Source organism: Halomonas tibetensis (assembly GCF_042643535.1).
GTDB lineage: Bacteria > Pseudomonadota > Gammaproteobacteria > Pseudomonadales > Halomonadaceae > Halomonas > Halomonas tibetensis.
Window position 1 is genome coordinate 1 of sequence record NZ_JBHRSQ010000011.1, and the last position, 110,758, is coordinate 110,758.

Genomic DNA, 110,758 nt, shown 5'->3' on the forward strand with positions numbered 1-110,758 from the left:
GGCGGCCAGGTCACGTGCACGCGGCTACCGGAACGAGGCCAACTTCATCGCCATGATCTACCTGATTGGTAGCCCAGTAGGGCGCATGCTTGATCGGGCCAAATCCACATGAAACGACGAAGAGCCTGATTTTTTAATCCCCGAGCCCAACGAAAAGCCCCGAGTCAGTCACCTGGCTCGGGGCTTTGGCGTGTTGGCGATGGGATTACCTGGCGGCCAGCGCCACCCCCACCTTGGAGCGGTTGGGTCTCCCGATGGTCTGGGTGATCCAGGTGCCGGTGTCGGCCAGTACATCCAGGTCCACGCCGCTCTCGATGCCGAGGCCGTTGAGCAGGTAGACCACGTCTTCGCTTGCCACGTTGCCGGAGGCGCCCTTGTGGCTGTAGAGAGCGGGCAGCCGCCGATCAGCGGCTGGCCAGTGCTACTCCCACCTTGGAGCGGTTGGGACGCCCGATGGTCTGTGTGATCCAGGTGCCAGTGTCGGCCAGCACATCCAGATCCACACCGCTCTCGATACCCAGGCCGTTGAGCAGGTAGACCACGTCTTCGCTGGCCACGTTGCCGGAGGCGCCCTTGGCATAGGGGCAGCCGCCTAGGCCGGCGATGGAGCTGTCGACCACCGCGATGCCTTCCTCCAGCACCGCGTAGAGGTTGGCCAGCGCCTGGCCGTAGGTGTCGTGGAAGTGGGCGGCGAGCTGCGCCATGGGCACCTCGCGGCTCACGGCCTCGAGCATGCGCTTGGCCTTGAGCGGGGTGCCGACGCCGATGGTGTCACCCAGCGAGACCTCGTAGCAGCCCATGTCGAACAGCGCCTTCGCGACTTCTGCCACCTTGGCGGGGGCGATCTCGCCCTCGTAGGGGCAGCCCAGCACGCAGGAGACATAGCCGCGCACCCGCACGCCGGCCTGCTGGGCACGCTCCAGCACCGGGGTGAAGCGCTCCTGGGACTCGGCCACGGAGCAGTTGATGTTCTTCTGCGAGAAGGCCTCCGAGGCGGCGCCGAACACGGCCACCTCCTCGACGCCACACTCAAGGGCCGCTTCCAGCCCCTTGAGGTTGGGGGTCAGGGCCGCGTAGGTGACGCCGTCCAGCCGGGCGATGTTCTTCATCACCTGCTGGTGGTCGGCCATCTGCGGCACCCACTTGGGCGAGACGAAGCTGGCCGCCTCGATGTAGGAGAGGCCGGCTGCGCCCAGGCGGTCGATCAGCTCCAGCTTGATGGCGGTGCTGATCGGCTCGGGCTCGTTCTGCAGGCCGTCGCGAGGACCGACCTCGACCAGGCGCACGTGTTTCGGGAATGCCATGGGTCTCTCCTTACTCCTCCGGGGCGAACTCGAGCAGCACGTCGCCCTGGCCCACGGTATCGCCGGCGGCGAAGTGGAAGCTCGCTACGTGGCCGTCGGCGGGCGCGGACATGGTGTGCTCCATCTTCATGGCTTCCATGACCATCAGCGGCATGCCCTTCTCCACCTTCTGGCCTTCCTCCACCAGCAGGGCGACCACGGTGCCGTGCATGGGCGCGGTGAGGGTGGATTCCGTCTCGTGCTGGCCGTGGTCGATGGCGTCGATGCGGCGCCAGAACAGGCGAGTCTCGCCCCGCGGGTCGACCATCACCAGGACGTTGCCGTCGCGCCGCGCCTGCAGGCGGCGGCGGTGGCCGTTGAGGGTGACCGCCACGGCGTCGCCTTCCAGGTGCTGCAGGCGGGCGGTGAGGGTCTCGCCGCCGATGGTCAGATGCCAGGGATCGGCGCCGGTCTCACGCGTGCCCTCGACCACCACGACACCCTCGGCGTCCGGCGCCTGGGCGTTGGTCAGGTTCTGGCCGGTGGGGCACAGGGCGATCCGGATGGTATGCGGGGCGTTGAGACGGAAGCCGTCGTGGCGGTCCCAGGGGGAGTCGCTCTCGCACTCGCGGGCCAGCTGGTTGAGGCCGATCAGCGCGGCGCCGGCGTAGGCGTTGATGTCGTACTCGATCGGAGCGAACAGGGTGGCTTCGTTCTTCTCGATGAAACGCGTGTCCAGTTCCGCGTTACGGAAGGCCGGGTGTGTCGCCAGCCGCTGCAGGAAGGCGCGGTTAGTGACCACGCCCTGCACGTCCAGGGCGGCCAGCGCCCGGTTGAGGGTGGCCAGCGCCTGGTCGCGGTCGTCGCCGTGGACGATCAGCTTGGCAAGCATCGGGTCGTAGTGCATGGAGACGACGTCGCCGGTCTCCACGCCGCTGTCCAGACGTACGAGGCTGGGGTCCAGGCCGGCGCCCTCGAGGTCCATGGCGAAACGGGTCAGCTCACCGGTGGCGGGCAGGAAATCCTGCTCTGGGTCTTCGGCGTAGAGGCGCGCCTCGAAGCTGTGGCCGGTGATGGTCAATTCATCTTGCGCGAGGGGGAGTCTCTCGCCCATGGCGACGCGCAGCTGCCACTCGACCAAGTCCTGGCCGGTGATCATCTCGGTCACCGGGTGCTCCACCTGCAGGCGCGTGTTCATCTCCATAAAGAAGAAAGAACCATCAGCGTCCAGCAGAAATTCTACCGTTCCGGCGCCTACGTAGCCGATTTCCTTGGCGGCGCGCACCGCGGCCTCGCCCATCTCGCAGCGCAGTTCGGGGCTCATGCCCGGGGCCGGCGCCTCTTCCAGCACTTTCTGATGGCGGCGCTGCACGGAGCAGTCGCGCTCGAACAGGTAGACACCGTTGCCGTGGCTGTCGCAGAACACCTGTACCTCCACGTGGCGCGGCTGGGTCAGGTACTTCTCGATCAGCATGCGCTGGTCGCCGAAGGCGGCCTGGGACTCGCGGCGGCAGCCGTCCAGGGCGGCCTGGAAGCCCTCGGCGGACTCCACCACGCGCATGCCCTTGCCGCCGCCGCCGGCGCTGGCCTTGAGCAGCACCGGGTAGCCGATCTTGTCGGATTCGGCCTTGAGCAGGGCGTCGTCCTGGTCGTCGCCGTGGTAGCCCGGCACCAGCGGCACGCCGGCGTGGGACATGCGCTCCTTGGCGGCGGACTTGTCGCCCATGGCGGCGATGGCCGAGGCGGGCGGGCCGACGAAGGTGATGCCGGCCTTATCCAGGGCCTCCACGAAGGGGCCGTTCTCGGAGAGGAAGCCGTAGCCGGGGTGGATGGCGCCGGCGCCGGTGCGCTGCGCCGCCTCGATCACCGCCTCGACCTTGAGGTAGCTCTCGCGGGCGGCGGCGGGGCCGAGGCGCACGGCCTCGTCGGCCTCGCGCACGTGGCGGGCGTTGGCGTCGGCATCGGAATAGACGGCCACGGTGCGCAGGCCCATGGCGCGCGCGGTGCGCATCACCCGGCAGGCGATCTCGCCGCGGTTGGCGACCAGCAGGGTATCGAATTTCTTCACTTCAGAGGTCATGAGCGGGGCTCCGCGGCATTCTGCTGTTGTTGACGATCGGCGGGTGTTGTCCAGTCGGGGCGGCGCTTCTCGAAGAAGCTGGCCAGGCCCTCCTGGCCCTCGGCGCTGACGCGCAGTTCGGAGATCACCCGGCAGGTATGCTCGCGGGTGGCCTGGCTGTCGGGCGCACGGGCCACCTCGGCGAGCAGCGCCTTGGTGGCGCGCTGAGCCTGAGGCGAACCGGCCAGCACCACATCGAGCATAGCCTTCACGGCGTCGTCGAGGGCATCATGCTCCACCACCTGGTGGGCCAGCCCCAGTGCCAGGGCGGTGGGGGCGTCCATCACTTCGGCGGTCAGCGCGTAGCGGCGCATCTGGCGCGAGCCGATGGCGCGCTGCACGTAGGGGCTGATTACCGCCGGCGAGAGGCCGATCTTCACCTCGGAGAGGCAGAACTTCGCCTTTTCGCTGGCGATGACCAGATCGCAGCAGGCGGCCAGGCCCACGGCGCCGCCGAAGGTGGCGCCCTGCACGCGGCAGAGGGTGGGGCAGGGCAGGGTGTCGAGACCGTGCATCAGCGCCGAGAGCTTGCGCGAATCACTCAGGTTGCCGTCGAAGTCGTACTCGACCATGCGTTTCATCCAGCCGAGGTCGGCTCCGGCCGAGAAGCTCTTGCCCTCGGAGCCAAGCACCACCGCGCGCACCTCGCCATGGAGGGCGGCCTCATGCAGCCGCTCCAGGTGGGCGTTGAGCTCGGCGATCAGGCTGTCGTCGAAGGCGTTGTGAACCTCGGGGCGCTCCAGCGTAAGCCAGGCGATGCCGCGGTCATCCAGTTCCAGCCGTGAGAAGGTCTGTTGCGTTGCCATGGGGGACATCCTTCCTTACATCCGGAACACGCCGAATTTGGTCTCTTCGACCTCGGCATTCATGGCGGCGGCCAGCGACAGGCCCAGCACGTCGCGGGTCTGGGCCGGGTCGATCACGCCGTCGTCCCACAGCCGTGCACTGGCGTAGTAGGGGTGGCCCTGGTGCTCGTACTGTTCGCGTGTGGGCTGCTTGAAGGCCTCTTCCTCCTCCCTGGTCCACTCGCGGCCCTCGCGCTCGATCTGCTCGCGCTTGACCTGGGCCAGTACGCCGGCGGCCTGCTCGCCGCCCATCACCGAGATGCGCGCGTTGGGCCACATAAACAGCAGGTTGGGATCGTAGGCGCGGCCGCACATGCCGTAGTTGCCGGCGCCGAAGCTACCGCCGATCAGCACGGTAAACTTGGGCACCCGGGCGCAGGCCACCGCGGTGACCAGCTTGGCGCCGTGTTTGGCGATGCCCTCGTGCTCGTACTTGGAGCCCACCATGAAACCGGTGATGTTCTGCAGGAAGATCAGCGGGATCTTGCGCTGGGCGCAGAGTTCGATGAAGTGCGCACCCTTGACCGCGGACTCGGAGAAGAGCACGCCGTTGTTGGCGACGATACCCACCGGGTAGCCGTGGATATGGGCGAAGCCGGTGACCAGGGTGTCGCCGTAGTAGCGCTTGAACTCGTCGAAGTCGGAGTCGTCGACGATGCGCGCGATCACCTCGCGAACGTCATAGGGCTTCTTGAGATCGGTGCCGACGATGCCGTAGATCTCGCTCGGATCCAGGCGTGGGGGCTTGGGCTCCTGCATCTTCAGCTGACCGCGCTTCTGCCAGTTGAGGCGCGAGACGCAGGCGCGGCAGAGCTGCAGGGCGTGGGCGTCGTTCTCGGCGTAGTGGTCGGCCACGCCGCTCTTCTTGGCGTGCACGTCGGCGCCGCCCAGGTCCTCGGCGCTGATGCTCTCGCCGGTGGCGGCCTTCACCAGGGGCGGGCCGCCCAGGAAGATGGTGCCCTGCTCACGGACGATGATCGACTCGTCGGCCATGGCCGGCACGTAGGCGCCGCCGGCGGTGCAGGAGCCCATGACCACGGCAATCTGCGGGATGCCCTCGGCGGAGAGCGTGGCCTGGTTGTAGAAGATGCGGCCGAAGTGGTCGCGATCCGGGAAGACCTCATCCTGGCGGGGCAGGAAGGCGCCGCCGGAGTCGACCAGGTAGATGCACGGCAGGCGGTGCTTGCGGGCGATCTCCTGGGCGCGGATGTGCTTGCGTACGGTGAGCGGGAAGTAGGTGCCGCCCTTGACGGTGGCGTCATTGGCGACGATCACACACTCGACGCCGCTGACGCGGCCGATGCCGGTGACCACGCCGGCGGCCGGAATCGACGTGTCGTACATCTCATGGGCGGCCAGCGCCGAGAACTCGAGGAAGGGCGAGCCTTCGTCGATCAGATGGTCGATGCGGTCGCGAACGAACAGCTTGCCGCGGGACTCGTGGCGAACGCGGGCTTTTTCACCACCGCCCTGGGCGATGGCAGCGGTCAGCTCGCGCAGCTTCATCACCTCGGCGCGCATGGTCGACTCGTTGGTCTGGAAGCCGTCGCTGCGCGGATTGATCTGTGTCTGCAGGATTGCCATGGGCCTACCCTTACTTGGATTCGTTGAAGAGTTCGCGGCCGATCAGCATCCGGCGGATCTCGCTGGTGCCGGCGCCGATCTCGTAGAGCTTGGCGTCGCGCAGCAGGCGGCCGGTGGGGTACTCGTTGATGTATCCGTTCCCGCCCAGCAGCTGGATGGCGTCCAGCGCCACCTGGGTGGCCTTCTCCGCGCAGTAGAGGATGACGCCGGCGGCGTCCTTGCGGGAGGTCTGGCCGCGATCGCAGCCGGCGGCCACGGCATAGAGGTAGGCGCGGCAGGCGTTCAGGGTGGTGTACATGTCGGCCACCTTGCCCTGCACCAGCTGGAACTCGCCGATGGACTGGCCGAACTGCTTACGCTCATGGATGTAGGGCACCACGATGTCCAGGGCGGCCTGCATGATGCCGATGGGGCCGGCGGCCAGCACGGTGCGCTCGTAGTCCAGACCGCTCATCAGCACGCGCACGCCACGGTTCAGCTCGCCGAGGATGTTCTCTTCAGGCACTTCGCAGTCCTGGAACACCAGCTCGCAGGTGTTGGAGCCGCGCATGCCGAGCTTGTCGAGTTTCTGGGCCGTAGTGAAGCCGGGCATGCCCTTCTCGATGATAAAGGCGGTGATGCCCTTGGAGCCCGCGTCGGGATCGGTCTTGGCGTAGACCACCAGCACGTGGGCGTCGGGGCCGTTGGTGATCCACATCTTGTTGCCGTTGAGGATGTACTTGCTACCTTCCTTCCGGGCGCGCAGCTTCATGGAGACCACGTCGGAGCCGGCGCCCGGCTCGGACATGGCCAGCGCGCCGATGTGCTCGCCGCTCATCAGCTTGGGCAGGTACTTGGCCTTCTGCTCGGCAGTGGCGTTGATCTTGAACTGGTTCACGCAGAGGTTGGAGTGCGCGCCGTAGGAGAGGCCCACCGAGGCGCTGGCCCGGGAAATCTCTTCCAGGGCGATACAGTGCGCCAGATACCCCATGCCGGTGCCGCCGTCTTCCTCGGAGACGGTGATGCCGAGCAGGCCCATGTCGCCAAACTTCTGCCAGAGGTCGTTGGGGAACTCGTTCTTCTCATCGATCTCGGCGGCGCGCGGCGCGATCTCGTCACGCGCGAAGGCGTTGACCTGGTCGCGCAGCATGTTCAGTTCGTCGTCGAGGCCGAAGTCGAGGGGCTTGAAGGGGGTATGCATGGGCGGGGCTCCGGTTCTTGTCGGGTGATGAAATTCGGTGATGGCACCAGATTAGGTCAGGTTGACGTTAACGTAAAGTGCAGCCATCTGCCGCTTAGACGAATGTCGCAAGCGCAGGAGCAGGTCAAGGCAGAAAGACGGCACGCCGCCTCGGCGTCTTAATCACAGGCGCCAACCAGGAACGTAAACCAGAAGCGCCAACCAGGAACGTAAATCAGAGGTGCAAAAAAAGAGGGGCAGCCACCATGGCTGCCCCTCACGTGTCTTATCCCGCCGGCCAGATGTTATCCGGCCAGCCAAGTGATCAGCTGGTGGTAGAGCGGAATGCCCAGGATCACGTTGAGCGGGAAAGTGAAGCCCAGTGCGGCGAGCATCGCCAGCCCGATATTGGCCTGTGGAATGGCGGTGCGCATGGCGGCCGGGGCGGCAATATAGGAGGCGCTGGCGGCCAGTGCTGTGAGGATCAGCACCGATCCGGTGGGTAGGCCCAGCGCCAGGCCCACGGCCAGGCCGGCCAGGGACAGCAGCGGCGGGGCGACCAGGGCGAAGGTAAGCAGCCGCCAGTGATGCCAGGGGATGGGGCGCAGCGTCTCGGCGGCGGTCAGGCCCATCTGCAGCAGGAAGAGGGCGAGCACGGCATGGAAGGCGCCGGTGAAGAGTTCGGTGACGTTGGCGCCCTCCATGGGGCCGTACATGGCGCCGATGACCGCGCCGCCGGCGAGCAGAATCACCCCGCGGTTGGTCAGCGTTTCGTGCCAGATGCCCTGCATCGCCTCCCCGGAGCTACTACCCTGGTGGCGGCGATAGAGCGCGATGGCCACCATGATAGCCGGCAGCTCCATCATGACGAGATACAGGGTGACTTCGGCACCGATCGGCAGGCCGCGCCCCTCGGCGAAGGCCAGCGCCACCGCGAAGGTGCCGGCGCTGACCGAGCCGTAGTGGGCGGCAAGGCTGGCGCTGTCGGCGGGTGAAAGGCGGACCAGCCGGCGAAGCACCGGCATCAGGGCCAGCGGGATGACCGCACCGAGTGCCGCCACGGCGACCAGCTCGGGCAGCAGCGACCAGCCCAGGTTGCCGTAGAGCGCCATGCCACCCTTGAGACCGATGGTCAGCATCAGCAGCAGGCTCAGGGTGTCGTAGGCGGCCTTGGGAATGGTCAGGTCGGATTTTACCAACCCGGCCAGGAGACCGAGCAGGAAGAACATCACCACGATATCAGGCATCAAGGGCATCTCGTACGTAGGAGGCGTCGGCGGGCATTCTCCTCAGGGTAGGCCATGGATGCCAACAAAAACTAGAGCGATAATGCATAGATAATCATCAATAACTAAGGGAAAGACAGACCTTCATGAATATCCGGCACCTCACCTTCCGGTTGCTGCAGGTCTATGTGGCAGTCGTGCGCAGCGGCTCGTTCAGCGAAGCGGCGCGACAGCTCCACCTTACCCAGCCCACCGTCTCCCAGCAGCTCAAACGCCTGACCAGCGCGGTGGGCGAGCCGCTGCTTGAGAGCCGGCAGGGGCGGCAGGTGACAACCGAGGCGGGCGCCGAGCTTTACCGGGCAAGCCGTGAGGTGCTGGGCCGCTTCGCCGACTTCGACGACTACCTCGCCGCACTGGGCGGTGGCGAGCGGGGCCGATTTTCCATCGCCTTGGTCAATACCGCTCAGTACGTGCTGCCGCGCCTGCTTGGCCCTTACAGCCAGGCGTTCCCCGAGGTGGACGTCACCGTGCATATCGGCAACCGCCGCCAGATGCTCACTCGCTTCGAGCGCCAGGAGGACGACCTTTACGTCTTCAGCCACCCGCCATCCCTGGCCCACGCCCTGGCCGGACGTTTCCTGCGCAATCCTCTGGTAGCGGTAGCGCCGCGGGGGCACCGGCTGGCCGACCGCGATCACATCGCCATGGGCGAGCTGCTCGAGGAGCGTTTCCTGCTGCGCGAGCCGGGTTCGGCCACCCGCATGCTGTTCGAGAGCTGGCTGCAGGAGCAGGGGTTGTCGCTGGGGCCCACCCTGCAGATGGCCAGCAACGAGGCGATTCGCGTCGGCGTGGCCGCCGGCATGGGGCTCGCCGTGCTCTCAGAGCACGTATTACCGCCGGAGCACCCCGACATCGCGATCCTGCCGGTAACAGGCCTGCCCATCGAGAGCCACTGGCAGTTCATTGTGCGCCGCGACCGGCGCCTCTCCCATGCGGCGCTGGGCTTCCTGCGCTTTGCCGAGGGGCATCTCGGCGAGTGCGTGGAGCCACGCTTCCTGAGCAACGAGCTCGACGACTTGCTGCAGCGGCTCGACGCCGCCGCCGGAACCCCACCCCGGGGTCATCCGCCCCGGGGTCAGACCCTTAAGGGAATTTAAGGGTCTGACCCCGACAGAATTTAAGGGTCTGACCCCGACATCGACCCCGACATCGAATTGGCGCTGGGGAAGAATAGCTGCTGGCCCTTGACCGTGAAGTCGGCGATGGCCTGCTGGCCATCCGCGGAAAGCAGCCACCGGTGCCACTGCTCGGCCAGATCGTGCTTGAGATGGGGGTGACGCTGGGGGTCAATCAGCAGGCTGCCGTACGGGTTGAACAGCGCCTCGTCGCCTTCTAATAGCAGTGTCAGATTCTGGGGGTTCTCGAAGGCAACCCAGGTGGCGCGGTCGCTCATCGTGTAGGCATCCATGGCGGCGGTGGTGTTGAGCGTTTGCCCCATGCCGCTGCCAAGTTCGCGATACCAGGTGCCGCCGGGGTCGACACCGGCGGCTTCCCACAGGCGCTGCTCGGCCCGGTGGGTGCCGCTGTCGTCACCGCGGGATGCGAAGGGAGCCTGGGTTTCGGCGATGCGCGCAAGGGCGTCGACCACCGTCTCGGCCTTGGCGATGCCCGCCGGGTCATGGCCGGGGCCGATGATCACGAAGTCGTTGGCCATCACGTCGGCGCGCTCGGCAGCGAAGCCTTCGGCGACGAAGCGCTCCTCGCCGTCGGTATCGTGGACCAGCAGGCTGTCGGCATCGCCGCGCCGAGCGATCTCGAAGGCCTGGCCGGTGCCCACGGCCACCACGCGCACCCGGATCCCGCTGGCCTCGGCGAAGGCCGGCAGCAGATGGCCGAAGAGCCCGGACTGCTCGGTGGAGGTGGTGGAGGCCAGGACGATGTAGTCGTCGCTGGCCTGGGCCTGGCTGATGCCGGCCAGTGTCAGGGTGGCGAAGGCCAGGGTGGCAAAGACAAGGAAGCGTTCCATCATCGGTGACTTCTTTTTGTTGAGCAGTGTGCTTTCTTGTCCGCTACCAGACCAGCTCGCCGCGCAGGAAGGCGCGACCCTCGGGCGTCAGCGGCTCAGCGAAGAAGCGGTCGGCCGGCGTGTGCTCGATAAGCCTGCCGCCGTAGAGCAGCACCACCTCGTCGGCGAGGCGGCGGGCCTGGTTCAGGTCGTGGGTGGTCATGACAATGCGGGTGCCGAGCCGGTGGAAATCGAGCACGGCGTCCTCCACGGCGCGGATCGCCGCCGGGTCCAGCGCCGAGGTGGGCTCGTCCAGGAACAGCACCTCGGGGCGTGTCAGCCAGGCCCGGGCGAGGGCCAGGCGCTGCTGCTCGCCGCCCGAGAGCACCCTGGCCGGGCGTTTCTCCAGCGTCGCCAGGCCGAAGCGCGCCAATGCCTCTCTGGCGCGCTCCCGCCGTTCGCCGCGCGGCGTGCCGGTAACGGCCAGGGCGTAGGTGAGGTTGTCCAGGGCGCTGCGCCGCAGCAGCACCGGGCGTTGAAAGGCCATGGCCTGGCGGGGCGTGGTTCCCTCCCAGTGCACCCGTCCCGCGCTGGGCGTGAGCAGGCCATGGGCCAGGCGCAGCAGCAGGCTCTTGCCGGCGCCGTTGGGGCCCATGACTAGGGTGCGGTGGCAGCCGGCCAGGCGCAGGGTCAACGGATGCAGGAGCACCTGTTCGCGGTGGGTGACGCTGACGGCCGCGAAGGCCAGGGGGGCGATATCGGCGGTGGCGGTCATGGCGGCGGTGGGGGAGTGGAGCATGTCGTTCATCCCAGCTTCCGGCTTGCCGTCTCGCCGACCAGGTGGGCGGCGGCATTGACCAGCAGCACCAGCCCCAGCAGCACCAGGCCGAGCCCCAGGGCTAGCGGCAGGTTGCCCTTGCTGGTTTCCAGCACGATGGCGGTGGTCATCACACGGGTGACGCCGTCGATGTTGCCTCCGACGATCATCACCGCTCCCACCTCGGCGCTGGCGCGACCGAAGCCGGCGAGTATCACCGTGAGCAGCGAGAAGCGGGCATCCCACAGCAGGGTGGGAATCATGCGTGGCCGGGAAACCCCCAGCGATCGCAGCTGGTCGCGATACTCGCCGTGAAGCTCCTCGATCTGCTGCCGGGTCAGGGCGGCGATGATCGGCAGGATCAGTATCACCTGGGCGATGACCATGGCGGTGGGAGTGAAGAGCAGGCCGAACTGGCCGAGGGGGCCGGCCCGGGAAAGCATCAGGTAGACGGTCAGGCCTGCCACTACCGGCGGCAGGCCCATCAGGGCATTGAGTACCACGATGAGGGCGCCGCGCCCGGGAAATCGCCACAGCGCCAGCGCCGCCCCCAGTGGCAGGGCGAGCAGGGCGGCCACCAGCACCGCGGTCAGCGACACCTGCAGGGAGAGTGCCACGATGCCGAGCAGCACCGGGTCCATGCCCAGGATCAGGGACAGGGCGGTCTGAAAGGCATTGGCATCGCTGGGCATCGCAACCTCCTGTTGTGTCTGGTTGCATGATGTACGTTTGGCTGACGAATGGCATCCAACGGTAGGCGACATGCCGCCTTGTGCATCATAAAGCGACGAGTCGCTAAGCGGCGCCGATGCGAATCGATGGCCGAACCGGGGGAGGCGTCCATGTTACCGGCTGGTGCCCTTATCCTCTCCCAACTTGAGCACATGATGAATCGCCCGCCACAGTGTCCAGCCGTCTCGCCAGTTCGAAGACACCTCTACGTGCCCGAGCCCCTCGGCCTCGAAGAGTTGTGCCTGGTGGGAGGGCAGGGCATCTCTCAGCCGCCGCGAGTGGCTGATCGGAATCACCCGGTCGTCAGGGCCGTGAACCAGGACCAGCCGTGCCTTGAGGGAGCCAAGATCGCGAGCGGTGAGGTCCAGCGCGTTGAACTGATCGAGCAGCGATGACGGCAGGGCTTCGATCAGTGACGTGACGCGCGCCGGGTCACGATTGGTCACCAACTCATACAGCGCCTTTCCCTGGGGGCCCATCTCGGCCACGCCATGGTCGGATGCCTCGTCCCCGGCCAGGCGACGTCGCGCGATGGCGTCCAGACGCGCCCGATCGTCGGCATCTTCCAGGTGGTGAAGCTGGCTGCGCAACATGACCCAGCGCACATCGCGATGGGGGGGAGGCGCCTGGAGACCGACGCCACCGCGATCCTCCCCGGTCGTGGCGTAGCGCAGCAGGTCGGTCAGGTCGTAATAGCCGCCCACGGCGATCACGAAGCGTACCCGATGAGCGGTGTCAGGCTGCATGGCGGCCAGCAGCGCGGGCCCCGTGGCGAAGCTGATGGCGGCGAGTGCCGGGCCTTGCCTGGCCATGGGCAGTTCGGCGCTAGCATGGCGAATGGCATCGGCGATGCCTTGCACCTCGCGGGTGCCGACCGAGAAGTGGCGCAGGCCGTCCAGCTCCGGTACCAGCACCGTGAAACCGGCCCGCGCCAGGGTTTGGGCGAACGCCATCAGCCGCGGATCATGCCGACCCGCCTCGGTGAGGCCATGGACCAGGATCAGGGTGCCGCGGTGAGAGGCCGGCGGATGATAGAGGTCCGCCACATAGCGGCGCTCCTCCACGACGTAGGCGAGTCGTTCACGGTTGGGCGTAGGCGTTCGCGCCTTCAGCCGGCTCGGTCCCTCTCCGGCGGCCAGGTCGCCGAGCACCAGCAGAGCCTCGTGATGGCGTTCAATCGCGCTGCATCCCGACATCAGCAGGCCGAGAAGTAAGCCCGGAATCACTACAAGGAGGCCACACCGGCGGCGGTGCGGTATGTCGTCATCGTGCATGCGACTCCTCCCGGCGGGCCATGCCCCGCTCTACCAGACCGCGCGCTGCCCCTGGTGGCCGATCGCTCGGCGGTGGCTCTCAGCAGAGCCGGCTGCCCAGCAGCAGCTGGGCGGCGTCGAGGTGGTGCCAGCCCCACCACACCAGCGCCAGGGCGCTTGCGGTGAGGGTCGCCGCGGCGAGCAGCAGCAGGCGAGAGCGGCTCATGCTTCGACCTCCGTCGGGGCGGGGCGGCTGACCGGCTGCTCATTGATGAACCAGTGCAGGGCGGCGGCTACCACAGAGAGCAGGATGGCGATGTTCCACACCACCGCGTAGTCCCCCTGCAAGTCATACAGGAAGCCCCCCAGCCAGACACCCATAAAGGAGCCGAGCTGGTGGAAGAGGAAGACGATGCCGCCCAGCATGGAGAGATGCTGGACGCCGAACACCGAAGCGACGATGCCGTTGGTCAGCGGCACCGTGGATAGCCACAGCAGCCCCATGGCGATGCCGAACAGATAAGCGCTGGCCGGGCTCAGCGGGGCGACCAGGAACAGGGTAATCACCACGCCGCGGATCAGGTAGAGCCAGGTGAGCAGGCGGGGTTTGGAGTAGCGCCCCCCCAGCCAGCCGGCGGCGTAGGTGCCGAAGATGTTGAACAGGCCGACCAGGGCCAGCACGGTGCTGCCTACGTGCACGGCGATGCCGCTGTCGAACAGGTAGCCGGGCAGATGAACGCCAATAAACACCACCTGGAAGCCGCAGACGAAGAAGCCCAGGCAGAGCAGCCAGAAGCCGCGATGGTTGGCGGCCTCGTCGAGCGCGGCGCCCAGGCTGATATCGCTGGCGGCCTTGGCCGAGGGGCGATCACGCAGCATGGCACCGAGGGGTAGCATCAGCGCGGCGATGGCGCCCATGGCCAGCAGCGCCGCCGACCACCCCAGCCAGCCCATCAGGCCCAGGGTGCCGGGGAGCATGGCAAACTGGCCGAAGGAGCCGGCGGCGCTGACGATCCCCATGGCCATGCTGCGCTTCTCCGGGGCCACGGCGCGACCCACGGCGCCGAGGATTACCGAGAAGGTGGTGCCGGAGAGGCCCAGACCGATCAGCACGCCGGCGGAGAGGGTCATGCCCAGGGCCGACTCCGAGACCCCCATGAACAGCAGGCCCAGGGCATAGAGGGCGCCACCCACCACCACCACCCGGGCGGCGCCGAAGCGGTCGGCCAGGGCGCCGGCAAAGGGCTGGGAGAGCCCCCACAGCAGGTTCTGCAGCGCCAGGGCGAAGGCGAAGACACCGCGGCCCCAGCCCAGCTCCGAGCTCATGGGCTCGAGGAACAGCCCGAAGCCGTGGCGCAGGCCCATGGCCAGACTGATCACCAGGCCGCCGAGCACGATGATCCAGAATGAGTGGCGTCGGATGGCATCCATATCGATTCCGTTATTTGCAGGCTAATGGATGCCACTATGGCGCGGCTTTTCCCGTTTGGCTAGCGCTTGAGGGCCTGTTCAAGGGTCGCCAGTCGCCCGGGAACCAGAGCGTCCTCCACGGCGGTGATCCGCAGCACATGGCCCAGCGCGGGGTCGGCGGGGCGGGCGATCAGCTTGCCCTCGTCGAGGAGGGCCTGGTGCACTCGGCCGGCCAGATCGGCGCTGGCCAGGCGAATGCCGACAAAGTTGGTGCTGCTCGGCAACACGTCGGCGCCCAGGGCGCGGAACTGCGCCGCCAGACGCTCCCGGCGTTCGCGCACCGCGGCCACGTGGGCGTCGACCTCGTCGGGATGATCCAGCACCACCTCGGCGGCGGCCTGGGTCAGGGTCGACACCGCGTAGTGGATTCTCACCTTCATCATCACCGCCAGGGTCGCCGGCTCGGCGATGGCGTAGCCGACCCTCAGGCCGGCCAGGCCATGGGCCTTGGAGAGGGTGCGCAAGCGGATCACTCCGGGCAGCACCCGCCGGCCGAATTCGCCGTCGGCGTCCTCGCGGAAATCGTGATACGCCTCGTCCAGCAGCAGCCAGCAGTTGTCGGGCAGTGCCTCGCGCAGGGCCAGCACGTCGTCATCGCGATGCAGGTGGCCGCCGGGGTTGTCGGGATTGGCCAGGTAGACCAGCCGTGCCTGATGGTCCCTCGCGGCCCGGGCCAGGGCGTCCAGGTCGGGCGCCAGGCGGCCGGGGCCTTCGTCGTAGGGGACCTCCACGAGGCGGCAGCCCTGGCCGCGGGCGAAGTAGCCGAAGGTGGGGTAGGTGCCGGTGGTGCTCACCACGGCCACGCCGGGTTCGGCGACGGCCCGCAGGGCCAGCGCGATCAGGCTGTCGGCGCCGGCGTCCACCAGCATGGCCTCCAGGGGGATGCCCTTCTGCTCGGACAGGCGACGGCGGATGCCCAGGGCCTCGCTGTCGCCGTAGCTGTAGACGTGGGCGGTCATGGCGTCGCCGAAGTGCTCGCGCAGGGCCCGGTGGGGCATGTCGAGCCCCTCGTTGGAGCCGAGCTGATGGGGGATCTCGCGACCCAGGCGGCGCTCCAGCACGCGCACGCCGGGGAAGGGGTTGTCGGGGCCGTCGCCGGTCAGGTGGGGGGGAAGGGTCGGCATCGAAGTCTCCCGTAAAAGTGGTGGATTATGGTGCCGTGCGCTTGAAGAGCATGACAATGGCCACGGCCGCCAGCGTCAGCAGCAGGGCAATAAAGACCGTGATACTGAGGGGCTCTCCGAGCAGCAGGATGGCGCTCGAGACGCCAACGGTCGGGATGATCAGGGTCGAGATAGTGGCCTGGGCCACGCTCAGCCGGTTCACGTTCATGAACCACAGCATCTGGGCCAGCCCGATCGAGAACACCAGATGGTAGCCCAGGGCCAGCCAGGTGGTCCCCTGCCAGGTGGCGGGGTGAGGGGGCGACTCGCGCCAGACCATCATCAGAATCATGGGCAGGGCACAGAGGGCGAATTGCCAGCCGGTGATCACGGCGGGATGAGCCTGCCACTCGCCCCGGCGCTTGATCAGCACCGTTCCCAGCGCCCAGGAGAGCGCGGCACCCAGCGCCAGCATTGGCCCTATGAGCCCCTGGCGCCCTGCCTCCAGGGCGGCGGGGCCAAGCAGTACCAGTAGGCCTGCCTGGCCGCACGCCAGCCCCAGCCACTGGCGGCCCGTGATGCGCTGACCGAGAATCCATCGAGCCAGCAGCAGGGCCCAGCAGGGCATGGTGAAGGCGATGATCGCCGCCTGGGAGGTGGGCATGTTGAGCTGGGCGAAGGCCGTGGCCAGGTTGAAGCCGAGGATGGTGAATATCCCGGTAACGGCCAGCCAGGGCCACTCCGCGGCCGACACGGCCAGCGGCAGGCGCCGCCAGCGGGCCCATGTCAGGAGCATCAACGCCCCGCCCGAGAAGCCGATGGCGCGCAGCGTGAAGGGCGGCAGGTCCATCAGGATGAAGCGCACCGCCGGCCAGTTGCCGCCCCAGAAGAGTCCGATGGCGGCAATCAGCGCCACAGTCCCGAGCAGCGGGCGGGCCTCTGTCGCCCGCTGCCAGCGCTTGGCCAACATACGCATGCCAGACACTCAGCCTGCCCCGTGGGGCAGCACCTTGTGGCGATTGAGCAGCCCCTGCGGGTCCAGCGCCTGCTTGAGGGTGTGCATCAGGGCGATCTCCTCCGGCGTTCGACAAACCGCCAGGAAGTCGCGCTTCTCCAGGCCGATGCCGTGCTCGGCGGAGACCGAACCGCCCAACTCGGCCAGCGGCGTGTAGACAAGGGATTCCACCGCGGCGCGGGTCGCCGGGTCGCTAACCCCCACGCCAACCGACAGGTGCAGGTTGCCGTCACCCAGGTGGCCGAAGGTCACCAGTCGTCCCTTTGGCCAGGCCCGGTGCAATGCCGCCTCGAGATCCTCCACGTAGCGCTCCATGGCGGCGATCGGCAGGCTGACATCGAAGGTGAAGAGCGGCGAGAGTGCCTGGATCAACCCCTCGATGTCCTCTCGGATGGCCCAGATGCCGTGACGCTGCTGCGTCGACTGGGCGAGCACGGCGTCGTCGATCAGCTCCTCCTCCAGCGCCGCCTCCAGGGCCCGGGAGAACTGGGCCGCGTGGGCGTCCGGGTCGGTGCCCAGGGACTCCAGGATCACATAGAAGGGGGCGTCGGTCGCCAGCGGTGGCGGGTGTCGGCCGCTCTCCTCGGTGAGTAGGCGGTAGTGGCTCTGCCACATCGCCTCGAACGCCGCCAGGCTGCCGCCCAGCGCACGCCCCATGTGCCCGAGCAGCCCGGTCAGGGCCGAGAAACTCGGGCAGGCGACCAGCGCCGTCTGCACGTCCGGGGCGGGGGGCTGCAGGCGAAGTACCGCACGGGTCACGATGCCGAGAGTCCCCTCGCTGCCGATAAACAGCTGCTTGAGATCGAAGCCGGCGTTGTTCTTGAGCATGTGGTTGAGCGAGCTGACCACGCTGCCGTCAGCGAGCACGGCCTCCAGCCCCAGCACCTGCTGGCGCATCATGCCGTAGCGGATCACGCGGATCCCGCCGGCGTTGGTGGCGATGTTGCCGCCGATGGTGCAGCTGCCCCGGGCCCCCAGGTCCAGGGGGAACTGGAGTCCGACCTCCTCGGCCGCCTCCTGGACGCGCTGCAGCGGGGCGCCGGCCTGGGCGGTCAGGGTGCCACCCACCGGATCAACTGCCTCGATAGCACTCATGCGTTCCAGTGAGATGACCAGCTCCTCCGGGGCGGCTTCGGCGCCGTGCACCAGCCCGGTCAGGCCGCCGTGGGTGACCACCGGCTGGCGAGCGGCATGGCAGGCGCGCATCACCGCGGCGAGCTCGTCGGTGGAGGCGGGGCGCACGATGGCGCCGGCGCGGCAGGGCGCGCCGGTGAGCCAGTCGACGCGGCGTGCCGTCACATCGTCACCGACCAGCACATTGGCCGGGCCGATCCGCTCGGCAATCTCCTTCAGCAGGGCGTCCATTCGTTACGTTCTCTCCTTGTCGGACATCTTGTCAGGCCGCTATCAGGCACCTGTCAGGCACTGGCGAGTTCGTGTTCGCGGCCCGGGATGGCGTCGAGCAGTTGGCGAGTATAAGCCGCCTGCGGGGCCAGGAAGACATCCCGGGCCGACCCCTGCTCGACGATGCGACCGTTCTGCATGACGATGATACGGTCGCAGATCTGGGCGGCGACCCGCAGGTCATGGGTGATGAAGAGCAGCGACAGCGACAGCTTCTGCTTGAGATCCTCGAGGAGCTCGAGGATCTGCGCCTGGATCGACACGTCCAGCGCCGAGACCGCCTCGTCGGCGACGATCAGCTCCGGATTCAGGGCCAGCGCCCGGGCGATACCGATGCGCTGGCGCTGGCCGCCGGAGAACTCATGGGGGAAGCGGTCGGCGGTGCCCCCGAGCCCCACGAGATCGAGCAGATCGTCGGCCTGTGACAGGGCCTTGGCCTTGGGGACACCGTTGGCGATGGGCCCCTGGGCGATAGCCATCCCCACCCGCGTGCGAGGGTTCAGGGAGGCGTAGGGGTCCTGGAAAATCATCTGTACCCGATGACGTTCGCGGCGCAGCGCTTCGCCTTTGAGGTTCATGAAGTCGGTGCCTGAAAGGCTGAGGGTGCCACTGTCAGGGCGCTCAAGGCGAACCACGCAGCGGCCCAGCGTCGACTTGCCGGAGCCCGACTCGCCGACAATGCCGATAGTCTCGCCCTTGACCAGCGAGAAGGAGACATCCTGCAGGGCATGCACTTCTCGGGCCGGCTTGAAGAGCCCTCCCTTGGAACGGAACACCTTGTTTAGCCCTGCTACCTCGAGCAGGGCGGTATCGGTTTCGGCCCCCCGCGCCTCGGGTATCACATTGCTGGGGATCGCCTCGATCAGTGCCCGAGTGTAGTCGTGCTGCGGATGCTTGAGCACTTCCTCGGCCTCGCCGAGTTCGACGATGCGTCCGTGGCGCATCACGCAGACACGGTTGGCGACCTCGGCAACCACGCCGAAGTCGTGGGTGATAAACATGACCGACATGCCCCGGCGTGCCTGGAGGTCGCGGATCAGCTCGAGGATCTGGGCCTGGGTGGTGACGTCCAGCGCCGTGGTGGGCTCGTCGGCGATCAGCAGCTCCGGCTCCAGGGCCAGTGCCATGGCGATCATGACCCGCTGGCGCTGGCCCCCGGAGAGCTGGAAGGGGTAGGCGCGGATCGCCTTCGCGGGGTCGGGGATACCCACCTCGGTGAGCAGGGCCAACGCCTGCTCCTGGCGCTCCCGGCCGCTCAGCCGGCCATGGGCCTCGAAGACCTCGCTGATCTGCGCGCCTACCCGCATCAGCGGGTTGAGGGCGGTCATCGGCTCCTGGAAGATCATGCCGATGCGCAGGCCGCGCAGCTTGCGGTGCTGTTTCTCGGTGAGGGTGAGCAGGTCCTGGCCGTCGAAGATCGCCTGGCCACCCACCGGGCGCACGCCCTTGGGCAGCAGGCCCATCACGGCGTTGGCGGCCATGGACTTGCCGGAGCCCGACTCGCCCACCACGCAGAGAATCTCGCCCCGGGCGACGTCGTAGCTGACCTCCTCCACGGCGTGCTCGCGGTCGGCCCCCTCGGGCAGGGCGATGGTCAGTTGGCGCAGGCTCAGCACCGGCTCTCGGGAGGTATTAGCTGTGGCTGTCATGGGTATCCCTCACGAGCGCTCGCGGCTCAGTTTCGGATTCAGGGCGTCATCCAGGCCTTCGCCCACCAGGTTCAGGGCCAGCACGGTCAAGAGGATGGCCAGCCCCGGGAAGAAGCTTAGCCACCAGGCCTGGCGAATCACCGTGCGTGCCGCACCGATCATGTAGCCCCAGGACATGACGTTGGGGTCGCCCAGGCCGAGGAAGGAGAGAGCGGACTCCAGCAGGATGGCGGTCGCCACCATCAACGAGGCGAGCACGATGATCGGCGACAGGGTGTTGGGCAGGATCTGGCGCAGGATAATCGTGGTGTTGGTCTGGCCCACCAGCCGCGCCGCCTCGACGTACTCGCGATGGCGCAGTGACATGAACTCGGCGCGCACCAGGCGGGCCACCGGTGGCCAGCTGACCAGGGCGATGGCCAGCACGATGGAAGTGATGCTGGGCTGCATGATCGCCACCAGCACGATGGCCAGGGCGAAGTTGGGGATGGTCTGGAAGAACTCGGTGAAGCGCATCAGGGCGTCGTCGACCAGGCCGCCGTAGTAGCCGGCCACCGCGCCCAGCGGCACGCCGATGGCCAGTGCCACCACGGTGGAGACCAGGCCGATCAGCAGCGATACCCAGGCGCCGTGCATGATGCCGGAAGCGACATTGCGCCCCATGGTGTCGGTGCCGAGCCAGAAGCCGTCCACCTCCATGGGGGACAGGAAGGGGCGCTGCACCATGCGCCAGGGCGATTCGGGGAAGAGCACCGGCGCCAGGATCGCCATCAGGATGATCGTGACCAGGATGATCAGCCCCACCAGGGCGCCGCGGTTCTGGGCAAAGCGGGCGAAGAAGCTCATGACCCCTCCTTGATGCGCGGGTCGGCCAGGCGGTAGACCAGGTCGGTGAAGATATTGAAGACGATTACCAGCGCGGCCGAGAAGAAGAAGATCCCCAGCAGCAGGTTATAGTCGCGCTGCATGAGGGCCTCGTACATCAGCCGGCCGATGCCGGGCCAGGCGAACACCGTCTCGGTGAGGATGGCACCGCCGACCATCTGTCCGGCCTGCAGGCCAGCCAGGGTGATGATCGGCAGCAGGGCGTTGCGCAGGATGTGGCGTCGCTGGATGATGCGCGGCGCCAGCCCCTTGGCGCGGGCGGTCTTGACGAAGTCCTGCTGGCTGGCCTCGAGCATCGAGGCCCGGGTCATACGGGTGTAGATAGCCATGAAGAACAGCGCCAGGGTGGTGGCCGGCAGCACCAGGTGCTTGCCAACGTCGATAGCCAGCGCCAGGCCGGTATGGCCGGCCCCCACGGTATACATGCCGTAGGCCGGCAGCAGATCGAGATAGACCGAGAACAGTACCACCGACATCAGCGCGACCCAGAACAGCGGGGTGGCATAGAAGACTAGGGCCAGCGCCATGATGATCGAGCCCGAGGGCTTCTTGACTCGAGCGGCGGCCAGGGAGCCGGCGACGATACCCATCACCAGAGAGAGCACGAAGGCGGTGCCGGTGAGCAGCAGGGTGGCCGGCAGGCGGGCCAGGATCAGATCGAGCACCGGCACCTGCTGGCGGTAAGAGAACCCGAAATCGAGCATAGCGACGCCCGAGACATAGCGCCACAGCTGAACGTGGAGAGGCTGATCGAGCCCGAAGCGCTCGGTCAACTGGCGCAGGAACTCCGCATCGGTGGCGCCGGCCTCGCCGGCCAGGATGGCGGCGGGGTCGCCCGGCGCCATCTGGATCAGGAAGAAGTTGAAGATGACGATCAGGAACAGCACGATCACGGCTTTGGCGAGCCGCGACAGGATCAATCTGGCGTAAAGCATGAGGATCCCTCGGCGGGCGGTGGGGCGGCTCCAGGGAGCCGCCTCGCGTCTTGGTTGGAGCCCGGTTGGGTGGTGGGTGCCGGCCGTGAATCACGGCCGGCGGTGCCCCTTACCGATCGAGCCAGGCGTCGCGGAAGCCTTCGTTCACGCCGACGCTGGAGTTCACCAGGTCCTTGACGTCGCAGCGGTAGAGCGTCGGGAAGCCGAGCTCCAGCAGCCAGCCCACGGGGACATCCTCATGCAGGATCTCCTGGGCCTCGTGGTAGAGGGCTTCGCGCTCCGAGTCCGGATAGGCCGTGGCGGCGGCGTTGAACAGTTCGTCGACGCGCTCGTTCTCGTAGCCTTCCACGTTGTTCCAGGGCGAGCCCTTCTCGATGTTGTCGGAGAGGTAGGTGCGCGAGATGCCCAGTGCCGGGTCGCCATACTGGTAGAGGAAGGTGAAGGCCAGGTCGTAGTCCCACTCGGAGAGACGCTGGTTCCAACCACCCACATCGGTGGCCTGGGTGCGCACGTTCACGCCCACTTCCCGCAGATTCTGCTGCACCGCCTCGGCCCAGCGGGTCCAGGTCTCGCCGTAGGGCAGTGGCAGCAGGCGGACCTCCTCGCCGTCGTAGCCCATCTCGTCGAGAAGCTCGCGGGCCCGGTCCGGGTCGTAGTCATAGGGCGGCAGCTCATCGTTCTGGAACCTGGCGTTGGAGCCGAAGGAGGAGAGCGGCACCTGGCCCAGCCCGTTCCACAGGACGTTGCGGGCGAACTCGCGGTCCATGGCGTACATCACCGCCTGGCGGAAGCGCTTGTCTGCGGTGGGGCCCTCGCGATTGTTCATCCACAGCATGGCGAAGGGGCTGAAATACTCGCTGCCCTGATCGGTGACGCAGACGTTGTCCATGGCCGAAATGCGCGGGATGTCGAAGTTCTCCACGGTGCCGTTGGGCAGCACGTCGATGGTGCCGTTTTCGAAGGCCACCGCACGGGAGGCCCCGTCGGGAATGATGTGCCAGTTGACGCCATCGAGGTAGGGCAGTCCCTCCTCGTAGTAGTCGTCGTTGCGCACCAGTTGGATCACGGTGCCGCGATCCCAGTTATCGAACTTGAAGGGCCCGGTACCGATGGGGTGGTTGTTGGCCGGGTTGTCGCGGAAGTCGGTCCCCTCGTAGATATGTTTAGGCACCATGGTGAAGGTGCCGGCTTCGAAGGAGATCAGGAAGGGGCCGAACGTCTCCCCGAGGGTGAAGACCACGGTGTGGTCATCGGTGGCCTCGATGGATTCCACGTGCTGCAGCACGGCGCGAGCGCTGGGGTTGAGCTCGCGGTGGAAGACATCGGCGGAGAACACCACGTCGGCGGCGGTGAAGGGCTCGCCATCGTGCCAGGTGACGCCCTCGCGAAGATGGAAGGTCCAGGTCAGGCCGTCGTCGCTGACGTCCCAGGACTCGGCCAGCTGGGGTATCGGTTCCAGGTCGGTGGTGTAGCGCAGTAACCCCTCATAGATATTGCCGGCCACGGTGCGCGTCGGGGCGTTCTGGATCATGCCCAGCACCAGGCCGGGCGGCTCGGGCTGGATGATGGTGTTGATGACGCCGCCGGATGTCGGCTCGTTGGCCAGGACCGTGGTGGATAGGGCGGTTGTGGAGAGTGCCGCCGCGGCAATGGCAATGGCGAGTGGAGTCTTCATGGTGATGTCCCCCGGTTGTTTCGGTTGTTGTTCGGAGCGGAGCGAGAAGCCACCTGAATGAACCTAGCAGTGCCCGGGCAAACTGTCGACAGTCGGCAATCGACGGTCGACAAGTCCGCAGTGTCGGCCATAATGATCGCAGTCTGGGTCAAATATCACGGGGAGTCGGGTCGATGTTCGAATCGCAGAGCGTGGGGTTCAAGGCGATCCGGTCGCCCAATCTGGTCGATCAGGTCGCCGACCACCTCACCGAGGCGATCATCCTGGGGCGCTTCACGCCGGGTGAGAGACTCTCCGAAGTGGGGCTGGCGCGCTCACTGGGGGTCAGCCGGGCGCCGATCCGCGAGGCCGCTCGGCTGCTGGAGAGCCGAGGGTTGCTGGTGTCACAGCCGCGGCGAGGGTTCTTCGTGCGGGCTCTGGATGCCGACGAACTCGATGATATCTTTGACCTCAGGCTCTGCCTGGAGCGCCACGCCATGGAGCGCCTGGCTCACGCCTGCACGGTCGAGACCCTGGCGGCGCTGCATCACCAGGTCGAAGTGCTGTGCGAGGCCGCGGCGAGCGGCAGCGAGAGCCGGCGCATCGAGGAAGACCTGACCTTTCACAGGATGATGATTGGGGCGACGGGCAATCGTCGACTGCTCAAGAACTTCGATGACCTGGCCCATGAACTGCGCCTGTGCATCACCCTGATCACCAAGACCCACGAGGACCCGGACAGCATCGCCGACAGCCACCACCTGCTGCTCGACGCCCTGAAAAGCGGGGAGCCGGCACGCTGTCGTGAGGCGATCGATTATCACATCGGCGTGGCGCGGGACTTTGTGGTGCGCAGTGTCGGCGAGTCGCGTTCGTTGGCTCGCCCCCATTAGCGTGACGGCATGGGATAGCGCCGATCGGCCTTTCCCGCCTTGACCACCTGCCCCGGCGTCTCGTGGCCAACCAGCGTCGGCAGCCGGGCCGAGGCGGCCAGCAGGGCGTCGAGGTCGACGCCGGTCGCCACGCCCATCTGCTCGAACATATGGACCAGGTCCTCGGTGCAGACGTTGCCCGTGGCGCCCGGGGCATAGGGGCAGCCGCCAAGGCCGCCCAGCGACGCATCGAAGCGAATGATGCCGGCCTGCCAGGCGGCCAGGGCGTTGGCCAGGCCCATGCCGCGGGTGTTATGGAAGTGCAGGGTGAAGGGGGTGCCGGGAAAACCCGCCAGCGCCGCTTCGCAGAGGCGGGCCACCTGGGCCGGGTTGGCCATGCCGGTGGTGTCGCAGAGGGTCACCCCCTGGACGCCGAGTTCGAGCAGCCTGCCCGCCAGGTCCAGCACCCGCGCCTGGGGCACCTCACCTTCGAAGGGGCAGCCGAAGCTGGTGGAGAGCGAGGCGTTGATGAAGACGCTGCTGCCGCGGGAATGTGATCGCACCATCGCGAGAATCTCGGCGAACTGCTCAAGCGACTGTTCCGGCGTCATGCGCAGGTTGGTTCGGCCGTGGGAGTCGCTCGCCGACATCACCAGGTTGATCTCGTCGACGCCGCCGGCCAGGGCACGCTCGGCGCCCTTGAGGTTGGGCACCAGCACAGTAATGCCCACCCCCGGGCGACGCTGGATACCGGCCACCACCTCGGCGGCGTCGGCCAGCGCCGGAATCGCCTTGGGCGACACGAAGGAGGTGGCTTCGATACGGGTCAGCCCCGAGGCGGAGAGCGCGTCGATCAGGCGGATCTTCTCGTCGGTGGGCACGAAGGTCGTCTCGATCTGGAAGCCGTCACGGGGTGCCACCTCGTTGATCTGCAGCTGGGTCATGATGGGTGTCCTGGGTCAGTCGGTCGGGGGTCAGATGATGCCGGCGCTGCGCAGCTTGGCGCGGGTCTCCGCGTCGATGCCCAGCTCGTCGAGCACCTCCTCGGTGTGGGCGCCGAGCGCCGGGCCGCCGTGGCCGAGGCGGCCCGGCGTGGCGCTGAGCTTGGGCAATACCCCGGGCACCTTCAGTGGCCGGCCGTCCGGCCGGGTGAACGACTGGATCATCTCCCGGGCAAGATAGTGGGGATCATGGGCGATGTCGGCGGCGGTGAAGGGGTAGCCGGCCGGCACCCGGGCCTCGTCCAGGACGGCGAGGATATCGTCGCGGCCGTGCTGGCAGCTCCACGCCTCGATGGCGGCGTCGATCTCTTTGGCTCGGCGGGTGCGACCGTCGTTGTGGGCCAACTCGGGATCCTCGCCCAGCTCGGGGCGGCCGATCACCGTCATCAGGCGCTTGAAGATGCTGTCGCCGTTGCCGGCGATCAGCACGTAGTCCCCGTCCCGGGTGCGGTAGGCGTTGGACGGGGTGATACCCGGCAGGGCGCTGCCGCTGGGCTCGCGGACCTGGCCGCTGGCGTCATACTCCGGGAGCAGGCTCTCCATCATGGCGAAGACCGACTCGTAGAGGGCCACGTCGATCTCCTGGCCCAGTCCGCTGCGGCGTCGTTCCTGCAGCGCCAGCAGGGTGCCGATCACCGCATAGAGCGCCGAGAGGGAATCGCCGATGCTGACGCCGACGCGGACTGAGGGCTCGCCGGGCTGGCCGGTCAGGTAACGCAGGCCGCCCATGGCTTCGCCGATGACCCCGAACCCCGGCTTGTCGCGGTAGGGCCCCGTCTGGCCGTAGCCGGAGACGCGCACCATGATCAGCCCCGGGTTGGCGGCCGACAGGGCCTCGTAGCTCAGCCCCCACTGCTCCAGGGTGCCGGGACGAAAGTTTTCCACCAGCACGTCGGCGTCGGCGGCCAACTGCCGAACCAGGTCCTGGCCTTCGCCGGTTCTCAGGTCCAGGGAGATCGAGCGCTTGTTGCGGGTCTGGACGTGCCACCACAGGGAAGTGCCGTCCTCGATCATTCGCCATTTGCGAAGGGGGTCACCGGTGCCCGGCGGTTCGACCTTGATCACGTCGGCACCGAACTCGCCCAGCAGCTTGGTGGCGAAAGGGCCAGCGATCAGCTGACCCAGCTCGATCACCTTGAGCCCGGCAAGCGGCAGCTGGCGTGTTTCCGGGGTCGTCATGGGGAGACTCCTTGTGCGGTTATCGACGTATCATGGGGTATGGGCCCTGGGTGCGCCATTAGGCAATCGACAAGCTTGGCTTCGTGGATAACGAACCTGCGGGTATAGTGCGTCGATGCCGATTCTCCGATCTCTGCTCGCGAGGGACCCATGCGCCGTTTCGACTTCCTGACCCTCAAGCTGTTCGTCTCCGTGGCCGACGAGGGGCGCCTCACGGCGGCGGCCGAGCGCGAGCACCTGGCGCTGGCGGCGGTCAGCAAGCGGATAAGCGATCTCGAGGCGCTGGTCGGCACGCCGCTGCTTTACCGTCGCTCCCGGGGTGTGCAGCTCACGCCGGCCGGCCAGGCGTTCCTTCACCATGCGCGCCTTATTCTTGAGAACGTCGAGCGCCTTCATGCGGAACTCAGCGAATATGGCGAAGGGATCCGTGGCCATGTGCGTATTCACTCCAATACGTCCGCGATCATCGCCTTTCTGCCCCAGGACCTGAGCGCCTTCACGCGCGACTATCCACAGATCAAGCTGGACCTGCAGGAGCGTGTCAGCGGCGAGGTGATCGGGGCGGTGCGTGACGGGCTGGCCGACCTGGGTATCTTCGCCGGCCACGTGCCCGCCGAGGACCTCCAGGTGATGCCCTATCGCAGCGACCGCCTGGTGCTGGTGACGCCCCGCGACCATCCCCTGGCGGGACGTGAATCCCTATCCCTGCACGAGGCTGCGGAATTCGACTTCGTCGGCCTGCAGCAGGACGCTTCGCTGCAGTCGCTGCTTCACGACCAGGCCAGCCGCGTTGGCAGGACGCTGCGCATGCGCATCCAGGTGCGCAGCTTCGATGCCATCTGCCGGATGATCCACCACGGCATGGGCGTCGGGGTGCTGCCGCAGCGGACCATCTATCGAGACCTGCGCGACCTGGCACTGTGCAGCATTCCGCTGGCCGATGAGTGGGCCCGGCGTGAGCTGGTGATCGGTATGCGTCGCTACGAGACGCTACCAGTGACGGCCCGCCATCTCGTCGACCATCTCATTCGTCCCCGTCGCGAAGCACCGTGAAGGGCGACCACTGCTGGCAGAGCGGAGCGACCTCGAGCCGCGTGATATTGACGTGGGGCGGCAGCTCGGCGATGTGCAGGGCCTGTTCGGCCACGTCCCGTGGCTGCAGGGGCCGGGCGCCGCGGTAATAGTCACCGACCACCGAGGCATCGCCCTTCATGCGGACCAGAGTGAATTCGCTCTCCGTCATGCCCGGGGCCAGGTCGGTGACGCGCACGCCTTCGGCACTGATATCGCAGCGCAGGTTATAGCTGAACTGCTCGACAAAGGCCTTGGTGGCACCGTAAACGTGGCCGCCGGGATAGGGGGTGTGGCCGGCGATGGAGCCGATATTGATCACCGTGGCCCCCGCGCCGGACTCGATCAGCCGAGGCAGGAGCAGGCGAGTCACATTGACCAGCCCGGTAATATTGGTATCGATCATGCGGTGCCAGTCGGCAAGGTCGGAGGCCTGGGCTGGCCCCTTGCCCAGGGCCAGGCCGGCGCTGTTGATCAGCACCCTGACGGCGGCGAAGGGGGGCGGCAGGGCGTCGATGATGCGGGCCACGGCGTCATGGTCGGTGACATCAAGCTCGGCCACATGCACCGACACCCGCTCGCCCAGGGACTGACGCAAGGTCTCGAGCCGCTCGCGGCGGCGCCCGATGAGCACCAGCGACCAGCCGGCCTCGGCGAAGCGATGGGCACAGGCCTCCCCGATGCCCGAGGTGGCGCCGGTAATAAAGGCGACGGGGCTGGTTTCGTGCATGGTGAAACCTCCAGACGGTGGACGGATAACGTCGGATGTGTCCTTGAATGAGAGCCTTGGGGCGATGAGCGGGCATATCCCCCTTTGGTCGCATGGTTTACCTTCCAGGCCGACACCCCGCGCCATATCGCGCTATCGTCTGGCATCGTCATTGACGAAGCCTGCCTTCTTCAACCTCGATTTGAGCAATGTCGGGGCTTGTTCCAAGATCAGATTGCCGGAGCCGCTTGTCGAGTGGCGGCCCCCCATAACGATAATTCCGCCGGAGAACGTCACATGCGCAAGACGCTACTTGCCACTTTCGCCAGCCTGGGCCTGGCCGCGGCCGCCCCCTTTGCCCTGGCCAGCACCATCGAGATCCAGGTCAACAACACCATGAGCGACGGCGGCTCCGAAAGCGCCGCCGTCGAGCGCTTCGCCGAGTACCTCGAGGAGCAGGCGCCTGGCCGCTTCAACGTTCGCCCCTTCCTGGCCGGTTCATTGGGCGGCGAGAACGCGGTACTGGAACTGCTCAACCTGGGCCAGACCCAACTCTCCATCACCGGCGGCAACTGGCGCCAGCAGTACGCGCCCGAGTATGACGCCATCACCGTGCCCTTCGTCTTCTCCACCTGGGACGAAGTAGACGCCTACATGGAGAGTCCTTCCGGTCAGACGCTGGTGGAGATCGCCGAGGAGAAGGGCGGTATCAAGTACTTCGGCACCCAGCACCGTGGTCCCCGCCACATGACCGCCAACAAGGCAATCCACTCGCCCGAGGACCTGCAGGGCTTCCGTCTGCGCCTGCCCTCGCTGCCCGTGTGGCTCCAGGTGTGGGAAGAGATCGGCGCCCAGGTGGTCAACGTGCCGGCGCCGGAAATCTACCTGGCGATGCAGACCGGCCAGGTCGATGGTCACGAGAACTCTCTCTCCTCGCCCTATACCCGCCGGCTGTGGGAAGTTCAGGACCATATCATCATGACCAGTCACGTGATGTTCCCGTGGAACTGGGTGGCCAGCAAGCGCTGGTGGGAAGGTCTTGAAGCCGATGACCAGGCGCTGATTGCCGACGCCATCGAAGTGGCCCGCCTGCACGGCACCGAGCGCGAGCGCGAGCTTGACGAGTTCTACCTCGAGGAGCTTCAGAAAGAGGGCATGACCATCATCGAACCGGATGTGGCGGCCTTCCGCGAGGCGGCCCGGCCGGCTATCGAACAGGTGCTTTCCGAGATGGCCGAGGGCGTGATGGACGATGCCCTGGGCGGCGAATGATTGCATGGCCCTTAGTGGCTGATACACCTACCTCGGCGGTGCCCAATGGGCGCCGCCGAGCCGTGAAGGACGAGAGGATGTTCCCGTGAGGCAAGAGAGTGCGATACCCCTGAGTGCCGTCGACCGGCTGGCCTGTCGTCTGCTCAGGGCGGTGACACTGGTCTGCGACCTGCTGGGGGTGCTGCTGCTGGCTGGCGTGCTGCTGTTGATCGTGGCGGCGGTGGTGGCCCGCGACCTGCTGAACCTGGGCATGCCGTGGACCGAGGAGGTGGCCACGCTGCTGGCGATCTACGCGGTGGGCCTGGGGTCGCTCTCGGCCTGGGTGCGCGGCGAGCACCTGATGGTGGATCTGTTCAGCCACCGCCTGCCACCGCTGGCGCTGGCACTGCAGTACCGGCTCACGGCGATCCTCTCCTGCGGCTTCTTTGCCCTGGCGGCTTGGGGGGCCTGGGTCATGTCCGAGATGAGCGCCAACAACAATACGGTGTCGCTGGGCATCAGCTTCAGCTATCTCTACTACGGCATCTTCGTCGGCTTCGCCGGCATGACGCTGCTCTCGGCCTGGCAGGCGCTACGGGGCCGGGTGGCCTGGCAGGCGGTCGGCGGCAGCGGCGGGGAGGCACCCTGATGCTGGAACTCGCAATCTTCGTCGGTGGGCTTTTGTTGCTGATGATCATCGGCCTGCCGGTGGTGGTGGCCATCGGCATCACCTCCTTTATCGCCCTGGCAGTCACCGGCAGCGGTGGCTTGCCGGTGGAGCTGATGTCGCTGCGCATGGTGCAGACGCTCAACAATTTCACGCTGCTGGCGATTCCGCTATTCATCCTTGCCGCCAACATCATGAACACCGGCTCGACCACCACCCGCATCTTCGACTTCGCCACGGCCCTGGTGGGCTTCACCCGGGGTGGGCTGGGGCATGCCAACGTGGTGGCGAGCTCCATCTTCGCGACCATGTCCGGCACCGCCGTGGCCGATGCCGCCGGCCTCGGCAGCATCGAGATCAAGGCGATGAAGGAGCGCGGCTACGATCTGGGCTACTCGGCTGGCATTACCGCGGCATCCAGCGTGATCGGTCCGATTCTGCCGCCCAGCATCGCCCTGGTGGTCTATGGCTGGTTGGCCAATGTCAGCATCGGCGCGCTGTTCATGGCCGGGATCGTCCCCGGGCTGCTGATGGCGCTGCTGCTCATGGGCATGACCGTGGTATTGGGCGCAGGCGGACATGTCGTCATGCCAGCTCCCGTGCCCTTCGACGGGCGCGAGGTGCTGCGCACGGGGCGACGCGCGGTGCTTCCGTTGATGATGCCGGCGATCATCGTCGGCGGTATCTGGACGGGCTTCTTCACGCCCACCGAGGCTGGCGCGGTCGCCTCGCTCTACGCCATTGTGCTGGGCGGGCTGATCTATCGCGACCTGAGCCTCAAGGCGCTTTACCTTTCCTTCCGCCGCACCCTGATGTTCAGCGTGGCGATCCTGCTGATCATCGCGGTGTCGAGCTTCTACGGCTGGATCCTGGTGCGCATCGGCATTCCCCAGGCGCTGGCCGGAGAGGTGGCGGGCATCGACATGCCTACCGTCTTCCTGCTGCTGGCTTTTGCGCTGTTCTTCCTGCTGATCGGCTGCTTCATGTCGGTGGTGGAGAGCATCCTGATCTTTACGCCTATCGTGGTCCCCGCGGCCATGGCCGCGGGCCTGGATCCGATCCACTTCGGTATCGTCATGGTGATTACCCTGTCGGTGGGCGTCATTACGCCCCCCTTCGGCAACGTGCTGTTCCTGATGGTGGGCATCACCAGAATGCGCTACGGGCAGGTCGTGATGGCGGTTCTGCCATTTCTGCTGCCGATCCTGGCCACCATCCTGATCCTGATCGCCGTGCCGCCGGTGGCGACCTGGCTGCCTGACCTGCTTGGCTACTGAGGCGCGGATCCCTTGTCTTCACGAGGGGGTAGGGCCATGGTAGAGGGCCATGGCCATCGTCACGACACCCCGCTCATGCCCCATCTCGACCTGAGAGCCACTACCCTCGACCGCGAACACGTGGACCATGCCCACGACTTTCACCAGCTGATCCTGGCCACCTGCGGGGTCACCGAGCTGGCGGTAAACGGGGAGGGCGAGCGTATCACCGCCAGCCGTGGCTGCCTGATTCCTTCCAGCCACCGCCATGACTACCTGGGGGATGGACGCAATCGCACTCTGGTCCTGGATATTCCCGGCGGCAGCCTGGCCGCGCTGCGCGATGGAGAGCGCATCGAACGCCTCTTCGAGCGGCCACGCTTCTTCAGCGTACCGCCACAGCTCCGTCAGCTGGCGGACAGTTTGATGCAGCAGCTCGAGCAGTGTCCGGGGCTGCACAGCGAGATCGCCGCGCTGCTGCTGCGTGCCATTCATCTCCATCTGGAGAGCGAGCCGCTGGCCGGGGATGGTGGCTTTCCCCTGGCTCGGCGCCCCTGCGAACGTCTCGACCTGGTTCGGCTCGAGGCCTGGGTGGATCGCCATCTGGCCGATGATATCCGCGTCGAGCATCTGGCCGCACTTTGCGCGCTGAGCGTGGGGCACTTTCACAACCGCTTCCGCGAGATGACCGGCATCACGCCCCAGGCTTACGTGCAGCAGCGCCGGCTTCGCCACGCCAAAACTCTGGTCTGCCATAGCGACCTTAGCCTGGGTCATGTGGCTTCGCTGGTCGGTTTCCGTGATCAGGGCAGCTTCTCGCGGGCCTATCGGCGGCACTTCGACACTACGCCCTCGGCGGATCGCTGTGCTCCCTGACCTCTCTTCGCAGTTCGGGGCAAAGGCTCCGTAGATGCGGGCAAGCAGTTTCGCCTCGTTCGTCCTAGGCTCTGTGGCAGGGCGGTGCTTGAAGCGCCGTCGTGTCACCGATCCATGCAACGAACAAATCACAAGAGGCATGCATCATGCGCAAGAGAACTCTGACCGGCCTGTTTGCCCTGGCGTCACTCCCTTTGGCCATGGCGGCCGCCCAGGCCCAGGCCAATGAGATGGCCATCGCCACCATCCTTCCCGAGAACATGAGCAACAACGAGGTGTATCCGGCACTGGTGCACTTCAAGAATCTGGTGGAGACCCGCACCGACGGCGAGGTCACGGTGTCGATCTTCGGCAACAGCCAGTTGGGCTCCGAGGTGGAGACCGCGCGGGAGGTTCAAGGTGGCCGCACTCTGCAGTCCACCATCATTACCACCGGCGCCATGTCGTCCTACTACCCCGATTATCAGATGATGACCGCTCCCTTCATCTTCGATAATTGGCGCCAGGCCTGGGCCTTCTTCGACGGCGAGTGGTTTGCCGACTTCATGTCCGGCACCATCGATCAGACCGACATGCGCTACCTGGGCACCTTCGACGATGGTGGCGGCTTTGTGGCCTTCACCAACAACGAGCGTCTGATCCAGACCGTCGAGGATCTCGAGGGGCTCAATATCCGCACCGAGGAGAACCCGGGACACGTGGCCATCATGCGCGCGCTGGGGGCGTCGGCGACCCCGCTGCCCTGGGGCGAGGTGATCACCGCCCTGGAGACCGGCCTGGCCGATGGCCAGTTCAACGCTCCGGTCCTCAATACCACTTTCAATTTCAATGAAGTGACCGACTACACCACCCTGACCGGCCACGTATACAACAGTGCGGCCTGGCTGGTGAGTGAAGAGTGGTTCCAGGGCCTCACCGAGTCCCAGCAGGAGGCGATCGTCACCTCGGCCCGCGAGGCCATCGCCATCGGCCACGGCATGTCCGGGGCGCTCGCCACCGCCAGCTGGGAGGAGTCCTGCGCGACCTTCGAGGCGTGCTATATCATGCCTCCGGAAGAGCGTACCCGCATGGCGGACATCGCGACGCCGGCCTGGCGCGACTGGATCGTCAACGATTTCGGTCTCGACGGCGACCGCGTGGATGCCTTCCTCGACGAGGTCGAGCGGGTTCGCGTCGAGGTGGCCGAGTCCGACGTCGCCACCTACGGACGCTGATCACAGAGGATTTCATCGTCTTGCGCCCGGGCCATCATTCGGCCGGGCGCTCCTGCCTGAGGTGACGCCATGACCTTCCTGCAGCCCCTGCGGCGCCTGAGCGATATCGTCAATCAGGCGGCGATACTCGTCTGTGTGGCCTGCGTCCTGACCATGCTGGGTATCTCCTTTACGGCCTTCGTGTACAAGCTGGCCACCGGCAACACCCTGAGCTGGACCTACTCCCTGGCGCGGCTTTTCCTCCCCTGGATCGGTTTCCTCTCCATGACCATCTCGCTGCGCTATGGCGAGCATGTGGCCATGACCCTGCTGGTCAGGAGCCTGCCGCGGGTGCTGACCGTGGTAGCGGCCACCCTCTGCATGCTGGTCATCGGCCTGTTCGGTGGGCTACTGCTCTGGTACGGCTGGGGCTACTTCGAAGGCACCCGCCAGGTCTATATGGTCTCTGATCAGATCCAGATATCCGGAAAATTCACCGCCATCGTGGTGCCGGTCAGCGGGGCCATCATCCTGCTGCACCTGGTGCAGGGCTTCGACCTGCTAGAACATTTCATCGATGACGATACCGTGATCGATGAGCTTATCGAGACAGCCGACGTGGAGAAACGCCCATGACGCCCGCGATCATTGCCTTTGTCGTGCTCCTTCTGATCGGGGCCCCGGTCGCCGTGGTCATGGCCCTGTCGGGTCTGGCCGGCGGCTTCGCCATGGGCGGTGAGCGCATGCTTGGCATCATCGCCGACCGCATGTTCGCCGGCGTCTCGGGCTTTCTGCTGATTGCCGTGCCCTACTTTATCTTCACGGCCGAGCTGATGAACCAGGGCGGCTTGACCCATAAACTGATCGCCTTCAACAACGCTCTGTTCGGGCGAGTGCGCGGGGCGCTCTCCCACGTCAATATCTCGGTATCGGTGTTCTTCGCCGGCCTGACCGGGGCGGCCATCACCGACACCGTGGCGATCGGGAAGATCATGATCCCAGAGATGAAGAAGCAGGGGTACGACGCCGAGTACGCCGCGGCCATCACCGCCTGCTCGTCGATCATCGGACCGATCATCCCGCCGAGCGTGGTGATGGTGGTCTATGCGACCCTGCTGCGCGACATCTCGGTGATCGACCTCTTCGCCGGCGGTATCATTCCCGGTCTATTGATGGCTCTGGCGCTGCTCGCGGTGAGTTTCTTCCTGGCCTGGAAGCGTAACTATCCCAAGCAGGCGCCTACCCCACTCAAGGTGGCGGCCGTGTCGTTTCTGGTGGCGCTGCCCGCCATGATCGTGCCGCTGATCATCCTGGGCGGCATTCTCTCGGGGCTGACGACCATTACCGAGGCGTCGGGGTTTGCCGCCGTCTATGCCATTGTCATCGGGGTTGTTTTCTACCGCACCCTCACCTGGCGCAAGATCTGGCATGCGCTGTTGGTGACCGTGCGCTTCTCGGGCGTAGTGTTCTTCCTGCTGGCGACTTCGGCGGTGCTGGGCTGGTTCGTCACCCGCTCCGGCATCGCCCGGGATGCGGCGGGACTGATCACCACCTTCAGCGACTCGACCTTCCTGCAGCTGCTGCTGGTCTGCGCCCTGCTGATCCTGGTCGGTACGGTCATGGACGTGCTGCCGGCGCTGGTGGTGGTGGCGCCGGTGCTGGTGCCAGCCATGATCCAGCTGGGGGTGGACCCGTTGCACTTTGCCATCCTGATGATCGTGGTGCTGAATATTTCCAATGTGACGCCACCGGTGGGCATGACCTTGATGACGGCCGCGAGGATCGCCGACGTGCCCTTCGAACGGGCGATCATTGCGTCGCTGCCGTTCTATGTGGCCTTCATCGTGGTGATCCTGCTGCTGGTCACCTTTCCATCGCTTTCCACCTGGATCCCCTCGCTGCTGGGCTAAGGAACCCCCCTAATGAAGCTCTTCTACCATCCCGAGCAGGAACGCCACGCGCCACCGACCTTTCTGCTGCGTGGCCGGCCGGTGGATTCTCCGGAAGGGCCGCTGCGGGCCGAGCTGCTCTCCCGCGGCCTGGCCGATATCGGGCTGTCGTTGACTGCCCCCACAGAGCCCGACAGCCCGCGGCTGCGAGAACGCCTGTCGAGGATCCACTCGGCTCGCTATCTGGACTTCCTCGAGACCATCCACGCGCGCTGGCGGGCCCTGCCCGATGCCGCTGCCATGGTAGCGCCCAACGTGCATCCCTGTGGCGGGGGGCACCACTATCCCCGCCATCCTGTGGGGCTGGTGGGCTGGCACATGCACGACATGGCCTGTCCGATGACCGCCGACAGCTTTACCGGTATCCTGGCCAGCGCGGCCACGGCGGAAGCGGCCGCCGACGCGGTGCTGGCCGGAGAACGCCATGCCTATGCGCTGTGCCGACCGCCGGGCCACCATGCCGGGCCGGAGCGAGCGGGGGGCTTCTGCTTTCTCAACAACTCGGGTCTGGCCGCCACGGTGCTGCGTGAGCACCATGCCCGGGTAGCGATCCTCGACGTGGACCTGCACCACGGCAACGGCACCCAGGACCTTTTCTATGATCGCGGCGATGTCTGGACCGGTTCGCTCCACGTTGATCCCGCGGACTTCTATCCCTTTTTCTGGGGGGGCGCCGACGAGCAGGGCGAGGGCGACGGGCTGGGCGCCAACGTCAACCTGCCGCTGCCGCTGGGTAGCAACGGAGCGGCCTTTCTCGAGACCCTGGATCGTCTGATCGAGCGCATGGAGGCCTTCCGGCCCGATGCCCTGGTGGTGGCCCTGGGCCTGGATGCCCACCGCGATGACCCGCTGGCCGGCATGGCCCTGGAGACCGACGACTTCGCCGCGATCGGGCGTCGTCTGGCCGCCATCGACCTGCCCACGGTGCTGATCCAGGAGGGGGGCTACCCCACCGAACACCTGAGCAACAACCTGGCCGCCTTCATGGGCGGCTACACCGCTGCCTGAGGGCAGCCCTTCATCGGTGCCGTATCGGCACCCGACCAACGAGAGACATGCCATGACCGTTACCCATCACGACAGCAATGCCCGCATGAGCCAGATTGCCATCCACAACGGTACCGTTTACCTGGCGGGGCAGGTGCCCGGTGACGCCAGTGCCGACATGCGCGGACAGACCGAGCAGGTGCTGGCCCGCATCGATGAGCTGCTGGCCAAGGCGGGGTCTTCCAAGGAGCACCTGATCGCCGCCCAGATCTGGGTCACCAGTATGGCTGAATTCGACCAGATGAACGCCGCCTGGGACGCCTGGGTAACGCCGGGTCGGCCGCCGGTGCGTGCCGCCATCGAGGCAAAGCTGGCCAAGCCGGAATGGAAGGTCGAGATCATGGTCACCGCGGCGCTTCCGGAGGCCTGATATGCGCATGATCACGGCGGAGCAAGTCGCGGCCTCCCTGCCTTGGCAGGCCCTGGTCGAGCGACTCGCGATCACCTTTCGCGAGGGGGTCGAGTCGCCGCCGCGCCATCACCACGCCATGCATCGGCCCGACGGCGAGGCGACCATGCTGCTGATGCCGGCCTGGGAGCGCGATGGTTATATCGGTGTAAAGATGGTCAACGTCTTCCCGCAGAACGCCGAGCATGGCCTTCCCGCCATTGCCGGCGTCTACCTGCTGAGTGAGGGGGCCCATGGGCGCCCTCTGGCCTGCATTGACGGCAGCGAATTGACCCGCCGGCGCACCGCGGCGGCCTCGGCCCTGGCGGCCCGCGAGCTGGCCCGGGAGGACGCCGAGAGCCTGCTGGTGGTAGGGACCGGCAAGCTGGCGCCCATGGTGATCGAGGCCCATGCGGCGGTGCGACCCATCCGCCGCGTGCGCATCTGGGGGCGTAGCCTCGAGAAGGCCGAGGCTCTGGCCGCCGAGTACGCCGACCGCTTCGACACGGCGGCGGTCACCGATCTGGAGGCCGCCAGCCGCGAGGCGGACCTGATCAGCTGCGTGACCCTCTCCACCGCGCCGTTGATTCGCGGTGCCTGGCTCACTCCCGGTACCCACCTCGATCTGATCGGGGCCTTTCGTCCCTCCATGCGTGAGACTGATGCCGAGTGTCTTGTCCGCAGCGAGGTGTATGTGGACACCCATGCCGGGGCAAGGGGCGAGGCGGGCGATCTGCTCCAGGCCGTCGATGAGGGTGCCTTCGGCTTTGACGAGGTGCGCGGTGAGCTGGCCGAGCTGCTCAAGGGCGAGGTGCCCGGGCGTTCGTCGGACGACGCGATTACCCTGTTCAAGTCGGTGGGGGCATCGCTGGAGGACCTGGCGGCCGCCATCGAGGTGTGGGAGCAGTTGGAGTCGCATGGATGAGCGCAGCCCCTGATGGCGCTTCGGCCGCCGGGGCGCCAGTTGGCTCTCTGGCGACCGGCATCTCGGCTACCGGCATCCCGGCGACCGGCTTCTTCTGGCATGAGCGCTGCTTCTGGCATGACCCGGGGGCCATTGGCGTCTTCTCGTCGCCCGGCGAGTTTCTGCAGCCGCAGCCTGCCTCGGAGAGTCCCGAGAGTAAACGTCGGCTGAAGAACCTGCTGGAGGTCTCGGGGTTGATCGACGAACTGGCGGTGCGTAAGCCTCCGCCGGCCGCTCGGGAGGACCTCGAGCGTTTTCATACGGCTCGCTATCTGGACACCCTTGAGGCGGGGGACCGCGCCGGGGGCGGTGACGGCGGCGACTGCGCCCCGTATTCGTCGGGCAGCCTGGCCGCCGCGTGCCAGTCCACGGGGCTGGCCATCGCCGCCGTGGAGGCGGTGGCCAGCGGCGAGCTGTCGCGCGCCTATGCGCTGTGTCGTCCGCCGGGCCACCACGCCGAGTCGGACCGAGGTCGGGGCTTCTGCCTGCTGGGCAATATCCCGGTGGCGGTGCTGCGGGCCCGGGCGAGGGGGCTGGTGGGGCGCGTGGCGATCCTCGACTGGGACGTGCATCACGGCAACGGTCACCAGACAGCCTTTTATATGAACCCCGAGGTGTTCACGGTCTCCCTCCATCAGGCGGGGAACTATCCGCTGGAGACCGGAGGCTTCGAGGAGCAGGGAGAAGGGCCCGGCTTTGGGTACAACCTCAACCTGCCGCTGCCGCCGGGCTGCGGCCTGGGCGCCTATGACCACGCCATGACCGAGCTGGTGCTGCCGGCCATCGAGGCCTTCGACCCCGAGCTGATCGTGGTGGCCTGCGGCTATGACGCCTGCGCCAAGGACCCGCTGGGCAAGATGATGCTCAACAGCAACGCCTTTGCCCGCATGACGGCCCAGGTCATGGCACTGGCCGAGCGCGTCTGCAAAGGGCGGCTGGTAATGGTCCACGAGGGCGGATATTCGGAAGGCTACGTGCCGCTATGCGGGCACGCGGTGATCCAGGTTCTAGCCGGCAGCGATATTCGGGTACCGGACCCTCAGAATGACGAGATCGCCGCCTGGGCCTACCAGTCCCTGCAGTTCCACCAGCGTGAGATCATCGATCGCTGGTGCGAGGCCTGGGCCGCCGCCGGCCGGCTCTCCCCGCCAAGCAACGCTTCAACAAGGAACTCCCGACCATGACACCTCTCGACGATCGTGACGGCTGGATCTGGATGGACGGCGAGTGGCTGCCGTGGCGTGAGGCCCGGGTCCATGTGCTGACCCACACCCTGCATTACGGCATGGGTTGCTTCGAGGGCGTTCGCGCCTATGCGGGTCACCACGGCAGCCACCTGTTTCGGGTGGCCGAGCACACCCGGCGGCTGGCCGACAGCGCCTATGCTCTGGACATGCCGCTGCCCTTCGACGAGGCGGCAATCATTGCGGCCCAGCGTGAGTGCCTGGCCCGCAACGACCTGACCAACGCCTACCTCAAGCCCACAGTGTTCTTCGGCTCGGAGGGCCTGGGGCTGCGGGCCAAAGGACTCTCCGTCCACGTGATGATTGCCGCCTGGGACCTGGGCAACTACATCTCCGCCGACGCGGCGTCCATCGGCCTGCGCGCGATGACGTCTTCCTGGGCGCGCCACCATGTGAACATCAGCCTGTGTCGAGCCAAGACCAACGGCCACTATGTCAACGCCATGCTGGCCCTCAACACGGCGGTAAAGGCGGGCTTCGACGAGACGATCATGCTCGACCCTGAGGGCTATCTGGCCGAGGCCTCGGCGGCCAACGTCTTTCTGCTGCGCGATGGTGTGCTGCATACCCCGGAGGTGACCTCCTGCCTGCAGGGCATTACCCGCGACAGCGTGATCCGCCTGGCGCGCGAGGTGCTCGGCGTCGAGGTGAGGGAGCGGCGTATCACCCGCGACGAGCTCTACACCGCCGACGAGGCCTTCTTGACCGGTACCGCTGCCGAGATTCTGCCGCTGCGCGAGCTGGACGGCCGTCACATCGGTGGCCGGGCGGGCGCGCCGCCGCCGGGACACCCCATCGAGGTCAACTCCCTGACCGCACGGCTTCAGCGACTTTATCGCCGAGTGGCATGTGGAGAACTCGACGGTGAGCTCCAGGCGTTCCGCGGCTGGTTGACGCCGGTGGGGGGCTGACGCGGCGTTGAAGGTCTGCGTCTCCGGCCGTGCTAGGCTGCGGCGATTCGGCCGGGAAGGGACGCCATGATCGATTCGCTGTTCGCGGGTACGCTGTTGACGTCACTCCTGCTGGCCACTTTGTGGGGCTCGCTGGCCCTGGGCCATCGGCTGCCGGTGACGCTCGGGATACGGTGGCTCGCGGTGATGGTCTGGCTGGGGACCGGGGGACTCTGGTGTCTGCTGGTCTGGCAGGGTGCGAGGCTGGCGCCCCTGGTCGGCATGGCGATACAGATGGCGGCGCTGCTGGCCTGGTGGCGGCAGCTGAAGCCCGCGCGGAACCTCGACTGGGCCGATGATGTGGCACATCTGGCCACCGGTAAGGTCGAAGGGCACCGCCTGATCATGCACCATATCCGGCATTTCGACTGGCAGACTCGAGAGCAGGCGCAAAGGACCTGGGAACGGCGGGAGTATGATCTCCGCGCGCTCAAGAGCGTGGATCTTTTCGTCTCCGGCTGGGGGCGTCCCGGTATCGCCCACGTGCTGCTATCGTTCGGTTTCGCCGATGCGTCCGGCGACATCGATGACTTTCTGGCCTTCTCGGTGGAGGTTCGTCGCGAGCGTCACGAGAAGTTCTCCGAGATCGGTGGCTTTTTCAAGCAGTATGAGCTGGCGATCATCGCCACCGACGAGCGGGATGCCGTGCGGTTGCGCAGCAATATACGGGGCGAGGCGGTGACCCTCTATCGGGTGCTGCTGAATGAGGCCGACCGGCTAGACTTGCTGCTGGCACTGGTGGAGGAGGCCAACAGCCTCGAGGTGACACCACGCTACTATCACACCGTTACCGCGAACTGCACGACCCTGGTGTTCGCCATGATGCGGCGCATCATCGAAGAATTGCCGATGGACCATCGGCTGCTGCTCAGCGGTTTGTTGCCCGGCTACGTCCACGATCACGGCGGTCTGGTGCCGGGCTTTCCCTTGAGTGAGCTGAAGCGCCGCGGAGATATCACCGAGCGTGCCCGCCAGGCCCAGGATGCCCCGGACTTTTCCCGGCGCATCCGCAAGGACGTGCCGGGATGGTCTGAGTCATCCTGAGACGCGCCGTTAACGAAAACGCCACGACGAAATCGTCGTGGCGATGTTCCAATCCTCCCTGGGCATCGTCCCGATGCCTGGCCCCGCTGCCCTGATACCGGAACCTCCCTCGGGTACGCCCTGTACCCTCGCGTCCCTGGCGCCGCTCGGCAGTGTCCCTTGCCTTGCCCCTCTCCGGGCCATGTTGTTATCGCAGTCGACGATGAACGCGGCGGGGCAGAGCCGTGACAGTTCCATGACAGTGGCGCCCTGCCCATGGGGGGGCGATGCCATGGCTTGGGCATGATGGCGCGCCGAGGGGACGATTCTGCGGACACGGGCGTTCGGCTGGCGGGCATGACTCTGGTAGAATCCGCCGGCTTTTGCGCTTAACCCCTTTGTCTTCCTCGGAGCTTTCGACATGAACGCAGTGATTATTGCGGTGCTGGTGATGGTGGGGCTCTCCCTGGCGCGGGTCTCGGTGGTCTTCGCGCTGATCGTCGGCGCTCTGGTGGGCGGCCTGGTCGGCGGGCTCTCCATCGAGGAGTCCCTGTCCGCCTTCAACGAAGGCGTCGGCGGCGGCGCCCAGGTCGCGCTGGCCTATGCCACCTTGGGGGCCTTTGCCGTGGCGATCTCGCGCTCGGGCCTGCCGGATCTGCTCGCGAGTCGGCTGATCGGCCTGCTCGGCCAGGAGGCCACCGCGGCGCGCCAGGCCAGGGTCAAGGTGCTGTTGCTCACTGCGGTGCTGCTGGTGTCCATCTCTTCACAGAACCTGATCCCGGTGCATATCGCCTTTATCCCGATCCTGATTCCGCCGCTGCTCAAGGTGATGAATCAGCTGCGTCTCGATCGCAGGGGGGTGGCCTGCGCCCTGACCTTTGGGCTGACCGCTCCCTACATGCTGCTGCCGGTGGGCTTCGGGGCGATCTTCCTCAACGACATTCTGCTGGCCAACATCAACCGCGCCGGGGAGGCGATGGGGCTCGAGATCACCCGTGGCATGGTGCCTCTGGCCATGGCGGTGCCGGTTGGCGGAATGGCGCTGGGCCTCGCGGTGGCGCTGCTGGTCAGCTATCGCAAGCCGCGGGAGTACCAGGCGCTGGATGTGGCCACCACTAACGTGCCGCACCATCATCCGGAGATTCATGAGCCGCATACCCTGGGTCTGGTCATGTCGGGGGTGGCCATCGTGGCGGCGCTGGGCATTCAGCTGTTTACCGGCTCCATGGTGCTGGGCGGTCTGGTGGGCTTTGCACTGCTCTCGGTGGGTGGCATTTTCAAGTGGCGCGAGGCGGATGATCTTTTTACCAGCGGCATGCGCATGATGGCGCTGATCGGCTTCATCATGATTTCTGCTTCCGGCTTCGCGGCGGTGATGAACGCCACCGGCGAGATCGACAGCCTGGTGCAGTCGAGCTTTGCCATCATCGGCGACAACCGAGGTCTGGCGGCACTGATCATGCTGCTGGTGGGGCTCTTCATCACCTTGGGCATCGGCTCGTCGTTTTCCACTATCCCGATCATTGCCGCAATCTTCGTGCCGCTGGCGGTGCAGTTCGGCTTTTCGCCGCTGGCTACCGTGGTTCTGGTGGGCACGGCGGCGGCGCTGGGAGATGCCGGCTCGCCGGCCTCGGATTCGACCCTCGGCCCTACCTCAGGGCTCAACGTTGACCGCCAGCACGACCATATCTGGGACAGCGTGGTGCCCACCTTCCTGCACTACAATATTCCGCTGATCGCCTTCGGCTGGGCGGCGGCAATGTTGTTTTAAGCTCGGCGGCCCCTATGGCCGGCATTGTCTACCTTTCGCCCTCGGGCAGATAACTCTCCAGAGAGGCGAGCAGACCCCGCAGCAGCGATAGCTCCTTTCTCGACGGTTGGGCGCGAGCGAACAGCGTCTGCAGCTGGCTTGCGGTGTGGGCATGGGGCTGGGTGAGGAAGCCGCTGACCTGCATGACCCGCTCCAGGTGGTCATGAAAATGGTTAAGCTGCTCGCGGGTGGGCGGGCGTTGTTCGGCGGGCAGGGTAGGCCGGTAGTCGCTATGCGGGCGACGGCGCCATGCCGTAAACACTTCGTAGGCGAGCACCTGCACCGCCTGGGAGAGGTTGAGGATGCCGTAGTCGGGATTGGCGGGGATGCTTACCTGATGGCTGCACAGGCGGATCTCGTCGTTGGTGAGCCCGAAGCGCTCCCGGCCAAACACCAGAGCCACCGGGTCCGAGGCGGCGTGTTCGACCAGTTTGCGAGCCATCGCGTCGGGCTCGTCGAAGTGGGGCAGCGGCAGGCTGCGCAGCCGTGCGCTTGCGCCGACCACTTGCACGCAGTCGGCCACCGCCTCGGCAAGCGAGCCCACCACCCGGGCGCGCTCCACCAGATCCTCGGCCCCGGCGGCAAGCCGCATGGCCTCAGGGTCGGGAAACCGACGCGGGTTGACCAGCACCAGGTCGGTAAGGCCCATGGTCTTCATGGCCCGTGCCGAGGCACCGATATTGCCGGGATGGTAGGTTTGGACGAGGACGATGCGGATGTTCGAGAGCATGGGGAGCGACGGCCGGATAGAGAGATGCAACATGTTACAGAAGCCATGGCCCTGCGCCGAGGGCACAACAAAAAACCCCGCCGGTTTTCACCGACGGGGTCTGTCTCAGGCCTTGCCTGGAAGGGCAGAGCCTGGGGCAGGGGGCGTGATTACATCATGCCGCCCATGCCACCCATACCACCCATGCCGCCCATGTCGCCGCCGCCGGCTTCCTTCTCGTCCGGATCGTCGGCGATCATGCATTCGGTGGTGATCATCAGGCCAGCAATGGAGCCGGCGGACTGCAGCGCGCTGCGGGTCACCTTGGCCGGATCCAGCACGCCCATTTCGAACATGTCGCCGAATTCGCCGGTCTGGGCGTTGTAGCCGTAGTTGCCTTCGCCAGCCTTCACCTGGTTCAGGATAACGGAGCCTTCCTGACCGGCGTTGATGACGATCTGGCGCAGCGGGGCTTCCATGGCGCGCAGGGCAATGGCGATGCCGTGGGTCTGGTCCTCGTTGTCGCCCTTGAGGTCCTTGATCTTGGTCAGCACGCGCACCAGGGCGGTACCGCCGCCAGGCACGACGCCTTCCTCGACCGCGGCGCGGGTAGAGTGAAGGGCGTCCTCGACGCGGGCCTTCTTCTCCTTCATCTCGACTTCGGTGGCAGCACCGACGCGGATGACGGCCACACCGCCGGCGAGCTTGGCGACCCGCTCCTGGAGCTTCTCGCGATCGTAATCGGAGGAGGTATCCTCGATCTGGGTGCGGATCTGGCCAACGCGAGCCTCGATGTCGCCTTCTTCACCGGCGCCATCAATGATCGTGGTGTTCTCCTTGGACATGGTCACACGCTTGGCGGTGCCCAGATGATCCAGGTTGGCCTGTTCGAGAGTCAGACCAACTTCTTCGGAGATCACGGTGCCGTTGGTGAGGATGGCAATATCCTGCAGCATGGCCTTGCGACGGTCGCCGAAGCCCGGTGCCTTGGCCGCTGCGACTTTAACGATACCGCGCATGGTGTTGACCACCAGGGTCGCCAGCGCTTCGCCTTCGATGTCCTCGGCGATGATGGCCAGCGGCTTGCCCGCCTTGGCCACGGCTTCCAGCACCGGCAGCAGCTCGCGAATGTTGGAGATCTTCTTGTCGACCATCAGGATGTACGGGTCTTCCAGCTCGACCTGCATGGTGTCCTGGTTGGTCACGAAGTAGGGCGAGAGGTAACCGCGATCGAACTGCATGCCTTCGACGACTTCCAGCTCGTCTTCGAAGCCGCGGCCTTCGTCGACGGTGATGACGCCTTCCTTGCCGACCTTCTCCATCGCCTCGGCGATGATCTCGCCGATGCGCTTGTCACCGTTGGCGGAGATGGTACCGACCTGGGCAATGGCCTTGGTATCGGTGCAGGGCACGGAGAGCGTTTCGATCTCCTTGACCGCGGCGATCACGGCCTGGTCGATGCCGCGCTTAAGGTCCATCGGGTTCATGCCCGCGATGACGCCCTTGAGGCCCTCATTGACGATGCACTGAGCCAGTACGGTGGCAGTGGTGGTGCCATCACCGGCCACGTCGGAAGTCTTGGAAGCGACTTCCTTTACCATCTGTGCGCCCATGTTCTCGAAGCGATCCTTGAGCTCGATCTCCTTGGCCACGGAGACGCCGTCCTTGGTGACGGTCGGTGAGCCGAAGGATTTTTCCAGCACCACGTTGCGACCCTTCGGGCCCAGAGTGGCCTTCACGGCGTTGGCCAGGACGTCTACACCACGTGCCATGCGCTTGCGGGCATCATCGGAGAACTTGACTTGTTTCGCTGCCATTTTCGAAATCTTCCTGTTGTTACTTTAACGTCAGATAGTTAAACGTCAGATACTTGAACGTCGGATATTGAGCAGTGCCCTGAACGGATGGGCGTTAGCCCTCAACCACGGCCAGGATGTCGGACTCGCTCATGATCAGCACTTCTTCGCCATCAATCTTCTGCTTCTCGACGCCGAATCCATCCTTGAAGATCACGGTGTCGCCGACTTTCACATCCAGGGGACGGACGTCGCCGTTCTCGAGAATTCGGCCTTTGCCGGCGGCAAGCACTTCACCCCGAGTCGGTTTTTCCTGGGCGCTGCCCGGAAGCACGATGCCGCCAGCGGTTTTCTGTTCTTCTTCAACGCGACGGATGATGACGCGATCGTGCAAGGGACGGATGTTCATTGCTCACGTTCTCCTGAGGGTTTGTATGGCCGGGAATCCCCGGCGGTTCTAGTCATCGCCTCGCAGTGCAAGCCTGCGAGGGGGAGGCGTTCGACGCCTTCCGTGTCAATGGCGCGGCAACCGCGCCGAAGCCTGCTGCTGTCCGTTAAATGGGGCTCACAAGAGGGCTTTCAAGTGCCGTGAAGCATTTTTTTTGATTCAGCGCCGCTTGTCCTCGTGGGAGATGAACTCTCCTTCCAGGGGGCCGTCCTGATTGTCGCCGTGGGGCGATGAGGCACCCTGGGAATCACCCTGCCAACCAGGTTCCGAAGCCCGCTGCCAATCGGCATCAGGGCCTCGGCGAGGACGGTCACCAAGCCCCACGTCCACATGGATGCCCTGGGCACGCAAGCCCAGCTTGGCGATCAGCTTGCCCAGCAGGCGGCGCGCATCAGGAATCAGGCACATGAAACCCAAGGCATCGGAGACGAACCCCGGCGCCATCAGCAGGGCGCCGCCGAAGATCAAGGCGGCACCGGTGAGCAGTTCGCCCGAAGGTACTTCGCCACGCTCCATGCGTTCCCGGGCACGGGCAAAGGTGGCAGCGCCTTCGCGTCGGATCAGATGCAGTCCGATGAAACCGGTGGCCAGCACCATCAGCACGGTGGCGAGCAGTCCGATGTGGCTGCCCACTGAGAAGAGGATGACGAAGTCGAGCAGGGCGAAGAGGGTAAAGGCAAGCAGAAAAGGCATGGGGACTCCGCAGTATCAGTTCAACCGGAAGTGGGGGCTACCAAGCGGAAATCAAGCGTTGATGGACAGCGCTTACTTCAATGGGGTGGGGGTGTCACGGGATTGTCATATGATTAGCGCTATGGTGCACTGCACAAATTCTGCTACTGTAGGTGTACTCAACAAAAGCGATGTCCAGGGCTGTGACGGATTCTCGGACTTGGGTCGCTCCATATCCCCAGGAGGATTAAACATGAAACTGGATACTTCCGTGATTGCGATTACCGGTGGCGCACGCGGCCTCGGTCTGGCAATGGCTCAGCTGCTCGGCAGCCGCGGCGCCCGTTTGGCGCTGCTGGACACCGACGCTGCCACCCTGGATGACGCCGTTACTCAGCTGCATCAGGCGGGCATCGAGGCCCGCGGTTTCGTGACCAACGTGGCCGACGAAGCATCGGTCAAGCAAGCCTTTCGAGATATCGCCGACTCTCTCGGCCCGGTGAACGGGCTTGTTAACAACGCCGGTATCCTGCGCGATGCCCTGCTGGTCAAGGCGAAGGAGGGTAAGGTCGATAAGGTGATGTCGCTGGAGAACTGGCAGGCGGTCGTCGACGTCAATCTAACCGGCGTTTTCCTTTGCGGTCGCGAGGCGGCCAGCCAGATGATCGAGGCTGGCAATGAGGGGGTGATTGTCAATATCTCCAGCATCTCCCGAGCCGGCAACATGGGCCAAAGCAACTACGCGGCTTGCAAGGCCGGCGTGGTAGCGCTGACAACGACCTGGGCGAAGGAGCTGGCACGCTACGGTATTCGTACCGGCTGTGTGGCTCCGGGCTTCATCGAGACCGACATGACCGCTTCCATGCGTCAGGACATGCTGGACAAGCTGACGTCCGGTATTCCGCTGCGTCGCCTGGGCCAGCCGGAAAATATCGCCCAGAGCGTTGCCTTCATCATGGAGAACGCCTATTTCACCGGGCGGGTTATCGAGTGCGACGGTGGCCTGCGCCTCTAAGCCAGTCTCCACCGAGCGATACTGCGGAGCGGCCGTCGGGGAAACCCCGGCGGCCGCTCTGGTTTCGGGACGGTTCAGAAGCTGACCTGATCTTCCAGATTGGCCACGGTACCGGGTCCGATGCCGCTGACCCGGGTCAGGTCCTCGGCGCTTTCGAAGTTGCCGTTGGCCTCGCGATCCTCGATGATGGCGGCGGCTTTGGCCGGGCCGATGCCCGGCAGTTCGGCGAGCAGTTCCGCATCGGCGGTATTGACGTTGATCGGCGCCACCTCCTGCGCCACGGCACTCAGCGGTGCCAGGCCCAGAAGAAGGGCGAATAGCGCACCGACCAATGCGTTGTGTGTCACTCCCTTCATCGTCGTGTCCTCTTTTTGTTGATTTTGTCATGGAGACTGTCCCGGGGGACACTCTTCAAGCTAGCGGTTGCCGGTGAACTGCAGTGTGGGAAAACGCCGCCGGCCGACATCAGTGAGGACGTACGAGTCAGTGTAGTGAAATGCCTACAGGACTGTCGTTCTGGCGGACGTATGCGTCGCCGATGTCGTACGCGACTCGTCGGCTCGGGCTGATATAATCTTGAGCATTCATCCCTTGCCTGGAGCCCGGCCCGTGCCTACCGATTCGCCTCTGATCATCGCCCTCGACTATGCCTCCCTGGATGCGGCACTGTGCATGGCCGATAGCCTGGATCCCGCGCGCTGCCGTCTCAAGGTGGGCAAGGAGCTGTTCACCCGCAGCGGCCCGGACGTGGTGGATGCGCTTCATGGCCGCGGCTTCGAAGTGTTCCTGGATCTCAAGTTCCACGACATTCCCAATACCGTGGCCGGTGCCGTGCAGGCGGCAGCCGAGCAGGGCGTATGGATGGTCAACGTTCATGCCGGTGGCGGGCGTCGCATGATGGAGGCGGCGAAAGAGCGATTACAGCACCACGGCCTATCCACTCACCTGATTGCGGTGACGGTGCTGACCAGCATGGAGGCCGAGGATCTGGCGGAAGTGGGCGTCAACGTCACACCGGCAGAACAGGTGGAGCGCTTGGCCTTGCTGGCCAGTCGGAGCGGGATGGATGGGGTGGTCTGCTCGGCTCGTGAGTCGGCGCGGCTGCGTGAACTTTGCGGCGAGGGGTTCCTCAAGGTGACGCCGGGCATTCGGCCGAGCTTTGCTATCGCTGGCGATCAGCGAAGGGTGATGACGCCGCGTGATGCTCTGAACGCAGGCAGTACCCATCTGGTGGTGGGGCGCCCGGTGACCCAGGCCAAGGACCCCATGGAGGCACTGACGGCCATCGAGCTAGAGCTGGCAGAGGGGTTGTGAGGGGCTATTCCCCTTCAATGCCGGTGATCGGCTTGGTGGTGCCCCAGCTGCGGCAGCGAGGACACTGCCAGCGGAGCTGTTCGCCGGCGAAACCGCAGCGACGACAGCGGTGTCGCGGCAGGGCCTTCAACAGGGTTTGGGTCTGCTGCTGCAGCAGCTCGAGCCTTTCGAGAGAGCTGCCTGTGTCATCTTGTCGATAAAGGTCTATCAGGTAGTCCAGCGCTCTCAGGCTCGACTCGCGTTCCAGCTGCTCCCTGATCAGGGCAACGGCGACCGGGAGCCCCTCACGATGCCGAAGCGTGTCGGCCAGCAGGATGATCACGCAGGTCAAGGGCGTGCGCTCGAGCAGTTTGTACAAATGGCGGACCAGCCCCTCCTCGTCGTCAAGCATTCGGTAAGCGACGCTCAGTGGCTCGAGGAGTGTGGGGACAAACGCGGCGTCCTGCTCGGGGATACGATCGAGCAGGCTGATCTCCTGTCGGTAGTGGCCGGTATCGTGTTCCAGGGCGGCCAGCACGAGATTGGCGCGCACGCAGCGCGGGTCGATAGTGAGTGCGCGGCGTAAGTGCTTGCGGGCAAGCCCCGGACTGACGTCGACACGTTCCTGCTCGGCCAGCTGGCAAAGCCAATGGGCAGCGGCACGGCGTATCTCATCGCTTTGTCGAATCAAGCGGGGCTGCGCCACCTCCAGCGCCGCTTTCCACTCGCCCTCGCGCTCCAGAAGGTCTACCAGAAGGCGCTTGGCGGAAAGGCGCCGTTCATCGTCCAAGGAGTCTCTCACCAGGGTATGCAGCAGCCGTTCGGCGCGGTCGAGAAGCCCCAGGGCCAGGAAGTCCCTTGCCAGTTCCAGCATCACTCGCTCGCTTTGGGCAGCAAGAAGTGTGGGACGGGCCAGCAGGTTCTGATGAATCTTCACGGCTCGATCCGCTTCGCCTCGGCCGCGGAACAGGTTGCCCAGGGTAATGTGGACCTCGATGGTGTCGCTATTGACCTCCAGAGCCGCCACGAAGGTCTCGATGGCGCGATCCTGCTGATCGTTGAGCAGATAGTCGAGGCCCACAAAATAATCCCGTGCCAGCCTGGATGATGGCGCGGGATCATGGGGAGAGCGTTCGCGGCGGCCAAGCCACCAGCCGATGGCGACCGCTGCCAACAATAGGGTCAGCAGCAGGGCATCGGGCATTCTAGGAGAGTTCCTTCAGCTCCTGGACGCGCAGCCGGTCGAGTTCCTTGCGCTGCTGCTGATTATGGCGCTGGGCGCGGGTCAGCAGGGTGCGCAGGCGCAGGTAAACGCCGCTCATGGCCAGCATGCCGAGCAGCACACCCACCGCCAGGGAGACCAGTAACCAGACGGATAGCGAAGCTGCAGGCAGCTCGATCCATATCAGGTTGAGCGGAAGGGCCTGCTGGTTGTTGACGGCAAAGAGTATGCCGACCAGTAGGACGATCAACAGGATGATGGCCAGGATCAGGCCTTTGAGCCAACGCATGCGCTTGTGTCCCCTGTAATGAAAGTACCGGAAATCGAAGTGTAAGTGGCCGAGGCCTGTCAGTAGCCGAGAGCGCGGCTGGCGTCCACCTGCTCGCGCAGCTCCTTGCCGGGTTTGAAGTGTGGCACGAACTTGCCGTCCAGTGCGACAGGTTCGCCGGTCTTCGGGTTGCGTCCGACTCGCGGCTCACGATAGTGCAACGAGAAGCTGCCGAAGCCGCGGATCTCGACGCGCCCACCCTCGGCCAGGGTGTCGGTGATGTCATCGAGGATAAGTCGAACGGCGGCCTCGACTTCCTTGACCGACAGCTCCGGCTGTCGTGCGGCAATCTGCTCGATCAACTCCGACTTGGTCATCGACGTTCTCCCTATGCGGTCGGCGCAGGAACGGCTCGCCTGACGCTGTTGTTTTCCAGAGCATACTCGGCAAATTGTGATAAAACAACGCACTATGATCTATAGAAGATAGCGGCGCAGGCGGCTGCCGTTGAGGTGGGGCTAGGGGTATACTGTGTCTTCTCATCCCATCGGACAGGCGAGGTCGACGTTGAACGAGCAATCACCCCAGGATGTGGCACTGCGCAAGCGGCTCCACTGGCACTCCCGCCGCGGCATGTGGGAACTTGACCTGCTGCTGGTCCCCTTTCTCGAGCAGTGTTATGACAACCTTGATAAAGCGGATCAGGCGGTGTTTCGTGACCTGATCGATGAGGAGGATCAGGATCTCTTCATGTGGCTGATGCGTCGCGAGTTACCGGAGGATCCGGACCGGCGGCGCATCGTGCAACGGATCATCGAGCATGCCGAAAGCGCCGACAGCATTGGGCATCGTCCCGTCTAGGCTCTCCCTCCTCGTGCACGCTTTGCTGAGCGCCGCGGTGGCGGGCACGGCGATGTTGCACTCTCCCGTCTGGCTGAGTGCCAGCGTGTCTGCGGCGATGCTGGGGGTAACCCTGCAGGCTGCTCGACAACGTCAATTCGGTGACCTGCGCGCAGTCTCGCGGGCCGACGGTGGCGTACGCTGGGAGTGGCGCGACGGCGTCGCGGCCCCCTGGCGCTCGGTCACCCTTCACTGCGACTACCTCGGTTCCTGGCTGATTGGCCTGCGCCTCAACGGACGTCGTCTGTGGATCTGGCCCGACAGCAGCGACACCGCCGCGCTGTGGCGGCTGCGTCGTCTGCTGATTCAGTGTGCGTAGAACGCGTTTGCGTGACGCTTTGTCAAGTTTTCATCAGTTGAGGTCGGCGAGATACATCCGAGAAGGTTGCGGTATGCCCTGCGCGTGGTCGGGGCAGTCCGGGTTGAAGTGCAGGCCGCGGGACTCGCGCCGGGCGCGGGCGCTTGCCACGGTGATCTGGGCCAGGCGCAGTGCCTGCCAAAGGCCTGCCAGCTCCGTGCTGGGAGCGCAGACGTCTCTCAACGGGGCAAGCGCTTGCTGCAACTCGTCCAATGCCTCGGCGGCCTCGGTCAGACCTGCGTCGCGCCTGACGATGGCCACGTTGGCGCTCATCACCCGGCGCATCCGCTGTCGTATCTCGTCCAGCGCCTGAGGATCTGCTCTCTGGCTGCCGGCACTCAGGGAGCGCAGCTCTGCTGAATCGTCCGGGTTGTTCCGGTGCGTCAATGCCACGGCGCAGCTGCGGGCAAACACCAGACACTCGAGGAGCGAGTTGCTGGCCATGCGATTGGCGCCGTGAAGGCCGGTACAGGCCACTTCACCGATGGCGTAGAGGCCTGGCACCGTTGTCGCGCCGGCCAGGTCGGTGGCCAGGCCCCCGCAGCTATAGTGGGCGGCGGGAACCACCGGGATAGGCTCGCGTAGGATATCCAGGCCGCGGTCGGCGCAGTGGGCATGAATGGTAGGGAAGTGATGACGAATGGCGTCCCCGCCCAGATGGCGGATATCGAGCAGCACGTGGTCGCTGCCGGTACGCTGCATCTCGGCGTCGATGGCACGTGCGACGATATCTCGCGGGGCTAGCTCGGCGCGAGAGTCGAGTGCCGGCATGAAGCGCTCGCCCTGCACGTTGAGCAGCCGCCCGCCCTCGCCGCGTACCGCCTCGCTGATCAGGAAGGGGCTGCCCTGGGGGTCATAGAGGCAGGTGGGGTGGAACTGTTGGAACTCGAGGTTCCGGAGTTCGGCCCCCAGCTCGGCCCCCATCAGCATGCCCTCGCCGCTGGCCGGATGAGGGCTGGTGGTGTGGCGGTATAGCCCGCTGGCGCCGCCGGTGGCCAGCACGGTGTCGCTGGCAAGCAGTTCGTGGAGCCTGCCCTGGCTATCCAGGCAGCGGGCACCTCGGCAGCGGCCCGCGATGTCATCGATCAGGCCGATGGCGGTGAGATCGTCCAGCACCTGGATGGCCGGGTGTGCGGCCACTTTCGCCTGTAGGGTTTCCATCACCGCAAGGCCGGTAGCATCGGCTGCGTGGATGATGCGTCGCGCGCCGTGACCGCCCTCGCGGGTCAGGTGGTAGGGATAGCCGGCATCCGGGCTCGAGTCCGGAGTGAAGGGAACCCCCAGAGAGAGCAACCACTCGATGGCGGCCGGACCGTTTTCCACGGTGAAGCGCACCGCTGCCTCGTCACACAGGCCATCCCCGGCCACCAGGGTGTCGGCGATATGGGCGTCGAAGTCATCGCTGGGAGAGAGAACCGCGGCGATGCCACCCTGAGCCCAGCGGCTGGCGCCCAGGTCGTCGCTGGCCGGGCGCAGCAGGGTAACCCGACGTCGGTCGGCGATCTCCAGGGCCAGCACCAGGCCGGCCACGCCGCCGCCGATGATCAACACATCATGGTTGCCGTGGGTCATCTCGCTTTCCTTTGTCGATCTTGGCGATGTCGCGTCGCGCCCATTTGCGATTCGAGGCGCGGTGCAGGCGGCGGCTGGGCAGGCGAGTCAGACCACCCAGACGGTCAACCAGGTCACTGGTCAGTCGTGCCAGCTCTCGGTTGAGCCATAGATAGCCGCTGGGGCTGAACAGAATGCGCCCCTCGTCGCTGCGTGCGCTGGAGGCCAGTTCGGCATGGCGCTGCAGGTCGAACTGAGTGACCGTGATCGCAATGGGCTGGCCGGTGCGGACCTGGAAAGCCAGGGTGCCAAGATCGCGGGCCAGACGGTGCTGCTCACTGCGCAGGCCCTCCATGGCCTGGATGCGGTCGTGGCCTTCTCGGGTGGTCCAGTGGGTCTCCAGCAATAGCTCGATGGTGGAGACCATGCGGCGCTGCAGGGAAATGATGTCGTCGAGTTCGTCGCGATTCAGTCGTCCCTCGCGATGGATGGCGTCTACCAGGCCTCGCTGCTTGACCAGCGCGGAGCTGGTGGCCTTGAGCAGCGCGCGAGTGTCCACGTCCAGGGCGGCTTCGGCGGTGGTGTGGGCATGAAAAAGACGCGCCAGGCGGTCGAGGTTCTCGGACAGCATGAAACGCATCATGTCGGTGGCCTTCTGGGGAAGTACCAGTACGGTCACGCTGATGCCAACCAGGGTGCCCAGGAGCACGTCAAAGGCGCGCCACAGTCCGATGTCCATGTCATGGCTGCCATCGCCGATGACAAGCAGCAGGCTGATAGCGAACATCAGGCCGCTGTAGCCGTGGCGGTTGCTGAAGGTGAGCCAGGTGGCGACCCCGATGGCGGCGAGGCTGCCGACGGGGATCAACAGGTGCATGGCGGGAGGGAACAGAATCAGCGAAAGACCCGTGGCGGCGCCGAGTGCGGTGCCGAGCAGCCGTTGGCGGCCCTTGTCGAGCACGCCGCCGATGTGCGGCAAGTTGCCCATCACCATGACGGTGCTGACGAGCGCCCAGCTCGAATGGGGAATTTCGAATATGCGAATAACGCCGAAGGTGATCATCAGCGCAAGCATCACTCTCAGCACATGCAGGCGTCGGCGATAGCGATAGGTAAAAAAGGGGGTCGCGCAGGGGCGGCAGATTCATGAGGCAGCGCCTCGCAGGTTTGCCACTTTGGTGTCGGTCCAGGCTAGAAACGGAGTGTCTGGTGCCCGGAGCCGGGCTCGAACCGGCACGGTGTCTCCACCGAGGGATTTTAAGTCCCTTGCGTCTACCAATTTCGCCATCCGGGCGGCTCGGTGTCGAGCAAAAACGGGAAGGAGTGGAGGCTGGAGTCGGAATCGAACCGGCGTACACGGAGTTGCAGTCCGCTGCATAACCACTCTGCCATCCAGCCTCATCGAGTCTTGATATATCGCCTTGGAAAGGCGATGGAGCGGGAAACGAGATTCGAACTCGCGACCCCAACCTTGGCAAGGTTGTGCTCTACCACTGAGCTATTCCCGCTCGACTCGAGAGCAAATTATACGGATAAGTCGGTGACTGTCAAACGCTTTTGCAGGCGGCCTGCCGTCGAGTACCGAGTGCTGTGTCACATCGAGTCGCTGAGGTGCGGCCAGGCGGCCTGCAGGTAGAGAATCATGGACCAGAGTGTCAGCACAGCGGCCGCAAACAGGGTGATGACGGCCAGCAGCGCGAGAGGAGTGCCGGGAGTGAAGGCCAGCAGCATGAAGATGGCGACCATCTGCAGGGTGGTCTTGACCTTGCCAATCCATGAGACCGCCACCTGGCCGCGCTTGCCCATCTCCGCCATCCACTCGCGCAGCGCCGAGATGACGATCTCGCGGCCGATGATCACCAGCGCGGGAAGCGTTAGCCATAGGGCTTCGTAGCGTTCGATCATTAGCGCCAGGGCCACGACCACCATCAGCTTGTCTGCGACCGGGTCGAGGAAGGCGCCGAAGGGAGTGGCCTGATTCCAGCGCCTGGCCAGATAGCCGTCGAGCCAGTCGGTGATCGACGCCACAGCGAACAGGCCGGCGGCTACCGGCATGCTCCACGAGAAAGGCAGGTAAAAGAGCACCACCAGCAGGGGAATGAAGCCGATGCGGGCCAGGGTGAGAAGATTCGGGATGTTCATCGCGTGACGCTGTCCTTGGCGGTGGGGTGGTGCCGAACGCACGGTTATTCTATCCCCCTTGGCTGCCTTCATCCATGCAGGGCACGATGAATTGCCTCGGCCAGGGTGGCGCTGATGCCGGGAGCCCGCGAGAGCTCCTCGCGATTGGCCTGCTTGACCCCCTGAAGCCCGCCGAAAAAGCGCAACAGTTCACGCCTGCGCTTGGGACCCACGCCGGGAATGCCCTCCAGGGTGGAGGTCCGGCGCGCCTTGTCGCGACGGTTGCGATGGCCGGTGATAGCGAATCGGTGGGCTTCGTCGCGTACGTGCTGGATCAGGTGCAGGGCCGGTGAGGCGGGGTCAAGATCCAGGGCGCGATCCACGGTCTCGAGAAACAGGGTCTCCAGGCCCGCCTTGCGAGTGGTGCCCTTGGCGACGCCCACCAGCGCCACGTCGCTGACGCCAAGCTCGACGAACACCTCGCGGGCAAGATTGAGCTGCCCTTTGCCGCCATCCACCAGCAGAACATCGGGACGCTCCCCCTCGCCGTCTGCCAGGCGTCTGAAGCGACGAGTCAGCGCCTGACGCATGGCAGCATAATCGTCGCCGGCGGACACCCCCTCGATGTTGAAGCGTCGGTAGTCGGACTTGCGAGGGCCGTTTTCATCGAATACCACGCAGGAGGCCACCGTGGCTTCCCCCTGGCTGTGACTGATGTCGAAACACTCCAGGCGCCTGGGCGTGTCGGCCAGGCCAAGCGTCTCACGAAGGGCTGCGAAGCGACGGGCAAGTTGGGCCTGGCTGGCCAGCTGGCCAGCCAGCTGCTGCTCGGCGTTGGTGACGGCCAGGGACTGCCATTGGGCGCGGTGGCCGCGCACCCGATCGGTGATGCGCACCCGCTTGCCGGCACGTTCGCTGAGTGCGGCGCCGATCAGCTCGCGATCCGTCAGAGCGTGGCTGGTGATCACCTCTCGCGGGATCTCGCGGGTTTGCCCCAGGTAAAACTGACTGACGAACTCTGCGAGCAACTCGTCGGCGGGCAGATCCAGCCCGTTGGCGGGCGCGTGGTGGCGGGCACCGAGCATCCGGCCGTGGCGGACGCTGAGCACCGAGATGCACAGCGCGCCGGGGCGGGTGGCCAGAGCGAAGATGTCGGCATCGCCGTCGCCGGTGTCCACAAACTGGCGCTGCTGGAGTTGACGCAGCTGCTGGGTCTGGTCGCGCAGTCGGGCGGCTTCCTCGAAGTCGAGTTCACGGCTGGCCGCCTCCATGGACGAGGTCAGCTCTTGGGTGACCTGGTCGCTCTTGCCCTCCAGGCACTGCACCGCATGTTCCAGGTCCCGACGGTAGTCCGCCTCGCTGATGTGGCCCACGCAGGGGGCGCTGCAGCGCTCGATCTGAAACTGCAGGCAGGGCCGGGTGCGGTGAGCGAAGACGCTGTCCTCGCAGTTGCGAATGCGAAAGATCTTCTGCATCAGCGACAGGCTCTCGCGCACCGCCAGACTGCTGGGATAGGGACCGAGGTAGCGGCCATCGTCGCGACGCGCCCTGGCTCTCTTGTACTCGAGGGCGGGGAAGGGGTGGCGGTCGGTAACGAAAATAAAGGGGTAGGACTTGTCATCCCGCAACAGGATGTTATACGGCGGGCGCAGCTCCTTGATCAGGGTCTGTTCCAGCAGCAGAGCCTCGGTTTCGCTGTTGGTTACCGTGACCTGGATGTCGGCGATGCGCGCCACCAGCGCCTGGGTCTTGGTGTTGAGTGCGCCACGAAAGTAGCTGGCCAGGCGGGCCTTGAGGCGCCTCGCCTTGCCCACATAGAGGGTGTCGCCCTGGGCGTCGAGCATGCGATAGACCCCCGGGGACTCGCTGGCGCTGGCGAGAAAGTGACGGTAGTCAAAGCTCATGGCAGAGGTGCAGTCGCAGACAAAAACGCCATCCTAGCAGATCATGCCGGGCGGAAGCCCAAGCGGATAGAAGCCCAAGCGGATATTCACGGCAAGCTGGCGAAGCCCTCCACAAGGCCGTGTCGAAGGCCGAGATGGGTCAGCTCCACGTCGGTCTGCACGCCCAGCTTGTCGAAGATACGGTAGCGATAGGTGTTCACCGTCTTTGGGCTGAGAAAGAGTCGATCGGAGATGTCGGCCACTTTCTGGCAGTTGACGATCATCATCGCCACCTGCATCTCGCGCTGTGAAAGCTGGTCGAAGGGATTCTCCGACGCATCGATGCGAGACAGCACCAGACGCTGGGCGACCTCGGGGCTAATATATCGCTGACCGTGAAAGACGCCGCGAATGGCCGACACCATTTCGTCTTGCTGGCAGCCCTTGCTGAGAAAGCCGAAAGCGCCGGCATCCAGCAGTCGCTGAGCGAAGGCCTCCTCGAGCCAAGCGGTCAGCACCAGCACGCGGGTGTCAGGCTGAGTGCGGTGGATCTTGCGGGTGGCTTCCAGGCCGCCGATCCCGGGCATACGAATATCCATCAGCACCACATCGGGGGATAGGCGGCGCGACTCGGCGATGGCGGTCTCGCCGTCCGAGGCCTCGCCGACCACGCTGAGATCCTCTTCAGCGTTCAGCAGGTGGGCGATGCTGGTCCTCACCAGGTGATGGTCATCGGCAATAAGTACCCGGATCAAGGCGGCGACTCCTGAGCGTCTTGTCTGATAGGGGATAGTCGGTAGAAGATGACACTTTTCTCAACAAAGAGTGGCACAACTTCGGTGGAGGTGGAAAGTATCCTTGGGTGGGGCATTTTTGGGTTGACGCTATCCGCTGGCCTGCGTAGTATCTGCCTCGTTCTCGCGAGGCGAGACAGCGTGGGGCCTTAGCTCAGCTGGGAGAGCGCAACACTGGCAGTGTTGAGGTCAGCGGTTCGATCCCGCTAGGCTCCACCAAAAAGACACTACGAATCAGCCCCTTGGCGTAACCCGCCAGGGGGCTTTTTTGAGCGCGCGGAAAACGTCATCCACAGAAAGCCCCGCCGTGGAAATGCCAGGCGGGGCTATGTTCTGTGGGGCTATGTTCTAAGGGGCTATGTTCTAAGGGGCATGGTCTATCGAGTATGGTCTCCCGAGACGCGTACCTTACTGTGCCATCAGGGCTGGCTCGCTATCAGGCGCAGTCGGCGGCGCCTTCGCCGAACATGTCGAACAGCAGTTCGCGGCCGAGCGGGGTGAGCACCAGTTTGTTCTGCTCGTTCCAGGAGGCCGCCTTGCTGCTGATCAGGACCCTTTCACAGGCTTGCCATTCGCTGGAGGCACTCGAGATAGTGGCTACGTCATGGCGGTCCAGGCCACGATGGGGGATGGAGACGGTTTCCAGCACGTGGCCATGGTGATAGAGCAGGGCCGCCATATTGGAGAGGCATTGTCGCAGGCTGCGCTGCATACCGGCGAGAGGGGAAGCGTCGATCATCATATGCCGCATTTCCTTTCACGCTGAATGTGTGCTGCAGCGCAGTATACTACTAACGTCTGAGTTATACAAAGGTCTTACGTGAAAGGCGGGAGATGACCCCGTGGTAGAGCGCCACGGGGACTTTTCTCGATCAGCCTTCGACTCGCCCGAGCAGCAGGAACTCAATCAGCGCCTTCTGGGCGTGCAGGCGGTTGCCGGCCTCCTGCCATACCACGGCGCGTGGGTCGTCGAGCAGGGTCTCACTGATCTCCTCGCCTCGGTGGGCGGGCAGGCAGTGTAGGAAGAGGGCATCTGCCTTGGCACGGTCAAGCAGGGCCTCGGTGACCTGTAAGCCGGTAAAGTCGGCCTCGCGCTTGGCCTGTTCCTCTTCCTGGCCCATGGAGGCCCACACATCGGTAGTGATCAGGTCGGCATCCGTGACCGCCTCGGCGGGGTCGCGCAGGATGACCACACGATCGCCGGCGGCCTCGAGAATATCCTGGCGCGGCTCGTAGCCCTCGGGGCAGCAGATGCGCAGATGGAAATCGAACTGGCGGGCGGCATTGATCCAGGAGTGGCACATGTTGTTGCCGTCACCGATCCATACCGCCGTGCGCCCGGCGACGCCGCCGCGCAGTTCGGTCCAGGTCATCACATCGGCGAGCAGCTGGCAGGGATGATAGTCGTCGGTCAGCGCGTTGATCACCGGTACCGAGCTGGCGGCGGCATAGGCCTCCAGCCCGGGATGGGAGAAGGTGCGGATCATTACCGCGTCGACCATTTCCGAGAGCACTCGGGCGGTGTCGGCGATGGGTTCTCCGCGGCCGAGCTGGGTGTCGCGAGGCGACAGGAACAGCGCATGCCCCCCGAAGTGCGCCATGGCGGTTTCGAAGGAAACCCGGGTGCGGGTCGAGGACTTCTCGAAGATCATCGCCAGAGTGCGGTTGCGCAGGGGCGCATAGAGCGGGCCCTGGACCTTCAGCTCATTCTTGATGGTGATGGCGCGCTGGATGAGATAGCGCATCTCGTCCTGGCTGAGGTCCAGCAGGGTCAGGAAGTGGCGGGTGGCCATTGGGCGTGCTCCACGAGAAAAAACGTCCATCCTAGCCAGGCGGCAGGGGATGCGCAACGCGCGTGGGATCAGTAGAATGAGGGATCAAGACCTAGCGCCGAACTCGGGTATTGGCCCGCATCGGCATTCGCGACATGAACAGGGAGACGCCATGAGCACCACCCTCGAGAACATCCAGCGCCAGATCGGCGAGAACCCCATCCTGATCTACATGAAGGGCACTCCGCAGCTGCCCCAATGTGGTTTCTCTGCCCAGACCGTCCAGGCGCTGATGGCCTGTGGCGAGCGCTTCGCCTTCGTCAATATTCTGGACAATCCTGACATCCGCACCGAACTGCCCAAGTTCGCCAACTGGCCGACCTTTCCCCAACTGTGGGTCGAGGGTGAGCTGGTCGGCGGCTGCGACATCGTGGTCGAGATGCATCAGAGCGGCGAGCTTGAGAAGCTGGTCAAGGAAGCTGCCGCCAAGCATCAGGATGATCAGCCCGAGAGCTGAGCAAGCTTGGTCCGCCTTTTGCCACAGGTGACAAGCGGTCATTCAAGCGGAAAAAAACGCCCATCCGGTCAATTGGATGGGCGTTTTTGCGTATCGTGTCGGCACGTCGCGTCCTGCCTACGGCTGCTCGTCCATCCCCTGCTCGCGCTGTGCCTGGGACCAGCCGCCCAGATCCTTGTAGCGGTTGACCATGGCACAGAATAGCTCGGCGGTGCGTTCGGTATCGTAGCGTGCCGAATGGGCTTCTCCGTTGTCGAAGGGAATGCCGGCGGCACGACAGGCCCTGGCCAGCACCGTCTGGCCGTACATCAGGCCGGCCAGAGACGCGGTGTCGAAGCTCGAAAAGGGGTGAAAGGGGTTGCGTTTGATGCCGCAGCGGTTGACGGCGGCATTCACGAAACCGTGGTCGAAGGCGGCGTTGTGGCCGACCAGTACGGCGCGGGTGCAGCCGTGGGCCTTGATCGCCTTGCGCACCGGCCGGAAGATTTCACTCAGCGCCTGGGCCTCGGAGAGCGCGACCTGCTGGCGCAGCGGGTCGTCTAGCTTGATGCCGGTAAAGTCCAGCGCCGACTGCTCGACGTCGGCGCCCTCGAAGGGCGTCACGTGAAAGGCATAGGTCGATTCAGGCAGCAGGTTGCCCTGGGCGTCCATGGTCAGCGTCACCGCGGCAATCTCCAGGATTGCATTGCGTTCTGCGTTGAAGCCGCCGGTTTCCACGTCTACCACGACCGGCAGGAAGCTGCGGAATCGCTGTGCCAGCAGGTCGCGGGCGATCGCCTCGCTCATTCACCCTCTCCTTGCGTCTTTCGGTCTCTGTCTTCCCCGTCATGACAGCCCCGGGGCGAATCCGCGCCAGTCTAGCAGGTTGACCTTCGGGCGTCCCGGGGCCGGTATTCGCCGTGCCCGTGGCGCGCTATACTGGATCCCCTGATGCCAACCCCCTAGCTTTCATCGAGGAGCCCCGAATGTCCGATGTCAAGAAGGTCGTGCTTGCCTACTCCGGTGGCCTGGACACCTCCGTTATCGTCAAGTGGTTGCAGGAGACCTACAACTGCGAGGTGGTGACCTTTACCGCCGACATCGGCCAGGGCGAGGAAGTCGAGCCGGCACGTACCAAGGCCCAGGCCCTGGGCGTCAAGGAAATCTACATCGAAGATCTGCGCGAGGAGTTCGTTCGCGACTATGTCTATCCGATGTTCCGCGCCAACACCGTCTACGAGGGCGAGTATCTGCTCGGCACCTCCATTGCACGCCCGCTGATCGCCAGGCGCCTCATTGAGATCGCCAACCAGACGGGTGCCGACGCCATCTCTCACGGGGCGACCGGCAAGGGTAACGATCAGGTTCGCTTCGAACTGGGTGCCTATGCGTTGAAGCCCGGCGTCAAGGTGATCGCTCCGTGGCGCGAATGGAATCTGACCTCTCGCGAGAAGCTGATGGCCTACTGCGACGAGCACAGCATCCCGGTAGACTTCTCCTCCAAGAAGAAGAAGTCGCCCTATTCCATGGACGCCAACCTGCTGCATATCTCCTACGAGGGCGGCATCCTCGAGGATCCCTGGGCCGAGGCCGAAGAGGACATGTGGCGCTGGAGCGTCTCCCCGGAAGCCGCCCCGGATCAGCCCACCTACGTGGAGCTGACCTACGCGAAGGGCGATATCGTCGCCATCGACGGTACGCCGATGCGTCCCCATGAGGTACTTGAGACCCTCAACAAGGTGGGCGGCGACAACGGTATCGGTCGGCTCGATATCGTCGAGAACCGCTACGTGGGCATGAAGTCCCGCGGCTGTTACGAGACGCCCGGCGGTACCATCATGCTCAAGGCCCACCGCGCCATCGAGTCCCTTACCCTGGATCGTGAAGAGGCTCACCTCAAGGATGAGCTGATGCCCAAGTATGCCGAAGTGATCTACAACGGCTACTGGTGGAGCCCAGAGCGCCGCATGCTTCAGGCCGCCATCGACGAGACCCAGCACAACGTCTCCGGTGTCGTGCGCATGAAGCTCTACAAGGGCAACGCCATCGTGGTGGGGCGCAAATCCGAGCAGTCGCTGTTTGACGAGTCCATTGCCACCTTCGAGGATGACGCCGGCGCCTACGACCAGAAGGATGCGGAGGGCTTTATCAAGCTCAACGCCCTTCGCCTGCGGATCGCCGCCGGCAAGGGTCGCAAGCAGGACTGAGTGCCGCCTGTTCAATCTGTATGCGACGCCGGCTGATGTCGGCGTCGCTGTTTGAAGTAAGAACGAATATAGTGCGGCTAAAGCGAGACGTCGTCGAAGACAAGGAGTCGACACAATGTTCAAGAAACTGCTCTCCGGCCTGCTGGGTGGCGGCGACAGGCAGTCCAACGCTTCGGCGAACGCCAATGCGCCGGCCGCCGAGCCGGTGGAGTACAAGGGCTATCTGATCATCTCCGAACCTGCCGATCAGGGCGGCCAGTATCGTGTGAGCGGCTGGATCCGCCGGGACGGGACTGACGGAGAGCAGCAGGAGCACCGCTTCGAGCGCTCCGATATGGTGCCCGGCCGCGAGGCCTGCGACCTGCTGATGGTGAGCAAGGCCCAGCGCTTTATCGACGAAGTGGGCGAGGAGATGTTCAGCGCCCGCTGAACGAGCCGCGAACACCCCGTCACCGGGGGGGTCGCCATGCCCCTTTCGCCCAAGTGTTTCCGAGTGGGTCCGACGCTACACTGGGTCGGTTACCGCTGCCCGGAGCTGCCATGCGCCTGCTTCACCGAGCCTCCCCATGGCGTTCCTTGTTCGCCGATAGCGAGTTTCCTGACCCCTCGCGGCTGCCTTTACTGCTCGCTCCGCTGCGCGATGCCCTGACCGAACTGGGGCCGGCGCCGACCCTTTGTGACGCCCACACCTGGCAGCTTCGCCTGGTCGAGGCGCTGACACGGCTCGATCTTCCCCCCTGGCGTATCAGCCAGCTGATAAGTGACCATAATGACTGGCTCTATCGCCGCGCCATCCAGCTTGCCCTGAGCGAAATGCAGGGACAGGGCTGGGGCGCGCCTCCCGTCGCCTTCTGCGTGTTGATCATGGGGTCGGGCGCCCGCCAGGAGAGCCTGCTGGGACCGGACCAGGACAACGCCATGGTCATCGCCGACTATCCTGACAGCCGGCATACCGAGATCGACGGCTATTTTCAGGCGTTGGGCGAGCGCTTCACCGACCGGCTGGACCTGGCTGGCATCCCGCTATGCACCGGTCATGTGATGGCGCGCTGGCCCATGTGGCGCAAGCGGCTTTCCGAGTGGGGCGAACAGCTGGCCATCTGGACCGCAGAGCGCAGAACCAAACGCGTGCAGCAGGCCAATATCCTTCTCGACTTCCGTTCGGTCTACGGAGAAGGGGCCCTGGCTGATGCCCTGGCAGACCGTGTGGTCCGACTGATGCCGCAGGCAGGATTATTTCTGGACGAGATGAGCGTGTTGCTCGACGAGTTGCCGACGGCCCTGGACCGCTTCGGTCGGTTGTCGGGCGCATTGGATGGTGCGCCCCACGAGCACGCCATCAATCTCAAGCAGCAGGGACTGCTGCCGCTGGTGGCCGCCGTGCGGCTTCTCGCGCTGCGCCATGGCGTCCGTGAGATCGACACCCGCGAGCGGTTGGCGTCCCTGGTCGTGAAGGAAGTGCTTCCGGCCGAGCGCTGCCGTGCCTTGACCGCTGCCCTGGAGCGGCTGCAGGGGCTTCTGCTGGAGGAACAGTGCCGCCGTCTCAGGACGGGGCATGGCGCCGATGCCTGGGTCGACGTGTCGCGATTGGGCGAGGACCAGCGCCTGCTGCTGCGTCTTGACATGCAGCAGATCCGTCGGCTCAAACGGCGGGCGAAGCGGGGGTAGCGTCTGGTGCTTCCGGCAACTCCATGGTCAGGCAGGCACCGCCCAGGGCAGGCGCGTCTTCCACCCACAGCCGTCCGCCCAGATGGGCAACAATGCCGCGGCTGATGGGTAGCCCCAGCCCGCTGCCCCGAGGGCGTCCGCGGCTCTTCTCGGGGGATTCGCCTGGGCGCTGAATCTGGTGGAACTTCTCGAACACCCGCTCCCGCTCCTGTTCGATGATGCCCGGGCCGTTGTCTTCCACCGCCAGGCGAAAATGATTCTTGTAGCGCCCCAATCTCAGCAGCACCTTCGGGCTGGTCTCATCGGCAAACTTACCGGCGTTGTCGAGCAGGTTGATGATGACCTGCTCGAGGCGATCCGGGTCGCCCACCACCGGCGCCTGTTCGACCTCGATCTGCACCTCCAGCGCCACGCCGCGATTCTCCTGCATGTGATGCACGGCATCGACGCTGTGCCGGGTCAGCGCTACAAGGTCAAGATGCTGGGGATTGAGCGTGAGTCGGCCGCTCTCCAGTCGAGCAAGGTCGAGGATCTCCTCGATCAGCCGTGAGAGGCGCTGGCTTTCCTTGACCACCACGTTGAGAAAATGCACCCGCTTCTCGTCGGGCAGGCCATCACTGTCGCGCAGGATCTCCGCAAAGGCGCGGATCGACGTAAGCGGCGTACGCAGCTCGTGGCTGACCATGGCCACGAACTCATCCTTGAGGCGGTCGAGCTCGCGCAGGCGTTCGTTGGCGGCGCGCAGCTCCTCGCTGGCGCGGGCCAGTTCCTCGGACTTCTGTTCCAGGCGGCGGTTGACCTCCAGGGTCTCCGAGGTGGTGTCGAGGATGCTGAGTATCGATTCCAGGTCCAGCGCCTCGCCGCGCACCACGGAGTTGATCAGCACCCGTGCCGAAGCGTTGCCCAGCGCCCCGGAGAGCGCCTGCTCGGCCCGGGCGATCATCTCCGGCGGAGCGGGCTGGTCGTTGCCATGGCCGTTGCCCACCTGGCTGTTGTCCTGTCCGGCGAAGACGCGGGCGGTGGCCCCCGTGCCCAGGTAGCGGTCGAGCAGGTTGCGCAGCTCACCGCGCGTGGTCTGGCCGTGCCAGAGCGAGGTCTCCATCAGGCCGGGGTGCATGGCCTCGGTGAACAGGGCCGCCTGGGTCTGCTCCAGCGGGCTCTGACGGGTAAACAGCGAAACCCCCACCAGCAGCCCGATATTGGCGGTCAGGCTCCACAGCAGCGAGTGCGAGTAGATGTCCCAGTCTTCCAGGCCGAACATGGCGTAGGGCCTGAGCCACTCCAGACCGAAGGGGCCCAGCGTCAGAAAGGTGTCGTCCACCCAGCCGGACTGCGCAAAGCCCGGGATGAGCAGGGTCCAGGCCCAGATCAGCGTGCCGGCGATGAGGCCCAGGGCAGCGCCGCGGCGAGTAGCGCCGCGCCAGTACATGCCGATCAGCATGGCCGGAGCAAACTGGCTGGCAGCGGCAAAGGAGACCAGGCCGATGGTCACCAGGCTGTAGGAGTCGCCGATCAGGGCGTGGTAGAGGTAGCCCAGCAGCAGGATAAGCACGATGGCCACGCGGCGAATGCCCAGCAGCCAGCCGGCCAGTTCGCCGCTGCTACCCAGGTGCAGGCGACGAGAGCGCAGCAGCAGGGGCATGATCAGCTGATTGCTGACCATGGTGGAGAGCGCGATGGTCTCGACGATCACCATGCCGGTGGCCGCCGAGAGCCCGCCGATAAACACCAGCAGCGGCAGCGCCTCGAGTCCGGCCGACAGCGGCAGGTTCAGCACATAGCTGTCAGGGTCGCCGGCGGAGAGCAGCATGCCCGCCATGGCGATGGGAATGACAAACAGATTGATGGCCAGCAGGTAGAGCGGGAAAAGCCAGCTTGCCCTCTTGAGGTGGCGTTCATCGACGTTCTCCACCACCAGCACCTGGAACTGGCGGGGCAGGGTAATGAACGCCAGAAAGGCCAATACCAGCATGCCGATCCAGCCGCTGGCGCCACCGGGAACCGCCTCCAGCCCCAGGGCACCGACCAGGTCGGGGCTGGCCGCCACCTGGGCAAAAAGGTCCCCGGGGCCGTTGAACAGCACGAAGACGGTGAAGACACCCACGCTGAGAAAGGCCACCAGCTTGACCAGGGATTCGAAGGCGATGGCGGCCACCATACCCTCGTGGCGCTCGCTGGCATCCAGGTGGCGGGTGCCGAACAGGATGATGAACACCGCCAGCACCAGTGCCACCCAGAACGACTTGTCGGCCCAGAAGGCCTCCTCGACCAGGCTCTGCGCCGGGGCCTGGGGGTAGTTGATCAGCACCGCGTAGCTTACCGTAATCGCTTTGAGCTGCAGGGTGATGTACGGCGTGATACCGATCAGGGCAATCAATGCCACCAGAGCACCCAGGCTCGAACTCTTGCCGTAGCGAGCGCTGATAAAATCGGCGATGGAGGTGATGCGCTGGGCGCTGGCGATGCGCACCATCTTGCGGATCAGGAAGGGCGACAGCAGCATGGCCAGCGTCGGACCCAGGTAGATCAGCAGGAAGCTGGGGCCAAACTGCGCGGCGCGCCCCACGCTGCCGTAAAAGGTCCAGGCGGTACAGTAGACGGCAATGGAGAGGGCATAGACGGTGGGCGAGCCGATCAGCGAACGTCCCTGTTCGGCACGGCGGTCACCCCATGCCGCAATCACAAACAATAGCGCCAAGTAGCCGAAGGCGACGCTGAGGACGACCGCATCGGTTCTCATGGTTGCGCGTCTCTCATCCTCACTCTCCCGAGCGCTGCTCAAGCAGCCAGGCGGCCAGGGCGATTACCGTTCCCCAGGCGATGAACAGATAGAGCGGCAGCCAAGAGAGACCGCCGGCAGGGCGGTCGAAGACCAGCACCAGCGGCGGTGTGAACAGCAGAGTGGCCAGCAGCACCAGGGCCACCAGCCGCTCACCGAGGCGCGGGATATTCATGCCGACAGTCGCCGGTGCATATGGCCTGAGCTCATGAGGCGAAGGCATCCTCCTTGTCAAGGGCGCTGGCCTGCAGGGCCAGCGCCTTCTCCAGCGTATCGATACCGCGAGCCTCCAGTCGCGGCAGCAGGGCCAGCCATAGCTCGGCGGTGACCCGAGCGTCGCCCAGAGCGGTATGTCGGGTGCCCGGTGGGAAGCTGAGGCCGTAGCGTTCGGCCAGGCTGTCCAGATCGTGGCCGTCCAGGCTGGCATCCAGGGCCCGTGAGATCAGCAGGGTGTCGAGCACCGGCATATCCAGTGTCACGCCGGCCCCCGGCGGCTGGAGGGCCAGCAGATCGAAAGCGGCGTTGTGGGCGAGAATCACCGCCTCGCCCACGTAATCGCGAAAGCGCGGCAGCACCACCGGCAGCGGTGGGGCGCCTTCAACGTCGGCGTCGGTAATGCCATGGATGGCCGTGCTGGCCGGAGGAATCGGTTTGCCGGGATCGACGCGAACATCGAACACCTCGCTGGCCAGCAGCCGGGCGTTGACCACGCGACAGGCGCCGATGCTGATCACGGTGTCGCCGCGGCGCAGTTCGAGGCCGGTGGTCTCGGTATCGAAGGACACCACCTCCAGCGCGCGTAGCGGGCGTGCCGCCAGTTCGGCATCGGGGTGAGGCAGCTCGGCGATGCCGAAGTCATGGAATTCCGGGCGCGGCGGGGTGACCGGCCGCGGGGCGCCTACCCGTTCGGTGGCGGGCAGCGGGAGCCGAAGCCTGGCATGCACGCCATCGTCATCGGCCAGGCTCCAGGCGTCGCTCGCATGCTGGTGCAGCACGTCGGAGACTCGCGGCGACAGCGGCAGATCATCCAGGCGCTGCTGCTGCCACGCGTTAAGCTGCCGCTCGCCGAGGGGCGCTCCGCGCCAGATCAGGTCGAGGTAGACGCGCTTGTTGCCCAGGCAGACCTCCCCTTCGAGTTCCTGTGGGTCTCGATGCTCCTGCAATGCCTCGATGAGCGAGCCGAGCAGCACCAGCAGCGCCATGACGTCGCCCTTGAACCAGGCGGGCATGCCGACCGGCACCACCATGATCGGGCTGTTGCGACGTTCGTTGAGGGCCTCCCACAGGTCGTTGGACCACAGCGGCACCAGCCGCTCCCCCTCATGCTGCATTTGCTCCACCAGGGCGGCAAGCTGTTCGATGTCCTGGCCCAAAGACTGGCTTTCCTCGTCGATCACTTTCTCGAGGCGCTGGCGCATGTCTCCCGAGGTGCTTCCCAGGGAGGTCAGGGCGTCGGCCGCGCTGGTCAGACTGGCGCTGTGACGGCGCAGGCGAGGCAGGCTGTCGAGCAGGTCGGCCCGGGCGCCCATTTCGCTGGTCCAGGCGGCGGTGGTGTCGCTCAGGGTGAGCAGGGTCTCGCCGTGGCTGCCCGGCACCCGACGCATCACGGCTCGCAGCCAGCGCTCATCGCAGGGCACCAGCACTTCCCGCGAAGAGCCATCACCAGGCAGCTGCCCCAGGGCGTCCTGGAGACTGACGGCGGGCAGCAGGCTCTCCAGTCGTTTGCCCAGGCCAAGCCCATGATGGTCTTCAAAAAGGTGCTCGGCTGCCTGATTGAAGAGCAGTACCCGGCGATGCTGGTCGCAGAGCAGCAGCGGGGTGTCGAGCACCTGGAGCAGAGTTTCGAGTTCCTGGCGAATGCGCGCAGCGCTGCGCGCTCCCTCGGCGTGAGCGGTGGCCAGGCGGCCGCGATCGGTGCGCCAGGCATCGCGCACCCTCACCAGGTCAGGGCCCAGCGCGCGCAGCCAGCCCTCGGGAGGATAGTCCTCCCTGGCGTCGGGATTGGCCACCAGGCGGGCCAGTTGGACCTGCAGATGGCGCAGCGGCGTGAACAGCTGACGCTCCAGCAGCAGGCCCACCAAAAAGATGGTGCCGCCCCCGGAGAAACAGCCCAGCCACAATACCAGGCGGGCCAGCCCCGAAGGCTGAAAGAGAGTGTCGAGCCACAGAGCAAAGATGGCACCGCCAAAGATGCTGATGCCGCTGAGCAGAAGCCAAAGACCGATCAGTCGCTGGCGGCGCGGCAATCCGGATAGACGTCGAGCCATCAGGAGACCTCGGCGAGCAGCGCCTTGACCTTGTCAACCAGCGCCTGGGTGGAAAAGGGTTTGGTAATGTAATCGTCGGCGCCCAGCGCCAGGCCCTTCTCTCGCTCGACTTCACGGCCGTGGGCGGTGAGCATGATGATCGGCAGGCGGGCATGGTCGGGATCGGCGCGCAGGCGTTCGAGCACATCGAAGCCGCTGATGCCCGGCAGGCTGATGTCGAGCAGCATCAGGTTCGGGGTGCCTTCGGCGACGCGCGCCAAAGCGCTTTCGCCATCTTCGGCGGTGACCACGTCGAAGCCGGCCTGCTGCATCAGGAACTCCAGCGACAGGACGATATTGGGTTCATCGTCTACCACCAGAACCTTGGCCATGGCGTTCTCCATTTTTCGTTGTCGTCATTGTTGTCTTAGAGACTCGTTGATTGTCAGTCTAGTGCCCGACCGACCCTCAGCAAAGGCGACCTTGGCAGGACATCGCGGGTGATCGGCGGTAGGGTGCGGTAACGATTCAACGCGAGGAAACACCATGATCGAGGTTCATCATCTGGAGAACTCCCGCTCCCAGCGCGTGGTCTGGCTGCTGGAGGAACTGGGCGTGGAGTACGAACTGATTACCCATCGGCGCGATCCGTCGACCCTGATGGCGCCGGATTCGCTGCGCGCCGTGCATCCGCTGGGGAAGGCGCCGGTGATTCGCGACAGGGCCCGCAACGGCCGGGTGATCGCCGAGTCGGGTGCCATCATCGACTACCTGATCCATCATCATGATGCCGAGGAACGACTGGCCCCGCCAAGAGGCAGCGATGCCTGGGAGCGCTACTGTTTCTGGCTGCACCACGCCGAAGGCTCCGGTATGCCGCCGCTGGTCATGGGCCTGGTGTTTTCGCGGCTAGGCCAGCCGCCGGTACCCGCCCTGGCGCGCCCGCTGGGGCGGCTGTTTGCCCGCGGTGTGGAACAGCAGTACCTGGGGCCGGAAATCCGTCGGCTGCGAGATTTCTGGGAGAGCGAACTGGTCGCAGAGCCCTGGTTTGCCGGCAAGGCGTTCAGCGCGGCGGACATTCAGATGAGCTTCGCGGTGCTGGCCATGGCTGGGCGAGGCGGACTTGCCGGCTACCCACGCCTCGAGGGATTCCTCGCCGCCTGCCGCGAGCGTGAGGCCTATAGGCGAACGGTGTCACTCATTGGCGAGTTTCGCCTTGCCGGCGACTGAGTTTCAGCGCCTCGGGCGGTCCTGCCCTTCGGCCCGGGCGGCGGGGCCGAAGGGGCCGAGCCATAGCCACACCTGAAGGATGACCAGCAGCGGTAGCAGCCATAGCGGCGCTCCGGTAGTGGCCACCAGCAGCCGATAGATCACGAAGCCGATGATACCGGCTATCAGGCCGACCATCGTGAAGAGCAAGGGGCGTCGGTAGCCTGGCCGACGTGAGAAGCGGTAGAGGGTGCCGATGAAGGCGCCAAAGGCGCCGGTCATGGCCAGGGGGATCAGCAGGTCCTGCATGGCGAGCTCGCTTTGTGACATGGTCCGAGAGGTAATACCATCCGGGCCGATCAATCGCCAATGCCGCCTTCGGTGGGGGTTCTGGCGAAGACAATGGCGGCGGTCGGTCGTCGGCCCATAACAAGCAACCCCGCGGCCAGGGCGCGCGGGGTTGGCGTTTGTGAGCCGACGAAGGATGCCTGCCCTTGCGCCGTTCACCTGCTGCTGCGGGTTATTCCAGTCCCAACTCGTGGGTGGCTTCCTCGCGCATCTTGAACTTTTGAATCTTGCCGGTGACGGTCATCGGGAACTCATCGACGAACTTCACGTAGCGCGGGACCTTGTAGTGGGCGATCTTGCCCTTGCAGAAGGCCTTGAGTTCGTCGGCGGTCAGCGCTTGCCCGTCGGCAAGTTTCACCCAGGCCATGACCTCCTCGCCGTACTTCTCGTCGGGAACCCCGATTACCTGGACGTCGGAGATCGCCGCATGGGTATAGAGGAAGTCTTCGATTTCGCGGGGATAGATGTTTTCGCCGCCGCGGATGATCATGTCCTTGATGCGTCCGACGATGGCCACATAGCCCTCGTCGTCCATGGTGGCCAGATCACCGGTGTGCATCCATCCAGCGCTATCGATGGCCTTCGCGGTGGCTTCCTCGTTGTTCCAGTAGCCCAGCATCACGCTGTAGCCGCGGGTGCACAGCTCGCCGGTCTCGCCGCGGGCGACCGCGGCGCCGGTATCCGGGCTTACCAGCTTTACCTCCAGGTGGGGGTGAATGGTGCCCACGGTGGTGACGCGCTTCTCCAGGGGAGCGTCGGTCTGGGTCTGGAAACTCACCGGGCTCGTCTCGGTCATGCCGTAGCAGATGGTGACGTCCTTCATGTTCATGCGCTCGATCACCTTGCGCATCACCTCGATGGGGCAGATGGAGCCCGCCATGATACCGGTGCGCAGGGAAGAGAGATCGAATTGCTCAAACTCCGGGTGCTCCAGTTCAGCGATGAACATGGTCGGCACGCCGTAGAGAGTGGTGGCCTTCTCCTCGGACACTGCCCGCAGGGTCGCCTCCGGGTCGAAGCCGTCGCCCGGGTAAATCATGGTGGCGCCATGGGTCACGCAGCCCAGGTTGCCCATGACCATGCCGAAGCAGTGGTAGAGCGGCACCGGAATTACCATGCGGTCATGTTCGGTAAGCGCCATGGTGCGCGCCACGAAGAAGCCGTTGTTGAGGATATTGTGGTGGGAAAGGGTCGCGCCCTTGGGAGCGCCGGTGGTGCCGGAGGTGTACTGGATGTTGATCGGGTCGTCGAACTGCAGCGTGGCCTGAACCTCGGCCAGGTGCTCGGCAGAGACCTCGTCAGCATGGGCCAGCATCGATGGCCAGCTGAACATGCCGGTCAGGGCGCGATCAGCATCCAGGCAGACCACCCGCTCGAGCTCGGGCAGCTTGGCGCTCTTGAAGGTGCCGGGGCCGCCCTCGCGCAGCTCCGGTGCCAGCTCGGCCAGGGTCGCCACATAGTCGGAGCTTTTGAACTTGCCCTGCAGGACCAGCGTGGAGGCGGCGGACTGTTTCAGCGCGTACTCCAGCTCATGGGTGCGATAGCTGGGGTTGATGTTGACCAGAATGGCACCGATCTTGGCTGTGGCAAACTGGGTGATCGTCCATTCGGCGCAGTTGGGCGACCAGATGGCCACGCGGTCATTTTTCTTCACGCCCAAGGCGAGCAGGGCACGAGCGGCCTGGTCGACGGCGGCCTGGAGCTCTCGCCAGGTATAGCGCAGGTCCTGGTGAATGCTGATCAGCGCATCGCGATCCGCGAAGCGTGCCACTGTCTCATCGAAGCAGTCGCCAATGGTCTGGCCCTTGAGGGGGGTGTTACTGATGCCGCTGACGTAGCTGATCGGGGTATGTTGGCGTGTCATCGTCTACCGTCTCTTTGTTGTTGCTGGGTGTGCAGTGGGCAACACGATCATGGCCCGGGACTTGGGGAGTTCAGCGCCAGAGAGTGCAGCGCCTGAGGGGTCAGTGCCTCGGCGGGTCAACGCCCAGACCCGAAAGCACCTCTCGGGCGCGGCTCTCCACGTCATCGAGCTCCTTGTGCATCAGCCGGATGTCTTCCAGTTGCCGCTCCAGATTGGCGCGTTTGTCGGCCAGAATCTCCAGAAGACGCTGCAGCTGACGGGCATTGCCGTCGGGCATGGCGTCGTACATCATCACCACTTCGCGAATTTCAGCCAGCGAGAAACCGAGGCGCTTGCCTCTCAGCGTCAGCTTGAGGCGTACCCGGTCCTTCTCGCAGTAGATGCGCGTCTGGCCGCGTCGTTCGGGAGCCAGCAGTCCCTCCTGCTCGTAGAAGCGGATGGTGCGTGGCGTCACCTCGAATATCTTGGCCAGTTCTCCGATGCTGAAGGTGCGTCGTTGGCGGGGTAAACCGCCGGACTGTGCCGCGTCGCTCGCTGTGGACTGAGTCATGAGCGTCTTCCTTTGTTTTATGGCGTGGCAGGGCGCAAGCCAGCCGCCTGATGGCAACACTAGCCGAGGTTTACGTTAACGTAAAGTGCTTGTTCGACCATGGGGTGATGTAGGATAAACCTAGCAAGTGCTAGGTTGGTGTCATGGCCGCCTGCCGGATGAGCATCGACCGCATGCGCCCGCACCAACCGCAGAATCCAGTCAACCAGTCAACAACAACGCAACTGATATGCGTGACGAGGATACCACCATGGACTTCTCCCTGAGCGACGACCAGAAGGCGCTGGTTCAGGCCGCCGCCGACTTTTCGAAGGCCGAGCTGGCCGATCACGCCGCCGAGTGGGACGCCAACTCCCATTTCCCCCTCGATGTCATCCGTCGCGCGGGTGAGACCGGCTTTCTTGGCATCTATACGCCGGAGGAGCACGGCGGCCTGGGGCTCTCGCGGCTCGACGCCTCGCTGATTTTCGAGCAGCTTGCTCAGGGGTGCGTGGCAACCACCGCCTATCTCACCATCCACAACATGGTGACCTGGATGATCGCCAGCTGGGGCGACGATGCCCTGCGCGAGACCTGGGTGCCCGCCATGGTGTCCGGTGAGGCGCTGGGGTCCTACTGCCTGACCGAGCCGGGCTCTGGCTCCGACGCCGCCAACCTGCGCACCAAGGCGGTCAGAGAGGGCGATGAGTACGTCATTTCGGGTTCCAAGATGTTTATTTCTGGCGCGGGCGCCACCGAGGTGCTGGTCGTCATGGCGCGAACGGGCGAACCCGACAGCGGCGCAGGTGGAGTCTCGGCCATCGTGATACCGGCCGATGCCGCAGGCGTCGAGTACGGCAAGAACGAAGACAAGATGGGTTGGAAGAGTCAGCCGACGCGTCTGGTCAGCTTTGATTCCGTGCGAGTGCCGGTCGGCAATCGACTGGGCGCAGAGGGTGAGGGCTTCAGGTTCGCCATGAAGGGCCTCGACGGAGGCCGCCTTAATATCGCCAGCTGCTCGCTGGGGGCCGCTCAGCATGCCCTGACGCTGTCCCGGGATTACCTGGCCGAGCGCAAGCAGTTCGGTCGTGCGCTAAACCAGTTTCAGGCGCTTCAGTTCAAGATCGCCGACATGGCCACCGAACTCTCCGCTGCCCGCTTGATGGTGCGTCAGGCCGCCTGGCGTCTGGACCAAAATGACCCCGAAGCCACCGCACACTGCGCGATGGCCAAGCGCTTTGCCACCGATGTAGGGTTCAATGTCTGCAACGAGGCCCTGCAACTGCACGGCGGCTATGGATATATCCGTGAATATCCCCTGGAACGGCTGGTTCGCGATACACGGGTCCACCAGATCCTCGAGGGCACCAATGAGATCATGCGCCTGATTGTTGCCCGCCGGCTGATGGCGGATGGCGTGATCGAGTCCATGCAATAAGGAGACACCTTTGATGTCGGATCTTCCCGTACGCTTCGACGAGCTGCCCACCCGTGACGGTGGGCGAATTGGCGTGGCGACTCTCAACGCTCCCAAGTCTCTCAATGCTCTCTCCCTGGAGATGGTTCGTCAGCTCCAGGGCAAGCTCGATGCCTGGGCGACGGATCGCAGCATCGTGGCCGTCTGGCTGGAGGGCAGCGGCGACAAGGCGTTTTGCGCCGGCGGCGATGTAGTGGCCCTCTACCGCTCGCTCACCGAGGAGGGCGATAATCGCGGCTCGGGTCGCAACAGCCTGCTGGCCGAAACCTACTTCACCGCTGAATACCACCTCGACCATCGCATTCACACCTACCCCAAGCCACTGCTGGTATGGGGCGACGGCATCGTCATGGGCGGCGGCCTCGGCTTGATGGCCGGCGGTTTCCAGCGAATCGTGACCGAGACCACTCGGATCGCCATGCCCGAAATCACCATCGGTCTCTACCCGGATATCGGCGCCAGCTGGTTCCTCAATCGCATGCCGCCCGGCGTGGGCGCCTACCTGGGCCTGACCGGCGCGCAGCTCAACGCCCGCGATGCGCTTGACCTGGGCATGGCGGATCGTTTTATCCCCAGGGACCGCCGCGGCCTGGTGCTGTCCTCGTTGACCGAGTCGGACTACGGTGATCGCAGCGGTCCTGCGCTGCGCGGCGCGGTGCAGCAGGCACTCGATCGGCACGAGGCACGCGACGGCGCTCCGGAAGGCCAGGTATGGCCAAATCTCGACCATCTCCAGGCCTTGGTGGGAGCCGTCGATGCTCCCACCGCGGTAAGGCGAATCCTCGCGGATACTCGTGATGATAAGTGGCTGGCATCCAACCGCGCTCGTCTCGCCGACGGCTGCCCGCTCAGCGCCCAGCTGGTCTGGCGAATGCTGACCCGACACGCGCATACCAGCCTGGCGGATGCCTTCCGCGACGAACTGGTGCTCTCGGTCCAGTGCTGCCGACAGGGCGACTTCGTTGAGGGTGTGCGGGCGCTTCTGATCGACAAGGACAAGAGCCCACGGTGGAGTCATCCCGATGCGGACAGCGTGTCGGAAGAGACGATACAGGCGTTGTTTGCCTCCCCCTGGGAGAGCGAATCCCATCCGCTGCGCGACCTGGGGCTCGGACACCGGATAGGGTAAGCACACTGGACGCTTGACCCTACGGGGCCACAGGTCTCGGTAAGACAAACAACCAAAAGGAGCCAATCATGAATATTGCATTTATCGGTCTCGGCAACATGGGTGCCCCCATGGCCAGCAACCTGGTCAAGGCAGGCCACAGCGTTACCGTATTCGACCTAATGGAGAGTGCCATCCAGGCCCTCGAGAGCGAGGGCGCCAAGCGCGGCGAAAGTGCCGAGGCAGCAGCCCGCGGTGCCGAGGTCATCATCTCCATGCTGCCCGCCGGTGCCCACGTCAAGGGGCTCTATCTGGGCCGCAACGGCGAGCCAGGCCTGCTCGATGCGCTCGATGGCAAGCCGCTGCTGATCGATGCGTCGACCATCTCCCCGGAAGATGCCCGCACCGTGGGCAGTGCCGCCGCGGAGCGTGGCCTCAGCTACCTGGATGCCCCGGTCTCCGGTGGTGTCGGCGGCGCCAAGGCCGGCATTCTGACCTTTATCGTCGGCGGCGATTCGGCCGGCTTCGACAAGGCCAAACCGGTGCTCGAGGCCATGGGCAAGAACATCTTCCACGCCGGTGACAATGGCGCGGGGCAGGTGGCCAAGATCTGCAACAACATGCTGCTCGGCATCCTGATGAGCGGCACCGCCGAGGCCCTGGCGCTGGGCGTCAAGAACGGCATGGACCCGGCCGTGCTCTCCGAGATCATGAAGCAGAGCAGCGGCGGCAACTGGGCGCTCAACGTCTATAACCCCTGGCCTGGCGTCATGGAGGGCGCTGCCGCCTCACGCGATTATCAGGGTGGCTTTCTCACCGACCTGATGGCCAAGGACCTTGGCCTGGCCTGGGAGCTGGCTCTGGGGTCGAAGTCCACCGTGCCCATGGGCTCACAGGCCCGCAATCTCTTCGCGCTGCACAGTGCCCAGGGTAGCGGCGCGCTGGACTTTTCCAGTATCCAGACGCTCTATCGCGAGGGCGAATAATCGGCAAGGCCAGCCATGCAGGGAGCCCTCCAGGGGCTCCCTGCGCAAGGCGTCTGCCCGCTCGGCTCCATCCTTCCTGCCCACGTGCGCAGCTGTTGGTGTGGCACAATGGCAGCCGAGCATGGCAATGAAAGGATTCGCCCGATGGCATATGTTTTGGTGATGGGCGGTCTGGCGCTGTCGGTGAGCTTTACCCTGGGCTGGATGCTGTGGCGCGCCCTGCGCTGGGCTTGGAGCCTGGTGGCCAGGCCTTCGGTGCGAGGAGGGGCAACGCCCAGGCCTCGCGCTCGCAAGGCACCGGCGCCGCGCAAGACGGCCGCCAAACCCGCCAGCAGACCTGCTGCCAAGCCCGCTGCCAAGACGACCCCGCGGGAGCCATGGGCCCTGACTCACTGGCTGGCTGATCGCCACTCCGCTCTGCCCTTGGCGAGCCTCGCCCTTCTGCTCTATGGCCTCACCCGGGTGGTGGAGTTCGGCATGACCCGGCGTCCACTGTCGCCTCCTGCCGGCTACCACACCCTGGTGGATGTCTTGGGCTGGGCGGCGGCTGTGCTAGTGACCTTGACACTGATGAACCTCCTGGCACGTTGGCGCTGCCGCAAGGGGTGAGCGAACGCCAGGTCGTTTGACGAGTCATAGTTGGACGCCGACATAAGGAGGGTTGCCGTGCTCACAGCCATTCAGCGTTTCTTTCAACGAACGCTTGCCGACCCCGCGTCGCATGACGATGAACTCCCCACCCTGGAACTCGCCGCGGCTGCGCTGCTGTGCGAGGTGATGCGCGCCGACTACCGGGTGGATCCCGCCCAGCTCGAGGCCCTGCGCGAGCTGCTTATGACGCATCTTCACCTGGAAGCCGAGGCCGTGGAGTCGCTGATGGCCATGGCCCGAGAAGAGGTGGAGAGTTCCGTGGACCATTACCAGTTCGTCAGCCTTATCAAGCAGGACTATGACTATGGACGGCGCGTCGAACTGGTGAGGATGATGTGGGTGCTGGCACTTGCCGACGGTGAACATCACCACCTCGAAGAGCACCGTATCCGCCAGCTCGCGGACCTGCTGCACGTGGGGCACAGCGACTTTATTCTTACCAAGCTGGAGGCCCAGTCAGCACGCGTTTGAATGCTTTCTCTCTTGTTGGCAGTTGTCTTGGAATAATCCTCTGGATTGATGTGCCTGTGTAAGATAAAAATCTTAATTTTTATCTCTATGCCGTTGTTATGCTTAGCTCTGCTAGACTTCGAACAATGAATGCTCTGCCGAGAGGTGGGGCTTTTTCTTTGGCAGATCGGGGAGGCTTTCATGTCCCGCAACATCATTGTTCTCGGCGCAGGGATTGTCGGCGTCTCGGTTGCCTGGTACCTGGCGCGTCGAGGCCACGCCGTCACGCTGGTGGACCGCCGCGAGCCGGGTCGAGAGACCTCGTTCGGCAACGCCGGCATCATCCAGCGCGAGGCGGTACGTCCCTATGCCTTTCCGCGCGACCTCGGCACCCTGCTACGCGTGTTGCCCAACCGCCAGGTGGACATTCGCTATCGGACGACAGGCATGGTCAGTGCGGCAGGGCCGCTGGTGCAGTACTGGATCAATTCGGGCGGGGCGCGCTACGAGCGCATCGTGAACGAGTACGCGTCGCTGATCATGCGCTGCCAGGATACCCACGCGACGATGATCGAAGCCTCGGGCGCCGAGGCGCTGGTGGGCAAGGGGGGGTGGCTGGAGCTCTACCGGACGCGCAAGGCCATGGACGAGCGCCTGAAGGAAGCCCGCGAGAATCACGAGCGCTTCGCGGTGGATTACGAAGAGCTTGACGCTGAGGCGCTGCAGGCCAAGGAGCCGAATCTCGCCAAGGGGCTGGTGGGCGCCATTCACTGGACCCAACCCTGGATGGTGGCGGATCCGGGCGCCCTGGTGCAGGCCTATGCCAAGAGCGTCGAGGAACTGGGTGGCCGCGTGATGCAGGCCAGCGTCGAGGACGTTAGCCAGGTGGGCACCGGATGGCGCGTGATGACCAGTGAGGGGGCCCTCGAGGCGGACCAGGTGGTCGTGGCCATGGGGCCCTGGACCGGTGAGCTGCTCTCGCGGCTGGGCCTGGATGTGCCGCTGTTCGTGAAGCGTGGCTACCATATGCACTATTCAGCGGAGGAGGGCGCGACGCTCAATCACTGGGTGATGGATGCCGAGAGGGGCTTTTTGCTCGAGCCGATGCGAGCCGGTATTCGCCTGACCACCGGGGCCGAGCTGGCCGACCTGAATTCACCGCCGCGCTACCAGCAGCTGGCAGCCGCCGAGAAGGCGGCGCGCAAGCTCTTCCCCCTGGGCAAGCGACGCGACGCCGAGCCCTGGAAAGGCGCGCGTCCCTGCATGCCCGACATGAAGCCGGTGATCGGTCCTGCCCCCGGCAAGCCGGGGCTATGGCTGGCCTTCGGCCACGGGCATCAGGGCTTCACACTGGGGCCGGCCACCGGCGAGCTGCTGGCGCAGATGATGGACGGTGAGACCCCAGCGGTCGACATGACGCCGTTCCGTCTCGATCGCTTCTGACCTTGCTGCCTGAACGACAGCGGGCGCCTGACATCCAGGCGCCCGCTGTTGCTATTGTACTTCCGCTTGCATGATTCGCGGCGTGCATGACTCGCGACTAGGCCGCCCCGCTGTTGTTATCGCTATTGCTGTTGCTATTGCTGTTGCTGTTGCTGCGGCGTCGTCTCTGATGCATGGCCAGCTTGATCAGCAGCGTGAACACGAAGACCAGCCAGCCGGCAGTAGCGAAGACGTTGAACAGCAGCATCTTCTGCTGCCCGTTGAGCGGCGCCAGCAGGTGCTCAACGACGATACCGAACAGAAAAGCCAACATCAGCGGCAGTGCCAGGATGTGCATCCACATCTCGGTTCGCCGCTTGCGCACGTGATAACGGCGCAGATGGACGCGAATAGGGCGATGCACGAAGCTGACCAGTATCAGAGTCCCCAGCATCAGCAGAGCCGCCAGGGTGGGCTCGATGCTGCCCATCTGCGCCGTGAGGCTGACCGACCAGAACACCACCAGCCATGACAATCCTGCCAGGATGGTGACCAGGTCCGCATAGTGGCGCACCTTCGGCATGTTATTCCCCTCTTTGGATCTGAGGGCATGATACGGGAATTCAGCGTTGGGTGACGAGTCGGCCTCCCCCCGCACCCTCAATTGATCCACGATGCAGCGAGGTGCAACGCGCACCGAGCCAACGCGAGCGGGTCGTAGCCCCGCGTCAGCAAGCGGCGGCGTATGGCAACTTTCGGTATACTTGCTCGACGCTAAAATTATCCCGCCGAGACAGGACCCGCCGTGACCACACTGACCCTGACCCGACCCGATGACTGGCACCTGCACCTGCGCGATGACGAGGCCTTGTCCGCTGTGGTGGGCGCGTCAGCCGCCCAGATGGGTCGCGCCATTATTATGCCTAACCTCAAGCCACCGGTGACGACCACCGAGCAGGCGCTGGCCTATCGCCAACGAATCCTGTCGGCGTTGCCGGAAGGCAGTCGGTTCGAGCCGCTGATGACGCTCTATCTCACGGACAAGACCCCGGCCGCAGAGATCGAAAGGGCCCACGCCAGTGGTCTGGTGCACGCAGTGAAGCTCTATCCGGCGGGTGCCACCACCAACTCTGATTCCGGGGTCACCGACCTGGCGAACTGCGATGATGCCATTGCCGCCCTCGCGCGGCTGGGCATGCCGCTGCTGGTCCACGGCGAGGTGACTGACGCCGAGATAGACATCTTCGATCGCGAGGGGGCGTTTATCGAGCGCGTGATGAAGCCGTTACTGACGCGCCATCCAACACTCCGGGTGGTGTTCGAGCACATCACTACCGCGGAAGCCGCCGAGTTTGTAAGGGGGGCGCAGGACAATGTAGCGGCGACGATTACCGCCCATCATCTGCTCTTCAACCGCAATCATATGCTGGTAGGGGGTATCCGCCCCCACTACTACTGTCTGCCGATCCTCAAGCGCGAACGCCATCGCCAGGCGCTGCTGGCGGCTGCGACCTCCGGCAACCCGAAGTTCTTCCTCGGCACGGACAGCGCCCCCCACGCCCAGGGCGACAAGGAGAGCGCCTGCGGCTGTGCCGGCGCCTATACCGCCCCGGCGGCCATCGAGCTCTATGCGGCAGCGTTCGAGGAGGTCGGGGCGCTCGCGCGCCTGGAGGGTTTTGCCAGCCACTTTGGCCCCGATTTCTATGGTCTGCCGCGCAATCCCGACACCGTCACCCTGGTCCGTGAGCCCTGGCGCCTGCCCGAGTCGCTGCCCTATGGGTCCGCCCAGCGCATCGTGCCCCTGTGCGCCGGAGAGACGCTGGCATGGAAGCTTGCCTGACAGCGCCCGCGACATAGCGCCTCTGAGCGACCAGGCGGGCGTGGACATGCATCATAAGTGTTGCTATATTGTCATCAAAGCAACGCTTATGGTGCCTTTTATGGGCTTTGGCCAGTGAGCCTTCACGATGAGTTGAAACGCCGCCGTCGCGAGCTGGGGTTTACCCAGGCGACGGTAGCCGAACGCGTGGGCATGACCCGCCAGCAGTACCAGCGCCTGGAGCGCGGCGGCAATCCCCAGCTGGACACCCTTGAGCTAGCCGCCGATGGACTCAATGCCCGCCTGATGCTGATTCCCATCGACAAGTGGTATCAGGTGCAGGCGCTGCTCGAGGAGGGTAAGGGGGGCTCGGTGCCCCTCGATGAAGATCCCTGGCAGGGGCTGCTCGACCGAGACGGGTAGCCGTGGGCAGGGGGTTCTCTCTGGCCGGGGTGCAGATGAAGTTTTCCATGCGCGAGCAGGATGGCCGTTTCTTCGGCGCTGGCGACGCGCTGCCCGGTGACTGGATCGTCAAGCCGCCATCGCCTCACCACCCCTGGCTGGTGCAGAACGAATATTCCGCCATGCGCCTGGCCCAGGCGGCTGGCGTCTTTATCCCCGAGATTCGACTGGTGCCCCTCGAGGAGCTGCAGGGGCTGCCGGCGCTGAACCTGCCGGACGAACCGCTGGCCTATGCCATCAAGCGGTTCGATCGTGCAGAGGGTGGGCGGGTACACGCGGAAGACTTCGCCCAGGTGCTGTTTCGCTATCCCTACGAGAAGTACGCCGGGCCAAGCTATGAGCAGCTGGGGCGGCTGGTGCGCGAGTTCTCCGCCGACGGTATGGCGTGTGCGGCGCAGATGGCGCGCCGCCTGCTGGTGAACCTCCTGCTGGCCAACGGCGATGCGCACCTGAAGAACTGGAGCCTCCTTTACCCGGATCGTTACAGGCCGCGGCTGTCGCCCGCCTACGACATCGTGGCGACGCGTGCCTACCTGCCCAACGAGCGGGAGGCGGCGCTGAACCTGAATGGCAAGAAACTCTGGGAGCAGCTGAAGCGGGATGATTTTCGGCACTGGGCCGAGCGTGTGGGTGTCAGCTGGCTCGTGGTGGAAGCTGAGCTTCAGGACGCTCTGGCGCGCGCCAGAGCCGCCTGGCCCGATATGCTGGAAGAGCTGCCGATGGCGCACGAGCACAAGGCCCTGCTGCGCGAGCACTGGCGCCGCCTGGCGCCGGAGTGGCGGATCCGCTAGTGGGTAGAGCGCTCAAGGCTGCGTACCTGCCGTTCGAGGAAGTCGATGCCGGCGTCGATGGCGTCGCCGCGGGTCAGAAAACTCAGGAAGTGGCCGCGGCCATGCTGGAGATAAAGTTCGTTCTCCACTCCCCTGGCTTCCAGTGCGGCGCGAAAGTCGGTGGCGTGGTCGACCGGGACCAGGCGGTCCCAGGTGCCGTGAAACAGGAAGAAGGGCGGGGCGCTGGGCCCGATCTGGCGGGCCGGTGAGGCGAGCGCATACTGCTCGGGGACCTCGGCGCGGGTACCACCGAGAAACTCGACGACCAGCCTGCCGTCGGGAAACTTGAACAGGTCGCTGGGCGTGCCTCCCGCCAGCACGGCGGCAAGTCGGGCATGGTCACCACCATGGGGCTGGGCCAGCGGCCCTTCTGCTCCTGCCAGGGCCAGCAGGCTGACCAGATGGGCACCCGACGAAAAGCCCACGCCGACAATGCGGTCGGTGTCTACGCGCCACGCCTCGGCGTTGGCATGGATCCAGGCCATGGCCTGCTGAAGGTCGTGAAGCTGCGCGGGAAAACGGTGTTCTGGGGCGAAGCGGTGTTCGATATTGACGGTGACATAGCCGCGTGTGGCCAGCTGTTCGGCGATGCCGACCATGTCCTCCGGACCGCGATTCTGCCAGCCGCCGCCGTGGACCAGCAGCGCGGCGGGTCGCAGCGCGTCACTCCCTGACCGCGGCAGCAGCACGTCGGCGTGGAGAGAGCTGGGCCAGTCGGGCGGGGTGTAGGTCAGCTCGGGTAGCGCGTCGAAGGCCAGCGCCGCGGCCGCAGGGGCAGCCTGCGACGTCGGGACGGAGCGTTCGCCGAGGTGGGTGGCGCCGCAGCCGGTCAGCAGCCAGCCACCCAGCAGCAGCGTCGGCACCCACCGGCGCGGATCAGATCTTTTCAGCCAGCGCATCGCTGGGCTGCTCCGCAGGCAGGTTGCCCAGGCGCTTCACCATGGCTTCCACCATGTGGGCAGAGTGGGTCGCCGCCTGCTCCAGAAACGCCTCGAAGGAGAGGTGGTTGTCGCCGCCGCCGGCGATATCGGAGAGGGCGCGAATCACCACGAAGGGACAGTTGTAGAGCAGACAGGTCTGGGCGATGGCCGCGGCTTCCATCTCGGCAGCGAGCATGGTGGGGAAGCGTCGGCGGGTCTGCTCCACGAGGTCGGGGCAAGCCATGAAGACGTCCCCGGTGGCGATCAGCCCTTCCACGACGTTGACCTCTCCCAGCGACTCCACGCATTCGCGAGCGATGGCTACCAGGCGAGGGTCGGGCAGGTAGGCGGCCGGCATCTGTGGCACCTGGCCGTGCTCGTAGCCGAAGATCACGGCGTCCACGTCGTGATGCCGCACTTCGCTTGAGATCACCACGTCCCCGATCGTTAGGCCCTTGCCGAAGCCGCCGGCAGAGCCTGTGTTGATCACCGCATCGGGTTGATAGATATCCAGCAGCAGAGTGGTACCCACCGCGGCATTCACCTTGCCGATGCCGGACTTCAGGATTACCACTTCGACCCCGTGCAGCAGGCCGCTGTGGAAGGTGGAGCCCACGTGGGTACGGGTCTGTTTCCCCTCCAGCAGCGAGGCGAGGTAGTCCACCTCCTGGGCCATGGCGCCAATGATGCCAATGCGTTTCATGCGAATACCTGAGTCCACTCGCTGCGCTTGGCCAGGAAGCCCTGGGCGATCTCCTTGGCGCCTGCCAGGCTATGACTGGCTGCCCAGCCGCACTGCATCTCACTGCAGGCCGGCACTTCGTCCGCCGCCAGCACGTCCTCGAGGGTCTTCTCGAGCAGCGTCAGCACGCCGTCATAGTCGTCATGGTTGATCATGGCCCAATAGAATCCGGTCTGGCAGCCCATGGGACTGATGTCGACCACCTTATCGGAGTGGTTGCGTGAAAGCTCGGCCATCAGGTGCTCAAGGGAGTGCAGTGCCGGCATCTCCATGTGCGTCTGATTGGGCTGGCAGATGCGCATGTCGTACTTGTGGATGGTGTCGCCATTCTCGCCGGTCTTGATGTCAGCGAGACGAATATAGGGCGCCTTCACCTTGGTGTGATCAAGGTTGAAGCTTTCGACGTTCATCTTCTTGTCGCTCATGGCGGAGTCCTTGTGTGAGATCTGTCCTGGGAATATCTGTCACGAGGCGTCTGACCCCGGGACGGGACAAGTGGTTTCCGATCTAGTTGTTATCGTGCATGTCGGCGGCCTGCAGGGTGTTCTCGAGCAGGGTGGCCACGGTCATGGGGCCGACACCGCCAGGCACCGGGGTGATCCAGCTGGCGCGCTCGGCGGCCGAGGTGAAGTCCAGGTCGCCCACCAGACGACCGTTATCCAACCGGTTGATACCGACATCGATGACGATGGCGCCCTCCTTGACCCATTCTCCCTTGACCAGCTCCGGCTTGCCAACGGCCACCACCAGCAGGTCGGCACGGCGCACGTGGTCTTCCAGATTCCGGGTGAAACGGTGGCAGACCGTGGTGGTGCAGCCCGCCAGCATCAGCTCCAGCGCCATGGGGCGGCCGACGATGTTGGAAGCGCCAACCACCGTAGCGTCCAGGCCCCGTACCTTGAGGTCGGATTGCTCGAGCAGCGTCATGATCCCCTTTGGCGTGCAGGGACGCAGCATGGGCAGGCGCTGTGCCAGGCGGCCGAGGTTGTAGGGATGAAAGCCATCCACGTCCTTGTCGGGACGGATGCGTTCAAGTATCGGCCGGGCATCCAGGTGGGCAGGGAGCGGTAGCTGGACGAGGATGCCGTCCACTGCCGAGTCGGCATTAAGCGCATCCACCAGGGCTTCGAGCTGCCGCTGAGTGGTCTCGGCGGGCAGCGCATGACGGAAGGAATTGATGCCGGCCTCGAGACAGGCGTCGTGTTTCTTTCGCACATAAACCGCCGAAGCAGGATCCTCGCCAACCAACACCACGGCGAGCCCTGGCGCGCGGGCCCCGGCGTCGCGACGTGCCTTGACCTGGCGTGCGACCTGCTGGCGGACTCGGGCGGCGATGGACTTGCCATCGATCAGTTGGGCGGTCATCGCGCTTCCTCTGGTGACTGAGTGGGCAGGGCCAGTGCAGGGGCGGCCCGCTAACGAAAAGAAGCCTGATTTTCGCATGCCGCGCCAACGAAACAAAGCGCGCTCCTGCAATGAGCTGGTTCCGGCACTTGACCGCGGGAGAAAGTCACGTAGAATACGCAACGCTTGACGAAGCCCCTGCGGTGGCGTCGGGTCAGTTTGATCGCAGCGGAGTGTAGCGCAGCCTGGTAGCGCGCCTGCTTTGGGAGCAGGATGTCGGGGGTTCGAATCCCTCCACTCCGACCACAACGTGTTGAATGATCTGGATAAACAGGGATTCACGGGTTGAGATCAAACAGCCTGAAGAGTAGAATGCGCCCATAGCTCAATCGGATAGAGCAACGGCCTTCTAAGCCGTAGGTTGCAGGTTCGAGTCCTGCTGGGCGCGCCATCTGCGGCGCGATGGCAGGCTATCAGTGTCAGCAGTTGTCGATATGGTGGGTGTAGCTCAGTGGTAGAGCCCCGGATTGTGACTCCGGTGGTCGTGGGTTCGAACCCCATCATCCACCCCACTTCGACAGGCATTTAGGACAATGGTGGATGTAGCTCAGTGGTAGAGCCCCGGATTGTGACTCCGGTGGTCGTGGGTTCGAACCCCATCATCCACCCCACCTCTGTCTGCTTTTTTCACGTCTGCTTCTTTCAAATTGTTTAGCTCATTATCTTGTTACTTACCTGACGCGGGCTCCACGAGCCGGCGATTTTGTCGTTTCTGAAAGACCGCAACCAATGTAGGCCTTTCCGGCCGAGTTGCCCTTGTAAAAGCGCTTGAAGTCCCCATCAATGTGGCATGGCGCTTGCCAGTGCCAGGCGGGATTCATAAAATCCCACCCTTGGTCTTTTCATTCTTCAATACAACGCCCCCAGTCGGTAGAGGACATTTCATGCAAGTTTCCGTCGATACGACCTCCCAGATCGAACGCCGCATCACGCTTCAGGTGCCGGCCGCCGAGATTGACGAGGCCGTCAATGCCCGTCTCAAGGATGCCGCCAAGAATGTTCGCATCGACGGTTTCCGCAAGGGCAAGGTGCCGATGTCGGTGATCCGTCAGCGCTATGCTCACGACTTGCGCAACGAAGTGGTGGGTGAAGTGATGCGCGAGCGCTACGTGCGCGCCATTACCGAGAACGAGCTGAATCCTGCGGGCTTCCCCCAGATCGAGCCCACCGTCAACGAGGCGGGCAAGGATCTCGAGTTCGTGGCAACCCTGGAAGTCTATCCGGAGTTCGAACTGGCCTCCATCGAAGGTGTCGAGGTCGAGCGTCCGGTGGTCGAAGTGGTCGAGGCAGACGTCGACGAGATGATCGAGACCCTGCGCAAGCAGAATGCCGGCTGGGAAGACGTCGATCGCGCCGCCGAAGATGGTGATCAGGTGACCCTCGACTTTCAGGGCTTCCTGGGCGACGAGCCCTTCGAAGGCGGAAGCGCCGAAGGCCACAGCCTGGTGCTGGGTTCCGGCAGCTTCATCCCCGGCTTCGAGGAGCAGCTGGTCGGCGCCGCGGCCGGTGATGAGAAGGAGATCAAGGTCACGTTCCCCGAGGATTACCAGGCCGAGCATCTGGCCGGCCAGGAAGCGACCTTCAAGGTCAAGCTTCACGCCGTCCAGGGTCAGTCCCTGCCCGAGGTGGACGCCGAGTTTGTGAAGAAGTTTGGCGTCGACGATGGTGATCTCGACAAGTTTCGCGCCGAGGTCAAAAAGAACATGACTCGCGAAGCCGAGCAGGCCGTCGATAATCGAGTCAAGCAGCAGGTGCTGGCCGCGCTGCAGAAGGTCAATGAGATCCCGGTACCGCAGTCGCTCATCCAGCAGGAGACCGATGGCCTCAAGCGTCAGGCGGCTCAGCAGTTTGGCCTGGGCGAGGACTTCGACGTCTCCCAGCTGCCTAACGAGCTGTTTGCCGAACAGGCCAAGGGACGCGTCCAGGTGGGCCTGTTGCTGGCCGAGGTGATCAAGTCCGGTGAGCTCGATGCCACCGACGACGAGATCCGTGCCAAGGTCGAGGAACTTGCCGAGCAGTACCAGGAACCGGCTCAGGTGGTTGAGTACTACATGGGTAACGATCAGATGAAGACCCAGGTCAAGTCTGCCATCCTCGAAGAGAAGGCCGTCGACAAGTTGCTCGATCAAGCCAGCGTCAAGGATGTCACCATGACCTACCAGGAGGTTCTTGCCGCTGCTCAGCAGCAGGCAGAAGCCGATGCGGAGGAGGAGAGCGAGGAAAAGGGACAGGAAGAGAGCAAGGCCTGATCTCCCTCATCTCCGCCCGGTGGGCGTGCCGGCGATCGGCGCGCCTCCCCAGCCGCTTCCATTCTTCGGATGCAAGGACATCACACTGATGAGCAACGAGTTCGAGATCCAAAACGCCGGCGGCCTGGTGCCAATGGTGGTTGAGCAGAGCGCACGCGGCGAGCGAGCCTATGATATCTATTCCCGCCTGCTCAAGGAGCGTGTGATTTTCCTGGTGGGTCCGGTGGAAGATTACATGGCCAACCTGATCGTCGCCCAGCTGCTGTTCCTGGAATCAGAGAATCCAGACAAGGACATCCATCTTTATATCAACTCGCCCGGTGGAGGCGTCACGGCGGGCATGTCGATCTACGACACCATGCAGTTCATCAAGCCCGATGTCTCTACGGTATGTATCGGCCAGGCCGCCAGCATGGGCGCCTTCCTGCTGGCGGGTGGTGCCGCTGGGAAACGCTTTTGTCTGCCCAATTCGCGGATGATGATTCATCAGCCGCTGGGGGGTTACCAGGGCCAGGCCTCGGATATCGAGATTCACACCCGTGAGATTCTCGGTATCCGCGACAAGCTCAACCAGATTCTGGCCCACCACACCGGTCAGGACATGGAAACCATTGCGCGGGATACCGACCGCGACAACTTCATGAATGGCGTGCAGGCGGCCGAATATGGCCTGATCGATGCGGTGCTGGATAAGCGGCCCACATCCTGATAGCGTGAATTTATCTACACCCTTACACCGTTCTGCGGCAGCTAAAGCTGCCGATGTGAGCCCGGCCGGGCGCCACGTGCGCCGGGCCAACTGAGAAGAGGTATGCGAATGGCCGACGGCAAAGGCAAGGACGAAGGCGGCAAGCTGCTCTACTGCTCGTTCTGCGGCAAGAATCAGAACGAGGTGCGCAAGCTGATTGCCGGCCCGTCCGTCTATATCTGTGATGAGTGTGTCGACCTCTGCAATGACATCATTCGCGAGGAGGTGCTCGATGCCGATGCCGAGACCGACGAGGAGCGTCTGCCGACTCCCCGCGAGATTCGTCACACCCTGGACGACTACGTAATTGGCCAGGATCGCGCCAAGATGGTGCTGTCGGTGGCCGTCTACAACCACTACAAGCGCCTTCGCTCAGAGGTCAAGAAAGATGACGTCGAGCTCGGAAAGTCCAACATTCTGTTGATCGGCCCCACCGGCAGCGGCAAGACCCTGCTGGCCGAGACCCTGGCGCGACTGCTTAATGTTCCCTTCACTATCGCCGATGCGACCACCCTCACCGAGGCGGGCTACGTGGGCGAGGATGTCGAGAACATCATCCAGAAGCTGCTGCAGAAGTGCGACTACGACGTCGAGAAGGCCGAGCGCGGCATCGTCTACATTGACGAGATTGACAAGATCTCTCGAAAATCCGACAACCCCTCCATCACGCGAGATGTGTCGGGTGAGGGTGTCCAGCAGGCGCTGCTCAAACTGATCGAGGGCACAACCGCCTCGGTGCCTCCCCAAGGTGGCCGCAAGCACCCGCAGCAGGAATTCCTGCAGGTCAATACCGGCAGCATCCTGTTTATCGTTGGCGGCGCCTTTGCGGGCCTGGAGCGGGTGATCCGCGATCGTGCCGAAAAGGGCGGTATCGGTTTCAGTGCCGAGGTGAAGAGCAAGGATGAGGTCCGTGGCGTCGGTGAGCTGCTCGCCGATGTCGAGCCCGAGGATCTGGTCAAGTTTGGTCTGATTCCGGAGTTCGTGGGGCGTCTGCCGGTGATCGCGACGCTGACCGAGCTCACCGAGGATGCGCTGATCGAGATCCTCACCGAGCCCAAGAACTCCCTGATCCGGCAGTACGCCAAGCTGTTCGAGATGGAGGGCGTGGATCTCGAGTTTCGCGAGGACGCACTGCGCGCGGTAGCCATCAAGGCCATGTCACGCAAGACGGGCGCCCGCGGCTTGCGCTCTATCCTCGAGTCGGTACTGCTCGATACCATGTATGAAATTCCCTCGCTGGAAGGGGTCAGCAAGGTGGTGATCGATGCCTCGGTGATCGCCGGCGAGAGCGAGCCGCTGCTGATTTACTCCCAGCAACTGGAAGCGGCCGGCGACGGCACCGACGGCTGAGCCAGCCTGGCCCGCGTTCATTGTGCCGGGCCCCGACGCGGGAGCGAGCCTCGCCAGTACCGGTGACTGCCGGTTTGGCGATGCCGCTCTCGCGTTTTTTTGTGGCCGCAACGCGTTGTGTCACTCGCCGTCAGGTCTTGCCTTGCAAAGAGGCCGGTCAGCCCCCATTCCTTTGTCATCCACCCGTTGTTTGAGGAACGTCTGCGATGCAGCAGAACGCCGATCAGACCTTGAGTCTGCCCCTATTGCCGCTGCGGGACGTAGTCGTCTACCCGCAGATGGTCATTCCGCTCTTCGTCGGCCGGGAGAAGTCTATCCAGGCCCTCGAAGCGGCCATGGACGCCGACAAGCGGGTACTGCTGGTCGCCCAGCGTGAAGCCAGCAAGGATGATCCGGACCGCGACGACCTGTTCGCTATCGGTACCGTGGCCGAGATCATGCAGCTGCTCAAGCTTCCCGACGGTACCGTCAAGGTATTGATTGAGGGTGTCTCTCGGGCCGATGTGGGCGAACTCCACGCGGCCGAGGCCTACACCTCCGCCGAGGCGGTGCTGCGCGAGAGCGAGCCGCTGACCGAGCGCGAGCAGGAGGCCCTGGTGCGCGTACTGCTCAACCAGTTCGAGCAGTACGTGAAGATGTCGAAGAAGGTGCCCAACGAGGTGCTCAATTCGCTCTCGGGCATCGAGGACCCGAGCCGCCTGGTGGATACCGTCTGTGCCCATCTGTCGCTGAAGATCGACGACAAGCAGCGCCTGCTGGAGATGGATCGCGTCCGCGATCGCATCGAGCACCTGATGGCCCTGATCGAGGCGGAGATCGACCTGCTGCAGGTCGAGAAACGTATCCGTTCGCGGGTCAAGGACCAGATGGAGAAGTCTCAGCGCGAGTACTATCTCAACGAGCAGATGAAGGCCATCCAGAAGGAGATGGGCGAGCTCGAGAATGTGCCCAACGAGGCCGAGAAGTACGAACAGGCCATCGAGGAATCCGGGATGCCCAAGGAGGCCCGTGACAAGGCCACCCAGGAGCTCGGCAAGCTGAAGATGATGTCCCCCAATTCCGCCGAGGCCACGGTGGTCCGCTCCTACCTTGACTGGCTGGTGTCGGTGCCCTGGAAGAAGCGCACCCGTGTCAAGCATGACCTGGTGCATGCCCAGCAGGTGCTGGACGAGGACCACTACGGCCTCGACGAGGTCAAGGCGCGCATCCTCGAGTACCTGGCGGTGCACAAGCGGGTCAAGAAGCTCAAGGGGCCCGTGCTCTGCCTGGTGGGTCCACCCGGGGTCGGCAAGACGTCGCTCGGCAAGTCCATCGCCCGTGCCACCAACCGCAAGTACGTGCGCCTGGCGCTGGGTGGCGTTCGGGACGAGTCCGAGATCCGCGGCCACCGTCGCACCTACATCGGCTCCCTGCCGGGCAAGATCATCCATCGCATGGCTCGAGCCGGGGTCAAGAACCCGCTGTTCCTGCTCGACGAGATCGACAAGATTGGCATGGACCACCGCGGCGATCCGGCCTCGGCGCTGCTCGAGGTTCTCGACCCCGAGCAGAACAACACCTTCAACGACCACTATCTGGAGCTGGATTACGACCTCTCCGAGACGCTGTTCATCTGCACCGCCAACTCCATGAACATTCCGGGGCCGCTGCTCGACCGCATGGAGGTGATCCGTCTGCCGGGTTATACCGAGGACGAGAAGCTGGCCATCGCCAAGCGCTACCTGGCGCCCAAGCAGCTCATTGCCAACGGCTTCAAGGAAGGGGAGTTGACCTTCTCCGACGAGGCCGTCCTGGAGCTGATCCGCTACTACAGCCGCGAGGCGGGTGTTCGTGAACTCGAACGCCAGCTCGCCAAGGTGTGCCGCAAGGTGCTGCGAGAGCGGCTCGAGCAGGAGGCCAAGGAGGGGGCGCTGGGGCCTGTCATGCTGGCCGCGGCGGATATCGAGACCTATGCCGGCGTCCGTCGTTACAGCTACGGCCTGGCCGACCAGGACGACCAGGTGGGCCGGGTGACCGGCCTGGCCTGGACCTCGGTGGGTGGCGAGCTGCTTTACATCGAATCGGTGTTGACGCCGGGCAAGGGTCGTATCAACAAGACCGGCTCGCTGGGCGATGTCATGAAGGAGTCCGTGAGCGCCGCCCAGACCGTGGTGCGCGCACGCGCCCTGAGTCTGGGCATCGACCCGGAGCGCTTCGAAAAGGAGGATCTGCATATCCACGTGCCCGAAGGGGCTACGCCCAAGGATGGTCCCAGCGCCGGCGTTGCCATGGTCACCGCCATGGTCTCTGCCTACACCGGTCGCCCGGTGCGCTGTGACGTGGCGATGACAGGCGAGGTCAACCTGCGCGGGGAGGTCATGCCGATCGGCGGCCTGAAGGAGAAATTGCTGGCCGCTCGGCGCGGTGGTATAAAGACGGTGCTGGTGCCCGAAGAGAATCGCCGCGACCTCAAGGAGGTTCCGGATAATATCAAAGAGGCTCTCGACATCAGGCCGGTTCGCTGGATCGACGAGGTTCTTGAGGTGGCGCTGGCCAAAAGGCCCGAGGCTTCTGCAGAGGATTCTAGATCCGAGGATGCCGCCTCATCCCCGTCGATGATCAGCACGCATTGACATTATTTTCCTCACCATGATCAGGCGTAAAGCCTGATATGGTGGGGCCTGGCGCGGTAATATACTTGACAGTCCTTTCGTCACATTGCTATAAAATGCGCCATGCTGCGATCGTGACTGTCAGGTTAATTGCTGCGTTGATTAGAGCCAAATTCTGAAAAATCAAGGGGTGAAGTGTGAACAAGTCCGAGCTGATCGAAGCCATCGCCGCGTCTGCCGACATTCCCAAGGCAGCCGCTGCCAGGGCCCTGGACGCCATGGTTGACACCGTGACCGATAGTCTCAAGAAGGGCGACAGCGTGTCCCTGGTGGGCTTTGGTACCTTCCAGGTCAAGGAGCGTGCCGCGCGCACCGGTCGCAACCCCCAGACCGGACAGCCGATCGAAATCAGCGCCGCCAAGGTGCCGAGCTTCAAGGCAGGCAAGGCGCTCAAGGATTCCGTCAACTGAGACCTGCGTCTCGCCACGCCACTGATGGTTGACTCTCCTACAGGCGCATCGCCCACGGCGGTGCGCCTGTCTTGGTCTCAAGACCGCACTTTCCACACAATACGTTGCCGAGGCCTGCATGCTGCAAAGTATTCGTGACCGCTCCCGAAGCTGGGGCGCCAAGATCATCGTCGGGGTCGTGGTCGTGACCATGGCGCTGTTCGGCGTCGAGTCCCTGATCGGCCTGTTCGGCGGCGGGGGCGATGAGATCGCCAAGGTTAACGGTGAACCTATCACGCGTCAGCAGCTGGAAATCGAAGTCCAGCGTGCGATCCGCAGTGGCCAGGTGCCTCCGGAGCAGGAGCGCGCTCTGCGCGCCCAAATGCTCGATCAGTTGATCACTGACCGCCTGCTGACCCAGTACGCCGCGGAGGGTGGCCTGTATCTTTCCGAAGAGCAGCTCGACCAGATCATCGTGTCGTTGCCGGAGTTCCAGGATCAAGAAGGCCGCTTCGACAGCGAGCTGTTTCGTAACCGCCTGGCCAGTGCCGGGTATACGCCGGTCTCCTTTCGCGAGGAGTTGCGCGTTGACATGAAGCGCCAGCAGCTGCAACAGGGTCTGGCCTTCAGCGACTTTACCCTGCCCAGCGAGCAGGAGCGTCTGGCGACCCTGCAGCGCCAGACGCGCAGCTTCCGCTATGCCACGCTCTCTGCCGAGCAGGTAGAGGTAGAGGTAGAGGTGACCCAGGCGGATATGGAGGCGTACTACGCGAGCAATGCCGACAACTATCGCCGGCCGGAGCAGGTGCGTCTGGCGTATGTGATCATCGATCGTCAGGAGATGGCCGAAGCGGTGGAGGTAGAAGAGTCCGCGCTGCGCGAGGCCTGGCAGGAACGCACCGCCGATGCCGATCGCCGTATTGCTCATATCATGGTGACCGTCGACGGCGAGCGCAGCCGCGCCGAGGACGTCCTCGAGTCCGTACGCCGGCGCCTGGACGAGGGCGAGTCCTTCACCGACCTGGCCGCCGAGGTCTCCGACGACCCCGTGTCGGCGGAGCAGGGCGGCGACCTGGGCGTGATCAGCCGTGGTTTCTTCGGTGACAGCTTCGATGAGGCGGCCTTCAACCTGGATGAGGGTGAAGTCTCCGGCATCGTCGAGACCGACAACGGCCTGCATTTGCTGACCGTCACCGGCCTGGAGCGCCAGCCCTTCGCGTCGGTGCGCGACGATCTGCGGCGTGAGCTGGCGATAGCCCGCGTGTCCAGCGAGTTCAATGAGCGAGTTCAGCGCCTGATCGACGAGAGCTTTGCCGCCGACGACCTGCAGAGCGTGGCCGATGACATCGGTCTCGACCTTGAGGTCAGCGACTGGGTCTCGCGTGACGGTGCCGACGGCGTGCTCTCCGAGCCCGGGGTGATGAGCGAGGCCTTCAGCGCTGACGTGCTGGAGGAGGGCTTCAACAGCGAGGTGATCGAGCTGGATAACGATCGCCGGCTGGTGGTGCGCGTTGCCGAGCATCGTGAGGCCACCACCCTGCCGCTCGAGGAGGTCCGCGATCAGGTCGAGGCTAGCGTGGCCGCCAACCTTCGCCGCGACGCGCTGATGGCGCTTGGCGCGGAGCGCCTGGATGACCTGCGCGCCGGCGATGATCAGGATCTCGACTGGCAGCAAGTCGAAGACGCGAGCCGTCAGGAGACCCGGGGTCTCAACCGCACGGTAATCGACGCGGTGTTCCGTCTGCCGGCCCCTGAGGGCGATGCCCCCGTATACGGTCGTGCCGCAGACGGCGACCGCGTGGTATTGCTTGCCCTGGAACGGGTCGAGGAGGGCGAGTTGGACGCCCAGGTGGAGCAGTTCGTCAGCAGCATGGCCGAACGTCTGCGCGCCCAGGCTGCCATCCAGGGCCTGCTGGATGACCTGCGCGACAAGGCGGAGATCGGTCGCTAAGCGCTAAGCACTGGGAAGCCGGCATCAGGAACCCCGTAGACACCATGTCTGCGGGGTTCCCTGCTTTTCAGAAGGGACGTTTTTACGGCCATCCAGCCGTCATGTTATCTTGTAACATATTATCGCCATGAGACCTCTCTCCATGCTCACCCCTACCCCCCTGGCCAACGTCCCCGTCCACCTGGTCACTGGCTTTCTCGGCAGCGGCAAGAGCACCCTGATCCACCGTCTTATTGATCAGAAGCCCACGGATGAGCGCTGGGCGGTGCTGGTCAACGAGTTTGGCCAGGTGGGGATCGACCAGACAATGTTCGAGGAGCGCGACGATCTGGTCGTCAAGGGGCTGCCGGGCGGCTGCCTCTGCTGCCAGCTGGCCTTCGTTATGCAGGCAACGCTGGTCAGCCTGCTGCATCGCTACCGGCCGGATCGGCTGATCATCGAGCCCTCCGGGCTCGGCCATCCGTCCGGGCTGCTGGAGGTGCTGAGGAGCGACGCCTTTGCGGGCGTTCTGACGGTGGGCGATATCGTCGCCGTGCTGGATCCCCGCCGGCTGGATGACCCTCGCGCCAGAGAGCACGAGACCTTCCGCGACCAGCTGATTCTGGCCGACGGGGTGGCACTGACCATGGTCGACCTGGCCACCCCCGAGCAGCGGGCGGCCGCGACGGAGTGGCTGGCCGAGCTTTGGCCCGCCAAGCGTTGGATCATCGAGGCGCCCCACGGTGCGCTGCCGCTATCGCGGCTGATCGGGCATGGCGAAACGGCGTCGAGGGTAGGGGGGGCGGACAGCAAGGCCCATCGCCGTTTGCGAGAGGCGGCGAGCGGTGCCCTCGAGTCGAAGGGCGTGATGCTGGATGAGTTCGCAGCGGTGCTGCCTGAACCTGGTCGGCCCCGACGGGAACAAGGCGAGGCGCTGGGGCATGCCACCCTGGGGTGGCGCTGGCACCCGGACGACACCTTCGACCTGGATCGATTGACCCTGCTGCTGGGCGAGCTGCCCGGCCGCTTGCGGGTCAAGGGGGTGTTTCACTGTGACGCCGGCTGGAAGCTCTACAATCGCGCCGAGGGGGCGGTGAGCCTCACCAACAGCGCCTGGCGGCGTGATTCGCGCCTCGAGGTGATCGGCGAGGTGGGGTGCCTGCCCGACGCCGAGGCGCTGGAAGAGCGCCTCGACGCCTGTCGGCTGCCATCGCCGTCAACGGCCTAGCGGGATCTCCTCCAGCCGCGGCTCGCCATCTCCCTCGATCACGATCTCCCACCCTCGGTCTGGCCGCCAGTCGCCCAGTACGACGCGTCGGGCCGGCTGGCCGTCCACCTCGAGTTCATGCACGGCGGGACGGTGGGTATGGCCGTGGATCAGGGTGGTCACGCCCTGCTCGGCCATCGCCTTGACGACCTCGTCAGACGTCACGTCCATGATGTCCTCGGCCTTGCTGGAGTTGGCCTCACCGGACTGCTCGCGCAGCTGCCTGGCCAGCGCGATACGTTCCGGGAGCGGCATCGACAGCACCTGTTCCTGCCATAGCGGGCTGCGCGCCTGGGCGCGAAACGCCTGGTAGGCGGTGTCCAGCGTGCACAGACTGTCCCCGTGCATCAGCAGCACCCGTTTGCCGCCGAGCGAGACCACGCTGGGGTCCGGCAGCAGGGTGGCGCCGGCCTGCTCGGCGAACCGGCTTCCCAGCAGGAAGTCGCGGTTGCCGTGCATCAGGAACACGGCGGTACCCTCGTCGGCCAGACGCCGCAGTGCCCGCGCGACACCCACGCCCAGATCGGCATGGCCGGTGGGGTCGCTGCCGGCCAGGTCGAGCAGGTCATCGCCGATCCACGCCTCGAAGATGTCCCCCAGCAGGTAGAGGGCTTCACATCCCCGGGCGTTTTCCTCCAGCCAATGCAGAAAGCCCGCGATGATCTCGGGTGCACCGGGGTGCAGGTGGAGGTCGGAAATCAGCCGGGTCGTCATCACTCCCCCTTGACGTAGGCCTTCTGGATCAACACGTCGTCGGCGGGCACGTCGGCGTGCATGCCGCGGCGAGTCGTGTCCACGTTCTTGATTTTCTCGACCACGTCCATGCCCTCGACCACGCGGCCAAACACGCAGTAACCCCAGCCCTGGATGGACTTGCCGGTGTGGTTCAGGAAGGCGTTGTCGGCGATGTTGATAAAGAACTGGGCGGTGGCGGAATGTGGGTCCTGGGTGCGCGCCATGGCCAGGGTGCCGGCCTCGTTCAGCAAGCCGTTGTCGGCCTCGTTCTCGATCGGGTCGCGGGTGGGCTTCTGGTTGAAGTCGGTGTCAAACCCACCACCCTGGACCATGAAGCCGTCGATGACGCGATGGAAGAGCGTGTCGTCGTAGAAGCCATCGCGCACATACTGTTCGAAGTTGGCAGCGGTCTTCGGGGCCTTTTCATGGTCCAGCTCGACGCTGATGTCGCCATAATTGGTCTGCAGAACGATCATCGATAAGTTCCTGTACGGTAAAGGGGCCTCGCCTTGGCGTTGCCCATGGGCGTGGCGCTATAATAACGGTTTTGCTTCGATGGGCGAAGTGACCCCGCCCGCACCTTCAACCAGAGGTTGTTTCTCCCGCCATGACCACCGATACCTCCAGTGCGCCGAACTTCATCCGCAACCAGATCCGCGACGAGATCGAGGCCGGCCGCCCAGGCAAGATCGTGACCCGCTTCCCGCCGGAGCCCAACGGCTTCCTTCATATCGGGCACGCCAAGTCGATCTGCTTGAACTTCGGCCTTGCCGAGCAGTTCGGTGGTGATTGTCACCTGCGCTTTGACGATACCAACCCGGCCAAGGAAGAGCAGGCCTATATCGACGCCATCCAGGAAGACGTCAGCTGGCTGGGCTTTCAGTGGGCCGGTCCGGTGCGCTTCGCGTCTGACTACTTCGACCAGCTTTACGCCTGGGCCCAGCACCTGATTCGCGAAGGCAAGGCCTACGTCGACGACCTCTCGCCCGACGAGATCCGCGAGTATCGCGGCACCCTCACCGAGCCCGGTCGTCCGAGCCCCTATCGTGAGCGTATGGCCGACGAGAATCTCGACCTGCTGGAACGCATGCGCACCGGCGAGTTCGCCGAGGGCGAGAAGGTGCTGCGGGCCAAAATCGACATGGCGTCGCCCAACATCAACCTGCGCGACCCGATCCTCTACCGCATTCGCCATGCCCACCACCATCAGACCGGCGACAAGTGGAAGATCTACCCGTCCTATGATTTCACCCACGGCCAGTCCGATGCCATCGAGGAGGTCTCACACTCCATCTGCACGCTGGAGTTCGAGGACCATCGGCCGCTCTACGAGTGGTTTCTGGACAACCTGCCGGTGCCCGCCAGGCCGCGCCAGATCGAGTTCTCACGACTCAATCTCAACTACACCCTGACCTCCAAGCGCAAATTGAAGCTGCTGGTGGACGAGAATATCGTTGATGGCTGGGATGATCCGCGCCTGCCGACCATTGCCGGTCTTCGCCGTCGCGGCTACACGCCGGGGTCGATTCGCAAGTTCAGCGAGATGATCGGCGTGACCCGTGCCGATGGCGGCCTGGTGGATATCGCCATGCTCTATCACGCCATCCGCGCCGACCTCGAAGACAACGCGCCGCGGGCCATGGCCGTGCTCAACCCGCTGAAGGTGGTGCTCACCAATGTTCCGGAAGGGCATGAAGAGGTCTTTGATGTGCCCGGCCACCCCGCCCGCGAGGACATGGCGGTGCGCAAGGTGCCCTTCACCCGCGAGATCGTCATTGACCACGACGACTTCATGGAGGAAGCCCCCAAGAAGTTCTTCCGCCTGGCGCCGGGCCGGGAGGTGCGACTGCGTAACAGCTATGTGATCCGCTGCGACGAGGTGATCAAGGACGCCAACGGCGAGATCGAGGCGCTCCATTGCTCCGTGGACTTCGACACCCTGGGCAAGAACCCCGAGGGCCGCAAGGTCAAGGGCGTGATCCACTGGGTCAGCGCTACCCACGGCGTGCCCATGGAAGTTCGCCTCTACGACAACCTCTTCCTCGAGGAGCAGCCCGACAGAGACAAGGAAGCCGACTTCCTCGACCACCTCAATCCCGAGTCCCTGGTGGTCTGCCAGGCCATCGGCGAGCCGAGTCTATCGGAGGTGACCCCCGAGAGCCGTTTCCAGTTCGAGCGGGTGGGCTACTTCTGCGCCGACCGCCATGCTTGCCGTGACGGCCGGCGGGTGTTCAACCGCACCGTGGGGCTAAAGGACACCTGGGCCAAGGTGCAGAAGCAGGAAGCTCAAAAGCAGGAAGCCCAGAAGCAAGATGCCGGTAAGAAGGGGTGAATGTGAGCGCTGAACTGCAGATCTACAACACGCTGACCCGTCGCAAGGACGTCTTTACGCCCATCGAGCCGGGAATCGTGCGCATGTACGTATGCGGCATGACCGTCTACGACTACTGTCACCTGGGCCATGCCCGGGTGATGGTGGCCTTCGACGTTATTACCCGCTACCTGCGCCATCGCGGCTATGACGTCACCTATGTGCGCAACGTTACCGATATCGATGACAAGATCCTTCGCCGCGCCGACGAGAACAACGAAAGCATCTCGTCGCTCACCGAGCGCATGATCGAGGCGATGCATGAAGACGAGGCGCGCCTGGGAGTATTGCCGCCGGACCATGAGCCCCGGGCGACTCGCCATGTCGACGACATCCTCGCGATGATCGAGACGCTGATCGCCAAGGGCTACGCCTACGCCGCCGACAACGGCGACGTCTACTACCGGGTGCGCCGCTTCGAGGGCTATGGCAAGCTCAACAACCGGGACCTCGACGAGATGCGCTCCGGGGCGCGGGTCGAGGTGGACGAGCACAAGGAGGACCCGCTGGACTTCGTGCTGTGGAAGGCGGCCAAGCCCGGCGAGGCCAGCTGGCCGTCGCCCTGGGGCGAGGGACGTCCCGGCTGGCATATCGAGTGCTCGGCGATGTCCAAGTGCTGCCTGGGCGAGACCTTCGATATTCACGGCGGCGGGCCGGACCTGACCTTCCCGCACCACGAGAACGAGATCGCCCAGTCCGAGGCGGCCAACGGCAAGCCCTTCGTGAATACCTGGATGCATGCCGGGGCGGTGCGGGTGAATCACGAGAAGATGTCCAAGTCCCTGGGTAACTTCTTCACCATTCGCGAGGTGCTCGAGCACCACGATGCCGAGGTAGTGCGCTACCTGCTGGTGGCCAGCCACTATCGCAGTGCGATCAACTATGCGCCGGAGTCCCTTCTGGAGGCGCGCAAGTCCCTGGAGCGCTTCTACAATGCACTTGAAGGACAGGCACTCGAAGGGCTGTCACTCGAGGGTCAGTCCCTTGAAGACGTGCCGGTGAGCGACCGCTTCGAGGCGCGCTTTGCCGCCGCCATGGACGATGACATCAACACCCCCGAGGCGCTGTCGGTGCTCTTCGACCTGGCCCGGGAGCTGAACCGCGCGAAGAAGGAATCGCCCGAGCAGGCACCGGCGCTGGCCGCCGAACTTCGGCGCCTGGGCGGCATCCTGGGGCTGCTGCAGCAGGATCCGGTCACCTTCCTCAAGGCCGGTTCCAGCGCGCTACCGCTCTCGGAGGAAGAGATTCAGGCGAAGATCGCCGAGCGCGCCGCCGCCAAGAAGGGCAGGGACTTCGCCGCCGCCGACGGCATCCGCGATGAGCTCGCCGCCCTGGGCATCATCCTCAAGGACGCCCGGGAAGGCACCACCTGGGTGTTCGAGAAGCCCGAAGTCTGAGGTTCTCATTTCCCGCCTCGATCAGAACGCCCGGCCCGCCGCGAGACGAGCCGGGCGTTCTGATGTCGGGCTCCATCAGCGTAGAGTGTTCAGCGGGTCAAGAGCGAGCGGTTGGCTTTCTGGATGACATCCAGCTGCTTCGCTATTTCCCGGCGCACTCGCGGGCTAATTCCCAGCGTGTTGGCCGCGTCGTTCCAGCCATGGACCGCCGTTACCACCTCCTCGATCACTTGCCTTGCCTCGCTCCAGCGCGTGAAGCCGGCCTGGTCGGCGAGAGCCTGAACGACCTTGAGCGGCGGCGTCTTGCCGTGTCCCTTGAAGGCGGTGGCGTGCTCGCCATAGGGACTGGGGCTGAACGTCAGGTCATATCCCGGAGAGAGGCGCCACTGGCCATCATCCAGCAGCAGATAGGCCCAGTTCTTGCTGTGGTCATCCTGGTTGCAGGCGAAGAGATTAAACAGTGCCCGACGAAAGAGCGCTCGTCCGACGGCGGGACTGCCGCAGAGGACCTGGCCGGCCTTGATGAGGTCCTCGTAATCGAGTGATGGCAGGCGGAAGTCGGCGTCCAGCAGTCCGCAGGCACTGCTCATGTGGTAGCGCCCCTGGTGGCTGCAGTCGAAGCGCCGCAGCGCCAGCCAGGCCAGTGCCGGTGAATTCTCGGGGGGGGTGATCAGCTGCCAGTCTGGCGTTTCGATACCGGCCTGCTTGGCCAGGGCCAGGTAGGCGGCTTCGCATAAGCCTTCTTCATGCCCCAGCGCCAGTGCGCTGGAAGTGAACTTGACCAGCCAGGGTTCAAGACCCTGGCGAGGGCGAGTACTGGCCTGATCGGTGGCGCCTGGGGACAGGTAGACCTGCACCTTGGGGCGTGCCCCCCCCGAGCTTCCTGCCTGGGCCAGGGAGGCAAGCACTGTATCGGTCTGGCCGTCGAAGAGCCGGCGAGCTTGCTCACCCAGTTCGCTCAGTCGGCTCCAATGGTCGATTTCTTCCTCAGCGAAACGCTCGGAATCCGGATGGTAGCTGAGCGCCCCCATGCCGTGCTCACCGATGAAAGCCAGGCGGTCCATGGGTGTCACGGCATGCGTTGGAATACCGTGCTGTCGAAACAGGCGGTCCATCAGCATCAAGCCCCAGCCGTCTGGCAGTGAGTCGGCGAACAGGCCGTGGAGCCCGTTGTGGGGAGATGGCGGGGCGGCATGCAGGCGCGTATCGAAGGGAAGGTGGAACGGGGACAGGCTATGATACTGGCGGCGATAAACGTCATCGTACTGAAAGAACGCGCCCTGCCTGTTCTGCGCCAGGCGGCCGACAAGCACCTGGCGGCCATCACTGAGGCGGCGCTGCACGTCCAACTGTCTGACGGGAGCGACATCACTCATCACGCAACACCTCGTCGATGCTGCTGGGCATGTAGGGCCTTGTCGCTGCCAACTTTGCCACAGGCTCCAGGCGATCCACGCTCTGCCACAGCAGCAGAAATTGACGCAGTGAAATCTGGCCGGTTGTCTCGAAACGCTTGATCGTGGGGGCCGGAACGCCGCTGCGTTCGGCCAGGGCGTCCCGTGACAGCTTAAGCGCCCGCCGACGCTGCCGAACGGCTCTTGCCAGGTCGTGCTGTACATCGCTGGCGGTGATGAGCGAGAGGCGCATCGTGGGCTCCATGCATAGACCATATGATATCTATTATGGCTATTTTTACGTTTTAAAAGACATTGTAGTATCTATTTTTTCCTTCCTTATCTATGGAGCCGGAATCTATGGAGCTGTAAGAGCGCCTAGCCCTCGAGGTCGGGCTTCTGCCACGTAAGAGACGCCTGCTCGAGCAGGCCCTGACGCCAAGCGAGTAACCAGGAGCGATCTTGGACTACACCCCCTTCAGCTATGTCACCGCCGAGAAGGCCGACCTCTACCGCAAGGTCATGGGCGCTTTCATGGAGGCCAAGTCGCACTGCCTGATGCCCCTGCGCCCATGGATTCGCTTCATCTTGAAATCCCGCTAATTATATAAACTGCTATAATTATCCTTAACGAAAAATAAAAGAGGGTAATTCGATGATCCAGCGCTTCCTGTTTCATCGGCCACAGCTGGCCCAGAGCATCCTCGACGGTCTGGATGGCAGTGGGCTGATCGACTACAGCGCCGGCCTCTTCTTGGCCGCGCCGAGGCGAACCGGCAAGAGCACCTTCCTGCGCAACGACCTGGCGCCAGCCGCCACGGAGCGCGGCTGGGAGGTGGTCTACGTGGACCTCTGGACGGATCGTGATGCCGACCCCGGCAGCCTGATCGATGGCGCCATCGTGGACGCCCTGCGCCGCCACGAGCCGCGGGTGAAACGCTGGCTGAAGTCGGCTGGCATCGCGGAGGTGTGGCTCAAGCAGACCCTGCGCTGGCGGCTTCATGACGAGCCGCGGCCCGAGGACGCCACCCTGACGCAGCTCCTGCAGGCGCTGCACCAGGCCGTGGGCAAGCCGGTGCTGCTGATCGTGGACGAAGCCCAGCATGCGCTGAACACCGAACATGGCATGAACAGTATGTTTGCCCTCAAGGCTGCGCGAGACGCGATGAACCTGGGCCCGGAAAGCGACGGGCTCCGGCTCATCTTCACCGGCTCCAGCCGCGACAAGCTCGCCACCCTGGTCCTTAATCGCGACCAGCCCTTCTTCGGCAATCAGGTCACCCCCTTCCCGCTGCTGGGGGATGATTTCGTGGCGGCCTACACGGAAGACATGAACGCCAAGCTGGCGCCGGGCAACACCTTCGATATCGGGGACATGCAGCAGGCCTTCACCCGTGTCGGCCACCGCCCCGAGCTGCTCACCTCGGTCGTCAAGCAGGTCGCCCTGGAGCTGGGCGCGGCGCCTGATCTGGGCAGGCTGCTCGCGCAGGGTGCGGCAGAGGTGGAGGCCGGCCTGTGGGCTGAATATGAAGGGCTCTACTCCTCCCTGACGCCGATCCAGAAGGCCCTGCTCGACGTGCTGGCATCCCACGCCAGCGGCCCGGCGCCACAGGCGCTTTTCGGCGAGGAAGCGAGCAGTCGGATCGCCAGGCGGCTGGAGGCCCATGGCGGCGACGGTCCAGTGCGCCCCCAGTCGATTCAGGCCGGGCTCGATGCGCTGCGCGCCAAGGGATTGGTCTGGAAGTCCGGGCGCGGGGCCTATGCCCTGGAAGACAGTGGGCTCAGGGATTGGCTGAACAGCGTACCCAAAGGGAGCGCGACCCGCTGAGTCGATGGCCGCGGCGGTGGCCGATGGCTCCCTTGACCGGGAGGTCCCTCAGCGAGGCGATACGCCTTCCCGGTCAATGCCTGGCGGCGGCAGCGGAATCTGGCGGGGCCAGTCGTCGGCCACCACAAACAGCCGCCGCCAGCCCATGTCGGCCTGCCACAGGGCGATCTGGACGGGAGAGGCAGGTGTGCGGAAATGGTGGACCAGCTGTCTCTCGAACTCGCCCAGGGGCAAGAGGTGTTCGGGGCGGGGCAGGGCGAGCCAGTGGGGCTTGTGAAGCCAGGCACCGTGGGTGCCGGCTGGCAGGCCATCGCGGTAGTCGCGCCAGGCCCGCCAGCAGAGCCAGGTGCCCCGCAGGTGAACCGGGTTCGCCTCCCGGGGCGGGGGTAACGGCCGCTGTCCGGGATGGCGCTGCTCGGGATCGCCCGGCCAGGGATAGAAAAGCACGCCCGGCATGGCCATCCGGCGATGGATCACCGGTAGGCGTTCACCCCCCACGGCAGCGCGCGCAAGCGCCTCGCCCAGGGTGTCGCAAAGGGCCAGGCGGGTCTCGGGCAGTTCGGTCAGGCGAAGCTGGTGCCGATGAAGGTGCTCGCGCTTGCCGGCCAGGCTGTCGGCGCCGCCGGGACCGATCCAGCGCGCCTGATCATGGGCCTCGCCCGGTCCCTCCCTCAGCCCCAGGTAATACTTGATGGCGACCTCGAGATGGACCAGGTCCGTCTCGCCGCGGCGGCGATAGAGCAGGTCCAACTCGCCGAGGGTCTGCCTGCCGCGATAGATGCGCAGGTTATGGGCCAGCAGCTCGGTGTCGGGTGCCGCGGCCAGCAGAAACTGCCAGAGCCGCTCATAGTAGAGCCCCATGCGGCCGGTGAGCGTCTCGCCGATGCAGCGTTCGAGTTCGCCGGGCCAGGCCTCGAGGTCGTCAAGCCAGGCGCCCAGGCGGACATCGTCGTCCAGCCCCAGTGCCTGGCGGCCGGGCCGGCCCGGCCAAGGAGTGTCGATCAAGTCCGGTGCCAGCAGCAGCCATGCCAGGTCGCGTACCAGCGGGTGATGGCAGCGGTCGAGCAGGGGCGGGGTGGCCGGTGGCATGCAGGGCGTCCTGTGCGTTGGTGGCGGGGTCTGCAATGACTCCCGCGACTCTTTATACTCACAGTACATTCATGATCCCTCAGGTGGTAATTCGCCATGCGTATCCCGTTCACTCGCCTGACCCTCCTCGCCGCCGCTTCCGCCCTGAGCCTCTCGGCGGTACAGGCCGATGACCCGGTGGTGGTCTCCTCCAAGATCGACACCGAGGGCTCGGTCCTGGGTCAGCTGATCCTCCAGCGCCTCGAGGCCGGCGGCATCGCGGTGCAGGACCGGCTGCAGCTGGGCGGCACCAGCATCGTGCGCGAAGCCCTGTTGACCGGCGAGGTCGATCTCTACCCCGAATACACCGGTAACGGCGCCTTCTTCTTCGACATGACCGACAGCGACGTCTGGCACAACGCCGAGGCCGCCTATCATACGGTCCGCGACAGGGACGCCGAGAACGGCCTGATGTGGTTGACCCCGGCGTCGGCCAACAACACCTGGGCGATGAGCGTGCGCGGCGAGCTGGCCCGTGAACACGGCCTGGCCACCCTCGAGGACCTGGCGGCCTACCTTGCCGAAGGCGGCGAGTTCAAGTTTGCCGCCAGCGCCGAATTTGTGGAGTCCGAGCAGGCGCTGCCGGCGTTCCAGGACGCCTACGGGTTCTCGCTGGGCCAGGAACAGCTGCTGGTGCTCTCCGGCGGCAATACCGCCTCCACCATGCGCGCCGCCGCCCAGCAGACCAGCGGCGTCAACGCCGCCATGACCTACGGCACCGATGGCGGGCTGAAAGCGCTGGATCTGGTAGTGCTGGAGGACACCCTTGGGGTGCAGCCGGTCTATCAGCCGGCGCCGGTGGTGCGGGCCGACGTGCTCGACGCCTATCCCGAGATCGAGTCCCTGCTGGGGCCGCTGTTCGAAGCGCTGGATCTCGAGACCCTGCAGCGGCTTAACGGCGACGTGGCGGTGAACGGTCTGGATCCGCGCCGGGTCGCCGCAGACTTCCTCGACGGCCTGGACGACTGAGGTCGGCGTGCACAGGGACGTGTCGACCCCCAATCGCGTGCTGCTGGCCCTGACGCTGGTCGCCGTTCTGGCCTGGCTGGTATTGCCGCTGGCCAGCATTGCCCCCAACCGTATCGTGCCCGGCAGTCCGCTGCATGCCCATGAGGCCTTCGGCTGGGCGGGTGCTCTGGCCGCTATTCCCGGGCTGCTTGGGCTGGCGGTGCTGGCCTGGCGCCCCTCATCGCGGCGGCTGTGGCTGGCCCTGGCGCTTGCTCTGCTGCTGCTGATGGGGCTGCCGCTCTGGCTGGCCGGGGCGGCCGCCCTGGCCATCGATCCCTCCCAGCCCCAGGCGCGCATGGGGCTGGGGGCGGCTTTCTGGGTGCTGCTCTTCTGCCTGGCGCTGATGGTGATCGAGCTGCGGACGCGGCTCGCCCTGGGCACCGCTGCGGGCTGGCTGATGGGGGCCGGGGTCCTGGCCGCCTGGTGGCTGGCCGCCCCCTGGCTGGAACCGCTGGCGCTATGGCGGGAGTACCAGGGGCGCAGCGACCAGTTCGCCGAGGCGGTGGTTGACCACCTGCTGCTGGTGGGCGGTGCCGTAGGCGCCAGCCTGGTGCTGGGCACCGGCATCGCCCTGGCCATGCGCCGGCATACCGGCGTGGAGCGGGTCGGCTTCGGGGTGCTCAACTTCCTGCAGACCATCCCCAGCCTGGCGCTGTTCGGCCTGCTGTTGGCACCGCTGGCTTGGCTCTCGGCCAACGTGGGCTGGATTCATGCGCTGGGCATTCGCGGTATCGGCTGGGCCCCTGCCTTTTTAGCGCTGCTGGGCTACAGCCTGCTGCCCATGGTGCGCAATACCTTCGTGGCGCTCTCCGGCGTCGACCCCGGCGTGCTGGAGTCGGCCCGTGGCATGGGCATGAGCCGCGGCCAGGTGTTCTGGCAGGTGCGACTGCCCCTGGCCTTGCCGGTGGTGCTCGAAGGCGTGCGTATCACCACGGTGCAGGCGATCGGGCTGACCGCGGTGGCGGCGCTGATCGGTGCCGGAGGGCTGGGGACCTTCATCTTCCAGGGGCTGGGCCAGGCCGCCATGGATCTGGTGCTGCTGGGCGCGCTACCGATCCTGGCCATGGCGCTGGTCGCCGATTCCCTGCTGGGGGCCCTGACGCGCCGCCTCGACCCCCGACTCGTCTCAGGAGCCAGCGCATGATCGAGCTGATTGGCGTCACCAAGCGTTTCGGCAGCGAGACCGCCGTGAACGACATTTCGCTGCGCGTCGAGCGGGGCGAGCTGTGCGCCCTGGTGGGCACCTCCGGCTGTGGCAAGTCCACGACCCTGCGCATGATCAACCGCCTGATCGAGCACAGCGAGGGCGAGATCCATCTGGAAGGGCGCCAGGTGCGAGAGTTCGACGAGCAGGTGCTGCGACGGCGCATCGGCTACGTGATCCAGAGCACCGGGCTGTTTCCCCACTGGACGGTGGCGCGCAATATCGGCCTGGTGCCAAGGCTATTGAAGTGGCCCAGGGCGAAGGTCGAGGCGCGGGTCGAGGAGCTGATGACCCTGTTGGATCTGCCGATCGCGCAGTTCGGCGGCAAGTACCCCCACCAGCTCTCCGGGGGTCAGGCCCAGCGGGTGGGCGTGGCCCGTGCGCTGGCGGCGGACCCCGATATCCTGCTGATGGACGAGCCCTTCGGTGCCCTGGATCCGATCACCCGCGAGTCGCTGCAGCTGGAACTGCGCGAACTGCAGTCACGGCTGCACAAGACGATTGTCTTCGTGACCCACGATATGGACGAAGCGCTGGTGCTGGCCGACCGGCTGGTGGTGATGCACGGTGGACGCATTGTCCAGCAGGGCACCCCCCTCGAGCTGCTGCGTGATCCCGCCGACGACTTCGTGGCGTCCCTGCTGGGCGGCAACGACCGCGGCCTGAAGGAGACCACGCTGCTCCGTGTCGGCGAGCGGATGCTGCCGCTCTCGCCGCGCCTGCTGCCCCAGGCGCGCATCCATCGAAACGCCAGCCTGCGCCAGGCGCTGGCGGTGATGTTCCGCGAGCATGCCGACCGGCTCGCCGTGGTGGACGACAACGACATGCCGGTGGGGGAGCTCTCCCTGCGCCGCCTGGTCGGGGCGCGGCGCGATGACTGAGCTGAGCGCTTCCCGACCCGTGCGATCCGGCGCCTGGCGCATCTGGCGGGGGCCGCTGGCCTGGTGCGGCCTGCTGCTGGCGCTGACCCTCGGCATGGCCTGGCTCGAGCCGCTGTTTCTGTGGATCGAACCCGGCTCCCGCCAGGTGATCTATCCCCACGCCGACTTTCTGCCGCTGCTGGGCCGCCACCTGCTGGTGGTGGCCGTGGCCTCGCTGCTGGCTATCCTGCTGGGGGTGGCGGCGGCGGTAGCGGTGACGCGCCCGGCGGGGCGCGACTTCCTGCCGCTGGTGGCCCAGTTCGCCTCCATGGGGCAGACCTTTCCGCCGGTGGCGGTGCTGGCCCTGGCGGTGCCGGTGCTGGGGTTCGGCACCTGGCCGATCATCGTGGCGCTGCTGCTCTACGGCCTGCTGCCCATCGTGCGCAATACCCTGGCGGGGCTCTCCGGCATCGCCCCCGGCGTCATGGAGTCGGCCCGGGGCATGGGCATGAGCGACGCCCAGCGGCTATGGCAGGTAGAGCTGCCCCTGGCCGCGCCGGTCATCCTGGCCGGCATCCGCACCTCGGTCACCGTCAATATCGCCACCGCCGCGCTGGGCGCCACGGTAGGGGCCAGCAACCTCGGCGCGCCGATCATCTCCGGCATCGTCAACGGCAACACCGCCTACGTGCTCCAGGGCGCGCTGCTGATCGGCTTGCTGGCGCTGACCGTGGACAGCGCCTTCGAGCGCTGCCAGCGGCTGCTGCAGGGGCGCCGAGCCTGAGCTTGACTCGCCGTCCAGCAGCGTCTCGATGGCGCGTCTTATCGCCGGGGCCCGGGCCTCATCTACCGGGTTCATGGCAGTGGAATCCACTAGCCTTGATCGTTTTTCTGGCATGATGGATGCGCGGCTTCGCATTTTACGTTAACGTCAACTCGGGGTGCGTTGACCCGCCAGGGGAAATCCTTCTGGTAAAGGTCGAGGCAAGCGACAACACTGCCCTCAAAAGGGGTAGAGGACACCGAGATGACAACGACAACAGATATCCATACGCCCGACTTCCTGCGTGGCGACGAGTTTTCCATTCCCACCTTCCGGCTGCTCAGGCAGGACGGCACCCTTCACGAGGGGGCCGAGGCGCCGGCGCTTGACCGCGAGCAAGCGCTCGAGATCTACCGCACCATGGTCGCGACCCGGGTGCTGGATGAACGGATGATGGCCGCCCAGCGCCAGGGTCGGCTCTCCTTCTACATGCAGTGCACCGGCGAGGAGGCCGCGGTGGTCGGCGCGGCGGCGGCGCTGGATGACGCCGACATGATCATGTCCCAGTACCGTGAGCAGGGGGCGCTGGTCTATCGCGGCTTCAGCTATGACGAGTTCATGAACCAGCTGTTCGGTAACGAGCTCGACTATGGCAAGGGACGCCAGATGCCGATCCACTACGGCTCGCGCAAGCTGCACTACATGACGATTTCATCGCCCCTGGCCACTCAGATTCCCCAGGCAGCCGGCTATGCCTATGGCCAGAAACTGGCGGGGGAGGGCCACTGCACCATCGTCTTCTTCGGTGAGGGCGCCGCCTCGGAGGGCGACTTTCACGCCGCGCTCAACATGGCGGCGGTGCATGAAGTGCCGGTGATCTTCTTCTGCCGCAACAACGGCTATGCGATCTCGACCCCCTCCATCGAGCAGTTTGCCGCCGACGGCGTGGCCCCGAGGGCCTTCGGCTATCGCATGCACGTGATCCGCGTGGACGGCAATGACATCCTCGCGGTGCTTGCGGCCACCCGCAAGGCGCGTCGTATCGCCGTGGAAGAGAACAAGCCGGTGCTCATCGAGGCGATGACCTATCGCCTCGCTGCCCACTCCTCCTCCGACGACCCTTCCGGCTACCGCTCGAAGAAGGAGGAAGAGGCCTGGCGCGACAAGGATCCCATCCTGCGCATGAAGCACTGGCTGGTGGCCGGAGAGTGGTGGAGCGATGAGGAAGAGACCTCGCTTCAGGAGTCGCTGCGACGCGAGGTGTTGGAGACCATGAAACGCGCCGAGAAGCGGCCGCCGCCTCCGCTGGACAGCCTGGTCACCGACGTCTATGCGGAAGTGACGCCGGCACTCCAGCGCCAGCTCGACCAGTTGAAGACCCATATCCGCCAGTACCCGGAGGCCTATCCCCGGGGGGCGCGCTCCCTGGACCCGGATGTGAAGCCCCGTGACGACGCCAGCGATGCAGACAACCGGGGAGGGGAGTGAGATGCCGACCATGAACATGCTGCAGGCCATCAACAGCGCCCTGGATATCGCCATGGCGGAAGACGACAAGGTGCTCTGCTTCGGCGAGGACGTCGGCGTCTTCGGCGGGGTCTTTCGCGCCACCAGCCACCTGCAGGAGAAGTACGGGCGTGCCCGCTGCTTCAATACGCCGCTGGTGGAGCAGGGCATCATCGGCTTCGCCAACGGTCTGGCGGCCCAGGGCTCGGTGCCCGTGGCGGAGATCCAATTTGCCGACTACATCTTTCCGGCCTTCGACCAGATCGTCAACGAGACGGCCAAGTTCCGCTACCGCTCCGGCGATCTGTTCAACGTCGGCGGCCTGACCATTCGTGCGCCCTACGGTGGCGGCATCGCCGGGGGGCTCTACCACTCCCAGTCGCCGGAGGCCTATTTTGCGCATACGCCGGGCCTCAAGGTCGTGGTGCCGCGCAACGCCTACCAGGCCAAGGGCCTGCTGCTGGCGGCCATTCGCGACCCGGACCCGGTGCTGTTCTTCGAACCCAAGCGACTCTATCGCGCCTCCATCGGCGAGGTGCCCGAGGCGGACTATCAGCTGCCCATCGGTGAGGCCGAGGTGACCCGCGAGGGCACCGACGTCACCGTGCTCGGCTGGGGCGCCCAGATGGAGGTGATCGAGCGCGCCGTTGAACTGGCCGAGAAGGAGGGCATCTCCTGCGAGGTGATCGACCTGCGCTCGATCCTGCCCTGGGACGAAGACAGCGTGGTGGAGTCGGTGCTCAAGACCGGGCGTCTGGTGATCACCCATGAGGCGCCTCTCACCGGCGGCTTTGCCGGCGAGATCGCCGCCACCGTCCAGGAGCGCTGCTTTTTGTATCTGGAATCGCCCATCGCCCGGGTGGCCGGCCTGGACACTCCCTTCCCGCTGACCTTGGAGAAGGAGTATCTGCCGGACCACCTGAAGATCTTTGAAGCGATCAAGGCCTCCGCGGCCTTCTGAGGGAGACAGGAC

The 110,758-nt window shown here is 65.1% G+C and carries 108 protein-coding genes and 8 tRNA genes; 57 read left to right on the forward strand and 59 right to left on the reverse strand.

What is annotated here, in order from left to right:
- Window positions 1-205: 205 nt before the first annotated feature.
- From ACFODV_RS08195 to ACFODV_RS08225, 7 genes are all read right to left on the reverse strand, one after another.
- The gene (locus tag ACFODV_RS08195) at window positions 206-358 is read right to left on the reverse strand and encodes a hypothetical protein (protein WP_379757449.1); all 153 of its coding nucleotides are present in this window, start codon (window positions 356-358) and stop codon (window positions 206-208) included.
- 46 nt (window positions 359-404) lie between these two features.
- Window positions 405-1,304, reverse strand: a complete 900-nt coding sequence (locus ACFODV_RS08200; RefSeq protein ID WP_379757452.1) for a hydroxymethylglutaryl-CoA lyase — start codon at window positions 1,302-1,304, stop codon at window positions 405-407.
- 10 nt (window positions 1,305-1,314) lie between these two features.
- Window positions 1,315-3,363 (reverse strand): acetyl/propionyl/methylcrotonyl-CoA carboxylase subunit alpha, encoded by a 2,049-nt coding sequence (locus ACFODV_RS08205; protein ID WP_379757455.1) that lies wholly within the window; start codon window positions 3,361-3,363, stop codon window positions 1,315-1,317.
- Window positions 3,360-4,208, reverse strand: a complete 849-nt coding sequence (locus tag ACFODV_RS08210; RefSeq protein WP_379757458.1) for an enoyl-CoA hydratase-related protein — start codon at window positions 4,206-4,208, stop codon at window positions 3,360-3,362. The genes ACFODV_RS08205 and ACFODV_RS08210 overlap by 4 nt, the downstream gene beginning before the upstream one ends.
- A gap of 15 nt (window positions 4,209-4,223) precedes the next feature.
- On the reverse strand, window positions 4,224-5,831 hold the full coding sequence (locus ACFODV_RS08215; RefSeq protein ID WP_379757461.1) for a carboxyl transferase domain-containing protein: 1,608 nt from the start codon (window positions 5,829-5,831) through the stop codon (window positions 4,224-4,226).
- Window positions 5,832-5,841: 10 nt separating this feature from the next.
- Complete coding sequence (locus ACFODV_RS08220) at window positions 5,842-7,011, reverse strand: isovaleryl-CoA dehydrogenase (protein ID WP_379757464.1); 1,170 nt, start codon at window positions 7,009-7,011, stop codon at window positions 5,842-5,844.
- Window positions 7,012-7,295: 284 nt separating this feature from the next.
- The gene (locus ACFODV_RS08225) at window positions 7,296-8,237 is read right to left on the reverse strand and encodes a sodium-dependent bicarbonate transport family permease (RefSeq protein ID WP_379757467.1); all 942 of its coding nucleotides are present in this window, start codon (window positions 8,235-8,237) and stop codon (window positions 7,296-7,298) included.
- A 125-nt stretch (window positions 8,238-8,362) separates the two neighbouring features.
- On the opposite strand from ACFODV_RS08225, the gene ACFODV_RS08230 reads away from it, so the two are divergent.
- The gene (locus ACFODV_RS08230) at window positions 8,363-9,373 is read left to right on the forward strand and encodes a LysR family transcriptional regulator (protein ID WP_379757470.1); all 1,011 of its coding nucleotides are present in this window, start codon (window positions 8,363-8,365) and stop codon (window positions 9,371-9,373) included.
- Between the two features lie 20 nt (window positions 9,374-9,393).
- On the opposite strand, the gene ACFODV_RS08235 is transcribed toward ACFODV_RS08230, so the two are convergent.
- The 13 genes from ACFODV_RS08235 to ACFODV_RS08295 form a co-directional block, all read right to left on the reverse strand.
- Window positions 9,394-10,245, reverse strand: coding sequence for a substrate-binding domain-containing protein (locus ACFODV_RS08235; protein ID WP_379757473.1), 852 nt, complete (start codon window positions 10,243-10,245; stop codon window positions 9,394-9,396).
- Between the two features lie 40 nt (window positions 10,246-10,285).
- The gene (locus tag ACFODV_RS08240; protein ID WP_379757476.1) at window positions 10,286-11,029 is read right to left on the reverse strand and encodes an ATP-binding cassette domain-containing protein; all 744 of its coding nucleotides are present in this window, start codon (window positions 11,027-11,029) and stop codon (window positions 10,286-10,288) included.
- Window positions 11,026-11,730: an ABC transporter permease gene (locus tag ACFODV_RS08245; protein ID WP_379757479.1), complete on the reverse strand. Its 705-nt coding sequence runs from the start codon at window positions 11,728-11,730 to the stop codon at window positions 11,026-11,028. The genes ACFODV_RS08240 and ACFODV_RS08245 overlap by 4 nt, the downstream gene beginning before the upstream one ends.
- 153 nt (window positions 11,731-11,883) lie before the next feature.
- Entirely contained in the window at window positions 11,884-13,044 is a 1,161-nt protein-coding gene (locus ACFODV_RS08250) for a hypothetical protein (protein WP_379757482.1), read from the reverse strand.
- A 79-nt stretch (window positions 13,045-13,123) separates the two neighbouring features.
- Entirely contained in the window at window positions 13,124-13,249 is a 126-nt protein-coding gene (locus tag ACFODV_RS08255; RefSeq protein WP_379757485.1) for a hypothetical protein, read from the reverse strand.
- Complete coding sequence (locus ACFODV_RS08260; RefSeq protein ID WP_379757487.1) at window positions 13,246-14,454, reverse strand: MFS transporter; 1,209 nt, start codon at window positions 14,452-14,454, stop codon at window positions 13,246-13,248. Before ACFODV_RS08260 ends, ACFODV_RS08255 begins: the two co-directional genes overlap by 4 nt.
- Window positions 14,455-14,513: 59 nt before the next feature.
- On the reverse strand, window positions 14,514-15,617 hold the full coding sequence (locus ACFODV_RS08265; RefSeq protein ID WP_379757490.1) for a pyridoxal phosphate-dependent aminotransferase: 1,104 nt from the start codon (window positions 15,615-15,617) through the stop codon (window positions 14,514-14,516).
- A gap of 25 nt (window positions 15,618-15,642) precedes the next feature.
- On the reverse strand, window positions 15,643-16,572 hold the full coding sequence (locus ACFODV_RS08270; protein ID WP_379757493.1) for a DMT family transporter: 930 nt from the start codon (window positions 16,570-16,572) through the stop codon (window positions 15,643-15,645).
- Between the two features lie 9 nt (window positions 16,573-16,581).
- Window positions 16,582-17,976, reverse strand: a complete 1,395-nt coding sequence (locus tag ACFODV_RS08275; protein WP_379757496.1) for an FAD-binding oxidoreductase — start codon at window positions 17,974-17,976, stop codon at window positions 16,582-16,584.
- 53 nt (window positions 17,977-18,029) lie between these two features.
- Window positions 18,030-19,664, reverse strand: a complete 1,635-nt coding sequence (locus ACFODV_RS08280) for an ABC transporter ATP-binding protein (RefSeq protein ID WP_379757499.1) — start codon at window positions 19,662-19,664, stop codon at window positions 18,030-18,032.
- Window positions 19,665-19,673: 9 nt separating this feature from the next.
- Complete coding sequence (locus tag ACFODV_RS08285; RefSeq protein WP_379757502.1) at window positions 19,674-20,510, reverse strand: ABC transporter permease; 837 nt, start codon at window positions 20,508-20,510, stop codon at window positions 19,674-19,676.
- Window positions 20,507-21,484: an ABC transporter permease gene (locus ACFODV_RS08290; protein ID WP_379757505.1), complete on the reverse strand. Its 978-nt coding sequence runs from the start codon at window positions 21,482-21,484 to the stop codon at window positions 20,507-20,509. The genes ACFODV_RS08285 and ACFODV_RS08290 overlap by 4 nt, the downstream gene beginning before the upstream one ends.
- Before the next feature lie 109 nt (window positions 21,485-21,593).
- The gene (locus tag ACFODV_RS08295; RefSeq protein ID WP_379757508.1) at window positions 21,594-23,159 is read right to left on the reverse strand and encodes an ABC transporter substrate-binding protein; all 1,566 of its coding nucleotides are present in this window, start codon (window positions 23,157-23,159) and stop codon (window positions 21,594-21,596) included.
- A gap of 173 nt (window positions 23,160-23,332) precedes the next feature.
- On the opposite strand from ACFODV_RS08295, the gene ACFODV_RS08300 reads away from it, so the two are divergent.
- Window positions 23,333-24,031 carry a GntR family transcriptional regulator gene (locus ACFODV_RS08300; protein ID WP_379757511.1) on the forward strand — a complete coding sequence of 233 codons (699 nt, stop codon included), beginning with the start codon at window positions 23,333-23,335 and terminating at the stop codon, window positions 24,029-24,031.
- Here ACFODV_RS08300 and ACFODV_RS08305 read toward each other — a convergent pair.
- Both ACFODV_RS08305 and ACFODV_RS08310 read right to left on the reverse strand, forming a co-directional pair.
- A complete protein-coding gene (locus ACFODV_RS08305) occupies window positions 24,028-24,954 on the reverse strand; it encodes a hydroxymethylglutaryl-CoA lyase (RefSeq protein WP_379757514.1) in 927 nt (308 codons plus the stop codon). The two genes, ACFODV_RS08300 and ACFODV_RS08305, sit on opposite strands and share 4 nt — an antisense overlap.
- 30 nt (window positions 24,955-24,984) lie before the next feature.
- Window positions 24,985-26,190, reverse strand: a complete 1,206-nt coding sequence (locus ACFODV_RS08310; RefSeq protein ID WP_379757517.1) for a CaiB/BaiF CoA transferase family protein — start codon at window positions 26,188-26,190, stop codon at window positions 24,985-24,987.
- A gap of 150 nt (window positions 26,191-26,340) precedes the next feature.
- Between ACFODV_RS08310 and ACFODV_RS08315 the strand changes: the two genes are divergently transcribed.
- Entirely contained in the window at window positions 26,341-27,243 is a 903-nt protein-coding gene (locus ACFODV_RS08315; protein ID WP_379757520.1) for a LysR family transcriptional regulator, read from the forward strand.
- Here the strand turns inward: ACFODV_RS08315 and ACFODV_RS08320 are convergent.
- Window positions 27,215-27,991, reverse strand: a complete 777-nt coding sequence (locus tag ACFODV_RS08320; protein ID WP_379757522.1) for an SDR family NAD(P)-dependent oxidoreductase — start codon at window positions 27,989-27,991, stop codon at window positions 27,215-27,217. The genes ACFODV_RS08315 and ACFODV_RS08320 overlap by 29 nt on opposite strands.
- A 276-nt stretch (window positions 27,992-28,267) precedes the next feature.
- Between ACFODV_RS08320 and ACFODV_RS08325 the strand changes: the two genes are divergently transcribed.
- The 14 genes from ACFODV_RS08325 (at window position 28,268) to ACFODV_RS08390 (ending at window position 42,549) form a co-directional block, all read left to right on the forward strand.
- Window positions 28,268-29,242 carry a TRAP transporter substrate-binding protein gene (locus ACFODV_RS08325; protein ID WP_379757525.1) on the forward strand — a complete coding sequence of 325 codons (975 nt, stop codon included), beginning with the start codon at window positions 28,268-28,270 and terminating at the stop codon, window positions 29,240-29,242.
- A gap of 85 nt (window positions 29,243-29,327) precedes the next feature.
- Window positions 29,328-29,870 (forward strand): TRAP transporter small permease, encoded by a 543-nt coding sequence (locus tag ACFODV_RS08330; protein WP_379757528.1) that lies wholly within the window; start codon window positions 29,328-29,330, stop codon window positions 29,868-29,870.
- Entirely contained in the window at window positions 29,870-31,165 is a 1,296-nt protein-coding gene (locus tag ACFODV_RS08335) for a TRAP transporter large permease (RefSeq protein WP_379757531.1), read from the forward strand. The genes ACFODV_RS08330 and ACFODV_RS08335 overlap by 1 nt, the downstream gene beginning before the upstream one ends.
- Window positions 31,166-31,240: 75 nt before the next feature.
- Window positions 31,241-32,020 (forward strand): AraC family transcriptional regulator, encoded by a 780-nt coding sequence (locus ACFODV_RS08340; protein WP_379757956.1) that lies wholly within the window; start codon window positions 31,241-31,243, stop codon window positions 32,018-32,020.
- Window positions 32,021-32,166: 146 nt separating this feature from the next.
- Window positions 32,167-33,234, forward strand: a complete 1,068-nt coding sequence (gene dctP / locus ACFODV_RS08345; RefSeq protein ID WP_379757534.1) for a TRAP transporter substrate-binding protein DctP — start codon at window positions 32,167-32,169, stop codon at window positions 33,232-33,234.
- 69 nt (window positions 33,235-33,303) lie between these two features.
- Complete coding sequence (locus ACFODV_RS08350) at window positions 33,304-33,849, forward strand: TRAP transporter small permease (RefSeq protein WP_379757537.1); 546 nt, start codon at window positions 33,304-33,306, stop codon at window positions 33,847-33,849.
- On the forward strand, window positions 33,846-35,123 hold the full coding sequence (locus tag ACFODV_RS08355; protein ID WP_379757540.1) for a TRAP transporter large permease: 1,278 nt from the start codon (window positions 33,846-33,848) through the stop codon (window positions 35,121-35,123). Before ACFODV_RS08350 ends, ACFODV_RS08355 begins: the two co-directional genes overlap by 4 nt.
- Before the next feature lie 12 nt (window positions 35,124-35,135).
- A complete protein-coding gene (locus tag ACFODV_RS08360) occupies window positions 35,136-36,170 on the forward strand; it encodes a histone deacetylase family protein (protein WP_379757543.1) in 1,035 nt (344 codons plus the stop codon).
- A gap of 52 nt (window positions 36,171-36,222) precedes the next feature.
- Window positions 36,223-36,579, forward strand: a complete 357-nt coding sequence (locus tag ACFODV_RS08365) for a RidA family protein (RefSeq protein ID WP_379757546.1) — start codon at window positions 36,223-36,225, stop codon at window positions 36,577-36,579.
- A gap of 1 nt (window position 36,580) precedes the next feature.
- The gene (locus tag ACFODV_RS08370) at window positions 36,581-37,522 is read left to right on the forward strand and encodes an ornithine cyclodeaminase family protein (protein ID WP_379757549.1); all 942 of its coding nucleotides are present in this window, start codon (window positions 36,581-36,583) and stop codon (window positions 37,520-37,522) included.
- Window positions 37,523-37,596: 74 nt separating this feature from the next.
- A complete protein-coding gene (locus ACFODV_RS08375) occupies window positions 37,597-38,745 on the forward strand; it encodes a class II histone deacetylase (RefSeq protein ID WP_379757959.1) in 1,149 nt (382 codons plus the stop codon).
- Window positions 38,742-39,716 (forward strand): branched-chain amino acid transaminase, encoded by a 975-nt coding sequence (locus ACFODV_RS08380; RefSeq protein WP_379757552.1) that lies wholly within the window; start codon window positions 38,742-38,744, stop codon window positions 39,714-39,716. The genes ACFODV_RS08375 and ACFODV_RS08380 overlap by 4 nt, the downstream gene beginning before the upstream one ends.
- A 66-nt stretch (window positions 39,717-39,782) precedes the next feature.
- The gene (locus ACFODV_RS08385) at window positions 39,783-40,799 is read left to right on the forward strand and encodes an Lnb N-terminal periplasmic domain-containing protein (RefSeq protein WP_379757555.1); all 1,017 of its coding nucleotides are present in this window, start codon (window positions 39,783-39,785) and stop codon (window positions 40,797-40,799) included.
- 400 nt (window positions 40,800-41,199) lie between these two features.
- Window positions 41,200-42,549, forward strand: a complete 1,350-nt coding sequence (locus ACFODV_RS08390) for a Na+/H+ antiporter family protein (RefSeq protein WP_379757559.1) — start codon at window positions 41,200-41,202, stop codon at window positions 42,547-42,549.
- A 28-nt stretch (window positions 42,550-42,577) separates the two neighbouring features.
- Here ACFODV_RS08390 and ACFODV_RS08395 read toward each other — a convergent pair whose 3' ends face one another.
- From ACFODV_RS08395 to ACFODV_RS08410, 4 genes are all read right to left on the reverse strand, one after another.
- Window positions 42,578-43,318, reverse strand: a complete 741-nt coding sequence (locus ACFODV_RS08395; protein WP_379757962.1) for an RNA methyltransferase — start codon at window positions 43,316-43,318, stop codon at window positions 42,578-42,580.
- A 149-nt stretch (window positions 43,319-43,467) separates the two neighbouring features.
- On the reverse strand, window positions 43,468-45,114 hold the full coding sequence (groL, locus tag ACFODV_RS08400) for a chaperonin GroEL (protein ID WP_379757562.1): 1,647 nt from the start codon (window positions 45,112-45,114) through the stop codon (window positions 43,468-43,470).
- A 94-nt stretch (window positions 45,115-45,208) separates the two neighbouring features.
- Complete coding sequence (locus tag ACFODV_RS08405; protein WP_379757565.1) at window positions 45,209-45,502, reverse strand: co-chaperone GroES; 294 nt, start codon at window positions 45,500-45,502, stop codon at window positions 45,209-45,211.
- A gap of 198 nt (window positions 45,503-45,700) precedes the next feature.
- Window positions 45,701-46,234 carry an FxsA family protein gene (locus ACFODV_RS08410; RefSeq protein ID WP_379757567.1) on the reverse strand — a complete coding sequence of 178 codons (534 nt, stop codon included), beginning with the start codon at window positions 46,232-46,234 and terminating at the stop codon, window positions 45,701-45,703.
- 232 nt (window positions 46,235-46,466) lie between these two features.
- Here ACFODV_RS08410 and ACFODV_RS08415 point away from each other — a divergent pair, with 232 nt between their 5' ends.
- The gene (locus tag ACFODV_RS08415) at window positions 46,467-47,228 is read left to right on the forward strand and encodes an SDR family oxidoreductase (protein WP_379757569.1); all 762 of its coding nucleotides are present in this window, start codon (window positions 46,467-46,469) and stop codon (window positions 47,226-47,228) included.
- Window positions 47,229-47,302: 74 nt separating this feature from the next.
- Here ACFODV_RS08415 and ACFODV_RS08420 read toward each other — a convergent pair whose 3' ends face one another.
- Window positions 47,303-47,584, reverse strand: coding sequence for a ComEA family DNA-binding protein (locus ACFODV_RS08420; protein WP_379757572.1), 282 nt, complete (start codon window positions 47,582-47,584; stop codon window positions 47,303-47,305).
- Between the two features lie 253 nt (window positions 47,585-47,837).
- Here ACFODV_RS08420 and pyrF point away from each other — a divergent pair, with 253 nt between their 5' ends.
- Window positions 47,838-48,542: an orotidine-5'-phosphate decarboxylase gene (gene pyrF, locus ACFODV_RS08425; protein ID WP_379757575.1), complete on the forward strand. Its 705-nt coding sequence runs from the start codon at window positions 47,838-47,840 to the stop codon at window positions 48,540-48,542.
- Between the two features lie 4 nt (window positions 48,543-48,546).
- On the opposite strand, the gene lapB is transcribed toward pyrF, so the two are convergent.
- The 3 genes from lapB to ACFODV_RS08440 are packed head-to-tail and all read right to left on the reverse strand — an operon-like array spanning window position 48,547 to window position 50,481.
- On the reverse strand, window positions 48,547-49,725 hold the full coding sequence (lapB, locus tag ACFODV_RS08430; RefSeq protein ID WP_379757578.1) for a lipopolysaccharide assembly protein LapB: 1,179 nt from the start codon (window positions 49,723-49,725) through the stop codon (window positions 48,547-48,549).
- 1 nt (window position 49,726) lies between these two features.
- Window positions 49,727-50,032 (reverse strand): lipopolysaccharide assembly protein LapA domain-containing protein, encoded by a 306-nt coding sequence (locus tag ACFODV_RS08435; protein ID WP_379757581.1) that lies wholly within the window; start codon window positions 50,030-50,032, stop codon window positions 49,727-49,729.
- Window positions 50,033-50,091: 59 nt separating this feature from the next.
- Window positions 50,092-50,481 carry an integration host factor subunit beta gene (locus tag ACFODV_RS08440; protein ID WP_379757584.1) on the reverse strand — a complete coding sequence of 130 codons (390 nt, stop codon included), beginning with the start codon at window positions 50,479-50,481 and terminating at the stop codon, window positions 50,092-50,094.
- A 97-nt stretch (window positions 50,482-50,578) separates the two neighbouring features.
- Between ACFODV_RS08440 and ACFODV_RS08445 the strand changes: the two genes are divergently transcribed.
- On the forward strand, window positions 50,579-50,872 hold the full coding sequence (locus ACFODV_RS08445; RefSeq protein WP_379757587.1) for an FAD assembly factor SdhE: 294 nt from the start codon (window positions 50,579-50,581) through the stop codon (window positions 50,870-50,872).
- A gap of 13 nt (window positions 50,873-50,885) precedes the next feature.
- The gene (locus tag ACFODV_RS08450) at window positions 50,886-51,230 is read left to right on the forward strand and encodes a hypothetical protein (protein WP_379757590.1); all 345 of its coding nucleotides are present in this window, start codon (window positions 50,886-50,888) and stop codon (window positions 51,228-51,230) included.
- Between the two features lie 33 nt (window positions 51,231-51,263).
- Here ACFODV_RS08450 and nadB read toward each other — a convergent pair whose 3' ends face one another.
- From nadB to uvrY, 8 genes are all read right to left on the reverse strand, one after another.
- Window positions 51,264-52,841 (reverse strand): L-aspartate oxidase, encoded by a 1,578-nt coding sequence (gene nadB, locus ACFODV_RS08455; protein ID WP_379757593.1) that lies wholly within the window; start codon window positions 52,839-52,841, stop codon window positions 51,264-51,266.
- The gene (locus ACFODV_RS08460) at window positions 52,822-53,895 is read right to left on the reverse strand and encodes an FUSC family protein (protein WP_379757596.1); all 1,074 of its coding nucleotides are present in this window, start codon (window positions 53,893-53,895) and stop codon (window positions 52,822-52,824) included. The genes nadB and ACFODV_RS08460 overlap by 20 nt, the downstream gene beginning before the upstream one ends.
- Window positions 53,896-54,027: 132 nt before the next feature.
- A tRNA-Leu gene (locus ACFODV_RS08465) sits at window positions 54,028-54,114 on the reverse strand.
- A 30-nt stretch (window positions 54,115-54,144) separates the two neighbouring features.
- Window positions 54,145-54,218, reverse strand: a tRNA-Cys gene (locus ACFODV_RS08470).
- A 35-nt stretch (window positions 54,219-54,253) separates the two neighbouring features.
- A tRNA-Gly gene (locus ACFODV_RS08475) sits at window positions 54,254-54,328 on the reverse strand.
- 85 nt (window positions 54,329-54,413) lie between these two features.
- The gene (gene pgsA / locus ACFODV_RS08480; protein ID WP_379757599.1) at window positions 54,414-54,962 is read right to left on the reverse strand and encodes a CDP-diacylglycerol--glycerol-3-phosphate 3-phosphatidyltransferase; all 549 of its coding nucleotides are present in this window, start codon (window positions 54,960-54,962) and stop codon (window positions 54,414-54,416) included.
- A 68-nt stretch (window positions 54,963-55,030) separates the two neighbouring features.
- Entirely contained in the window at window positions 55,031-56,845 is a 1,815-nt protein-coding gene (uvrC, locus tag ACFODV_RS08485) for an excinuclease ABC subunit UvrC (protein WP_379757602.1), read from the reverse strand.
- Window positions 56,846-56,931: 86 nt separating this feature from the next.
- Window positions 56,932-57,579, reverse strand: a complete 648-nt coding sequence (uvrY, locus tag ACFODV_RS08490) for a UvrY/SirA/GacA family response regulator transcription factor (RefSeq protein ID WP_379757604.1) — start codon at window positions 57,577-57,579, stop codon at window positions 56,932-56,934.
- Window positions 57,580-57,761: 182 nt separating this feature from the next.
- Here uvrY and ACFODV_RS08495 point away from each other — a divergent pair.
- Window positions 57,762-57,837 (forward strand) — tRNA-Ala (locus ACFODV_RS08495).
- 217 nt (window positions 57,838-58,054) lie between these two features.
- On the opposite strand, the gene ACFODV_RS08500 is transcribed toward ACFODV_RS08495, so the two are convergent.
- Window positions 58,055-58,360: a hypothetical protein gene (locus tag ACFODV_RS08500; RefSeq protein ID WP_379757607.1), complete on the reverse strand. Its 306-nt coding sequence runs from the start codon at window positions 58,358-58,360 to the stop codon at window positions 58,055-58,057.
- A 130-nt stretch (window positions 58,361-58,490) separates the two neighbouring features.
- Entirely contained in the window at window positions 58,491-59,411 is a 921-nt protein-coding gene (gene argF, locus ACFODV_RS08505; protein ID WP_379757610.1) for an ornithine carbamoyltransferase, read from the reverse strand.
- A 151-nt stretch (window positions 59,412-59,562) separates the two neighbouring features.
- On the opposite strand from argF, the gene ACFODV_RS08510 reads away from it, so the two are divergent.
- Window positions 59,563-59,907 carry a Grx4 family monothiol glutaredoxin gene (locus ACFODV_RS08510; RefSeq protein WP_379757613.1) on the forward strand — a complete coding sequence of 115 codons (345 nt, stop codon included), beginning with the start codon at window positions 59,563-59,565 and terminating at the stop codon, window positions 59,905-59,907.
- Between the two features lie 117 nt (window positions 59,908-60,024).
- Here the strand turns inward: ACFODV_RS08510 and rnt are convergent, their stop codons facing one another.
- Window positions 60,025-60,693: a ribonuclease T gene (rnt, locus tag ACFODV_RS08515; RefSeq protein WP_379757616.1), complete on the reverse strand. Its 669-nt coding sequence runs from the start codon at window positions 60,691-60,693 to the stop codon at window positions 60,025-60,027.
- Window positions 60,694-60,872: 179 nt separating this feature from the next.
- Between rnt and ACFODV_RS08520 the strand changes: the two genes are divergently transcribed.
- From ACFODV_RS08520 to ACFODV_RS08530, 3 genes are all read left to right on the forward strand, one after another.
- Window positions 60,873-62,093, forward strand: a complete 1,221-nt coding sequence (locus tag ACFODV_RS08520; RefSeq protein WP_379757619.1) for an argininosuccinate synthase — start codon at window positions 60,873-60,875, stop codon at window positions 62,091-62,093.
- A gap of 115 nt (window positions 62,094-62,208) precedes the next feature.
- Window positions 62,209-62,523: an HlyU family transcriptional regulator gene (locus ACFODV_RS08525; RefSeq protein ID WP_379757622.1), complete on the forward strand. Its 315-nt coding sequence runs from the start codon at window positions 62,209-62,211 to the stop codon at window positions 62,521-62,523.
- Between the two features lie 110 nt (window positions 62,524-62,633).
- Window positions 62,634-63,761, forward strand: a complete 1,128-nt coding sequence (locus tag ACFODV_RS08530; RefSeq protein WP_379757625.1) for a DUF294 nucleotidyltransferase-like domain-containing protein — start codon at window positions 62,634-62,636, stop codon at window positions 63,759-63,761.
- Here ACFODV_RS08530 and ACFODV_RS08535 read toward each other — a convergent pair.
- Genes ACFODV_RS08535 through ACFODV_RS08550 form a run of 4 tightly spaced genes read right to left on the reverse strand, consistent with a single transcriptional unit; the run spans window position 63,736 to window position 69,178 of the window.
- Window positions 63,736-66,501: an ATP-binding protein gene (locus ACFODV_RS08535; RefSeq protein WP_379757628.1), complete on the reverse strand. Its 2,766-nt coding sequence runs from the start codon at window positions 66,499-66,501 to the stop codon at window positions 63,736-63,738. The two genes, ACFODV_RS08530 and ACFODV_RS08535, sit on opposite strands and share 26 nt — an antisense overlap.
- A 19-nt stretch (window positions 66,502-66,520) precedes the next feature.
- The gene (locus ACFODV_RS08540) at window positions 66,521-66,715 is read right to left on the reverse strand and encodes a hypothetical protein (RefSeq protein ID WP_379757631.1); all 195 of its coding nucleotides are present in this window, start codon (window positions 66,713-66,715) and stop codon (window positions 66,521-66,523) included.
- Between the two features lie 31 nt (window positions 66,716-66,746).
- Window positions 66,747-68,807, reverse strand: coding sequence for a 3'-5' exonuclease (locus tag ACFODV_RS08545; RefSeq protein WP_379757634.1), 2,061 nt, complete (start codon window positions 68,805-68,807; stop codon window positions 66,747-66,749).
- The gene (locus ACFODV_RS08550) at window positions 68,807-69,178 is read right to left on the reverse strand and encodes a response regulator transcription factor (RefSeq protein ID WP_379757637.1); all 372 of its coding nucleotides are present in this window, start codon (window positions 69,176-69,178) and stop codon (window positions 68,807-68,809) included. Before ACFODV_RS08550 ends, ACFODV_RS08545 begins: the two co-directional genes overlap by 1 nt.
- 154 nt (window positions 69,179-69,332) lie before the next feature.
- Here ACFODV_RS08550 and ACFODV_RS08555 point away from each other — a divergent pair, with 154 nt between their 5' ends.
- Window positions 69,333-70,016: a glutathione S-transferase gene (locus ACFODV_RS08555; RefSeq protein ID WP_379757640.1), complete on the forward strand. Its 684-nt coding sequence runs from the start codon at window positions 69,333-69,335 to the stop codon at window positions 70,014-70,016.
- A gap of 3 nt (window positions 70,017-70,019) precedes the next feature.
- On the opposite strand, the gene ACFODV_RS08560 is transcribed toward ACFODV_RS08555, so the two are convergent.
- The 3 genes from ACFODV_RS08560 to ACFODV_RS08570 all read right to left on the reverse strand — a co-directional run bounded on the left by ACFODV_RS08560 (window position 70,020) and on the right by ACFODV_RS08570 (window position 72,757).
- Window positions 70,020-70,304, reverse strand: coding sequence for a hypothetical protein (locus ACFODV_RS08560; RefSeq protein ID WP_379757643.1), 285 nt, complete (start codon window positions 70,302-70,304; stop codon window positions 70,020-70,022).
- 211 nt (window positions 70,305-70,515) lie between these two features.
- Window positions 70,516-72,207: an AMP-binding protein gene (locus ACFODV_RS08565; RefSeq protein ID WP_379757646.1), complete on the reverse strand. Its 1,692-nt coding sequence runs from the start codon at window positions 72,205-72,207 to the stop codon at window positions 70,516-70,518.
- Between the two features lie 100 nt (window positions 72,208-72,307).
- On the reverse strand, window positions 72,308-72,757 hold the full coding sequence (locus ACFODV_RS08570; RefSeq protein WP_379757649.1) for a MerR family transcriptional regulator: 450 nt from the start codon (window positions 72,755-72,757) through the stop codon (window positions 72,308-72,310).
- Between the two features lie 250 nt (window positions 72,758-73,007).
- Here ACFODV_RS08570 and ACFODV_RS08575 point away from each other — a divergent pair, with 250 nt between their 5' ends.
- The 6 genes from ACFODV_RS08575 to ACFODV_RS08600 all read left to right on the forward strand — a co-directional run bounded on the left by ACFODV_RS08575 (window position 73,008) and on the right by ACFODV_RS08600 (window position 78,851).
- Window positions 73,008-74,174, forward strand: a complete 1,167-nt coding sequence (locus ACFODV_RS08575) for an acyl-CoA dehydrogenase family protein (RefSeq protein ID WP_379757652.1) — start codon at window positions 73,008-73,010, stop codon at window positions 74,172-74,174.
- 13 nt (window positions 74,175-74,187) lie between these two features.
- The gene (locus ACFODV_RS08580; protein WP_379757655.1) at window positions 74,188-75,342 is read left to right on the forward strand and encodes an enoyl-CoA hydratase/isomerase family protein; all 1,155 of its coding nucleotides are present in this window, start codon (window positions 74,188-74,190) and stop codon (window positions 75,340-75,342) included.
- 68 nt (window positions 75,343-75,410) lie between these two features.
- Window positions 75,411-76,307 (forward strand): 3-hydroxyisobutyrate dehydrogenase, encoded by an 897-nt coding sequence (mmsB, locus tag ACFODV_RS08585; RefSeq protein ID WP_379757658.1) that lies wholly within the window; start codon window positions 75,411-75,413, stop codon window positions 76,305-76,307.
- 144 nt (window positions 76,308-76,451) lie between these two features.
- A complete protein-coding gene (locus ACFODV_RS08590; RefSeq protein WP_379757661.1) occupies window positions 76,452-76,916 on the forward strand; it encodes a hypothetical protein in 465 nt (154 codons plus the stop codon).
- Between the two features lie 57 nt (window positions 76,917-76,973).
- Entirely contained in the window at window positions 76,974-77,429 is a 456-nt protein-coding gene (locus ACFODV_RS08595; RefSeq protein WP_379757664.1) for a tellurite resistance TerB family protein, read from the forward strand.
- 180 nt (window positions 77,430-77,609) lie between these two features.
- Window positions 77,610-78,851, forward strand: coding sequence for an NAD(P)/FAD-dependent oxidoreductase (locus ACFODV_RS08600; protein WP_379757666.1), 1,242 nt, complete (start codon window positions 77,610-77,612; stop codon window positions 78,849-78,851).
- Window positions 78,852-78,948: 97 nt separating this feature from the next.
- On the opposite strand, the gene ACFODV_RS08605 is transcribed toward ACFODV_RS08600, so the two are convergent.
- Window positions 78,949-79,413, reverse strand: coding sequence for a hypothetical protein (locus ACFODV_RS08605; protein WP_379757669.1), 465 nt, complete (start codon window positions 79,411-79,413; stop codon window positions 78,949-78,951).
- Between the two features lie 222 nt (window positions 79,414-79,635).
- Here ACFODV_RS08605 and pyrC point away from each other — a divergent pair, with 222 nt between their 5' ends.
- The 3 genes from pyrC to ACFODV_RS08620 all read left to right on the forward strand — a co-directional run bounded on the left by pyrC (window position 79,636) and on the right by ACFODV_RS08620 (window position 81,902).
- Window positions 79,636-80,670 carry a dihydroorotase gene (pyrC, locus tag ACFODV_RS08610; protein WP_379757672.1) on the forward strand — a complete coding sequence of 345 codons (1,035 nt, stop codon included), beginning with the start codon at window positions 79,636-79,638 and terminating at the stop codon, window positions 80,668-80,670.
- 114 nt (window positions 80,671-80,784) lie between these two features.
- Window positions 80,785-81,072 (forward strand): helix-turn-helix domain-containing protein, encoded by a 288-nt coding sequence (locus ACFODV_RS08615; RefSeq protein WP_379757675.1) that lies wholly within the window; start codon window positions 80,785-80,787, stop codon window positions 81,070-81,072.
- Between the two features lie 2 nt (window positions 81,073-81,074).
- The gene (locus ACFODV_RS08620; protein WP_379757678.1) at window positions 81,075-81,902 is read left to right on the forward strand and encodes a type II toxin-antitoxin system HipA family toxin; all 828 of its coding nucleotides are present in this window, start codon (window positions 81,075-81,077) and stop codon (window positions 81,900-81,902) included.
- Here ACFODV_RS08620 and ACFODV_RS08625 read toward each other — a convergent pair.
- The 4 genes from ACFODV_RS08625 to folD form a co-directional block, all read right to left on the reverse strand.
- Window positions 81,899-82,840, reverse strand: a complete 942-nt coding sequence (locus ACFODV_RS08625) for an alpha/beta hydrolase fold domain-containing protein (RefSeq protein ID WP_379757681.1) — start codon at window positions 82,838-82,840, stop codon at window positions 81,899-81,901. The two genes, ACFODV_RS08620 and ACFODV_RS08625, sit on opposite strands and share 4 nt — an antisense overlap.
- Window positions 82,818-83,564 carry a 5'-methylthioadenosine/S-adenosylhomocysteine nucleosidase gene (mtnN, locus tag ACFODV_RS08630; RefSeq protein WP_379757684.1) on the reverse strand — a complete coding sequence of 249 codons (747 nt, stop codon included), beginning with the start codon at window positions 83,562-83,564 and terminating at the stop codon, window positions 82,818-82,820. The genes ACFODV_RS08625 and mtnN overlap by 23 nt, the downstream gene beginning before the upstream one ends.
- Window positions 83,561-84,028: an S-ribosylhomocysteine lyase gene (locus ACFODV_RS08635; RefSeq protein WP_379757687.1), complete on the reverse strand. Its 468-nt coding sequence runs from the start codon at window positions 84,026-84,028 to the stop codon at window positions 83,561-83,563. Before ACFODV_RS08635 ends, mtnN begins: the two co-directional genes overlap by 4 nt.
- A gap of 82 nt (window positions 84,029-84,110) precedes the next feature.
- The gene (gene folD / locus ACFODV_RS08640; protein WP_379757690.1) at window positions 84,111-84,968 is read right to left on the reverse strand and encodes a bifunctional methylenetetrahydrofolate dehydrogenase/methenyltetrahydrofolate cyclohydrolase FolD; all 858 of its coding nucleotides are present in this window, start codon (window positions 84,966-84,968) and stop codon (window positions 84,111-84,113) included.
- A 208-nt stretch (window positions 84,969-85,176) separates the two neighbouring features.
- On the opposite strand from folD, the gene ACFODV_RS08645 reads away from it, so the two are divergent.
- The 11 genes from ACFODV_RS08645 to ACFODV_RS08695 all read left to right on the forward strand — a co-directional run bounded on the left by ACFODV_RS08645 (window position 85,177) and on the right by ACFODV_RS08695 (window position 95,552).
- A tRNA-Pro gene (locus ACFODV_RS08645) sits at window positions 85,177-85,253 on the forward strand.
- A 68-nt stretch (window positions 85,254-85,321) separates the two neighbouring features.
- Window positions 85,322-85,398 (forward strand) — tRNA-Arg (locus ACFODV_RS08650).
- Between the two features lie 46 nt (window positions 85,399-85,444).
- Window positions 85,445-85,519, forward strand: a tRNA-His gene (locus tag ACFODV_RS08655).
- A 24-nt stretch (window positions 85,520-85,543) separates the two neighbouring features.
- A tRNA-His gene (locus ACFODV_RS08660) sits at window positions 85,544-85,618 on the forward strand.
- Window positions 85,619-85,891: 273 nt separating this feature from the next.
- On the forward strand, window positions 85,892-87,256 hold the full coding sequence (tig, locus tag ACFODV_RS08665) for a trigger factor (RefSeq protein ID WP_379757693.1): 1,365 nt from the start codon (window positions 85,892-85,894) through the stop codon (window positions 87,254-87,256).
- An 88-nt stretch (window positions 87,257-87,344) separates the two neighbouring features.
- Window positions 87,345-87,965, forward strand: a complete 621-nt coding sequence (gene clpP, locus ACFODV_RS08670) for an ATP-dependent Clp endopeptidase proteolytic subunit ClpP (protein WP_379757696.1) — start codon at window positions 87,345-87,347, stop codon at window positions 87,963-87,965.
- Window positions 87,966-88,073: 108 nt separating this feature from the next.
- A complete protein-coding gene (gene clpX / locus ACFODV_RS08675; protein WP_379757699.1) occupies window positions 88,074-89,354 on the forward strand; it encodes an ATP-dependent Clp protease ATP-binding subunit ClpX in 1,281 nt (426 codons plus the stop codon).
- A gap of 206 nt (window positions 89,355-89,560) precedes the next feature.
- Window positions 89,561-91,966: an endopeptidase La gene (gene lon / locus ACFODV_RS08680; protein WP_379757702.1), complete on the forward strand. Its 2,406-nt coding sequence runs from the start codon at window positions 89,561-89,563 to the stop codon at window positions 91,964-91,966.
- Window positions 91,967-92,142: 176 nt separating this feature from the next.
- The gene (locus ACFODV_RS08685) at window positions 92,143-92,415 is read left to right on the forward strand and encodes an HU family DNA-binding protein (protein ID WP_290909776.1); all 273 of its coding nucleotides are present in this window, start codon (window positions 92,143-92,145) and stop codon (window positions 92,413-92,415) included.
- Between the two features lie 118 nt (window positions 92,416-92,533).
- Window positions 92,534-94,345, forward strand: a complete 1,812-nt coding sequence (locus ACFODV_RS08690; protein ID WP_379757706.1) for a SurA N-terminal domain-containing protein — start codon at window positions 92,534-92,536, stop codon at window positions 94,343-94,345.
- Between the two features lie 142 nt (window positions 94,346-94,487).
- The gene (locus tag ACFODV_RS08695; protein WP_379757709.1) at window positions 94,488-95,552 is read left to right on the forward strand and encodes a CobW family GTP-binding protein; all 1,065 of its coding nucleotides are present in this window, start codon (window positions 94,488-94,490) and stop codon (window positions 95,550-95,552) included.
- Here ACFODV_RS08695 and ACFODV_RS08700 read toward each other — a convergent pair.
- Together ACFODV_RS08700 and ACFODV_RS08705 are read right to left on the reverse strand one after the other, a co-directional pair.
- Window positions 95,541-96,305 (reverse strand): UDP-2,3-diacylglucosamine diphosphatase, encoded by a 765-nt coding sequence (locus tag ACFODV_RS08700; RefSeq protein WP_379757712.1) that lies wholly within the window; start codon window positions 96,303-96,305, stop codon window positions 95,541-95,543. The genes ACFODV_RS08695 and ACFODV_RS08700 overlap by 12 nt on opposite strands.
- Window positions 96,305-96,802 (reverse strand): peptidylprolyl isomerase, encoded by a 498-nt coding sequence (locus tag ACFODV_RS08705; protein WP_379757715.1) that lies wholly within the window; start codon window positions 96,800-96,802, stop codon window positions 96,305-96,307. The genes ACFODV_RS08700 and ACFODV_RS08705 overlap by 1 nt, the downstream gene beginning before the upstream one ends.
- 131 nt (window positions 96,803-96,933) lie before the next feature.
- Here ACFODV_RS08705 and ACFODV_RS08710 point away from each other — a divergent pair, with 131 nt between their 5' ends.
- Both ACFODV_RS08710 and cysS read left to right on the forward strand, forming a co-directional pair.
- Window positions 96,934-98,658, forward strand: a complete 1,725-nt coding sequence (locus tag ACFODV_RS08710; protein ID WP_379757719.1) for a glutamine--tRNA ligase/YqeY domain fusion protein — start codon at window positions 96,934-96,936, stop codon at window positions 98,656-98,658.
- Between the two features lie 14 nt (window positions 98,659-98,672).
- On the forward strand, window positions 98,673-100,094 hold the full coding sequence (gene cysS, locus ACFODV_RS08715; protein ID WP_379757965.1) for a cysteine--tRNA ligase: 1,422 nt from the start codon (window positions 98,673-98,675) through the stop codon (window positions 100,092-100,094).
- Window positions 100,095-100,183: 89 nt separating this feature from the next.
- Here cysS and ACFODV_RS08720 read toward each other — a convergent pair whose 3' ends face one another.
- Both ACFODV_RS08720 and ACFODV_RS08725 read right to left on the reverse strand, forming a co-directional pair.
- Window positions 100,184-101,470 (reverse strand): type II toxin-antitoxin system HipA family toxin, encoded by a 1,287-nt coding sequence (locus tag ACFODV_RS08720; protein ID WP_379757722.1) that lies wholly within the window; start codon window positions 101,468-101,470, stop codon window positions 100,184-100,186.
- Complete coding sequence (locus tag ACFODV_RS08725; RefSeq protein ID WP_379757725.1) at window positions 101,463-101,741, reverse strand: helix-turn-helix domain-containing protein; 279 nt, start codon at window positions 101,739-101,741, stop codon at window positions 101,463-101,465. The genes ACFODV_RS08720 and ACFODV_RS08725 overlap by 8 nt, the downstream gene beginning before the upstream one ends.
- A 209-nt stretch (window positions 101,742-101,950) precedes the next feature.
- On the opposite strand from ACFODV_RS08725, the gene ACFODV_RS08730 reads away from it, so the two are divergent.
- Together ACFODV_RS08730 and ACFODV_RS08735 are read left to right on the forward strand one after the other, a co-directional pair.
- Window positions 101,951-102,091, forward strand: a complete 141-nt coding sequence (locus ACFODV_RS08730; RefSeq protein WP_379757728.1) for a hypothetical protein — start codon at window positions 101,951-101,953, stop codon at window positions 102,089-102,091.
- Window positions 102,092-102,143: 52 nt separating this feature from the next.
- Entirely contained in the window at window positions 102,144-103,316 is a 1,173-nt protein-coding gene (locus tag ACFODV_RS08735; RefSeq protein ID WP_379757732.1) for an AAA family ATPase, read from the forward strand.
- Window positions 103,317-103,364: 48 nt separating this feature from the next.
- Here ACFODV_RS08735 and ACFODV_RS08740 read toward each other — a convergent pair whose 3' ends face one another.
- Complete coding sequence (locus ACFODV_RS08740; protein ID WP_379757735.1) at window positions 103,365-104,405, reverse strand: DUF1853 family protein; 1,041 nt, start codon at window positions 104,403-104,405, stop codon at window positions 103,365-103,367.
- A 96-nt stretch (window positions 104,406-104,501) separates the two neighbouring features.
- Between ACFODV_RS08740 and osmF the strand changes: the two genes are divergently transcribed.
- From osmF to ACFODV_RS08770, 6 genes are all read left to right on the forward strand, one after another.
- Window positions 104,502-105,413: a glycine betaine ABC transporter substrate-binding protein OsmF gene (gene osmF, locus ACFODV_RS08745; protein ID WP_379757738.1), complete on the forward strand. Its 912-nt coding sequence runs from the start codon at window positions 104,502-104,504 to the stop codon at window positions 105,411-105,413.
- Between the two features lie 7 nt (window positions 105,414-105,420).
- The gene (locus ACFODV_RS08750) at window positions 105,421-106,596 is read left to right on the forward strand and encodes an ABC transporter permease (protein ID WP_379757741.1); all 1,176 of its coding nucleotides are present in this window, start codon (window positions 105,421-105,423) and stop codon (window positions 106,594-106,596) included.
- On the forward strand, window positions 106,593-107,537 hold the full coding sequence (locus tag ACFODV_RS08755; protein ID WP_379757744.1) for an ABC transporter ATP-binding protein: 945 nt from the start codon (window positions 106,593-106,595) through the stop codon (window positions 107,535-107,537). Before ACFODV_RS08750 ends, ACFODV_RS08755 begins: the two co-directional genes overlap by 4 nt.
- The gene (locus ACFODV_RS08760; protein WP_379757747.1) at window positions 107,530-108,300 is read left to right on the forward strand and encodes an ABC transporter permease; all 771 of its coding nucleotides are present in this window, start codon (window positions 107,530-107,532) and stop codon (window positions 108,298-108,300) included. The genes ACFODV_RS08755 and ACFODV_RS08760 overlap by 8 nt, the downstream gene beginning before the upstream one ends.
- 243 nt (window positions 108,301-108,543) lie before the next feature.
- Window positions 108,544-109,767, forward strand: coding sequence for a thiamine pyrophosphate-dependent dehydrogenase E1 component subunit alpha (locus ACFODV_RS08765; RefSeq protein WP_379757750.1), 1,224 nt, complete (start codon window positions 108,544-108,546; stop codon window positions 109,765-109,767).
- Between the two features lies 1 nt (window position 109,768).
- Window positions 109,769-110,746 carry an alpha-ketoacid dehydrogenase subunit beta gene (locus tag ACFODV_RS08770; RefSeq protein WP_379757753.1) on the forward strand — a complete coding sequence of 326 codons (978 nt, stop codon included), beginning with the start codon at window positions 109,769-109,771 and terminating at the stop codon, window positions 110,744-110,746.
- The last annotated feature ends 12 nt before the right edge of the window (window positions 110,747-110,758 follow it).

Bases quoted from the DNA above. Each gene is read 5' to 3' on its own strand.
- ACFODV_RS08200 (WP_379757452.1), bottom strand. From the start codon at position 1,304: ATGGCATTCCCGAAACACGTGCGCCTGGTCGAGGTCGGTCCTCGCGAC.
- ACFODV_RS08205 (WP_379757455.1), bottom strand. From the start codon at position 3,363: ATGACCTCTGAAGTGAAGAAATTCGATACCCTGCTGGTCGCCAACCGC.
- ACFODV_RS08210 (WP_379757458.1), bottom strand. From the start codon at position 4,208: ATGGCAACGCAACAGACCTTCTCACGGCTGGAACTGGATGACCGCGGC.
- ACFODV_RS08215 (WP_379757461.1), bottom strand. From the start codon at position 5,831: ATGGCAATCCTGCAGACACAGATCAATCCGCGCAGCGACGGCTTCCAG.
- ACFODV_RS08220 (WP_379757464.1), bottom strand. From the start codon at position 7,011: ATGCATACCCCCTTCAAGCCCCTCGACTTCGGCCTCGACGACGAACTG.
- ACFODV_RS08225 (WP_379757467.1), bottom strand. From the start codon at position 8,237: ATGCCTGATATCGTGGTGATGTTCTTCCTGCTCGGTCTCCTGGCCGGG.
- ACFODV_RS08230 (WP_379757470.1), top strand. From the start codon at position 8,363: ATGAATATCCGGCACCTCACCTTCCGGTTGCTGCAGGTCTATGTGGCA.
- ACFODV_RS08235 (WP_379757473.1), bottom strand. From the start codon at position 10,245: ATGATGGAACGCTTCCTTGTCTTTGCCACCCTGGCCTTCGCCACCCTG.
- ACFODV_RS08240 (WP_379757476.1), bottom strand. From the start codon at position 11,029: ATGAACGACATGCTCCACTCCCCCACCGCCGCCATGACCGCCACCGCC.
- ACFODV_RS08245 (WP_379757479.1), bottom strand. From the start codon at position 11,730: ATGCCCAGCGATGCCAATGCCTTTCAGACCGCCCTGTCCCTGATCCTG.
- ACFODV_RS08250 (WP_379757482.1), bottom strand. From the start codon at position 13,044: ATGCACGATGACGACATACCGCACCGCCGCCGGTGTGGCCTCCTTGTA.
- ACFODV_RS08255 (WP_379757485.1), bottom strand. From the start codon at position 13,249: ATGAGCCGCTCTCGCCTGCTGCTGCTCGCCGCGGCGACCCTCACCGCA.
- ACFODV_RS08260 (WP_379757487.1), bottom strand. From the start codon at position 14,454: ATGGATGCCATCCGACGCCACTCATTCTGGATCATCGTGCTCGGCGGC.
- ACFODV_RS08265 (WP_379757490.1), bottom strand. From the start codon at position 15,617: ATGCCGACCCTTCCCCCCCACCTGACCGGCGACGGCCCCGACAACCCC.
- ACFODV_RS08270 (WP_379757493.1), bottom strand. From the start codon at position 16,572: ATGCGTATGTTGGCCAAGCGCTGGCAGCGGGCGACAGAGGCCCGCCCG.
- ACFODV_RS08275 (WP_379757496.1), bottom strand. From the start codon at position 17,976: ATGGACGCCCTGCTGAAGGAGATTGCCGAGCGGATCGGCCCGGCCAAT.
- ACFODV_RS08280 (WP_379757499.1), bottom strand. From the start codon at position 19,664: ATGACAGCCACAGCTAATACCTCCCGAGAGCCGGTGCTGAGCCTGCGC.
- ACFODV_RS08285 (WP_379757502.1), bottom strand. From the start codon at position 20,510: ATGAGCTTCTTCGCCCGCTTTGCCCAGAACCGCGGCGCCCTGGTGGGG.
- ACFODV_RS08290 (WP_379757505.1), bottom strand. From the start codon at position 21,484: ATGCTTTACGCCAGATTGATCCTGTCGCGGCTCGCCAAAGCCGTGATC.
- ACFODV_RS08295 (WP_379757508.1), bottom strand. From the start codon at position 23,159: ATGAAGACTCCACTCGCCATTGCCATTGCCGCGGCGGCACTCTCCACA.
- ACFODV_RS08300 (WP_379757511.1), top strand. From the start codon at position 23,333: ATGTTCGAATCGCAGAGCGTGGGGTTCAAGGCGATCCGGTCGCCCAAT.
- ACFODV_RS08305 (WP_379757514.1), bottom strand. From the start codon at position 24,954: ATGACCCAGCTGCAGATCAACGAGGTGGCACCCCGTGACGGCTTCCAG.
- ACFODV_RS08310 (WP_379757517.1), bottom strand. From the start codon at position 26,190: ATGACGACCCCGGAAACACGCCAGCTGCCGCTTGCCGGGCTCAAGGTG.
- ACFODV_RS08315 (WP_379757520.1), top strand. From the start codon at position 26,341: ATGCGCCGTTTCGACTTCCTGACCCTCAAGCTGTTCGTCTCCGTGGCC.
- ACFODV_RS08320 (WP_379757522.1), bottom strand. From the start codon at position 27,991: ATGCACGAAACCAGCCCCGTCGCCTTTATTACCGGCGCCACCTCGGGC.
- ACFODV_RS08325 (WP_379757525.1), top strand. From the start codon at position 28,268: ATGCGCAAGACGCTACTTGCCACTTTCGCCAGCCTGGGCCTGGCCGCG.
- ACFODV_RS08335 (WP_379757531.1), top strand. From the start codon at position 29,870: ATGCTGGAACTCGCAATCTTCGTCGGTGGGCTTTTGTTGCTGATGATC.
- ACFODV_RS08340 (WP_379757956.1), top strand. From the start codon at position 31,241: ATGCCCCATCTCGACCTGAGAGCCACTACCCTCGACCGCGAACACGTG.
- dctP (WP_379757534.1), top strand. From the start codon at position 32,167: ATGCGCAAGAGAACTCTGACCGGCCTGTTTGCCCTGGCGTCACTCCCT.
- ACFODV_RS08350 (WP_379757537.1), top strand. From the start codon at position 33,304: ATGACCTTCCTGCAGCCCCTGCGGCGCCTGAGCGATATCGTCAATCAG.
- ACFODV_RS08355 (WP_379757540.1), top strand. From the start codon at position 33,846: ATGACGCCCGCGATCATTGCCTTTGTCGTGCTCCTTCTGATCGGGGCC.
- ACFODV_RS08360 (WP_379757543.1), top strand. From the start codon at position 35,136: ATGAAGCTCTTCTACCATCCCGAGCAGGAACGCCACGCGCCACCGACC.
- ACFODV_RS08365 (WP_379757546.1), top strand. From the start codon at position 36,223: ATGACCGTTACCCATCACGACAGCAATGCCCGCATGAGCCAGATTGCC.
- ACFODV_RS08370 (WP_379757549.1), top strand. From the start codon at position 36,581: ATGCGCATGATCACGGCGGAGCAAGTCGCGGCCTCCCTGCCTTGGCAG.
- ACFODV_RS08380 (WP_379757552.1), top strand. From the start codon at position 38,742: ATGACACCTCTCGACGATCGTGACGGCTGGATCTGGATGGACGGCGAG.
- ACFODV_RS08385 (WP_379757555.1), top strand. From the start codon at position 39,783: ATGATCGATTCGCTGTTCGCGGGTACGCTGTTGACGTCACTCCTGCTG.
- ACFODV_RS08390 (WP_379757559.1), top strand. From the start codon at position 41,200: ATGAACGCAGTGATTATTGCGGTGCTGGTGATGGTGGGGCTCTCCCTG.
- ACFODV_RS08395 (WP_379757962.1), bottom strand. From the start codon at position 43,318: ATGCTCTCGAACATCCGCATCGTCCTCGTCCAAACCTACCATCCCGGC.
- groL (WP_379757562.1), bottom strand. From the start codon at position 45,114: ATGGCAGCGAAACAAGTCAAGTTCTCCGATGATGCCCGCAAGCGCATG.
- ACFODV_RS08405 (WP_379757565.1), bottom strand. From the start codon at position 45,502: ATGAACATCCGTCCCTTGCACGATCGCGTCATCATCCGTCGCGTTGAA.
- ACFODV_RS08410 (WP_379757567.1), bottom strand. From the start codon at position 46,234: ATGCCTTTTCTGCTTGCCTTTACCCTCTTCGCCCTGCTCGACTTCGTC.
- ACFODV_RS08415 (WP_379757569.1), top strand. From the start codon at position 46,467: ATGAAACTGGATACTTCCGTGATTGCGATTACCGGTGGCGCACGCGGC.
- ACFODV_RS08420 (WP_379757572.1), bottom strand. From the start codon at position 47,584: ATGAAGGGAGTGACACACAACGCATTGGTCGGTGCGCTATTCGCCCTT.
- lapB (WP_379757578.1), bottom strand. From the start codon at position 49,725: ATGCCCGATGCCCTGCTGCTGACCCTATTGTTGGCAGCGGTCGCCATC.
- ACFODV_RS08435 (WP_379757581.1), bottom strand. From the start codon at position 50,032: ATGCGTTGGCTCAAAGGCCTGATCCTGGCCATCATCCTGTTGATCGTC.
- nadB (WP_379757593.1), bottom strand. From the start codon at position 52,841: ATGACCCACGGCAACCATGATGTGTTGATCATCGGCGGCGGCGTGGCC.
- ACFODV_RS08460 (WP_379757596.1), bottom strand. From the start codon at position 53,895: ATGCTTGCGCTGATGATCACCTTCGGCGTTATTCGCATATTCGAAATT.
- pgsA (WP_379757599.1), bottom strand. From the start codon at position 54,962: ATGAACATCCCGAATCTTCTCACCCTGGCCCGCATCGGCTTCATTCCC.
- uvrC (WP_379757602.1), bottom strand. From the start codon at position 56,845: ATGAGCTTTGACTACCGTCACTTTCTCGCCAGCGCCAGCGAGTCCCCG.
- ACFODV_RS08500 (WP_379757607.1), bottom strand. From the start codon at position 58,360: ATGATGATCGACGCTTCCCCTCTCGCCGGTATGCAGCGCAGCCTGCGA.
- argF (WP_379757610.1), bottom strand. From the start codon at position 59,411: ATGGCCACCCGCCACTTCCTGACCCTGCTGGACCTCAGCCAGGACGAG.
- ACFODV_RS08510 (WP_379757613.1), top strand. From the start codon at position 59,563: ATGAGCACCACCCTCGAGAACATCCAGCGCCAGATCGGCGAGAACCCC.
- rnt (WP_379757616.1), bottom strand. From the start codon at position 60,693: ATGAGCGAGGCGATCGCCCGCGACCTGCTGGCACAGCGATTCCGCAGC.
- ACFODV_RS08520 (WP_379757619.1), top strand. From the start codon at position 60,873: ATGTCCGATGTCAAGAAGGTCGTGCTTGCCTACTCCGGTGGCCTGGAC.
- ACFODV_RS08525 (WP_379757622.1), top strand. From the start codon at position 62,209: ATGTTCAAGAAACTGCTCTCCGGCCTGCTGGGTGGCGGCGACAGGCAG.
- ACFODV_RS08530 (WP_379757625.1), top strand. From the start codon at position 62,634: ATGCGCCTGCTTCACCGAGCCTCCCCATGGCGTTCCTTGTTCGCCGAT.
- ACFODV_RS08535 (WP_379757628.1), bottom strand. From the start codon at position 66,501: ATGAGAACCGATGCGGTCGTCCTCAGCGTCGCCTTCGGCTACTTGGCG.
- ACFODV_RS08540 (WP_379757631.1), bottom strand. From the start codon at position 66,715: ATGAATATCCCGCGCCTCGGTGAGCGGCTGGTGGCCCTGGTGCTGCTG.
- ACFODV_RS08545 (WP_379757634.1), bottom strand. From the start codon at position 68,807: ATGGCTCGACGTCTATCCGGATTGCCGCGCCGCCAGCGACTGATCGGT.
- ACFODV_RS08550 (WP_379757637.1), bottom strand. From the start codon at position 69,178: ATGGCCAAGGTTCTGGTGGTAGACGATGAACCCAATATCGTCCTGTCG.
- ACFODV_RS08555 (WP_379757640.1), top strand. From the start codon at position 69,333: ATGATCGAGGTTCATCATCTGGAGAACTCCCGCTCCCAGCGCGTGGTC.
- ACFODV_RS08560 (WP_379757643.1), bottom strand. From the start codon at position 70,304: ATGCAGGACCTGCTGATCCCCCTGGCCATGACCGGCGCCTTTGGCGCC.
- ACFODV_RS08565 (WP_379757646.1), bottom strand. From the start codon at position 72,207: ATGACACGCCAACATACCCCGATCAGCTACGTCAGCGGCATCAGTAAC.
- ACFODV_RS08570 (WP_379757649.1), bottom strand. From the start codon at position 72,757: ATGACTCAGTCCACAGCGAGCGACGCGGCACAGTCCGGCGGTTTACCC.
- ACFODV_RS08575 (WP_379757652.1), top strand. From the start codon at position 73,008: ATGGACTTCTCCCTGAGCGACGACCAGAAGGCGCTGGTTCAGGCCGCC.
- ACFODV_RS08580 (WP_379757655.1), top strand. From the start codon at position 74,188: ATGTCGGATCTTCCCGTACGCTTCGACGAGCTGCCCACCCGTGACGGT.
- mmsB (WP_379757658.1), top strand. From the start codon at position 75,411: ATGAATATTGCATTTATCGGTCTCGGCAACATGGGTGCCCCCATGGCC.
- ACFODV_RS08590 (WP_379757661.1), top strand. From the start codon at position 76,452: ATGGCATATGTTTTGGTGATGGGCGGTCTGGCGCTGTCGGTGAGCTTT.
- ACFODV_RS08600 (WP_379757666.1), top strand. From the start codon at position 77,610: ATGTCCCGCAACATCATTGTTCTCGGCGCAGGGATTGTCGGCGTCTCG.
- ACFODV_RS08605 (WP_379757669.1), bottom strand. From the start codon at position 79,413: ATGCCGAAGGTGCGCCACTATGCGGACCTGGTCACCATCCTGGCAGGA.
- ACFODV_RS08625 (WP_379757681.1), bottom strand. From the start codon at position 82,840: ATGCGCTGGCTGAAAAGATCTGATCCGCGCCGGTGGGTGCCGACGCTG.
- mtnN (WP_379757684.1), bottom strand. From the start codon at position 83,564: ATGAAACGCATTGGCATCATTGGCGCCATGGCCCAGGAGGTGGACTAC.
- ACFODV_RS08635 (WP_379757687.1), bottom strand. From the start codon at position 84,028: ATGAGCGACAAGAAGATGAACGTCGAAAGCTTCAACCTTGATCACACC.
- folD (WP_379757690.1), bottom strand. From the start codon at position 84,968: ATGACCGCCCAACTGATCGATGGCAAGTCCATCGCCGCCCGAGTCCGC.
- tig (WP_379757693.1), top strand. From the start codon at position 85,892: ATGCAAGTTTCCGTCGATACGACCTCCCAGATCGAACGCCGCATCACG.
- clpP (WP_379757696.1), top strand. From the start codon at position 87,345: ATGAGCAACGAGTTCGAGATCCAAAACGCCGGCGGCCTGGTGCCAATG.
- clpX (WP_379757699.1), top strand. From the start codon at position 88,074: ATGGCCGACGGCAAAGGCAAGGACGAAGGCGGCAAGCTGCTCTACTGC.
- lon (WP_379757702.1), top strand. From the start codon at position 89,561: ATGCAGCAGAACGCCGATCAGACCTTGAGTCTGCCCCTATTGCCGCTG.
- ACFODV_RS08690 (WP_379757706.1), top strand. From the start codon at position 92,534: ATGCTGCAAAGTATTCGTGACCGCTCCCGAAGCTGGGGCGCCAAGATC.
- ACFODV_RS08695 (WP_379757709.1), top strand. From the start codon at position 94,488: ATGCTCACCCCTACCCCCCTGGCCAACGTCCCCGTCCACCTGGTCACT.
- ACFODV_RS08700 (WP_379757712.1), bottom strand. From the start codon at position 96,305: ATGACGACCCGGCTGATTTCCGACCTCCACCTGCACCCCGGTGCACCC.
- ACFODV_RS08705 (WP_379757715.1), bottom strand. From the start codon at position 96,802: ATGATCGTTCTGCAGACCAATTATGGCGACATCAGCGTCGAGCTGGAC.
- ACFODV_RS08710 (WP_379757719.1), top strand. From the start codon at position 96,934: ATGACCACCGATACCTCCAGTGCGCCGAACTTCATCCGCAACCAGATC.
- ACFODV_RS08720 (WP_379757722.1), bottom strand. From the start codon at position 101,470: ATGAGTGATGTCGCTCCCGTCAGACAGTTGGACGTGCAGCGCCGCCTC.
- ACFODV_RS08725 (WP_379757725.1), bottom strand. From the start codon at position 101,741: ATGCGCCTCTCGCTCATCACCGCCAGCGATGTACAGCACGACCTGGCA.
- ACFODV_RS08735 (WP_379757732.1), top strand. From the start codon at position 102,144: ATGATCCAGCGCTTCCTGTTTCATCGGCCACAGCTGGCCCAGAGCATC.
- ACFODV_RS08740 (WP_379757735.1), bottom strand. From the start codon at position 104,405: ATGCCACCGGCCACCCCGCCCCTGCTCGACCGCTGCCATCACCCGCTG.
- osmF (WP_379757738.1), top strand. From the start codon at position 104,502: ATGCGTATCCCGTTCACTCGCCTGACCCTCCTCGCCGCCGCTTCCGCC.
- ACFODV_RS08755 (WP_379757744.1), top strand. From the start codon at position 106,593: ATGATCGAGCTGATTGGCGTCACCAAGCGTTTCGGCAGCGAGACCGCC.
- ACFODV_RS08760 (WP_379757747.1), top strand. From the start codon at position 107,530: ATGACTGAGCTGAGCGCTTCCCGACCCGTGCGATCCGGCGCCTGGCGC.
- ACFODV_RS08765 (WP_379757750.1), top strand. From the start codon at position 108,544: ATGACAACGACAACAGATATCCATACGCCCGACTTCCTGCGTGGCGAC.
- ACFODV_RS08770 (WP_379757753.1), top strand. From the start codon at position 109,769: ATGCCGACCATGAACATGCTGCAGGCCATCAACAGCGCCCTGGATATC.